At 66.2% G+C, this 114,350-nt stretch carries 104 protein-coding genes and 2 tRNA genes (1 of these 106 only partly in view); 61 read left to right on the top strand and 45 right to left on the bottom strand.

The annotated features are described in order from the left end of the window. Positions 1-78: 78 nt before the first annotated feature. From E2E30_RS10255 to E2E30_RS10215, 9 genes are all read left to right on the top strand, one after another. Positions 79-444, top strand: a complete 366-nt coding sequence (locus tag E2E30_RS10255; RefSeq protein WP_133189506.1) for a CsbD family protein — start codon at positions 79-81, stop codon at positions 442-444. Between the two features lie 4 nt (positions 445-448). Further along, on the top strand, positions 449-1,981 hold the full coding sequence (locus tag E2E30_RS10250; protein WP_133189504.1) for a PAS domain S-box protein: 1,533 nt from the start codon (positions 449-451) through the stop codon (positions 1,979-1,981). After that, positions 1,978-2,151, top strand: coding sequence for a CsbD family protein (locus E2E30_RS10245; RefSeq protein ID WP_133189502.1), 174 nt, complete (start codon positions 1,978-1,980; stop codon positions 2,149-2,151). The genes E2E30_RS10250 and E2E30_RS10245 overlap by 4 nt, the downstream gene beginning before the upstream one ends. 37 nt (positions 2,152-2,188) lie before the next feature. Beyond that, positions 2,189-3,067: a hypothetical protein gene (locus E2E30_RS10240; RefSeq protein ID WP_133189500.1), complete on the top strand. Its 879-nt coding sequence runs from the start codon at positions 2,189-2,191 to the stop codon at positions 3,065-3,067. A 422-nt stretch (positions 3,068-3,489) separates the two neighbouring features. Next, the gene (locus tag E2E30_RS10235; RefSeq protein ID WP_133189498.1) at positions 3,490-5,751 is read left to right on the top strand and encodes a glycoside hydrolase family 3 C-terminal domain-containing protein; all 2,262 of its coding nucleotides are present in this window, start codon (positions 3,490-3,492) and stop codon (positions 5,749-5,751) included. 601 nt (positions 5,752-6,352) lie between these two features. Then, positions 6,353-6,667, top strand: a complete 315-nt coding sequence (locus E2E30_RS10230) for a phosphonate transporter (RefSeq protein ID WP_133189496.1) — start codon at positions 6,353-6,355, stop codon at positions 6,665-6,667. Positions 6,668-6,675: 8 nt separating this feature from the next. After that, positions 6,676-7,965, top strand: coding sequence for a sensor domain-containing diguanylate cyclase (locus E2E30_RS10225; RefSeq protein ID WP_133189494.1), 1,290 nt, complete (start codon positions 6,676-6,678; stop codon positions 7,963-7,965). Beyond that, on the top strand, positions 7,962-9,131 hold the full coding sequence (locus tag E2E30_RS10220; RefSeq protein WP_133189492.1) for an AMP-binding protein: 1,170 nt from the start codon (positions 7,962-7,964) through the stop codon (positions 9,129-9,131). Before E2E30_RS10225 ends, E2E30_RS10220 begins: the two co-directional genes overlap by 4 nt. Continuing rightward, positions 9,128-10,066, top strand: a complete 939-nt coding sequence (locus E2E30_RS10215) for an EAL domain-containing protein (RefSeq protein ID WP_133189490.1) — start codon at positions 9,128-9,130, stop codon at positions 10,064-10,066. The genes E2E30_RS10220 and E2E30_RS10215 overlap by 4 nt, the downstream gene beginning before the upstream one ends. Here E2E30_RS10215 and E2E30_RS10210 read toward each other — a convergent pair. Together E2E30_RS10210 and E2E30_RS10205 are read right to left on the bottom strand one after the other, a co-directional pair. Further along, positions 10,005-10,637 (bottom strand): peptidylprolyl isomerase, encoded by a 633-nt coding sequence (locus E2E30_RS10210; protein ID WP_206365556.1) that lies wholly within the window; start codon positions 10,635-10,637, stop codon positions 10,005-10,007. The two genes, E2E30_RS10215 and E2E30_RS10210, sit on opposite strands and share 62 nt — an antisense overlap. A gap of 154 nt (positions 10,638-10,791) precedes the next feature. Then, positions 10,792-12,405 carry a M28 family peptidase gene (locus E2E30_RS10205; protein WP_240698907.1) on the bottom strand — a complete coding sequence of 538 codons (1,614 nt, stop codon included), beginning with the start codon at positions 12,403-12,405 and terminating at the stop codon, positions 10,792-10,794. A gap of 192 nt (positions 12,406-12,597) precedes the next feature. Between E2E30_RS10205 and E2E30_RS20750 the strand changes: the two genes are divergently transcribed. Beyond that, positions 12,598-12,741 carry a hypothetical protein gene (locus E2E30_RS20750; RefSeq protein WP_165954417.1) on the top strand — a complete coding sequence of 48 codons (144 nt, stop codon included), beginning with the start codon at positions 12,598-12,600 and terminating at the stop codon, positions 12,739-12,741. Then, the gene (gene rsgA, locus E2E30_RS10200; RefSeq protein WP_335925396.1) at positions 12,728-13,804 is read left to right on the top strand and encodes a ribosome small subunit-dependent GTPase A; all 1,077 of its coding nucleotides are present in this window, start codon (positions 12,728-12,730) and stop codon (positions 13,802-13,804) included. Before E2E30_RS20750 ends, rsgA begins: the two co-directional genes overlap by 14 nt. Before the next feature lie 18 nt (positions 13,805-13,822). On the opposite strand, the gene uxuA is transcribed toward rsgA, so the two are convergent. Genes uxuA through E2E30_RS10185 form a run of 3 tightly spaced genes read right to left on the bottom strand, consistent with a single transcriptional unit; the run spans position 13,823 to position 19,007 of the window. Then, positions 13,823-14,983 (bottom strand): mannonate dehydratase, encoded by a 1,161-nt coding sequence (gene uxuA, locus E2E30_RS10195; RefSeq protein WP_133189488.1) that lies wholly within the window; start codon positions 14,981-14,983, stop codon positions 13,823-13,825. A gap of 9 nt (positions 14,984-14,992) precedes the next feature. Beyond that, entirely contained in the window at positions 14,993-16,282 is a 1,290-nt protein-coding gene (locus E2E30_RS10190) for an MFS transporter (RefSeq protein WP_133189486.1), read from the bottom strand. 31 nt (positions 16,283-16,313) lie between these two features. Next, on the bottom strand, positions 16,314-19,007 hold the full coding sequence (locus E2E30_RS10185; protein WP_206365554.1) for a glycoside hydrolase family 2 TIM barrel-domain containing protein: 2,694 nt from the start codon (positions 19,005-19,007) through the stop codon (positions 16,314-16,316). Positions 19,008-19,383: 376 nt separating this feature from the next. Here E2E30_RS10185 and E2E30_RS10180 point away from each other — a divergent pair, with 376 nt between their 5' ends. Next, complete coding sequence (locus E2E30_RS10180; RefSeq protein WP_133189484.1) at positions 19,384-19,713, top strand: hypothetical protein; 330 nt, start codon at positions 19,384-19,386, stop codon at positions 19,711-19,713. On the opposite strand, the gene E2E30_RS10175 is transcribed toward E2E30_RS10180, so the two are convergent. Next, positions 19,640-22,702 carry an efflux RND transporter permease subunit gene (locus tag E2E30_RS10175; protein WP_133189482.1) on the bottom strand — a complete coding sequence of 1,021 codons (3,063 nt, stop codon included), beginning with the start codon at positions 22,700-22,702 and terminating at the stop codon, positions 19,640-19,642. The two genes, E2E30_RS10180 and E2E30_RS10175, sit on opposite strands and share 74 nt — an antisense overlap. Next, positions 22,699-23,388 carry an efflux RND transporter periplasmic adaptor subunit gene (locus E2E30_RS10170; RefSeq protein WP_133189480.1) on the bottom strand — a complete coding sequence of 230 codons (690 nt, stop codon included), beginning with the start codon at positions 23,386-23,388 and terminating at the stop codon, positions 22,699-22,701. Before E2E30_RS10170 ends, E2E30_RS10175 begins: the two co-directional genes overlap by 4 nt. On the opposite strand from E2E30_RS10170, the gene E2E30_RS21005 reads away from it, so the two are divergent. Next, a complete protein-coding gene (locus E2E30_RS21005) occupies positions 23,369-23,836 on the top strand; it encodes a hypothetical protein (RefSeq protein ID WP_240698906.1) in 468 nt (155 codons plus the stop codon). The two genes, E2E30_RS10170 and E2E30_RS21005, sit on opposite strands and share 20 nt — an antisense overlap. A 102-nt stretch (positions 23,837-23,938) precedes the next feature. Here E2E30_RS21005 and E2E30_RS10160 read toward each other — a convergent pair whose 3' ends face one another. From E2E30_RS10160 to E2E30_RS10095, 14 genes are all read right to left on the bottom strand, one after another. Beyond that, on the bottom strand, positions 23,939-24,394 hold the full coding sequence (locus E2E30_RS10160; RefSeq protein WP_133189478.1) for a DUF2141 domain-containing protein: 456 nt from the start codon (positions 24,392-24,394) through the stop codon (positions 23,939-23,941). Beyond that, positions 24,391-24,837 (bottom strand): hypothetical protein, encoded by a 447-nt coding sequence (locus E2E30_RS10155; protein WP_133189476.1) that lies wholly within the window; start codon positions 24,835-24,837, stop codon positions 24,391-24,393. The genes E2E30_RS10160 and E2E30_RS10155 overlap by 4 nt, the downstream gene beginning before the upstream one ends. Before the next feature lie 2 nt (positions 24,838-24,839). Continuing rightward, the gene (locus tag E2E30_RS10150) at positions 24,840-25,127 is read right to left on the bottom strand and encodes a 4Fe-4S dicluster domain-containing protein (RefSeq protein ID WP_133189474.1); all 288 of its coding nucleotides are present in this window, start codon (positions 25,125-25,127) and stop codon (positions 24,840-24,842) included. Further along, positions 25,120-26,967 carry an NAD(P)-binding domain-containing protein gene (locus E2E30_RS10145; protein ID WP_133189472.1) on the bottom strand — a complete coding sequence of 616 codons (1,848 nt, stop codon included), beginning with the start codon at positions 26,965-26,967 and terminating at the stop codon, positions 25,120-25,122. Before E2E30_RS10145 ends, E2E30_RS10150 begins: the two co-directional genes overlap by 8 nt. 5 nt (positions 26,968-26,972) lie before the next feature. Next, positions 26,973-28,121, bottom strand: coding sequence for a type III polyketide synthase (locus tag E2E30_RS10140; protein ID WP_165954496.1), 1,149 nt, complete (start codon positions 28,119-28,121; stop codon positions 26,973-26,975). Then, the gene (locus E2E30_RS10135; protein ID WP_133189468.1) at positions 28,115-29,197 is read right to left on the bottom strand and encodes a MupA/Atu3671 family FMN-dependent luciferase-like monooxygenase; all 1,083 of its coding nucleotides are present in this window, start codon (positions 29,195-29,197) and stop codon (positions 28,115-28,117) included. The genes E2E30_RS10140 and E2E30_RS10135 overlap by 7 nt, the downstream gene beginning before the upstream one ends. Continuing rightward, on the bottom strand, positions 29,194-31,251 hold the full coding sequence (locus tag E2E30_RS10130; protein ID WP_133189466.1) for an AMP-binding protein: 2,058 nt from the start codon (positions 31,249-31,251) through the stop codon (positions 29,194-29,196). The genes E2E30_RS10135 and E2E30_RS10130 overlap by 4 nt, the downstream gene beginning before the upstream one ends. Then, positions 31,251-31,469, bottom strand: a complete 219-nt coding sequence (locus E2E30_RS10125; protein WP_133189464.1) for a hypothetical protein — start codon at positions 31,467-31,469, stop codon at positions 31,251-31,253. The genes E2E30_RS10130 and E2E30_RS10125 overlap by 1 nt, the downstream gene beginning before the upstream one ends. A 56-nt stretch (positions 31,470-31,525) precedes the next feature. Next, entirely contained in the window at positions 31,526-32,050 is a 525-nt protein-coding gene (locus tag E2E30_RS10120; RefSeq protein ID WP_133189462.1) for a hypothetical protein, read from the bottom strand. 513 nt (positions 32,051-32,563) lie between these two features. Then, a tRNA-Glu gene (locus E2E30_RS10115) sits at positions 32,564-32,638 on the bottom strand. Between the two features lie 79 nt (positions 32,639-32,717). Then, the gene (recJ, locus tag E2E30_RS10110; protein WP_133189460.1) at positions 32,718-34,481 is read right to left on the bottom strand and encodes a single-stranded-DNA-specific exonuclease RecJ; all 1,764 of its coding nucleotides are present in this window, start codon (positions 34,479-34,481) and stop codon (positions 32,718-32,720) included. Positions 34,482-34,545: 64 nt separating this feature from the next. Beyond that, positions 34,546-35,226, bottom strand: a complete 681-nt coding sequence (locus E2E30_RS10105) for a prolyl hydroxylase family protein (RefSeq protein ID WP_133189458.1) — start codon at positions 35,224-35,226, stop codon at positions 34,546-34,548. A gap of 85 nt (positions 35,227-35,311) precedes the next feature. Beyond that, the gene (locus tag E2E30_RS10100) at positions 35,312-36,367 is read right to left on the bottom strand and encodes an RcnB family protein (protein WP_206365553.1); all 1,056 of its coding nucleotides are present in this window, start codon (positions 36,365-36,367) and stop codon (positions 35,312-35,314) included. Between the two features lie 111 nt (positions 36,368-36,478). Then, entirely contained in the window at positions 36,479-37,018 is a 540-nt protein-coding gene (locus tag E2E30_RS10095) for a (2Fe-2S)-binding protein (protein ID WP_133189456.1), read from the bottom strand. A 170-nt stretch (positions 37,019-37,188) separates the two neighbouring features. On the opposite strand from E2E30_RS10095, the gene E2E30_RS10090 reads away from it, so the two are divergent. After that, positions 37,189-37,986 (top strand): DODA-type extradiol aromatic ring-opening family dioxygenase, encoded by a 798-nt coding sequence (locus E2E30_RS10090; RefSeq protein ID WP_133189454.1) that lies wholly within the window; start codon positions 37,189-37,191, stop codon positions 37,984-37,986. Between the two features lie 35 nt (positions 37,987-38,021). Here the strand turns inward: E2E30_RS10090 and E2E30_RS10085 are convergent, their stop codons facing one another. Together E2E30_RS10085 and E2E30_RS10080 are read right to left on the bottom strand one after the other, a co-directional pair. Further along, entirely contained in the window at positions 38,022-38,204 is a 183-nt protein-coding gene (locus E2E30_RS10085) for a hypothetical protein (protein WP_133189452.1), read from the bottom strand. A 103-nt stretch (positions 38,205-38,307) separates the two neighbouring features. Further along, positions 38,308-39,069: a class II aldolase/adducin family protein gene (locus E2E30_RS10080; protein ID WP_133189450.1), complete on the bottom strand. Its 762-nt coding sequence runs from the start codon at positions 39,067-39,069 to the stop codon at positions 38,308-38,310. A 138-nt stretch (positions 39,070-39,207) separates the two neighbouring features. On the opposite strand from E2E30_RS10080, the gene E2E30_RS10075 reads away from it, so the two are divergent. Continuing rightward, a complete protein-coding gene (locus E2E30_RS10075) occupies positions 39,208-40,494 on the top strand; it encodes a sugar MFS transporter (protein ID WP_133189448.1) in 1,287 nt (428 codons plus the stop codon). On the opposite strand, the gene E2E30_RS10070 is transcribed toward E2E30_RS10075, so the two are convergent. From E2E30_RS10070 to E2E30_RS10060, 3 genes are all read right to left on the bottom strand, one after another. Beyond that, positions 40,491-41,618: a CaiB/BaiF CoA transferase family protein gene (locus tag E2E30_RS10070; protein ID WP_133189446.1), complete on the bottom strand. Its 1,128-nt coding sequence runs from the start codon at positions 41,616-41,618 to the stop codon at positions 40,491-40,493. The genes E2E30_RS10075 and E2E30_RS10070 overlap by 4 nt on opposite strands. Before the next feature lie 105 nt (positions 41,619-41,723). Continuing rightward, positions 41,724-42,908: an acyl-CoA dehydrogenase gene (locus E2E30_RS10065; RefSeq protein ID WP_133189444.1), complete on the bottom strand. Its 1,185-nt coding sequence runs from the start codon at positions 42,906-42,908 to the stop codon at positions 41,724-41,726. Between the two features lie 108 nt (positions 42,909-43,016). Then, on the bottom strand, positions 43,017-44,273 hold the full coding sequence (locus E2E30_RS10060; protein WP_133189442.1) for a TetR/AcrR family transcriptional regulator: 1,257 nt from the start codon (positions 44,271-44,273) through the stop codon (positions 43,017-43,019). A 144-nt stretch (positions 44,274-44,417) separates the two neighbouring features. On the opposite strand from E2E30_RS10060, the gene E2E30_RS10055 reads away from it, so the two are divergent. From E2E30_RS10055 to E2E30_RS10035, 5 genes are all read left to right on the top strand, one after another. Continuing rightward, on the top strand, positions 44,418-45,695 hold the full coding sequence (locus tag E2E30_RS10055; protein WP_133189440.1) for an acyl-CoA dehydrogenase family protein: 1,278 nt from the start codon (positions 44,418-44,420) through the stop codon (positions 45,693-45,695). A gap of 114 nt (positions 45,696-45,809) precedes the next feature. Then, positions 45,810-46,895, top strand: coding sequence for a Zn-dependent alcohol dehydrogenase (locus E2E30_RS10050; RefSeq protein ID WP_133189438.1), 1,086 nt, complete (start codon positions 45,810-45,812; stop codon positions 46,893-46,895). Next, a complete protein-coding gene (locus E2E30_RS10045; RefSeq protein WP_133189436.1) occupies positions 46,895-47,950 on the top strand; it encodes a phosphotransferase family protein in 1,056 nt (351 codons plus the stop codon). The genes E2E30_RS10050 and E2E30_RS10045 overlap by 1 nt, the downstream gene beginning before the upstream one ends. A 107-nt stretch (positions 47,951-48,057) precedes the next feature. Next, positions 48,058-48,822, top strand: coding sequence for an SDR family oxidoreductase (locus E2E30_RS10040; RefSeq protein ID WP_133189434.1), 765 nt, complete (start codon positions 48,058-48,060; stop codon positions 48,820-48,822). A 98-nt stretch (positions 48,823-48,920) separates the two neighbouring features. After that, a complete protein-coding gene (locus tag E2E30_RS10035) occupies positions 48,921-49,721 on the top strand; it encodes an SDR family NAD(P)-dependent oxidoreductase (RefSeq protein WP_133189432.1) in 801 nt (266 codons plus the stop codon). Positions 49,722-49,724: 3 nt separating this feature from the next. On the opposite strand, the gene E2E30_RS10030 is transcribed toward E2E30_RS10035, so the two are convergent. From E2E30_RS10030 to E2E30_RS10005, 6 genes are all read right to left on the bottom strand, one after another. Continuing rightward, a complete protein-coding gene (locus tag E2E30_RS10030) occupies positions 49,725-50,600 on the bottom strand; it encodes an acyl-CoA thioesterase (protein ID WP_133189430.1) in 876 nt (291 codons plus the stop codon). A gap of 157 nt (positions 50,601-50,757) precedes the next feature. After that, entirely contained in the window at positions 50,758-51,885 is a 1,128-nt protein-coding gene (locus E2E30_RS10025) for an acyl-CoA dehydrogenase family protein (protein WP_133189428.1), read from the bottom strand. A 107-nt stretch (positions 51,886-51,992) separates the two neighbouring features. After that, complete coding sequence (locus E2E30_RS10020) at positions 51,993-53,174, bottom strand: acyl-CoA dehydrogenase family protein (RefSeq protein WP_133189426.1); 1,182 nt, start codon at positions 53,172-53,174, stop codon at positions 51,993-51,995. A 4-nt stretch (positions 53,175-53,178) separates the two neighbouring features. Then, positions 53,179-54,594: an amidase family protein gene (locus E2E30_RS10015; RefSeq protein WP_133189424.1), complete on the bottom strand. Its 1,416-nt coding sequence runs from the start codon at positions 54,592-54,594 to the stop codon at positions 53,179-53,181. Then, positions 54,587-56,620 carry a 3-hydroxyacyl-CoA dehydrogenase NAD-binding domain-containing protein gene (locus E2E30_RS10010; RefSeq protein ID WP_133189422.1) on the bottom strand — a complete coding sequence of 678 codons (2,034 nt, stop codon included), beginning with the start codon at positions 56,618-56,620 and terminating at the stop codon, positions 54,587-54,589. Before E2E30_RS10010 ends, E2E30_RS10015 begins: the two co-directional genes overlap by 8 nt. Positions 56,621-56,739: 119 nt before the next feature. Beyond that, positions 56,740-57,963 (bottom strand): serine hydrolase domain-containing protein, encoded by a 1,224-nt coding sequence (locus tag E2E30_RS10005; protein ID WP_133189420.1) that lies wholly within the window; start codon positions 57,961-57,963, stop codon positions 56,740-56,742. Between the two features lie 143 nt (positions 57,964-58,106). On the opposite strand from E2E30_RS10005, the gene E2E30_RS10000 reads away from it, so the two are divergent. Both E2E30_RS10000 and E2E30_RS09995 read left to right on the top strand, forming a co-directional pair. Then, positions 58,107-59,864: a class I adenylate-forming enzyme family protein gene (locus E2E30_RS10000; protein WP_206365551.1), complete on the top strand. Its 1,758-nt coding sequence runs from the start codon at positions 58,107-58,109 to the stop codon at positions 59,862-59,864. A gap of 155 nt (positions 59,865-60,019) precedes the next feature. Next, positions 60,020-61,345 (top strand): hypothetical protein, encoded by a 1,326-nt coding sequence (locus E2E30_RS09995; protein WP_133189418.1) that lies wholly within the window; start codon positions 60,020-60,022, stop codon positions 61,343-61,345. A gap of 3 nt (positions 61,346-61,348) precedes the next feature. Here the strand turns inward: E2E30_RS09995 and E2E30_RS09990 are convergent, their stop codons facing one another. Together E2E30_RS09990 and E2E30_RS09985 are read right to left on the bottom strand one after the other, a co-directional pair. Next, positions 61,349-62,311 (bottom strand): CPBP family intramembrane glutamic endopeptidase, encoded by a 963-nt coding sequence (locus tag E2E30_RS09990; protein ID WP_133189416.1) that lies wholly within the window; start codon positions 62,309-62,311, stop codon positions 61,349-61,351. A 46-nt stretch (positions 62,312-62,357) separates the two neighbouring features. Beyond that, positions 62,358-63,839 carry an FGGY family carbohydrate kinase gene (locus E2E30_RS09985; protein ID WP_133189414.1) on the bottom strand — a complete coding sequence of 494 codons (1,482 nt, stop codon included), beginning with the start codon at positions 63,837-63,839 and terminating at the stop codon, positions 62,358-62,360. A gap of 55 nt (positions 63,840-63,894) precedes the next feature. On the opposite strand from E2E30_RS09985, the gene E2E30_RS09980 reads away from it, so the two are divergent. Together E2E30_RS09980 and E2E30_RS09975 are read left to right on the top strand one after the other, a co-directional pair. Then, positions 63,895-65,109, top strand: coding sequence for an AI-2E family transporter (locus tag E2E30_RS09980; protein ID WP_133189412.1), 1,215 nt, complete (start codon positions 63,895-63,897; stop codon positions 65,107-65,109). 44 nt (positions 65,110-65,153) lie between these two features. Then, positions 65,154-65,230 (top strand) — tRNA-Asp (locus E2E30_RS09975). A gap of 141 nt (positions 65,231-65,371) precedes the next feature. Here the strand turns inward: E2E30_RS09975 and E2E30_RS09970 are convergent. The 4 genes from E2E30_RS09970 to E2E30_RS09955 all read right to left on the bottom strand — a co-directional run bounded on the left by E2E30_RS09970 (position 65,372) and on the right by E2E30_RS09955 (position 66,905). Beyond that, positions 65,372-65,581 carry a DUF2842 domain-containing protein gene (locus E2E30_RS09970; protein WP_133189411.1) on the bottom strand — a complete coding sequence of 70 codons (210 nt, stop codon included), beginning with the start codon at positions 65,579-65,581 and terminating at the stop codon, positions 65,372-65,374. Next, entirely contained in the window at positions 65,578-66,123 is a 546-nt protein-coding gene (locus E2E30_RS09965) for a 5-formyltetrahydrofolate cyclo-ligase (protein ID WP_133189410.1), read from the bottom strand. The genes E2E30_RS09970 and E2E30_RS09965 overlap by 4 nt, the downstream gene beginning before the upstream one ends. A 306-nt stretch (positions 66,124-66,429) precedes the next feature. Continuing rightward, positions 66,430-66,717 (bottom strand): cell division protein ZapA, encoded by a 288-nt coding sequence (locus E2E30_RS09960; RefSeq protein ID WP_133189409.1) that lies wholly within the window; start codon positions 66,715-66,717, stop codon positions 66,430-66,432. Continuing rightward, positions 66,717-66,905: a hypothetical protein gene (locus tag E2E30_RS09955; RefSeq protein WP_133189408.1), complete on the bottom strand. Its 189-nt coding sequence runs from the start codon at positions 66,903-66,905 to the stop codon at positions 66,717-66,719. The genes E2E30_RS09960 and E2E30_RS09955 overlap by 1 nt, the downstream gene beginning before the upstream one ends. A gap of 178 nt (positions 66,906-67,083) precedes the next feature. Here E2E30_RS09955 and gap point away from each other — a divergent pair, with 178 nt between their 5' ends. From gap to E2E30_RS09940, 3 genes are all read left to right on the top strand, one after another. Then, positions 67,084-68,094: a type I glyceraldehyde-3-phosphate dehydrogenase gene (gene gap, locus E2E30_RS09950; protein WP_133189407.1), complete on the top strand. Its 1,011-nt coding sequence runs from the start codon at positions 67,084-67,086 to the stop codon at positions 68,092-68,094. Between the two features lie 140 nt (positions 68,095-68,234). Next, positions 68,235-68,642, top strand: coding sequence for an MOSC domain-containing protein (locus E2E30_RS09945; protein ID WP_133192033.1), 408 nt, complete (start codon positions 68,235-68,237; stop codon positions 68,640-68,642). Further along, positions 68,639-69,844, top strand: coding sequence for a phosphoglycerate kinase (locus tag E2E30_RS09940; protein WP_133189406.1), 1,206 nt, complete (start codon positions 68,639-68,641; stop codon positions 69,842-69,844). Before E2E30_RS09945 ends, E2E30_RS09940 begins: the two co-directional genes overlap by 4 nt. Positions 69,845-69,898: 54 nt before the next feature. Here E2E30_RS09940 and E2E30_RS09935 read toward each other — a convergent pair whose 3' ends face one another. Further along, positions 69,899-70,405 (bottom strand): TlpA family protein disulfide reductase, encoded by a 507-nt coding sequence (locus tag E2E30_RS09935; RefSeq protein ID WP_133189405.1) that lies wholly within the window; start codon positions 70,403-70,405, stop codon positions 69,899-69,901. 48 nt (positions 70,406-70,453) lie between these two features. Continuing rightward, complete coding sequence (locus E2E30_RS09930; protein WP_133189404.1) at positions 70,454-71,659, bottom strand: MFS transporter; 1,206 nt, start codon at positions 71,657-71,659, stop codon at positions 70,454-70,456. Positions 71,660-71,794: 135 nt separating this feature from the next. Here E2E30_RS09930 and E2E30_RS09925 point away from each other — a divergent pair, with 135 nt between their 5' ends. Genes E2E30_RS09925 through E2E30_RS09905 form a run of 5 tightly spaced genes read left to right on the top strand, consistent with a single transcriptional unit; the run spans position 71,795 to position 74,354 of the window. Beyond that, positions 71,795-72,703 (top strand): class I fructose-bisphosphate aldolase, encoded by a 909-nt coding sequence (locus E2E30_RS09925; RefSeq protein WP_133189402.1) that lies wholly within the window; start codon positions 71,795-71,797, stop codon positions 72,701-72,703. Positions 72,704-72,739: 36 nt separating this feature from the next. Further along, the gene (locus tag E2E30_RS09920; RefSeq protein WP_133189399.1) at positions 72,740-73,189 is read left to right on the top strand and encodes a hypothetical protein; all 450 of its coding nucleotides are present in this window, start codon (positions 72,740-72,742) and stop codon (positions 73,187-73,189) included. Continuing rightward, complete coding sequence (gene thiE, locus E2E30_RS09915) at positions 73,179-73,877, top strand: thiamine phosphate synthase (RefSeq protein WP_133189396.1); 699 nt, start codon at positions 73,179-73,181, stop codon at positions 73,875-73,877. The genes E2E30_RS09920 and thiE overlap by 11 nt, the downstream gene beginning before the upstream one ends. Positions 73,878-73,909: 32 nt before the next feature. Then, on the top strand, positions 73,910-74,104 hold the full coding sequence (relB, locus tag E2E30_RS09910) for a type II toxin-antitoxin system RelB family antitoxin (protein ID WP_133189394.1): 195 nt from the start codon (positions 73,910-73,912) through the stop codon (positions 74,102-74,104). After that, positions 74,082-74,354, top strand: a complete 273-nt coding sequence (locus E2E30_RS09905; RefSeq protein ID WP_133189392.1) for a type II toxin-antitoxin system RelE/ParE family toxin — start codon at positions 74,082-74,084, stop codon at positions 74,352-74,354. The genes relB and E2E30_RS09905 overlap by 23 nt, the downstream gene beginning before the upstream one ends. A gap of 4 nt (positions 74,355-74,358) precedes the next feature. Here the strand turns inward: E2E30_RS09905 and E2E30_RS09900 are convergent, their stop codons facing one another. Next, positions 74,359-74,904: a DUF882 domain-containing protein gene (locus E2E30_RS09900; RefSeq protein WP_133189390.1), complete on the bottom strand. Its 546-nt coding sequence runs from the start codon at positions 74,902-74,904 to the stop codon at positions 74,359-74,361. A gap of 79 nt (positions 74,905-74,983) precedes the next feature. On the opposite strand from E2E30_RS09900, the gene E2E30_RS09895 reads away from it, so the two are divergent. From E2E30_RS09895 to E2E30_RS09880, 4 genes are all read left to right on the top strand, one after another. After that, positions 74,984-76,000, top strand: a complete 1,017-nt coding sequence (locus tag E2E30_RS09895) for a L,D-transpeptidase family protein (RefSeq protein WP_133189388.1) — start codon at positions 74,984-74,986, stop codon at positions 75,998-76,000. A gap of 4 nt (positions 76,001-76,004) precedes the next feature. Then, positions 76,005-76,613, top strand: a complete 609-nt coding sequence (locus E2E30_RS09890; protein WP_133189386.1) for a M23 family metallopeptidase — start codon at positions 76,005-76,007, stop codon at positions 76,611-76,613. Between the two features lie 57 nt (positions 76,614-76,670). Further along, the gene (efp, locus tag E2E30_RS09885) at positions 76,671-77,234 is read left to right on the top strand and encodes an elongation factor P (RefSeq protein ID WP_010187254.1); all 564 of its coding nucleotides are present in this window, start codon (positions 76,671-76,673) and stop codon (positions 77,232-77,234) included. A 187-nt stretch (positions 77,235-77,421) separates the two neighbouring features. After that, positions 77,422-78,234: an inositol monophosphatase family protein gene (locus tag E2E30_RS09880; protein ID WP_133189384.1), complete on the top strand. Its 813-nt coding sequence runs from the start codon at positions 77,422-77,424 to the stop codon at positions 78,232-78,234. 40 nt (positions 78,235-78,274) lie between these two features. Here the strand turns inward: E2E30_RS09880 and E2E30_RS09875 are convergent, their stop codons facing one another. Beyond that, a complete protein-coding gene (locus tag E2E30_RS09875; RefSeq protein WP_165954495.1) occupies positions 78,275-78,928 on the bottom strand; it encodes a hypothetical protein in 654 nt (217 codons plus the stop codon). 175 nt (positions 78,929-79,103) lie between these two features. On the opposite strand from E2E30_RS09875, the gene ndhC reads away from it, so the two are divergent. From ndhC to E2E30_RS09780, 19 genes are all read left to right on the top strand, one after another. Then, positions 79,104-79,478 carry an NADH-quinone oxidoreductase subunit A gene (ndhC, locus tag E2E30_RS09870; RefSeq protein WP_133189380.1) on the top strand — a complete coding sequence of 125 codons (375 nt, stop codon included), beginning with the start codon at positions 79,104-79,106 and terminating at the stop codon, positions 79,476-79,478. Continuing rightward, complete coding sequence (locus E2E30_RS09865; protein ID WP_229839220.1) at positions 79,469-80,047, top strand: NuoB/complex I 20 kDa subunit family protein; 579 nt, start codon at positions 79,469-79,471, stop codon at positions 80,045-80,047. Before ndhC ends, E2E30_RS09865 begins: the two co-directional genes overlap by 10 nt. 10 nt (positions 80,048-80,057) lie before the next feature. Then, entirely contained in the window at positions 80,058-80,882 is an 825-nt protein-coding gene (locus E2E30_RS09860) for an NADH-quinone oxidoreductase subunit C (protein WP_133189378.1), read from the top strand. Beyond that, entirely contained in the window at positions 80,879-82,114 is a 1,236-nt protein-coding gene (locus E2E30_RS09855) for an NADH-quinone oxidoreductase subunit D (protein WP_133189376.1), read from the top strand. The genes E2E30_RS09860 and E2E30_RS09855 overlap by 4 nt, the downstream gene beginning before the upstream one ends. Next, positions 82,114-82,782: a complex I 24 kDa subunit family protein gene (locus tag E2E30_RS09850; protein ID WP_133189374.1), complete on the top strand. Its 669-nt coding sequence runs from the start codon at positions 82,114-82,116 to the stop codon at positions 82,780-82,782. Before E2E30_RS09855 ends, E2E30_RS09850 begins: the two co-directional genes overlap by 1 nt. Beyond that, a complete protein-coding gene (gene nuoF, locus E2E30_RS09845; protein ID WP_133189372.1) occupies positions 82,782-84,086 on the top strand; it encodes an NADH-quinone oxidoreductase subunit NuoF in 1,305 nt (434 codons plus the stop codon). The genes E2E30_RS09850 and nuoF overlap by 1 nt, the downstream gene beginning before the upstream one ends. A gap of 259 nt (positions 84,087-84,345) precedes the next feature. Further along, the gene (gene nuoG, locus E2E30_RS09840) at positions 84,346-86,346 is read left to right on the top strand and encodes an NADH-quinone oxidoreductase subunit NuoG (RefSeq protein WP_133189370.1); all 2,001 of its coding nucleotides are present in this window, start codon (positions 84,346-84,348) and stop codon (positions 86,344-86,346) included. Beyond that, on the top strand, positions 86,343-87,512 hold the full coding sequence (gene nuoH / locus E2E30_RS09835) for an NADH-quinone oxidoreductase subunit NuoH (protein ID WP_133189368.1): 1,170 nt from the start codon (positions 86,343-86,345) through the stop codon (positions 87,510-87,512). The genes nuoG and nuoH overlap by 4 nt, the downstream gene beginning before the upstream one ends. Then, positions 87,509-87,994, top strand: a complete 486-nt coding sequence (nuoI, locus tag E2E30_RS09830) for an NADH-quinone oxidoreductase subunit NuoI (RefSeq protein WP_133189365.1) — start codon at positions 87,509-87,511, stop codon at positions 87,992-87,994. Before nuoH ends, nuoI begins: the two co-directional genes overlap by 4 nt. Before the next feature lie 33 nt (positions 87,995-88,027). Then, positions 88,028-88,639, top strand: a complete 612-nt coding sequence (locus tag E2E30_RS09825) for an NADH-quinone oxidoreductase subunit J (RefSeq protein ID WP_133189363.1) — start codon at positions 88,028-88,030, stop codon at positions 88,637-88,639. Continuing rightward, on the top strand, positions 88,636-88,941 hold the full coding sequence (gene nuoK, locus E2E30_RS09820) for an NADH-quinone oxidoreductase subunit NuoK (RefSeq protein ID WP_010187224.1): 306 nt from the start codon (positions 88,636-88,638) through the stop codon (positions 88,939-88,941). The genes E2E30_RS09825 and nuoK overlap by 4 nt, the downstream gene beginning before the upstream one ends. 5 nt (positions 88,942-88,946) lie before the next feature. Next, positions 88,947-91,100, top strand: coding sequence for an NADH-quinone oxidoreductase subunit L (gene nuoL, locus E2E30_RS09815; protein WP_133189360.1), 2,154 nt, complete (start codon positions 88,947-88,949; stop codon positions 91,098-91,100). Positions 91,101-91,254: 154 nt separating this feature from the next. Beyond that, positions 91,255-92,784, top strand: coding sequence for an NADH-quinone oxidoreductase subunit M (locus E2E30_RS09810; RefSeq protein WP_133189358.1), 1,530 nt, complete (start codon positions 91,255-91,257; stop codon positions 92,782-92,784). Further along, on the top strand, positions 92,781-94,220 hold the full coding sequence (gene nuoN / locus E2E30_RS09805; protein WP_133189356.1) for an NADH-quinone oxidoreductase subunit NuoN: 1,440 nt from the start codon (positions 92,781-92,783) through the stop codon (positions 94,218-94,220). Before E2E30_RS09810 ends, nuoN begins: the two co-directional genes overlap by 4 nt. 5 nt (positions 94,221-94,225) lie before the next feature. Continuing rightward, positions 94,226-95,017, top strand: coding sequence for a biotin--[acetyl-CoA-carboxylase] ligase (locus E2E30_RS09800; RefSeq protein ID WP_133189354.1), 792 nt, complete (start codon positions 94,226-94,228; stop codon positions 95,015-95,017). A 30-nt stretch (positions 95,018-95,047) separates the two neighbouring features. Then, complete coding sequence (locus E2E30_RS09795; RefSeq protein WP_133189351.1) at positions 95,048-95,830, top strand: type III pantothenate kinase; 783 nt, start codon at positions 95,048-95,050, stop codon at positions 95,828-95,830. A 124-nt stretch (positions 95,831-95,954) separates the two neighbouring features. Next, a complete protein-coding gene (locus tag E2E30_RS09790; RefSeq protein ID WP_133189348.1) occupies positions 95,955-97,592 on the top strand; it encodes a ribonuclease J in 1,638 nt (545 codons plus the stop codon). Positions 97,593-97,661: 69 nt separating this feature from the next. After that, positions 97,662-97,940 carry a DUF1467 family protein gene (locus E2E30_RS09785; protein WP_133189345.1) on the top strand — a complete coding sequence of 93 codons (279 nt, stop codon included), beginning with the start codon at positions 97,662-97,664 and terminating at the stop codon, positions 97,938-97,940. 89 nt (positions 97,941-98,029) lie between these two features. Then, positions 98,030-99,076 carry a GGDEF domain-containing protein gene (locus tag E2E30_RS09780; RefSeq protein WP_133189343.1) on the top strand — a complete coding sequence of 349 codons (1,047 nt, stop codon included), beginning with the start codon at positions 98,030-98,032 and terminating at the stop codon, positions 99,074-99,076. A gap of 9 nt (positions 99,077-99,085) precedes the next feature. Here the strand turns inward: E2E30_RS09780 and E2E30_RS09775 are convergent, their stop codons facing one another. Together E2E30_RS09775 and E2E30_RS09770 are read right to left on the bottom strand one after the other, a co-directional pair. Next, entirely contained in the window at positions 99,086-100,528 is a 1,443-nt protein-coding gene (locus tag E2E30_RS09775) for a carboxylesterase/lipase family protein (protein ID WP_133189340.1), read from the bottom strand. Between the two features lie 239 nt (positions 100,529-100,767). Next, positions 100,768-103,830, bottom strand: coding sequence for a TonB-dependent receptor domain-containing protein (locus E2E30_RS09770; RefSeq protein WP_133189337.1), 3,063 nt, complete (start codon positions 103,828-103,830; stop codon positions 100,768-100,770). Between the two features lie 171 nt (positions 103,831-104,001). On the opposite strand from E2E30_RS09770, the gene E2E30_RS09765 reads away from it, so the two are divergent. Genes E2E30_RS09765 through nagE form a run of 6 tightly spaced genes read left to right on the top strand, consistent with a single transcriptional unit; the run spans position 104,002 to position 112,243 of the window. Beyond that, positions 104,002-105,009 carry a N(4)-(beta-N-acetylglucosaminyl)-L-asparaginase gene (locus E2E30_RS09765; RefSeq protein WP_133192031.1) on the top strand — a complete coding sequence of 336 codons (1,008 nt, stop codon included), beginning with the start codon at positions 104,002-104,004 and terminating at the stop codon, positions 105,007-105,009. A 10-nt stretch (positions 105,010-105,019) separates the two neighbouring features. Next, positions 105,020-105,775 carry a copper homeostasis protein CutC gene (locus E2E30_RS09760; RefSeq protein ID WP_240698905.1) on the top strand — a complete coding sequence of 252 codons (756 nt, stop codon included), beginning with the start codon at positions 105,020-105,022 and terminating at the stop codon, positions 105,773-105,775. Between the two features lie 50 nt (positions 105,776-105,825). After that, complete coding sequence (locus E2E30_RS09755) at positions 105,826-106,860, top strand: SIS domain-containing protein (protein ID WP_133189335.1); 1,035 nt, start codon at positions 105,826-105,828, stop codon at positions 106,858-106,860. Beyond that, the gene (gene nagA, locus E2E30_RS09750) at positions 106,857-108,014 is read left to right on the top strand and encodes an N-acetylglucosamine-6-phosphate deacetylase (RefSeq protein WP_133189332.1); all 1,158 of its coding nucleotides are present in this window, start codon (positions 106,857-106,859) and stop codon (positions 108,012-108,014) included. Before E2E30_RS09755 ends, nagA begins: the two co-directional genes overlap by 4 nt. A 27-nt stretch (positions 108,015-108,041) precedes the next feature. After that, positions 108,042-110,537, top strand: a complete 2,496-nt coding sequence (gene ptsP, locus E2E30_RS09745; RefSeq protein WP_133189320.1) for a phosphoenolpyruvate--protein phosphotransferase — start codon at positions 108,042-108,044, stop codon at positions 110,535-110,537. After that, entirely contained in the window at positions 110,534-112,243 is a 1,710-nt protein-coding gene (nagE, locus tag E2E30_RS09740) for an N-acetylglucosamine-specific PTS transporter subunit IIBC (RefSeq protein WP_133189318.1), read from the top strand. The genes ptsP and nagE overlap by 4 nt, the downstream gene beginning before the upstream one ends. Position 112,244: 1 nt before the next feature. Here nagE and galA read toward each other — a convergent pair whose 3' ends face one another. Further along, a protein-coding gene (gene galA, locus E2E30_RS09735; protein WP_133189316.1) for a beta-galactosidase GalA crosses the window boundary here: on the bottom strand, positions 112,245-114,350 show its 3' portion. The gene runs 795 nt beyond the window's last position; the window shows 2,106 of its 2,901 coding nt (coding positions 796-2,901); its start codon lies off the right edge, out of view — the gene reads right to left on this strand; the stop codon is at positions 112,245-112,247.

Genomic DNA, 114,350 nt, shown 5'->3' with positions numbered 1-114,350 from the left:
ATGCCGGGCAAGGGATGTTCCCTGCGTTCGGCGCCACGCCGCGGTTGCGGATTTCTTCTTCGGACAAGGAGCGAGAAAATGAACAAGGACGAATTCCAGGGCGGCGCACGCTATATCGGCGGCAAGATCGAAAAGGCCGTTGGCGACACCGTCAACAGCCGCGACTGGCAAGTCGATGGCGTGGTCGATCAGGTCGCTGGTGGCGCGCAGAACCTTTACGGTCGTGCGAAGTCGGCGATCGGCGACGTTGTCGACGGCGCGCCTGAGCTTGCCGACAAGATCGGCAGCGAGGCGCGGGTCGCCGGTGATCGTGCGCTGGACGCCGCCAAGCGCGGTGCGCGGACGGCGCAGGACTCAGTCAAGCAGGCACCCGTGCTCTGGGCGCTCGGCGCGGCAGCGCTCGGCTACGGCCTGGCGTGGCTCGTGCACGGCCAGCGCGACTGATCGCGTGACCGTGGCCCCGGCCCTCAAGTCGCTGCGGGACTCCGCCGATCTGCGCCATTTGCGCCAGATCATCGCGGGGCTCGACGAAGGCGTCATCCTGGTCGACCCCGACCAATCGATCCTGTGGGCCAACGAAGCGGCGCTCGGGATGCACGGGGTCGACTCGGTCGAGGCGCTCGGGGCCACGGTCGACGATTATCGCCAGCGCTTCCAGCTGCGCTATCGCAACAACCACCGCTTGCGCGGCGCCGATTATCCGATCGAGCGCGTGGTTGCGGGCGAGGCCTTTTCCGAGGTCGTTGTCGAAGTTGCGGTCGCTGGCGAGGCCGAGCCGCGCTGGGTCCACCAAGTGCGCAGCCTGGTGCTGACCAACGCCGAGGACGAGCCCGAATGTCTCGTCCTGGTGATCCAGGACGTCTCGGCACGCTTCGAGGCGGAGGATCGGTTCGAACAGTCGTTCAACGCCAATCCGGCACCGGCGGTCATCTGCCGGCTCAACGACCTGCGCTTCGTGAAGGTCAATCAGGGCTTTCTCGACATGACCGGGCACGACCGCGACACCGTGCTCGCAAAGACGGTCTACGACATCGACGTTCTGGCGCGCGCCGAGAAGCGCGATCTCGGCAAGGAGCGGCTCGCCGAGGGGCGGACCATCCCGCAGATGGAGGCCGAACTCGACTTGCCCACTGGCGAGACGAAACTCGTCATCGTCGCCGGGCAGCCGATCGACATGGGCGATCAACCGTGCATGCTGTTCACCTTCGCCGATCTCGAACCGCGTCGGAAAGCCGAAAACGCGCTGCGGCAGAGCGAGGAGCGCTTCACGCGGACCTTCTCGCTTGCGCCCGTGGCGCTCGCGATCGGTGCGCTTGACGGGCATCGGCTGTGCGACGTCAACGCGGCCTTCACCGCGCTGACGGGCTATGCCGCCGACGAAATCATCGGGCGTCCGCTCGGCGAAGTCGGCTTGTGGGAGACCCCGGCGCTGCAACACGCGCTCGAGGGCGAGATCGATGCGGGGCATGCGCTGCGCGATCGCGAAGTCCGGATCCGTTTGAAGGACGGCGCGGTCATCGACGGTATCGTTTCGACCGAGCCGATCCTGCTGCGTGACGAAGCGTGCGTGCTGTGGGCGATGCGCGACATCACCACGCGCAAGACGTCCGAACGCGAACTGGTCGGCGCGATCGAGGCGGTGATGAAGGATACCAGCTGGCTGAGCCGCTCGATCATGGAGAAGCTGGCGCGGATCCGCGCGCCGCAGGCCGAGCCGAGCGGAGTTGGGCTCGATGAGCTGACGCAGCGCGAGCGCGAAGTGCTGGCGTTGATCTGTCGCGGGCTCGACGACAAGTCGATCGCGCGGACGCTCGATCTGTCGGGCAATACCGTGCGCAACCATGTCGCGCGGATCTATGCCAAGATCGGCGTCAATCGCCGCAACGCCGCTGCGGCTTGGGCGCGCGCACGCGGCTTTGACGGTGACTCGATGTCGGTTTCGCCCGGGAACGAATCGTCCGAACGGGAGGTCGCAGCATGACGCAGCGCCGCGAAAAGGGCCGCGCCCGCCAGGCGAAGGGTTCGATCCAGGAAGCGATTGGCAAGATCATCGGCGACGCCGATGTCGAACGGCAGGGGCGGCGCGAGAGCGAAGCCGGAGCCGATCAGGCCCGGGGCGAAAGCCCCATGACAAGGGACGGCGACGACTGACGCCGGTCCCGGCAATTTTCTACCAACAGGAGTGACTATGGCTACCAATCTGACACCCGGCTTCGTGCCGGTCGACGACGCGCGTCTGGTAAAGACGCCGACGCGCATTTCGTGGGGTGCAATCTTCGCCGGCGTCGTGCTGGCGATCGCGATCCAGCTCGTGCTCGGCATCCTCGGCACGGGCATCGGGCTCAGCCTCGTAGATCCGGTCGAAGGCACGACACCGGGGGCGACTGGCTTCGGCATCGGCGCCGGCTTGTACTGGATCGTGACGACGGTGATCGCGCTGGGTGCGGGCGGCTACGCCGCGGCGCGCGTCGCTGGCGTGCACGATCGCTTCGATGGGCTGGTCCACGGCCTGGTCGTCTGGGGCGTCACGCTGATCCTGACGCTGTATCTGCTCACGTCGGCGGTCGGCGGGATCATCGGCGGCGCGTTCCGCACCGTTGGTGCGGTTGCAGGCGCAGCCGGTAGCGGGATTGGTGCGGCGGCTCCCAAGGTTGCCGACGTGGCTGGCGTCGATACGTCCGACGTCCGCAACGAAGCCGCTGGCTATCTGTCGACCGCACCGTCCGACCCGGCGCAGATGACGCCCGAGCAGGCGCAGAAGGAAATCGCCAAGCAGTTGCCCGCGCTCGCCCGCGGTGGCACCGACGGCGCGCAGGCCGAGAGCCGGATCGTCGACATCGTCGCCGCCCAGCGCAAAATCAGCCGTCCCGAGGCACAGGCCCAGGTGACGCAAGCCAAGGCGCAGTTCGTCAAGACCAAGAACGCCGCGATCACCACCGCCAAGTCGGCGACCGACACCGCCGCCGGTGTGGCAGCGGGTACGTCGTTCATGCTGGTGATCGCGCTGCTGATCGGCGCAGGTGCCGCCAGCTTCGGGGCGACCACGGCCACGCGCCGCCGCCTCTAACACTCGAGCAGTGCCGCCCGGATCCCGGGCGGCACTGTGGTGATGCGACGTGTCCTGCGGTTCGGTCTTCAGCCGGTTGCCGCAGGACACCGACCAGACGGCCTTGCACGTGCAGGTCGATCGGCCAGAGCCTACCCAACCCCGCAGCAAGCCGTCGGCATCGATCCGACCTTTCTGCCGAGCGATTGCGGCAGCATCGCGCTTGTCGGGGCCGCCGCTTGGCCGCACCGATTGCTGCGCAACGCAGCGATGCAGCATGACCAAGATCGGCGCCGCGAAAGCGCGATGCGGCCCTGGCAAATGCCGGGCGCGAAAGGCAGCTTTGCCAGCTGTTTACCTGTCAAAGACGCCCGCATATACGATGCTAGATACGGCGTACGGTCCGGAGTACGGCGCGACGCCTACCGAGAGAGGATTTCTTGATGACGCTTCGTGTCGCCGCCATGCCCTTGCTGCTCGTCGCCGCGACCGCGTCCGCCCAAGTCGCCGCACCACCGCCGCCTGCGAAGGTCGCACCGGTCGCCGGGACACCGGTGCTGCCCGCCTGGACCAAGCCTGCGATCCGCGGCGCGTGGAACGATGCGAAGCGCGATCCCGACGCGCGCGCCACGGCGCTGGTTTCGGCGATGACCCGCGACGAGAAGCTGACGCTGGTGTTCGGCTATTTCGGCACCGACTTCCCGGTCTCGCTCTACAAGGCTCCGGCCGAGGCGCATGCCGGCTCGGCTGGCTATGTGCCTGCGATCGCGCGGCTCGGTATTCCGGCGCAGCATCAAACCGACGCCGGGATCGGCGTCGCGACGCAGGGGGGTGCCGCGGTCAAGCGCGAGCGAACCGCTTTGCCGTCGAACCTTGCGATCGCCGCGAGCTGGGACGTGGCGATCGCGCATGCCGGCGGCGCGATGATCGGCGACGAAGCGCGCCGTTCGGGCTTCAACGTCATGCTGGCGGGCGGGGTCGATCTGCTGCGCGAGCCGCGCAACGGCCGCAACTTCGAATATGGCGGCGAGGATCCGCTGCTCGCCGGGACGATCGTGGCCGAGCAAGTCCGCGGCATCCAGTCGAACCACGTCATCTCGACGATCAAGCATTATGCGTTCAACGATCAGGAAACCGACCGCAACGCCGGCAATTCGATCATCGCGCACAGCGCGGCGCGCGTGTCCGACCTGCTCGCCTTCCAGCTGGCCATCGAGCGCGCCGATCCGGGGTCGATCATGTGTTCGTACAACCGCGTCGACGGCGCCTATGCCTGCGAGAATAGCTGGCTGCTGACCGATGTCCTGCGCACCGACTGGGGCTTCAAGGGCTATGTGATGAGCGATTGGGGGGCGACACACAGCACCGCGCCCGCCGCCAATGCCGGGCTCGACCAGGATTCGGGCTTTCCCTTCGACACGCAGCCCTTCTTCGCCGCGCCGCTCCGCCAGGCGATCGACAGTGGCGCAGTAACGCCGGCGCGGCTCGACCTCATGACGCACCGCATCCTCCGCGCGATGTTCGCGCAAGGGTTGTTCGAGCGTCCGGTCAGCGAACAGCCGATCGATCTTCCCGCGCATGCCGCCGTCACGCGCGCCGCAGCGGAGGCGGGCGCGGTGTTGCTCAAGAATGACGGTGACGTGCTGCCGCTCGCCGCGACCGCAAAGCGGATCGTCGTGATCGGCGGCCATGCCGACAAGGGCGTGCTCGCCGGCGGTGGGTCCTCGCTCGTCTATCCGGTCGGCGGCAATGCCGTGCCGGGGCTTCTGCCAAAGACCTGGCCCGGCCCGATCATGTATTATCCGTCTTCACCGCTCGACGAGATCAAGCACCGTGCGCCGGGCGCCGACGTCGCCTTCGCCGATGGCAGCGATCCTGCCGCCGCCGCCGCGCTGGCGCGCGGCGCCGATGTCGTGATCGTGTTCGCGACGCAGTGGCAGGGGGAATCGTTCGACGTGCCGATGGCGCTCGACGGCGCGCAGGATGCGCTGATCGACGCGGTCGGCGCGGCCAATTCCAAGACGGTCGTCGTGCTTGAAACCGGCAGCCAGGTCGCGATGCCGTGGATCGGCAAGGTCGGAGCGGTGCTCGAGGCGTGGTATCCCGGCACGGCCGGCGGCGCGGCGATCGCCAATCTGCTGTTCGGCACGACCAATCCGTCGGGGCGCTTGCCGATGACCTTTGCGAGCAGTGTCGACCAGTTGCCCGATCCGGCCAAGCCGCATGCCGGCGACGTCGTCTACAAGGAAGGCGCGACGGTCGGCTATAAGTGGTTCGACGCGAAGGCGATCACGCCGCTCTTCGCCTTCGGCCACGGCCTGTCCTATACGCGCTTCGCCACCGACGGGCTGACCGCGACCGCCGCCAACGGCGCGCTGACCGCCAGCTTCACGGTGCGCAACACCGGTGCGCGTGCTGGCGCGACGGTGCCGCAAATCTATGTCGCGCCGGTCGCGGGTGGATGGGAAGCGCCCAAGCGGCTCGGTGGCTTCACCAAGGTCGCGCTGGCACCCGGCGCGCGCCAGACGGTGGCGGTGACGGTCGATCCACGCTTGCTCGCGACGTGGGACGAAGCCGGACATCAGTGGCGGATCGCGGGTGGTCGCTACAAGGTGATGCTCGCCGACTCGGCGACCGACATTCGCCAGACCGTGACGGTGAGCCTGCCAGCGCGGACCATGCCGGCGACATGGCGCGCGCGGTAAGCGGCGTCCCCTGTTTTCTCTCGGCCCCCACCGGGGCTCGACGAATGCCGCCCGCGCGACAGCTGTTCCTCACCCGCCGTCGATGACGTGGGCTTGGCCTGTCGGGAAGGCCTACTCGAAGCGTGCCAGACCGAGCGCCAGCGCGGCGATCTCGGCGCGCGCGGTCGTCATCGCGGGTGTCGCGCAGCCGTTGCCGGAGCGAGCGGGAAGCGACCGTCCCCGGTTCGATCGCATTGCGGCGGAGCGCGGCTTGAGGCCGTGGATACCAATGAAATCCCATCGCTCGACATATTTCCCCGGCGGGCGCTGTCGCAGTGTCGGCCGCTGCGGCCACAGCGACGAACCTCTGGCAGGCGGCGGGCAACCTGCCTGAGCACGAGTCGCACGGGCAAGCGGGCTCCAACCCTGGGTGCGATGCGCGAGAGCCTGCCACCCCGACTGACAGATACGCTGGCGTGCCGGTGTCGTTGCGGGAATGTAACCGAATCAGCCTTTTAAGGTAATCTTTAGGTCTGGCGGTGCAGGGAAATGGATCACAGGAGCTTTGTTTGTGCCTCAGGAAATTGCGTTCGAATCCCTTTCCCTCACGACCCTAGACGGAATGAGCGACGTCGAACGCGATGCCTTGCCGTTCGGGATCGTCGGGTTCCCTGCGGACACGACGGTGCAGGTCTATAACGCCACCGAGGCACGCCTTTCGGGGCTCGACCGTGCCAGCGTCATGGGCGTCCCGTTCTTCGAGGCGGTCGCGCAGTGCATGAACAACTTCATGGTTGCGCAGCGGTTCGAGGAAGAGCCTGAAATCGACGACATCGTGCCCTATGTCCTGACGCTGCGCATGCGGCCGACCAAGGTGCGGCTGCGCCTGCTGGCCTCGCCCGAAACGGCGCGCCGCTACGTTCTCATCGAACGCTAGGAGCCGCCATGACCGAGCGGTCGAGTGAAGAGCAGCTGCTCGAGTTCCTTTACGCATGCCCGGTCGGCCTGCTCGAATGCGACCTGGCGGGCGAGATCGGGATGATGAATCCGCACGCCATGCAGCATCTGCTGCCGTTGGCGGGCCCGCGCGATGCCGGCAATCTGTTTTCGGCGTTGGAACAGCATGCGCCCGAGCTGCGCAGCATCGCTGCCGCGTTCGCCCCCGCGACTGGACGCGTCTGCGACGGCCATCGCATCTTCGTCGAGCTCGGATGTGCGCGGCGTACTACCCCGCGCAAGGTGCTGGCGTGCACGATGGTAAAACTTGCGCCCGATCGGCTGATGGTGACGCTGACCGATATCAGCCAGCAAGTCGTGCAGGAACAGCGGCTTCGCCAAGCGGACACGTGGTTCGCAACGCTGCTGAATGGGATCAACGATTATGCGGCGCTGACCGTCCGGCCGGACGGTGAGGTCATCACTGGCGATCCCGGCTTCACGCGCCAGACGGGATACGATCTTGCCGCGGTGATCGGTCAAAAACTCGGCGACGTGCTGAAGACCGATACGACCGGCGGGGACTTGCGTCTGGACGAGCAACTGGTGGTCGCCGAGCGGGATGGCTGGCACCTGCAGGAAGGCTGGCAGCAGCGTGCCAATGGCGAGCGCTATTGGTGCCAGCGTCTGGTGGTCGCGCGCTCGCGCGATGACGAAACGGGCCCGATCGGCTTCTCCGTGATCCTGCGCGACGTGCCGCGGCGCGAGGCGGCGGCCGAGGATCTGCGACGCGTGCTGACTCGCGACCATCTCACCGGTGCCGCCAACCGGCGGCATTTCAGCCACGCAATGGAACGCGAGCAGACGCGGTGGCGCGACCTGCGGCATTCGCTGTCGCTGATCATGCTCGATCTCGATCATTTCAAGGCGATCAACGACACTTACGGGCATCCCGTCGGTGACATCATGTTGCGCCGCGTCGCGGAGGCGTGCGCACCGTTGCTCCCGCCGCGTGGCGTATTCGCGCGGCTTGGGGGTGAGGAATTCGCTGCGCTGCTGCCACGGTACGATGGGGAACAGGCAATCGGGCTCGCCGAGGACCTGCGCGCGGCCATCGCCGCAATCGAGGTCGAGACGGCGGGCACGATATTGACGCTGACAGCCAGCTTCGGCTGCGCGACGCTGGATGAAGCGGACGGTTCGATCGACGCGCTGATCGCGCTGGCGGACAAGCGGCTGTATGCGGCCAAACGCGGCGGACGCAATCAGGTGTTCCAACCACAAGCCGCTGCAGCGTGAGCAGCGTCGAACTGCGGCGCTCCGCCGTGCATCGCATCGCGTGTGCCGCTGTGGCCGCCGAAGTGCGGCGAATCCGGGAAACGGTTCTGCCACCGCTTGTCGAGGGCATCTGGCCCGAGGCGATGGCGATCGACGAGGCGGGGCTTGGGCTCGATTCGCTCGAGCAGCTCGGCGCGCTCGGCGCGTTGGCGGAGATGTTCGATCTCGACGATAGCCTGCTCGATGAGGCTCCACCGAGCACCGTCGGCGCGTGGATCGACTGGATCATGGCCGGGCAGACCGCGGCGGACAGCAACATGACGGTCAGGACGTCGGGTTCTACCGGAGAGAAGCGGCCGTGCGTCCATGCCACGTCCGATCTGCTCGACGAGGCGGCGTGGCTTGCGGCGCGGTTTGCCGATCGGCGGCGCATCGTCGCGCTGGTTCCCGCAAACCATCTGTACGGCATCGTCTGGACCGCATTGGTGCCGAGCGTGCTTGGCGTTCCGATCGTCGTGCGTACGCTCGGCGCGCCGCTCGGCCTCGTCGCTGGCGATCTCGTCGTCGCGGTCCCCGAACAGTGGCAGGCGGCGCTGCGGCTGATCCGCCGTTTCCCCGAAGACGTGGTCGGCGTCAGTTCGGCAGGCGTGCTCGACGCATCGGTTGCCGATGCGCTGCGTGCGGCGGGGCTGGCGCGCCTGGTGGACGTCTATGGCGCATCGGAGACCAGCGCCATCGCGATCCGCGAAGTGCCGGCGGCGCGTTATGACCTGTTGCCGCGGTGGCGCCTTGTTCCGCACGGCGCGGACGACTGGCAGCTCAGCGACCGCGCTGGCGTGATCACGGACTTGCCCGATCACGTCGAGCGAACGGGCGATCGCGCCTTTCGGCTGCTCGGTCGGCGGGATGGCGCCGTGCAAGTCGCAGGACATAATGTCTGGCCGGCCCGCGTCATCGAAGCGTTGAGATCGGTCGATGGAGTGGCGGAGGCGGCTGTCCGGCTAAACGCAGCCGGGCGGCTCAAGGCCTTCATCGTGCCGTGCGATCGGCAAGATCCTGTCACCCTCGGCGTCCTCCTCGAGCAGGTCGCGGCGGAGCAACTGACGGTTCACGAACGGCCCAAGAGCTTCCGTTTCGGGGCGGCGCTGCCCCGCAACGCGATGGGTAAATTGGAAGATTGGGCATGAACGACGGTGAAGTCGGCATCGGCGCTGCTGCGTATCCCGCCAAGGCGGCTTGTGCGGGTTGCAAGACCAGCAAGCCGTTGAAGACGCAAATCACCATGGCCTTCCAGCCGATCGTCGACATCGCGAGCGGATCGGTCTTCGCCTATGAGGCGCTGGTACGGGGCATCGCCGGCCAATCCGCGGCCGAGGTGATCGCGAGTGTCGAACCGGACGTGATCTACAAGTTCGACCAGACCTGCCGCGTCAAGGCGATCGAGCTCGCCGGGGGTCTGTTCGCGCCCGACAACGCAACGAAGCTCTCGATCAACTTCATGCCCAATGCCGTGTACGAGCCGAACGCCTGTATCCGGGCGTCGCTCGCGGCGGCACGGCGTGTCGGGTTCGATCCGGCGCGGTTGATGTTCGAATTCACCGAAGACGAGCGGATGCGCGATGTCACCCACGTCCGTAGGATCATCGAGGCCTATCGCGCGCGCGGCTTCACCACCGCGATCGATGATTTCGGTGCCGGTTATGCTGGCCTCGGCTTGCTCGCCGATCTTCGCCCGGACATGCTTAAGCTCGACATGGCGCTCATCCGCGGAATCGATTCCTCGATGGCGCGGCAGACGATCGTCGCGGGCGTCGCTCGGATGGCCGAAGCGCTCGGTATCGGTTGCATCGCCGAGGGGATCGAGACGGCCGCGGAATTGCAGACGCTGAAGACGATCGGGATCCGCCTTGCCCAGGGCTATCTGCTCGGCCGGCCTGCAATCGAAGCGCTTCCGCCCAGCTACCTGGTGCCGCCGCGTGGGGTGCTCGCGTTGGAGGACGCGCGGAGTACCCTCAACCGAGCATGGCCTTGGTCTGCACCGGTGCCCGAAGCGAGCGCGGCTAGGGTTTTGCCCGCCGCGCCGTCAGAACCTTTACCGGTGCTATCGGCACTTCGCCCTTGAATGCGCCACGCTGCGTGGCGGTCGGCGAGACGGGCGCGTCCATGATGCCGACGATCACGTCCATCCCCTCCACGACGTGGCCGAACGCCGCATAGCCAAGATTGTCCGCGGGCTGCCCCCGCCCGGCGTCGAGCGAATGCGTCTGATCGCCGACGCTGATCGTGAATTCGCCGCCGCCGGTGCCCGGCGCGCGGCGGGCGAGCGAGATTTCGCCGTCGGTGTGGTGAAGGCCGGTCTGTGTCGTCGGTTCGTGGGCGATTGGCGGGAGCAAGCGCTTGGGGTCACTGTTCGCCCCGAATTGCACGAAACCAAAATGATCGGCGGCTCTCACCGCGCGGTAGAATTCGGTGCCGTCGAGCTTCTTCTGTTCGACGTATTTGAGGAAATTGCCGGCGGTGATCGGCGCTTTCACCGTCTCGAGTTCGATCACGATCCGTCCCGCACTGGTCTCCAGCGCGACGCGCGGCAGCATCGGGGATGGCGCGGCAACCGCCACCGGGGCGACCGCCGGCCCCTGCGCCAAAGTCGGGGCGCCAACAGCCACCAGCAGTGCGGCGAGACAGACCTTCATCGCATTTCCTTCTATCTATAAGGCGTGTCGAATAGCGTCCGTCCGTCGTCCCGGCCACTTCCGATGACGAAACCCGGTGGCGGCAAATGGAACATCGGCACGCCTCTCGCTTTGTGGGGCAAAGTGCGTCCAACTGGCGATGCGATGGATCGGCTCAACGCGGCGCGGCGCGAAGCGGGCTTCCGGACTTCCACGCCGGCGCGGTCGGCTGATCCGCGACGCGAGCCGCGAGCGTGTAGAAGAACCGGTTGAAGTCCGCGGCCGCTTGCCAGTCGATCGGCTGGTCGAGATCGTCCTGCGGCTTGTGATAGCCGGTCTTGTACCAGCGGCGGTAGATGCGCTCGCTCTCTGTGCCCGGGCGGTAGCCGAAGACGAACGCGGTCGCCGGAATCCCGGCCTGGAGGAAGGGCCATTGGTCGGCGCGGCGCAGCAGATTGCGCTCCGGCTCCGGATCGGGCTGGACGGCGATCTGCAGGCCGGCGGCGACCGCGCGCGCATCGTCGCCGAGCGTGGTGTCCGTGAGCGCGTGTACCGTCAGCAGCCGAAGCGGGAAGATCGGGCGCAATTGGTCGAGGTTGATATCGGCGGCGATGTGCGCGATCGGTACCGTCGGATGCGCGACGAACCAGCGCGCGCCGAGCAGGCCCTTTTCCTCGCCGGTGAAAGCGGCGAACAGCACTGGCCGCCGAAACCCGGACTGGTGCCGCCGCTCGGCCAAGCGGATCAGCAACGCGACATAGGCGGCGTCGTCGAGCGTGCCGTTGTAGATGCGGTCGCCGGCGACGGGTTCGCCGGGGCCGTAGCCGTCGAGATGCGCCGACAGAACGATCGTCTGCGCGGCAAGCGCGGCATCGGTGCCCGGCAAGCGTGCAAGCACATTGGGCGCGCTGATCGCACGCTCCGCCAGTCGGAAATCGGCGCGGAAGCGGCCGGGGGTGTCGAAGGCGGGCAGGGGGGCGCCCGCGCTTCCCGCCGCGATCAGCTGCGCGGCATCGTGGCCGGCCCCTGCGATCATTCGGCCGAGCGCATCGGCATTGAGGATGAAACGGGCGATCCCCGGCGCCTCGGGCGCGCTGCCGCGGAGCCACACCGTGCGCGCATAGGCGAACGGCCAGCGCGGCGGCTCCACCGCGAAGCCGGGATCGGCGATGGTGACGAGCGCCAAGGCACCCGCCGTCTTCACCGTGGCGGCGCGATCGGCATCCGTAGGCAGGCCGGCCCGGTGGGTCCCGTGACAGATCACCACCTTGCCGCGCACATCGCCGAGCGTACCCGCCGCGCAATAGCCGCGATACGCGATCGCAGCGTCGAACCGCGTCGGCATGCTCGGATAAGGGTTCGTCATGATGTCGTGCAGGAACCGCAGCGGCCGGGAATCAATGCGCACCGTCGCCTGTTCGATCGACAACGCCTGCATCGGCACGCGCTGGAAATAGCTGCCATTCTCGCCGGCGGGTACGAGCCCGGCGGCCGCGAACCGCGCCGCCACCATCGTCGCGGCGCGCTCGTAAGCGGCCGAGCCAGTGTCGCGCCCCGCCATCGCATCGCCCGAAAGCGCGGCGGTCGTCGCCCACCAGGCGCGCGTGTCGGGATCGACCGGCAGAGGTCGGGACGCCCCGGTCAGGAGCAGGCAAAGCGGGATCACCGCGCGGACGGGCTTGAGCATAGCGGCGAAGCTGCCCAAAACGCGGCGCCGCGGCAAGGTGTACCGGTGCTCGACATCCACGTCGTCACTGCCGACGCGCGGACCGAGGTCTTCGTGCGGCACGCGCGTGATCGCGACGTCGGAGCGCGGCGTGCCACCCCGAGGGAACCCCGGTCGACCTACGGGGCGTCCCCGGCATCCTGCGTTGTGACGGCAGCACGTCCTGACCCTAGTCGCGAACGCCGGATCAGTGTAGCCGGAAGGCAAGAGTCTCGGGGCGAGTGCTGTGCTCACGCCGGACGATCGAGCTTCGGAGTGACCGACATACCACGCAAGACAAATTACGACTTCGAGCGCCGCGAGCGGGAAAAGACCAAAGCGGCCGAGACGGCGAAGAAGGCGCAAGCCAAGGCGGACAAGCGGGCCGTCGATCAGGCAACGCCGGATGCCGATGAATGAGGACGTCCTCAGGACGGCTGAAGCTGCGGTGAAAACGTCCGACCTCGGTCTCGCGCAGCTCGGCTGGAAAGCGTTCTTCAGCGAGCAGGTCTCTCTCGAGGAGAGCCGCAGCTTTCAGCCTGCCCGGGTGATTTCGGTTCACCGCGGAAGGGTGAGCGTTGCGGGTGAGGGGCTCGAAGATTCGATCCCCTCCAGTCTGCCCGTGGCAGGGGGCGCGGAGGACAGGCCGACCGTGGGCGACTGGCTGCTGGTCGACCGGAACAGCCGAACCATCGCGCGCATCTTGGCGCGGACGAGCCTGTTCAAGCGGCCTGCCCCCGGGGATGAGCGCCGGGTGCAGCTCATCGCCGCGAATGTCGACACGCTTTTCATCGTCACGGCGTGCAAGCAGGACTTCAACATCGCGCGGTTGGAACGCTATCTGGTGCTCGCGCGCGAGGTGGGTGTTCGTCCCGTCGTGGTCCTGACGAAGGCTGATCTATCGCCTGCGCCTGAGCTGCTGGTCGCTGCAGCGCGTGCGCTCCAGTCGGGATTGCAGGTGGAACTCGTCGACGGGCGAGATCCGGCGAGCGTCGCTCGCCTGGCAGACTATTGCGGCGTCGGACAGACCGTCGCGCTGGTGGGATCATCGGGTGTCGGCAAGTCCACGCTCGTAAAGACGTTGACGGGATCGAGCAGCATCGCAACCCAGGCGGTCCGTGAGGACGACGGCAAGGGCCGCCACACGACGACGGTCCGCGAGATGTATCGCCTCGCCAATGGCGCGAACGAAGGTGGCTGGCTGGTGGACACGCCCGGCATGCGCGAGCTCCAGATGTCCGAAGTGAGCACTGGAGTGACCGAGGTCTTTGACGATGTCACGAACGTGGCGCTCGAATGCCGGTTCTCGAACTGCACGCATATCGCGGAGCCCGGATGCGCTATCAACGCCGCGATGGCGGCGGGAGAGCTCGATCCCGCCCGCGTTGCCCGGTGGCGCAAGCTCGCGCACGAGGATGCGGCAAACAGCGGTGCCGCGGCCGCTCGCCGCTCTCGACCTGGAAACGCTGCAAACAGGCGATGACGCTTTCGGGCATGCCCGCTACCCCGCCGCGTAGGCGAGACCCCGTTCGAGCCCGCGCAATTCGGCAAGGCCCCGCATGCGGCCGAGCAACGAGTAACCCGGGTTGGTAATCCGCGCGAGATCATCGAGCATCTGATGACCGTGGTCTGGCCGCATCGGGATGCTGCGGTGTTCGCGCACCGACAAGCGATGCACTGCCGCGACGATCGCTGCCATCGCGGCGTCGCCGCCGAGATGCTCGGCCTCGTGGAACGCGCCGTCGGGCTCGCGCTGGACCGAGCGGAGATGCAGGAAACCGATGCGATCGCCGAGCCGATCGACCATTCCGGGCAAATCGTTGTCGGCGCGAACCCCGAGCGACCCCGTGCACAGGCACAGCCCGTTAGACCGGTTCGGTACGCGCGCGAAGAGGTTGGCGATGTCGGCTTCGGTGCTGACGACGCGCGGCAGGCCGAAGATCGGGAAGGGTGGGTCATCGGGATGGACAACTAGGCGGATGCCCAGCGCATCCGCGGTCGGACACACCGCCTCCAGAAACGCGACATGATGCTCGCGCAGCGTGGCGGCGTCGATCTCGGCATAGGTCTCGATTGCGCGCAGGAAGGCAGGCGAGGTGAAGCCTTCCTCGCTGCCCGGCAGCCCGGCGATGATCGTCCGTTCGAGCTCGCGGCGCGCGGCCTCGTCCATCGTCGCATAGCGCTGCTCGGCCGCAGCGCAGGTCGCCGCGTCGTAGCTCTCGGCCGCCCCCGGCCGCTGCAGGATGAACAGATCGTAGGCGGCGAGCGCGACCAGCTCGAAACGCAGCGCGCGCGCGCCGTCGGGCAATTCCCAGCCGAGGTCGGTGCGCGTCCAATCGAGCAGCGGCATGAAATTATAGGTCACCACGTCGATGCCGCAGGCCGCGAGGTTGGTCAGGCTCTGAGAATATTGCGCGATCAGGCGGTCCCACTCGGGTGAGCGCGTCTTGATCCCTTCGTCGACCGGCAGGCTCTCGACCACGCGCCAGTCGAGCCCGGCGGCGCGCACCATCGCCTTGCGCGCGGCGATCGCGTCGCGCTCCCACACCGCGCCATTGGGCACTTCGTGGAGCGCGGTCACCACTTCGGTCGCGCCCGCTTGCCGAATGGCGTGCAACTGCACCGGATCGTTCGGACCGAACCAGCGCATCGTCTGTGTCATTAACACGAATTAGCCTTTCTGCATTTCAACGGGTGCGCGCGGCTTGGCGCGCAACAGGCTCCACAGCACAGCGGCTGCGAGAAGATCGAGCGCCGCCAAGGCGGCAAAGAGCGGGTCATAGCCGACTGCGTCCGCGCTCTGCCCGATGAGCAGCGTGAACAGCATGCCGCCGATCCACGCGGAGGTACCGGCCATCCCGCTCGCGGTGCCGACCGTCCGGCTGTCGAACATGTCGGCGCATAGCGTGATCAGCGCGCCGCTCAGCATTTGATGCGCAAAGCCACCGACGCAGAACAGGATGATCGCGACGCCGGGGGCTCCCGCAAGGCCGATGCACGCCGGCCCGATCATGCACAGCGCGCCGACCGTCATCGTCACCTTGCGCGACGCGACCAGCGGCACGCCGCGCTTCATCAACCAGGTCGGCAGCACGCCCGCGGCAAGGCTGCCGAAGTCGGCGGCGAGAAAGGGCATCCACGCCCACAGTGCGATGCTCTTGAGATCGAGGTGCCATACCGACACGAGATAGAGCGGGATGAAGAAGTTGAAGGTCTGCCACGCCGGTTCCGCGAGGAAGCGCGGCACGGCGATACCCCAGAAGGCGCGGCTTCGCAGCAGGTCCTTGCGCGTCGCGGGCTTGGCGCTGACATCCTCGTCGCGCGCCGCGGTGATCGCCGCGCGTTCGGCCGGGCTCAGGCGCGGATGGTCGGCCGGGCTGCGATAGCTCCAATACCATAGCAACGCCCATATCAGGCTGAGCCCGCCGGTGACGATGAAGGCCGCCTGCCAGTTCCACGCGAGGATGCAGAAAGCGACCAGCGGCGGCGCGATCATGTTGCCGACGCTGGTGCCCATCTGGAACACGCTGGTGGCGAGCGGGCGCTCGCGCGGGGGGAACCATTCCGACACGGTCTTGGCGCCCGCCGGAATAGCCGCCGCTTCGCTCGCGCCGAGCAGCGCGCGGAACACGGCGAGGCTCGGCCAGCCGGTCGCCAGCGCGTGCGCCATGTTGGCGAGCGCCCAGCCGAGCGCGAAGAGGAAGAAGCCGAGCCGCGTGCCGAGCGCATCGAGCACCCCGCCCGCGACCGTCTGCATGATCGTGTAGCTCGCCTGGAAAGCGAGCACGACCCAGCTGTAATCCTCGGTCGTCATGCCGAATTCGGTCTTCAGACGCGGTGCCGCGACCGACAGCGTCGAGCGCGCGAGATAGTTGAGGATCGTCCCCAGCGTGACGAGCCCGATCAGCTTCCAGCGGAGCGGTACGTCGCGCCAACCGCGACCGGCGATCCTCAATGCCATGCCGCAATCCTCCGCTGGCGGGTCGACGCGATCATCGCAGGATCTCGATTGCCGAGACGATCGCGTCGCCCGTGCGCGGCACGAACGCCAGGTCGAGCTTGCCGCCGCGGACGGTGACGGTCGCGGTGCGGGTCAGCGCCTTGGCCGATCCGCCGGCGGTGCGCGCGATGTCGAGCCCCTGGACGATCGTGCGCCCATTGGCGGTGACGTCGAACACGCGAGCGCCGGGCGCCAGCGACGGTTCGACGAAGGTCAGCGCGACGCGATACTGCCCGTCGGGGAGCGGGACCGCATAGCTGAAGCGGCCCTCGCGATAGGTCGCAGCGACGGCGGCGTCCTGCGCTCCGGCGATCACGGCTGCGACGGCGGGCTTGCCGTAATCGGCCGGCTTGGTCAGCGTGCCGGCCTTGCCGCCGGTGAAGAAGGCATCCGATCCGAACCGCTGCGTCGCCTTCGCCGCGACGATCGCGCCGGCGTCGATCCGCACGTTGGCGGCGGCGTCGGGCGACAGCGTCCAGGTGAGGCTATCCTCTACGGTGCCGCCCCGTGCGGCGAGCGCGTTGTTGCCGGCCGTGAGCGCGACGTTTTGCCACACGCAGATCCGGTCGGGGCAATCGCTGCGTTGCCCGAGCGAGCGCCCGTTGAGCAACAGATCGGTCGTCGCGGCATTGCTGTAGACGCGCACGTCGGTCACCCGATAGGCGCGATCGGAATAGCGTCGGCCGGTGATGTGGACCGTCGGCGTCGCGCTCCAATTCGCCTTGTAGAAATAATAGGCGTCCTTGCGGATCGCGCGGTCGTAGGTGACGAGCCCCTTGGTGTTGATGTCCTGCGCGTCGCCCTCGGCACGGATCGTCGTCGCGAAATCGAACGCGTTCCACAGGAAGGTGCCCCACAGATACGGACGCGCCTTGAGCGCGCGCCATGCCTCCTCGTGGACATAGCTCTCATATTCCTCGGGCTGCGTGACGCCGCGTGAATCGATCGGGCCGCCCAGGACATCGTCGCTATGGATGCTGGTCGCGCCACCTGCGCCATATTCGGTGACCGACAGCGGCTGCTGCGGCCGCTTGGCGTGGAGCATGTCGAGATGCGGGCCGAGATCGCCGGGCACGCCGAAATACCAGCCGAAATAGCGATTGGCGCCGCCGAGATCGGCGGCGGTGGCGGTGGTCGGGATCGCGACCCCCTGATCGAACAGCCGCCCCTCACAGCACGTGGCGAGCGCGGTGGGGCGGCTCGGATCCTCGCGATGCGTGAGATCCTGCAGCGTCTTGAGCAACGGCATCGGATCGGGCGTCTTGCCGTCGGGGAAGCCGGTCAGGAAGGCCGGGAAGGAATTGCCGAAATCGACTTCATTGGCGATGCCCCAGGTGACCACCGAGGGATGGTTGCCGTTCTGGCGGATCAACTCGCGCATCTGCTGCTGCGCATTGTCGACCAGCGCGGCGCGCGGCTCGAGCTCGCCGCGCCGAGTCCAGGCGGACACCAGCGGAATCTCGTCCCACAACAGCAGGCCGTAGCGATCGGCGAGATCGTGGATCGTCTGGCCGTGCTGGTAATGCGTCAGGCGGATCGCGTTGACCCCCATCTCGCGCAGGATCGCCACGTCGGCGGCGACGTCGGCGGCGTCGATCGCCCAGCCTTTGCCCTCGTGATCCTGGTGATAGCCGACGCCGCGAAGCTGGACGTGCTTGCCGTTGAGGGACAGCCCCGCCTTGGGGTCGATCCGGATCGTGCGGATCCCGAACGGCTGGCGCACGCGATCGAGCAGACGGCCGTGCGCGTCCGTCACATCGACGGCGAGCGTGTAGAGATAGGGATCCTCGACGCCCTGCCACAGATGCGGATTGGCGACGGTGAGCTTCAGTGCCGCTTCCTGCGTCGCCGCCGCGGCGAGCGTTTGCGCCGTCTGCAGCGACGCCGCCACGCGGCCGTTCGTGTCGATCAGGCTGGCGGTGATGCGGACCGCGCCCGAACGGCGGCTCGCATTTGCGATGCGCGTCCGCACATTGACCTGCGCGGTGGCCGCCGTGGCGGCGGTGGTGGCCGCGGACACGCCCGAGCCGCCGAAATCGGCCAAGTCGATATGGATCGGATCGACCGCAATCAGCCGCACCGGGCGATAAAGGCCACCGTGGACGAAGAAGTCGCCGGTCAGCGGCAGGATGTCGGCGGTCGTCGCGTCCTTGCCGCCGGGCGCGCTATTGTCGGTCCGCACCACGAGCACGTTGTCGCCCGAGGCGCGCAGCGCGTCGGTGGCGTCGAGCCGGAAGCGCGAGAAGCCGCCGGCATGGTCGCCGAGTTTGGTGCCGTTGAGCCATACGCTCGCGGTACGGCTGGCGGCGTCGAATTCGAGCCAGATGCGCTTGCCGCGCATTGCCGCGGGCACGGCGAAGCGCTGGCGATACCAGCCGAGCCCCTGTGTCTTGTTGATCGTATCGGCGCGGTTGATGTGGCTTTGCGGATCGGGGCGATAGAAGCCGACGCGATTCCACGTGTGCGGCACTGCAACCGACTGCCAGTCGGCATCGTCGAACCCGGGGGTGGTCACCGCCTCGGGCGCATCGCCCTGGTGGAACCGCCAGCCGGTCGCCAGCGTGCTGGCAACCCGGGCATCGCTCGCTGCCGCTTCCGCCGCGATGGCCGGGGCGGACGCCATCATCAGTGCGGTCGCAGAGACAAGCGTTGCGGCGGCGATCCCGCGCATAAGACGGTCGTTCATGGTTTTCGCTCTCCTATCCGACCATCGATATCATTGCCGATGCGGTCTTACCAGATGGTGTGCTGTGCCAGTCGCAACTTTCTACCTCGCCGAAAAGGAAATGCGCGGAAGGCCGCAAAATGAGGATAATCCGGGTAATTTGTGGCAGAACCTGACGGTGATCTAACCACATCACGTTTTAAATGACCGTAATGCGCCGATAAGTGGCTAGACCAGACTGCGGCTACGCGGTGTCTTTTGAGGGTGAGGATTTTTGCGCAAGGGTATCGTCTGGCTCGGCGGCGTAGCGCAGTGGCTCGCCACTCCGTTTCGGCGCCAGCGAGCCGCGCGGCAACCGCGCCCGTGCCCCACTCGCGACAGCGCGGTCGCTCCCCAAGTGGCGACGACAGCGCCCGTCGCCGAAGGCACGCTGACCGACATCGTGCCGGTCGCTGTTACCGCGATCTCGGACGGCACGCCGATCAACCGCAACGTCGCTACCGTGACCGACCTCACGCGCCTCGCGCCGAGCCTGACCGCCCCTACCGGCGCTGTACCGACCAACACTTCGCTCGACATCGGCATCGACGACGCCGTGGATCATTGCAATCTGGTGCGTGCCGTCACCTTCTGCATTAGGATGACTCAGCGCTCTATGCGATTGGCGCTGCTGCTAAGCGTTTGGCTTCTTCGCCGCGGATGGCGAGCAGATACATCACCGGCGTGACGATCCGGCTGAGGAAGGTCGAGCTGATCAGCCCGCCGATGATCACCCACGCCAGCGGTGAATACAGCGACGATCCCCCGAGCGCCAACGGGAGCAAGCCGCCGATGGCGGTGACCGAGGTCAGCAGCACCGGGAGGAAGCGGATCTCGCCCGCCTTCTCTATCGCTTCGCGGAGCGGCATCCCGCGTGCGCGCAGTTGCGTGGTGAAATCGACCAGCAGGATCGAATTCTTGATCTCGATCCCGATCAACGCGACGAAGCCGATGATCGCGAGGAACGACAGCGAATTGCCCGTCAACAGCATCGCCACCAGCCCGCCGACGGTGCCGAGCGGAATCACCCCCGCCACCACCATCGTCTCGCGGAAACGCCCGAATTCGAGCACCAGCACGCCGAAAATCCCGAAGGTCGCGAGCAGGATGATCGGCCCAAGCCCGGAGAAATTGCGCCGCGCCGCCTCCGCCTCGCCACCGATGCCGAAGCTGTAGCCGGCTGGCAGGTCGATCTTTGCCAGCCGTTGCGTCACCGCAGTGTTGAGGTTGGAGGTCAACACGCCTGGCTGGTTGTACGCGGTGATCGTGACGGTGCGCTGCAATTTGTAGCGCGTGATCAGCGGCGGCACGCTCTTCAGCTTGGGGGATGCGATTTCGAGCAAGGGGATGCTGCCGCCGGCGAGTGTCGGCACATAGATGCTCGAAAGCGCCGAGACCGGCTGGTTCGTCGCCATCGGGAGGCGGACGGTGACGGGCCAGGTATCGCCTTCATTGTCGCGCAACCGGCTCGCTTGCTCGCCGCTGATCGCGAGCCGAACCGCACGCCGCGCTTCTCCCGGCGCAACGCCGAGCAGACTGGCCTTCGCGGCATCGAGCCCGAGATCCATGTCGACCCGGTCGAACGCAAAGGGATTGTCGATATCCCGCAAGCCCCGAATTTGTGTCAGCGCCGCACCGACCCGGTCTGACAGCGTTTTCAGCACCGCGAGATCGGGTCCGCTGATCCGCACCGCGACGGGGGCTTCGACCGGCGGGCCATTTTCGAAATTGACCAAGGTCACGCGCGCATCGGGATAGGCGGCGAGTGTGGTCCGCAGGCGTTTCAACAGCTTGGGGCTTTCGCGCACGTCCCAATCCTGCATCGTCACGAAGATATCGCCGTAGCGCGCACGCTCCTCGCGCGGGAAGATGTTGTAGAAGATTTGCGGATTGCCGCGCCCGGCATTTTCCATGACGTTGGCCACCACCCGCTCGCGCCGGAGGATCGCCGCGACCTGCGCCACGGCGCGGTTGGTCGCGGTGATCGTGCTGCCCTCGGGCGTTTCGACGCGAACGATGAAATACGGCGTCTCGGCGGCGGGAAACAGGCTGAAGCCCAGCACCGGGACGAGCGCGAACGCACCGACACACACCGCCATCGCCGCCCAGAACCACGTGCGCGGCCGATCGAGCGCACGGTGGAGGATCGGCGCGTAAATGCGGTGGATCCCCGCCATGATCCAGCGCAGGAGCGCATTGCCCGCGCCGGCGTGCGGGCGCAGCAGCTTGCTCGCGACGAATGGGATGATCGTCAGCGACACGAGCAGCGAACTCGCCACCGTGACGAGCACCGCCATCGGCAACCCGCGCACGAAATCGCCGGCCCCCTCGGGCAGGAAGGTCAGGGGCAGGAAGGCGAAGAGCAGCACGCCGGTCGCGCCCATCACTGCCGCCGTGATTTCGTTGGTGCCGTTGATCGCGGCATCGGTTGGCGTGTCGCCGTCGCGCAGATGGCGCTCGATATTCTCGGTCACCACGATCGAATCGTCGACCAGCAGTCCGAGCGAGATGATGAACCCTGAAATGCTGATCTGGTTGAGCGAATAGCCGAGCAAGGCGAGCAGCAGGACGCCCATCGCCAGGCTCAAGGGTATCGAGATCGCGACGATCAGCGACGGGCGGAATCCGAGCGGCAGGATCGTCACCAGCACCAGCGCCAGCGCGATCGCGAAATCGCGCGCGAGTTGTGCCAGTTTGCGCTGGATGTCGTTGCTTTGGTCGAAGCCGATCTCGAGCTTCAGATCGGGCGGCAATTGCGTGCGGACTCTCCCGATCGCCGCAACGAGATCGTTGCGCAACGTCCCCGCATCGGCCTCATCCTTCTGCCGCACGGTCACGAACAAGGCGCGGTGTCCGTTGAAGCGCGCGATATGCGTCTGCTCGGCCTCGCTCCAATCGACGGTCGCGATGTCGCCGACGCGCACCAGCCGACCATCACCCGCGCGTACCGGGACCGCGCGGATCGCCTCGACATCACGGTAGGCGCCGCCCGCATCGAGATTGTAGCGCCGACCTGCAGAGTTCAGCGTGCCGGCTGGCAAATCGACCCCGCCCTGCTGGATCGCGGTGGCAACAGCGGAGGCAGCGATGCGGGCCTCGGCCAGCCGCCCCGCATCGATCGCGACGCGCACCTCGGGGCTGGCCGCGCCGTCGATGCTGGTCGAGCGCACGCCGCGAACGACGTTCAGCCGGTCGCGCATGTCCTCGGCGAACTTCGCCATGCGGCGCCAGCTCGCGGTGTCGCTGACCAAGGCGAGCTGCAACACCCCCGCCTCGGTCGTACGCGGGCGGCGGAAGGCGATGCGTTGAATCCCCTGTGGCAAGCGGTCGCGCACCGATTGCACTTCGCGCACGACGCGGTCGAGCGATTGTTCGGCGTCGGTGCCATGTTCGAAATTGACCGAGATGACCGCCGTGCCATCAGTGCTGGTCGAGCGAATCTCGTCGATCTTGTCGAGGCCCTGCAGCACGTCCTCGAGCGGCTTGGCGATGGTCTCCTCCATATCGGCGGCGTCGGCCCCGGGGAGGATGACCGTCACCACCACGGTCGGGATCGGAAAATGCGGATCGACCGAGCGCGGTATTGCGAGGAACGCCGATACGCCCAGCAATGCGAGCAGCACGAAGGCGACCAACGTCACCTGCCAGCGCCGCACCGCAAAGGCAGTCAGGTTCATCGGGCGGGGCCGAGCGGCGCGACCTTCATGCCGTCGGTCAGCCGGTCGACGCGCGACAGCGCGACCCATTCGCCGGGCTTGATGCCGCCGGTCACGCCAATGCCCGCGTCATTCGCCTCGCCAATGTGGATCTTGCGCAAATGCACCCGCGACGTGGCGAGATCGACGACATAGACCAGCGCCTCGCCCGCGCGCGGGCCGAACACCGCGCTCGGCGGCACCGCGAGCGTGGTCGCACCGACGCCGTTTGCGGTGATCCTGGCATTGCCGATCTGGCCCGACCGCAAGCGCTTGTCGTCGGGCAGTGCGATCTCGACCGCGAAGGTGCCGGTCGCCCGATCGGCGCGCCCCGCTATCTCGATCACCCGCCCGACGATCACAGCATCGTCGAGCGCGGCAAGCGTGGTTTGCGCCGCCGCGCCGAGCGTGAGACGCGCGGCATCCCGGTCCGACACCGGCAAACGCAGCACATAGCCGCTCGCTTCCTCGCCGATCACCAGCACTGGCGTGCCCGCGGCAACGACTTGCCCCGGCTCGGCGAGCCGCGCGAGCACGGTGCCGGGGCCGGGCGCGGCGATCGTCGCATTCGCGCGCTGGAACCCCGCCGCACGGACTTGCGCCTCGGCCGCGAGCAGCGCGGCGCGCGCGCTTTCGAGGCGTGGCCGCGTGATCCAGCCTTGCTGCATCAATCCGTCGCTCCGCGCATATTCCGCGCGCGCGCGCGCGCTCGCGCTCGGCGGTCGCGCGTGTCAGATCGGCGGCGACCGTCGTGGTATCGAGCGCGGCGAGGATCTGCCCGCGCCGAACGGTGTCGCCTTCATTGACGCCGAGCCGCGCGATCCGGCCCGCGCTGGTGAAGCCGAGCGAGGTCTCGCGGCGGAGTGCCACTGTGCCGACCCCGGCAACGGTCGGCGCAATCGCGGTGCCACCGATTTGTGCAATCCGCACCTGCGGGACCTGCGGGACATCGTTTTCGACGGCTCGAGTCCCACACGCACTCACCACGGCACACAGGACAAGGCTGAAAAACCTTCGCGTGTAAGCCCCATGTGCCCGATGCAGTCCCGCGCGGTTCGTCGTCAGACAAAAAATCAATCGTCTCCTTTGCCGCAAGTGGGCGATAGGAACAAATAATCGATCAGAATCAGTAATATGCTAAAAACTAGATCCATATTTATGAACTGACACTCGGGGCCGCAAATCTTGCGAAAGATACGACGGTTTTATCCGATCAGTCTATCTCTGATTGAGACGAATTTGAATATAGGTCGGGTCATTGCCAACCATGAAACGCGCTTGCGCGAAGTCGGGAGGTTTCATCCAGACTTTGGGATTGTTGCTCCAGCCAAGCCCTTCCTTGGGCAGGACGCCAAGCGTCATATCGAGCTTCTGGTTGCTGTTTTCATCATGAAAGGCGGTGATCGCGGCCGGGCCGGTTTCGACGCCTTGAAAGACGCAGGTTGCCGTTCTGCCCGATAGTGTTCCGATGATCCGCTTGGCTGCCAGTTCGGGCTGGCGGGGAAAGCCCTGGGCCGAGCGGAACAGCGTGCAGTGCATCTGGCCGGTTCCGGTTTTCAGGTTTGATATCGTCACGACGATGCTGGAACGCGCGGGCTCCTGCGCTGCACCTGTAGACGGGGCGGTTGCGGTGGCGGCTGCGACAGCGAGCAAAGCAAAGGTTTTCATCTTCATGACTCTTTCCTAGTCTCAGGGCGAGTGTTGCGCTGCCGGTGGAGCAAGTCCGGCTTGCCGCGCGTGTCGAGGATCACCGCACCCAGAAACAGGGCCATGCCGGCAAGCGCGGCAATCGCCCCCAGCTTGAAGACCCAATCCAAGTCCGAACCCAGCGCACGCAGAGCGTGGGCGAGGGGTAGCACCAGCCCGCCGCAACCCGACATCAGGAGATTGAGGAACGACCAGCGCGGCCGGGCTGGCGAATGGCGGTAATAGCCCCCCATCAAGGCGAGCGTGACCCAGCCGAGCAAGTTAAGATGCGCGTGTGCGGCGATCAGGGTATAGTCATCCCTCAGGCCCATCAGCGCGCCGACGCCCATGCCGCCCAGGCCGCACAGTGCTGCCAAGCAGAAGAAATATTGCGAGATGCGGCGCTGTCCGCCGTCAGTGTTCGATGGCATCGTTACCGCCCTCCATCGGACAAGAAATAGATCGCCTGTTCCGGGCAGACGGCTTCGCACATGCGGCAGCCGCGGCAGGCGGACGGATCGACCAGCACGGCCTGTTGCCAGCCATGGGCATAGCCCTTTAGGATTCCCCGCAGCGAAAGCCCTTGCCGTGCGACCTTGGGCAGCGGCGCCACCACAAGCGCGTCCCACGGGCATGCAGGCACGCAGGCGGCTTTGCCTTCGCAGCGGTTGCGGTCGATAATCGGCCGGTGCGCGCTTTGGTCCGCGTTCGGGTCAGTCATGGACCAACCCCCGCCGTTCGGCTTTCAAAACGCGGCGATAAGCCAGTTTGTTAACCATCAACACATCCTTGCTGCTGGAGTCACGGTCGAGACGATAGCCACCCTTGGACAGGAGATCGAACGCTGTGCGGCGTGCCTTGCTGGCGGTCAGGTATGTCGCAATCAACTGCGCCTGCCACTCGAAGACGCGCCAGTGCGCGCCGATGGGATGGATCAATCCAACGAAGAAGAGCGTCGGTTCATCTCGATGGAAGATCTGCCGCCGCAGCGCGCTTTTACGCTCCGGGTCAGTCGGCTGATGCTTGGGATCGAGGAAAGGGAAATCGGCGCGATACCCGGTACTGCACACGATCAAGTCGATGGCATCGCGGTTTCCATCTGCAAAGGTGACGTGTCCGTCATCAAGCGCCGCCACCGGCCCGCGATGGATGATGTCGCCGATCGCGTAGAAGGTATAGACTCGCTGATCCATGGTGGGCGGTGGCGGGCTGTCATCTATTGTGTACGGTGGGATCCCTAAACTGGCATTTGTCGCGCCGGAAACGCGAAGCACCGTTTCGGACATCAGCGCGATCATTCGAAACATGCTGGTCAATGGTAAGCGCGCCAGCAGCGCACCGATCAATGGCGGCGGCGATTCCATCATCGCTTCGGTAGGGTGACCCATGAAAAACCGGGGTGTGCAAATGAAGCCGCGGCGCGTGCTATGGTAGACGGCTTTCGCGACCGCCGCAGCGTCGCACAGCACATCCATGGCGGACTGGCCCGCACCGATCACGAGCACGCGCTTCCCGGCGACCGTCTCGGGGCCGGTATAGTCTTTCGAATGGAGAATTCGCCCGGCGAACGGGCCTTTAAGATCCGGCATCCGCGGGGTGTCGTGGTGGCCGCTGGCGACGATCAAATGGCTGAACCGGTCTTGCGTGCCGTCGGTAAAATGCAGTTGCCAGCCGCCCGCGTCGCGGCGTGCGCTTTCAAGCGCGCGTCCGCACTGGACATGATCGCGCAAGCCGCACGATTCCGCATAGTCTTGCAGATAGGACAGTACGAGATCGTGGCGCGGATAGGTCGGAAAGGCGTCGGGCATCGGCCGATCCGAAAAAGCCTGTGCCGATTTGGGCGAAACAAGGTGCGTGTTGCGCGCGACGCCGCTGCCACTGTCGGCGCGCCACAATCCGCCAATATCCGGCCGCCGTTCGAATACGGTGATCGCCACATCGGCATCCAGCAGCGCCTTGGCGGCGGCCAGTCCGGCGGCACCCGCACCGACGATAGCCACATGTCGCTCGGTCTCGGGACTGTGGAGGTCGGCGCGCGCGACCCGCGCGCCGGCGAGCGCCGATTCTTCGACCGCGCGCCGTCCAGAAAGGAGGATTGCCTCCAGCACGCCAAACGCCAGCGCCGTCATCCACGCGCCATGGATCATCGGGACGGCCGCAATCTCGATCATCACGCCGAGCCAGTTGGGATGGCGCACCACCGCATAGATGCCGCCGGTCTCCGCTGCCTCGCCTGGCTTCACGATCGTCGGCAACGTCCAGCGCGACCCGAGGCGGACCATCGCCAAAACGCGCAGGCCGAGCGCGATCAAGGCCATGCAGATCGCCACACGGTCGATCGAGCGATCAAAGGCGCGGTTCAGCCAGTGCACTTCCGCGAGCATCGCGACGATCCAGCCGCACCTGAGCGCAATGTTGGCCCGGCCGATCCCGCTGGCATCGACATTGACCGCGCCGTGCGCCAGCCGACGCACGACATTATGTCGGCTATACAAAGCCAACCCGATGAGCTGGGCCGCCGTCACTGCAACCACGACGTCGAACAGGGCAAGCGGCGCCATGGCGGTCAGTGCCAGTGGACTAGCGTGGCTTCTTGCGAGAATCCTGGACCCATTGCGACGAGCAGCCCGTTGCGGTTCGTGGGTCGGTCGCCGCCGCGCATGATGCGATCCAGCATGACCAATACGGTGGCCGAAGAGATGTTGCCCAAGTCCCGAAGGATATCGCGGCTCGGGCGCATCATCGCTTCCGACAGCTTGAACGCGTGTTCTGCGGCGTCCATGATTTTGGGACCGCCGGGGTGAAGCGTCCAATGGTCGATATCTGCGACGGCCAGATTCGATTCAGCCAGCATCGGCAGGATGACATCGGCCAACGCCTCCCCGACAAAGGTCTTGACCTCGGGCCGCAGGATGTTGCGCATGCCTTCGTCGATATAGTCCAGCCCCATGATGTGCGCCGTATCCGGCACCCAGTTTGAGCGATTGTCGATGACGGACAGCACGGCCCGGTCGGCCAGTGGATGTTCATCTCCCACCAGCATCACTGCACCCGACCCGTCACCAAACAGCGCCGCCGTGACAATCGCCATGACGATTTCGCCATAGAGCTGAGGCTCGCCTTCGAGGCGCGTAATCATCTTTTGAAGATCCGCTTGAACCGAACCCTGCCAGAGGCCGGACGACAGTTCGCAAGATATCAGGATCGCCGCCTCGTCGGGATGACCCGCGAGATAGTCTGCCACGCGATTGATGCCGGCAACTCCCGCCATGCACCCAAGGCCGGCTAGCGGCATCCGCCGCGTGCTTCTTCCGAAATCGATCCGGTTCATCAGCCGGGCTTCAATGCTGGGGACGGCGGGCGTCAGGGTGACGGAAGCGATCAGCGAAATGTCGCGCGGGCAAAGTCCGGTATCGGCGAGCAATGTTCGGACGTTCGTCTCGGAATGGGCCACGCACGCCTCGACTGCGCTAGCGGCCGAATGCGCGATGGTCGGCGGCGCGCAGAAATTGCTGACGCTGAATTCAAAATGCCGTCCGTCGACGCGCACGTTGGCAAAAAGACTTGCGACAAGCTGCCGTGAGAAATCGAGATTGTGCTTGTCGAGGAACGCCACAATCGTCTCGGCGAGTTCCGCCTGAGTGTAATAGGTCGCTGGGAGAGAACTGGCGGACGCGACGATATGCGCCTTAGGTCGGGTGGGCGGCTTCAGCATGAAAGAACCTCCTCGGGTGGGGACGTATCTGCTTGATCCAGGAGGTGGTTCTGCACGGCGGCGATGCGGCTGATCCCGGCTAAGGCTGCGTCGGTCGCCACGCCAAAATCCACCAGACATGCAATCTCCGTCACGCCGATCGCGCGGAGCGCGTCGGCGCGGTCGGCGCACTCCTGCGGAGTTCCACACAGCGAGTGCGTCCGCACATAGCGTTCGAAGGCGAATTCGATGACTCGGTCGCGATCGGCATCGCTCAGTTCGTCAAATGCCGGAAATTGCTGTTTCCACAAATCGGTCGAGTCGCGCAGATACCCGAGCAGCGGCTGACGGACGGCGCGACGCACACCCTCCCGGCTCTCGCCGACATAGGTATGCAACATCAGCGTGACCTGCCCACGCCCGTCATGCCCGGCTTTCTCGCGTGCCTCGCGGTAGCAGGTGATTTTTTCGGCCAGCTCGGCTATGGTCTGAAACAGCAGCGCGGTCAGGACGTTGGCGCCCATCTCGCCGGCTTGTCGAAAGCGGTCGATCGACCCGGAGCATGTCAGCCAGAGCCCGAAACCATCCTGTACCGGCCTGGGAAAAGTTCGGACGTCGGCCACCCCACCGATACCGTTGCGGCGCGTTTGCGGGGTTCCCGCCCAAAGCGACGAAACGGTTTCGATCCCGTCGTGCAAATTTGCCAGGCGGCCGGCAAAGGCGTCTGGCATCAAAACGAAATCGTTCGGGTTCCAGCCCTGGCCGAACCCGAGATCGACTCGCCCGTCGGACAGATTGTCGACAACCGCCCATTCCTCGGCGATCCGGATCGGATCGTTGAGCGGCAGAATGACGCTGCCCGCACGAATGCGCAGCCGGCTGGTGACCGCGGCCACTGCCGCGCCGACCACCGCCGGGTTCGGGAAAGCGCCGCCAAAGCGGTGGAAATGGCGTTCCGGCAGCCAGACGGCCAAGAGCCCTTGCTGATCGGCCAGGCGGCAGGCGTCCATCAGAAAGCTGTAAATCCCGTCGGGACTTTTGACGCCATCGCTGGCGAAGAACATGAGGCTGAACCGCATGGTCGCGCCGCTGCTCACGCGTTTTCGATCAACTGTCCGACGCCCCGGATGGAGACGCCGTCGAAATAATGCTCGACCTCAATTTCGACCCCGAATTTTGCGCTGATTTCGTGGGTCAGTTGCAGTTGCGAAAGCGAATCGATCCCCAGGTCGATAATCGGCGTGTCGCATCGCACCAGATCCCGGTCGATCTTGAGATTGCGCGCCACCAATTCGAGCAGCCACGCCTCGGTCTCTGACCGGGGGTGTATCGCCGCGTCTGCATCTGCCGCCAGAAGTTCGGTCGTCGTACGAGGGAGTGCCAAACGGTCATCAAAGGTCAGGCAATCGAATTCCCCGTCGGCGTGCATGTCACTTGCGCGGGACCGTTGAACCTTGCCGCTGCTTGTCCGGGGCAGCGCGCGGGGCCGGACCAGTCCGACCGCAATACCGGCAAGCTGGAATTCCGATGAAAGCGCGCTGCGCATCGCCGCGACAATGTCTGCCGAGTCTATTTTGTTCAGCATTTCGCGCCGGATCTCGGCAATAAGAATGATATCCAGCGGGTTGGACGGCTCAGCTTGGAAGGCGATGACACCGCTTGGCTCGATCGCGGGATGCGAGCGCCACGCGGCTTCTTCCAGATCCTGCGGATGATAATTGAGCCCGCGCACGATGATCAGGTCCTTGATCCGCCCGGTGACGAACAACTGCCCATCCGAGACGAAGCCGAGGTCTCCGGTCCGCAGATAGCGCTTGGGTTCGCCGTCGTGGTTGTTCAGCATGGCGAACGGCTGGGGCTGGTCGGGCGCGTCGGCGGCATTCGCGACCCAATAGCCCGGTGTGACGCTCGGTCCCGACACCCAGATTTCCCCGCAGCGGTTCTGCGGCAATCGCTCTTCCGTCGCCGGATCGGCAATCACCAGATCATGGCCCGAAATAACGCTGCCACAGCTCACAAAGGGCTGAATTCCAGCGGCGCTGCGCGTCCTAAACACCACGCGCCCGTGTTTGAGGCCGGTCTTGTCGACGTAACGGACGGCTGCCTGATCTTGCACCGGCACACCCGTTACCATCAACGCGCTTTCGGCGAGGCCGTAACAGGGGAGGAACGCCTTGCGGCTGAACCCGCACTCCGCGAATTTCTCGCAAAAGGCTTCGAGGACCGCGCTCCTGACCGGCTCCGCCCCGTTGGTCGCGACGCGCCATCCCGACAGGTCGAGATCGGCGATCACGGCTGGGCCAATTCGGTCAACGCAATGTTGATAGGCGAAATTCGGCCCACCGCTATAGCGCGCTTTCGTTTCGACGATGGCCTGAAGCCAACGGGCCGGATTGCGCACGAACTCGGTTGGCGCCATGAAATATAGGGTAACGCCGGAATACAGCGATCCCAACACCATGCCGATCAAACCCATGTCATGGTACATGGGCAGCCAGCTGACGGCTGTTTCGCCGGAAGTTGCACCCATATGGCTGGTGATGGCCGCGACATTGGCCAGCAGGTTCGCATGGGTCAGGACCACGCCCTTTGGCGCGCTGGTCGATCCCGACGTATATTGCAGCAGCGCGATTTCGTGTGGCGTCGCGACCCATTCCCCGACATCGGCGCCGAACTCTGTATCGACGGCGACGAGCCGGTCTGGCGATAGCGAAAGTCCCCCGAATTTGGAGACGATTCGGTGGTGCACCGCCGTGCTGGCCAGCACCCACGACGCCTCGCAATGCGTGATGATGCGCCGAGCGGTCAAAGCATCGCGTTGCGGCGGATAAGCGGGAACCGGGATCGCGCCTATCCACTGGCAAGCCAGAAAGCTGGCGATGAAATCTAGGCTGGAGGGAAAGAGCAGAACAACCCGCTCGCCGTGCCGTACGCCAATCGACTGGAGACCGGCACCGATGGACCCAGCACGCGAGCGGAGCGCTCCATAGGACAGCGCGCCAGCCACCTGACCATCCTGCAAATGGACGAAGGCGCGCGTATCCGGCCGCTCTTCCGCCAGGATCCTCAACCGCTCGAGGATGGTCTGTGCAACCGTAACGCCGCTAGCGGGCGTCGACAGCGACGGTGCAGGAATGATGGCGGTGCGCATCAAGTCTGCGTCGCGTTAGCGGTGCTAGCGAACCCGCCGATCGCGACGGTTTGCCAAATTTCTGGTAACGTCTGGCGACGCGCGTTCCGCAGTTCGATGTTGTGTTGCCTGCGGCGATCCACCGCCTCGGTGATGGAGCAGAGGGTATCCCAATTTTCGAGAATGTCGGGCCGAATACTATAATTACGGAACGCCGTAAAAATATAAGAGTTCTTCATACCCCCTCCCGACTAAATAAATTACGGCAATAGAGATTCATAAATATCGATTTACATCAAATACGATTTATAAATTTGTATAATTCAAATAAATGTATTTGATCGTTCGTAGTAATTAAAAGAAGCATATGCATATTCTGATTGGTGAGCAATAATTCTAGGTAATAAATGCAGGTAACTAAGGCGATTCTGGTTATAATTCGTACGCCTTCGAGCCAAAATGGATTTTTATAGCGGCTGGTGACCCTGTCGGCATCCCTTCGGCATAACGAAGCCGGTTTCGGCACTCGTCGGGCGGAAACAGATCGACACGGTGACCTATGCGGTCCCAGCGGCCGGAGCGGTTTTTTTGCCTTGGAGATGGCCATCTCGATCGGTTTCAGACCGGACGAGTAGCGCAGGAGGAAGCGCGACGTCGCGCCTTTGTCGACGATGATCTGTGCGATCTCGGTGTCCTTACGGCTCGAAACGCGGAGGCATCTGACGATGTCACCGCCTTGGAGCGCGGGAACCAGATACTGCCAGGCGTAGTCCAGCAAGACCGCCCGGCTCATCGGTTGACCGACGATCAGCAGTGTCACGATGCCCTTGCGGTCGAGCCCGGCAAGACGGCCGTGATCCTCCGATCGCCAACGAGCGCGAAGCCATTGATGCGCTGCCCTTTGCGCACCTGGCCCTAGCTAGTATCGGAGCATGCTGATCGTGACGCCTGTTTCGTCGCGGAAGATCAGCCGCCTACCGGCAATCATCGACGCAACGTCGCGCCCTACGGTGCGGGCATCTGCCGCATCAGACCGGAACTGCTCCCGTCGTGGACGCCTTTCGCCAATTCCGCGCTGCGTATGAAACCGGCTGAGCCGCTCGGCATCGGCCGCGACGCAGCACCCGCCGCCGCCCTTCGGTCGACGCCCGCGGAGCGCTGGCGCAGCACCTATGCCGGAGACCGTCGAGTGTTTGACCCTGATCGAAGAAGGGCAACCAATCGTCCAGATAGGCCCGAGGCAGTCCAGTCGCGCCGACACAAAGGGTGAAACCAAAACGCGGATGCGGATCTCGCCGCACCGTCACAAGGCCCAACGATTTTGGTTTGGCGATGGTGACCCCTACGGGAATCGAACCCGTGCTTCAGCCGTGAAAGGGCCGCGTCCTAACCGCTAGACGAAGGGGCCATGCCGGCGTCGCCGGTTGGTTGGAGGCGGTTAGGGAAACTCGCCGCGCCGGTCAAGCCATCTCTTGCACGAAATCGCCTCAATCGGCCCAGGCCGCGTCGTCGATGTGCAATTCGGCGGCCGGGCGCGAGCCCCAATCGTCGATCTTGGCGCGGCCCGCGAGCCACAGGCGGCGGTGCGGCGCGGCGCCGAGCAGCGCCTGGCCGAGCGGGGTGTCGGCCTGGCGGAAGGCGACGGCCTTGAGCGACCCCCCGCCATCGCCCGCGACGATCGCGCGGACATGGCCGTTGCCGACGACATCGGCCTTGATGATCCGCACCGGCCCGGCGACGACGCGCGGCTGCGGCCAGCCCATGCCGTAGGGACCGCCGAGCTCCATCGCGGTGACGAGATCGGGGGTGACCCCGCCCGCGGTCAGCACTGCGTCGAGCAGCAGCGCGCGGTCGCCCATCGCGCGCGCGACCGCGGCTTCGAGTCGCTCGCTGAGGAAGGCCGCGAAGGCATCGACTTGGTCTTCGGCGATCGTCAGCCCGGCCGCCATCGCGTGACCGCCACCCGCGACGAGCAGGCCTTGCTCCTTCGCCGCGAGCACGGCAGCGCCGAGGTCGACGCCGCTGATCGAACGGCCCGAGCCCTTGCCGAGCCCCGCATCGTCGAGCGCGATGACGAGGGCAGGGCGGCCGTATTTCTCCTTCAAGCGTCCCGCGACGATGCCGATCACGCCGGGGTGCCAGCCATGCCCAGCGACGACGAGCACCGCGCGGTTGCTCTGATTGAGCGCGATCAGTTCGGCGGCTTCCTGGACGATGCCTTCGATCGCGCGGCGTTCCTCGTTCAAGCGGTCGAGCTCGACCGCGATTCGCTCGGCCTCGGCCGGGTCGCGCGTCGTGAGCAAGCGGACGCCGAGATCGGACTTGCCGACCCGTCCGCCCGCGTTGATCCGCGGGCCGAGCGCGAAGCCGAGATCGGTGCTGGTCGGCGCGCGCGTCAGGCGCGACGCGGTGATCAGTGCGTTGAGCCCGATGTTGCGGCGCTGCGCCATCACCTTGAGCCCCTGCGCGACGAAGGCGCGGTTCAGCCCGCGCAGGGCGGCGACGTCGGCGACGGTGCCGAGCGCGACGAGATCGAGCAGATCGAGCAATTTGGGTTCGGGGCGATCGGCGAAATAGCCGCGGCCGCGCAGCGTGCGGATCAACGCCGCGCCGAGCAGGAAGGCGACGCCGACCGCGGCGAGATGGCCGTGCTCGGCGCCCTCGGTCTCATCGAGCCGGTTGGGATTGACGAGCGCGTGCGCGTGCGGGAGCGCGGCGGCGCATTTGTGGTGATCGACGACCAGTACATCGACGCCTGCATCGCGCGCCGTGGCGAGCGCGTCGAACGCCTGCGCGCCGCAATCGACGGTGACGATCAGCGTCGCGCCTTCGTCCTTGAGGCGCACCAGCGCTGCGCCGGTCGGGCCATAGCCCTCGAGCATCCGGTCGGGAATGTACGGCCGCGCCTCGAGCCCGAGATCGCGCAGCAGCAGGATCATCAGCGCGGCCGAAGTCGCGCCGTCGACGTCGTAATCGCCGAAGATCGCGAGCTGCTCGCCCGCCTGCACCGCATCGGCGAGCCGGTCGGCGGCGCGGTCCATGTCGCGGAAGATCGACGGGTCGGGCATGAAGCCGCGGATGCTCGGCGCCTTGTGCGCGTCGAGCGCGTCGCGCGGGCAACCGCGCGCGAGCAGCAATTGCGTGACGAGATCGTCGGGCGCGAAGCCGGGGTCGCGCGCGTCGGTCTCGAGCATGCGCCAGCGCCAGGGCTGGCCGAGGATCGAATGGCTGATGTTGAGGACGGTGTTCATTGCCCGCCCTCCTACGCGCTTGGCGGAGGAGCGCAAATCGGAGCGGTCAGCGCAAAGGCTGGGGTCAGGCCTTGATCCACTTCCCCTCGCGAAACCATTTGGTCACGATGTACTTGGTGCCGCTCACCACGGGCATGCCCTCGTGGAGTGTCTCGGTGTTGCGGCTACCGTCGCGGTTCATGTTGTTCCAGGCGAGCAGCAGGCCCTTCTTCGGCGCGACGCGGATGCCAATCTGCGGGAACCAGGTCGCGCCGCCCTCCTCGACATGGTTGAGATAGATCATCGCGGTCCAGGTGCGTTGCCCGCCGGTCTCGATCATCTGCGGCCAATAGGCCTGCTTTTCGTTGAAATAATCGAAATGCGCGCGGAAATGCTGGCCGACGGCGTAGCGTTGGCCCTGCATCGTCTCGCCTTGCACCGGATCGATCCCGAGCAGGTGCGCGATCGCCTCGTCGGTCGGGCGGACGTCGGGCGACCAGCGGTCCATGTCGCAGCTTTCGCTCGTGCGGAACTCCTGGATGTTCTCCTCGGCGAGCACGGTCGAGCGGCGCTTGTTGGCGTCGATCATCGCGACGAGCGCGTCGCAGGTGGCGGCGTCGAGGAAATCGGGGTGCTGATAGATTTGCGCGCCGTTGACCGCGAAGCGCTTGACCGCGGGATTGGCATCGAGCCGCGCCCCGACGGTTTCGCCGAACTGGCGGCGCAGCGGCGAGGCGCCGTTGGGTTTCCTTGCAAAGAGAGCCATGCGCGCGACTTTGCCGCGGGCGGCTCAAAAAACAAGGGGTCCGCAAGCGGCGAGCCTGCGGACCCCGAGGTCGGTCTTCCGGGTATTACCAGAAGATGTCGTACACCGTGTCGACGACATAGCCGGTGCGGATGTCGACCAGCAGCGCGTCGTTGTAATAGCGCACCCAGCGATACGGACCGTAGGCCGGCGGCAGGCGGTAGTAATCGGCGTCTTCGATCCAGTAATTCTGGTTGAACAGCACCGAGCTCAGCGAGAAGCCAACCGAGAAGCGACGATACCCGCCCGACCAGCCCGACGGCGCATAGTAGCGCGGGAGGCGATAGAGATTGCGGTTCTGGGTGCGATAGCTGTTGTAATTGTAGCGGTTGTCGCGCCGCCAATCGCGGTTCCACCCACCGCGATTGTCATTGCGGTCATAGCCGCCGCCATAGCCGCCGCCGCCATATCCGACGCCATTGCCACGATTGTAGCCACGATCGCCGAAGCGCCCGTCATTGCCACGGAAATCCCCGCCGCGCTGCTGCCCGTCGAACGCAGGGCGCCCGTCGCGTGGGCCACTTTCGAAACCGGGGCGACCATCGCGCTGGCCGCGGTTGAAATCCGGGCGGCCGTCGCGCTGACCACCGTTGACGTCGGGGCGACCATCGCGCTGCCCACGGTTGAAATCCGGACGGCCGTCGCGCTGGCTGCCGTTGAAATCGGGGCGGCCTTCGCGTTGCTCGCGCTCGAAGCCGGGGCGGCCGTCGCGCTGCCCGCCGGGGAAACCGGGCTGGCCAGCTTGCACCTGCGGCGGGACAGCTTGCGGCTGGCCGCGATACTCGCCGCGTCCGCCGAAGTCGCGCCCACCGCCGCCCTGGCGATCGGGGCGCTGCTGCTGCTGTGGCTGTGGCTGAGCCTGGACCGGAGCCTGGATCTGGACCGGCTGCTGCATCTGCCCCTGCGGGCGCTGCCAGTTCATGCGGCCTTCGGCACCCGGTATCGCCTGGCGCTCGGGGCGGCCTTCGCCCTGTCCCTCCTGCAGGCCGCGCCGCCCTTGACCGTCGCCGCGGTTTGGCCGATCGCCAGCATCCTGCGCCATCGCGGTGGCGGGGATCAACGCAGAAGCCGCCATGATCGCGGCGAGCAAAGACTTGCGCATCGATACTTCCTTATCTTCGTCCGGAAAGCATTTCCGGTCGTTAAACGCGGTATACTCTGCGCGCGATGAGCCGTGGCTGAATTGCGATGACAGCGTTGCGAAAGCTTTGGCTCATCTTGGCGGGGTCAGTGCTGGAACTTCGCGCGCTGCGTCGGCGGGCGTGATGGCAGGGCGCGGCGGTGCAGCAATCGTCTCGTCGCCGCGCTGGACGCTGGCGGCGAGCAGGATCGCCTCGACCAGTCGTGGATAGATGCCGCAGCGGCACAGATTGGTGATCCCGGCGCGAATATCGTCCTCGCTCGGGTTGCGATTCTTCTTCAGCAGAGCCGACGCGGCCATGATGATGCCGGGGATACAAAAGCCGCATTGCGTGACGTTCTTGTCGAGGAACGCCATTTGCACCGGGTGCGTGCGATCACGCGACAGGCCCTCGATCGTGGTGACATAGCTCCCTTCGATCGCGCCGATCGTACGCTGGCACGATCGCACCGCCTCGCCGTCGATATCGACGGTGCAGGCACCGCAGTCGCCGGTGCCGCAGCCATATTTGGTGCCGGTCAGGTTCGATGCGTCGCGCAACGCCCAGAGCAGCGGGGTGTTGGGATCGATCCGGTACTGGACCGGCTGATTATTGACGGTGAAGCGCGTCATGCGTGGCCTCCACGGCGGTGGCGCAAGCGTGGGGCAGGGGCGTGTGGCCAGGACATGCGACGACCATGCCCGCGCGCGACCAGCCCGGCAAGCACGCGGCGAACACCGCGAAACGCGCCGTTTCCGGCTACGCGATTGTCGGTGCGGACGGCGCGCCCGATATAGCGGGGATGAAACTTCCAACGCTCTTCATTCCGCATGGCGGTGGCCCGTGCTTTTTCATGGATCCAGCCGGCGGCCCGCCCGACCCGATGTGGCGCCCGATGCAGGCGTATCTTGCCGGATTGATCGCATCGCTGCCCGAGCGGCCGCGCGCGATCCTGCTCGTGTCGGGACATTGGGAGACGCCCGAACTCGCGATCAACACCGGCGACGGGCATCCGCTCGATTACGACTATTTCGGCTTCCCGCCGCATACCTATCGGCTCGACTGGCCGTCGCACGGCGATCCTGCGCTCGCGCAGCGCGTGAGCGCGCTGCTCGCCGACGCAGGGATTGCGCATCACGGCGAGGAGCGCGGCTGGGACCACGGCGTGTTCATCCCGATGATGGTTGCGGTGCCAGGTGCCGACATCCCGCTCGTCCAACTCTCATTGCGCGCCGATCTCGATCCGGCGGGACATATCGCGATCGGTCGGGCGCTCGCACCGCTGCGCGACGAGGGCGTGCTGATCGTCGGATCGGGGATGAGCTTCCACAATCTGCGCGCGCGCGGGCCCCAGGTCACGCCGATCGCCGCGGCATGGGATGTCGCACTGACCGCGGCGGTGACCGATCCCGATCCGGTGGCGCGCGCCGCGCGCGTCGCCGCCTGGGACACGCTGCCCAACGCCCGCTTCGCGCATCCCGAGGCCGAGCATCTGCTGCCGCTGATGGTCGCGCTCGGTGCTGGCGGTGAGGATGCGGCGATCTGCGATTACCGCGATGTCGTGATGGGGTGGGCGGTGTCGGGCTATCGCTTCGGATGAGGCGTGCGGGGCGGCGTTGCGCCGCCCCGCGACGATCAGGCGGGCTTCGCGCCGGGCGTGCCGCACTTGGCGAACTTGCCGTTCAACCGGCACTTGGTCGCGACCGGCTTGGCGGGCGGGCACTTCATGAAGCGGCCCTTGGCGTCCTTGCACGGCGCCGCCATGACGGGTGTCGAGGCGAGCGAAAGCGTAGCAGCGACAAGCAGGATCTTGAGCATTCTTGGTCTCCACACGGTAAGGCCCGACCGAGGTTAGGCGCGTGCCCGTGGGAGGCAAGAGTGCTATAACAGGTTATTGATTAGATTGGCTTTGCTGCGAGAATCAAGCACGCCAGCCGGTGTCGATCTTGTCGACCAGCCGCACCATCGCCGCGAAATCGGCAGCGCCCGCGCCGCCCGGGACTTGCGCCATGTGCAGATCGCGCTGGTGGACCGCCACGACGTCGGGCGTCACTTCGATCGGCGTTCCCATCGACATTGTGGCGATCTGGATCTCGCACGCGCGCTGGAGCGACCAATGCTTGATGAACGCCTCGGGCAGCGTCTTGCCCATCACCAGGATGCCGTGATTCTTGAGCAGCATCACGCGCTTGTTGCCGAGATGCTCGAGCAGCCGCGCGCCTTCCTCGTCGCGGACCGTCACGCCCTCGAAGTCGTGATAGGCGATCTGCCCGGCAAAATTACACGCGTAGAAATTGGTCGCGCGCAGCCCGCCCTCGAGCGAACTGACCGCCATCCCGGCCGTGGTGTGGGTGTGCATGATGCAATGCGCGTCGGGCAAGTGGCGGTGGAACAGCGCGTGCTGGACGAAGCCCGCGCGGTTGACGGGGTAGGGGCTGTCGTCGAGCTTGTTGCCGTCGATGTCGATCTTGACGAGGCTCGACGCCGTCACCTCGCTGAAGTGCAGCCCGAACGGGTTGATCAGGAAGGCGCCGTCCTCGCCCGGGATCTTGAGCGTGATGTGGTTGTAGATCATCTCCGACCAGCCGAGCATCGCGAAGACCCGGTAACAGGCGGCGAGCTCCTGGCGCGCTTCCCATTCGGCTTCGGACATCTGCACGCGGTCGACAGCGGCGGTAGCCATGGCGGACTCTCCTGATCCGGATTGTTCTAGGCGCCGGGTATCGCATGGCATTCTGCGGATTGCCAGACCGGGCGTCGGCGGGGCAAGGGAGGCTACGAGAGAGACTGGCGGCGCAAGCGGCCGATTAGGGGATCGCATATGCACATAGAGGCCGCCACGACGCCGCACGGCACCGACGAAATCGCCACCAAGGGGATCAACGCGCCCGACCTGCAGGTCTTCGTGTTCGCCCTGTTCTTCATCTTCGGCGGCATCACCAGCCTCAACGACGTGATCATCCCCAAGCTCAAGGACCTGTTCACGCTGAGCTATGCGCAGGCGCTGCTCGTGCAATCGGCGTTTTTCGCGGCCTATTTCGTCTTCTCGATCCCCGCCGCGGCGATCGTGCGCAAGGCCGGCTATATGCGCTCGGCCTCGATCGGCTTGCTGACGATGACCGCGGGCTGCCTGCTGTTCGTGCCGGCATCGCAGTCGGGCACGTTCGCGGTGTTCCTGCTCGCGCTGTTCGTGCTCGCGGCGGGGATCACGATGGTGCAAGTCGTCGCCAACCCGCTGATCTCGCTGCTCGGGCCGCCCAAGACCGCGTCGAGCCGGTTGACCTTCGCGCAGGCGTTCAACTCGCTCGGCACGACGATCTTCCCGTATGTCGGTTCGATCGTGATCCTCGGCTCGCTCGCGAGGATCGATCCCAAGACGCTGACCGGCGCTGCGCTCGACGCCTATCGCACCGCCGAGACGCAGACCGTCGTGCACACCTATATCGGGCTCGCGGTCGCGCTGGTGATCGTCGCGGCCGTCGTGTGGACGCGCCGCAACCGGCTGCAGACCGCGGTCGATGACCAGGGCAGCATCGTCAAGGCGTTCGGGCTGCTCCGCCTGCCGCGCTTTGGTTTCGGCACGCTGTGCATCTTCCTCTATGTCGGCGCCGAAGTTGCGATCGGCTCGCTGATCGTCAGCTATCTGACGCAGGCCGACACGCTGGCGCTCGGTGCCGAGGCGGCGGGCAAGCATGTGCCGTTCTACTGGGGCGGCGCGCTGGTCGGGCGCTTCATCGGGGCAGCCGTGCTGCGCTACGTCTCGCCGGGCAAGGTGCTCGCCGGCGTCGCGATCGCCGGGATCGCGCTGATCGCGCTGTCGACGCACACCACCGGGCTCGTCTCGGGCTGGTCGCTGCTCGCGATCGGGCTGACCAATTCGATCATGTTCCCGACGATCTTCAGCCTGGCGAGCGAAGGCCTCGGCAAGCGCGCGGCCGAGGGGTCGGGCGTGCTGGCGATGGCGATCGTCGGTGGCGCGATCATCCCGCCGCTGACCGGCCTGATCGCCGATCAGAGCGGGCTGCGCTTCGCCATGATCCTGCCGGCGGCCTGCTATGCGATCATCGCCTGCTACGGCGTCTTCGCGCGCAAGCCGGTGGTCGCCTAACCGAGCAGCGCCTCGATCTCGGCCGGAGCGAAGCCCGCTTCGGCCAGGATCGCGGCGCCGTCCTGCGCGCCAGCCATGCGCGGGGCCACGGTTTCGCTGACCGAATAGCGCGGGGCGGGGGCGGGCTGCGTCACGCCGCCCGCGGTCACGAATGCACCGCGGGAGACGTTGTGCGGATGCGCGGCGGCTTCCTCGAACCCCAGCACGGGCGCGACGCACGCCTCGTGCCCCTCGAACGCCGCGACCCATGCGTCGCGGCTGCGCTGCTTGAAGCGATACGCCAGTTCCTGCTTGAGCCGCGGCCAGACGGCCGGCGCAAATTGCGCGTCCCATTCGGCGCCGTCGAGGTGCATCACGCGGCGCAGCGCGGCGTAGAATTGCGGTTCGATCGCGCCGACCGCGATCCATTTGCCGTCGGCGGTCTCATAGGTGTCGTAGAAATGCGCGCCGCCGTCGAGCAAATGGGTGCCGCGCGCGCCGCTCCACTGGCCCATGCCGCGAAACCCCCAGATCATGCTGGCGAGCACCGCCGATCCTTCGGTCATCGCGCAATCGACGACCTGGCCCGTGCCGCTCGCCTGCGCCTGCAGGATCGCCGCGAGCATCCCGAACGCGAGCATCATCCCGCCACCGCCGAAATCGCCTGCAAGGTTGATCGGCGCGGTCGGCTTGCGGCCTGCTTCGCCGAGTGCGTGGAGCGTGCCCGAGATCGCGATATAATCGATGTCGTGGCCGGGTTCGTGGGCGAGCGGGCCGCTTTGCCCCCAGCCGGTCATGCGGCCATAGACGAGCCGCGGATTATCGCCGATCAGCACGTCGGGCCCGAGGCCGAGGCGCTCCATCACGCCCGGACGGAAGCCCTCGATCAGCCCGTCGCACGTCCCCGCCAGGCGGCGCACCGCCGCGACCGCTTCGGGCTGCTTGAGATCGAGCGCAATCGTCCGGCGCGAGCGGAGTAGCGGGTCGCGCGTCGGATCGGTCAGCCCCGGCGGGCCGGGACGTTCCACGCGGATCACCTCGGCGCCGTGGTCGGCCAGCATCATTCCACAGAACGGGCCGGGCCCGATCCCCGCCATTTCGAGGATCCGCAGGCCGGTCAGGGGGGCTGATGCTCGGCCGTTCATCCTATCCTCCGTCAGTCCCGCAAAGGCGGGAATCCCGCTTCTTTCCGCCGCTAGAAGAAGCGGGACCCCCGCTTGCGCGGGGGTGACGGGAAGGGCGGTATCCCATCAGAACGCCGCGATACCCGTAATGGCGCGACCGAGGATCAGCGCATGGACGTCGTGCGCGCCCTCGTACGTGTTGACCGTTTCCAGGTTCATCATGTGGCGCATGACCTGATATTCGCCCGAAATGCCGTTGCCGCCATGCATGTCGCGGCTCATCCGCGCGATATCGAGTGCCTTGCCGACATTGTTGCGCTTGACGATCGAGATCATCTCGGGCGCGAACTTGCCCGCGTCCATCAGGCGGCCGACGCGGAGCGACGCCTGTAGCCCGAGCGCGATCTCGGTCTCCATGTCCGCGAGTTTCTTCTGGTAGAGCTGGCGCCCGGCGAGCGGGGTGCCGAACTGGTTGCGGTCGAGCCCGTACTGGCGTGCGGCATGGAAGCAGAATTCGGCGGCGCCGAGCGCGCCCCAGCTGATCCCGTAGCGCGCGCGGTTGAGGCAGCCGAATGGACCCTTCAGCCCCTGGACGTCGGGGAGCAAGGCATCCTCGGACAGCTCGATTTCGTCCATCAGGATCATGCCGGTGATCGAGGCGCGCAGCGACAGCTTGCCCTCGATCTTGGGCGTGGCGAGGCCCTTGGCGCCCTTTTCGACGATGAAACCACGAATGCCGTCGCCGTGCGCTTCGGACTTCGCCCAGATGACGAACACGTCGGCGATCGGCGAATTGGAGATCCAGGTCTTGGCGCCCGACAGCAGATAGCCGCCGTCGATCTTCTTCGCGCGCGTCGTCATGCTTCCGGGGTCTGATCCGGCATCGGGTTCGGTCAGGCCGAAGCAGCCGATCCATTCGCCGCTCGCCAGCTTCGGCAGATATTTCCGCTTCTGCGCTTCCGAGCCATAAGCGAAGATCGGGTACATCACGAGGCTCGACTGCACCGACATCATCGAGCGATAGCCCGAATCGATCCGCTCGACTTCGCGCGCGACGAGGCCGTAGGCGACGTACGACGCGCCGACGCCGCCATATTCCTCGGGAACGGTCGGGCCGAGCAGGCCTTGCGCACCCATCTCGCGGAAGATCTCGGGATCGGTGGTTTCGTTCTGGAAGGCATCGACGATGCGCGGGGCGAGCTTGTCCTGCGCATAGGCGCGCGCAGAGTCGCGGATCATCCGCTCGTCATCTTCGAGCTGATCGTCGAGGAAGAAGGGGTCTGCCCAATCGAAACGCGCCATGTCGGCCATGTCAGGTCCTTTGATTTCCACGTCGCCCCGGCGGAGGCCGGGGCCGCTGGATTATGACGCGAAGATCGTGCCCAAACCCAGCGGCCCCGGCCTGCGCCGGGGTGACGACTATTGTTGTAAGATCCGGTCGTCGAACAAGCCGAACGCCAGAGTCGAGGCATAATATCCGATCGCGCGCTCGCGTGTCATCGTATGTGCCCATTTGCGCATGTCGAACGCCGCATTCTGCATCGCCATCAGCGCCTGCGCGGCGATCAGCGGATCGACCGGGCGGATCGAACCCTCGGCGATGCCGTCGCTCATCGTGCCCGCGAAGCGGCGCGCGATACGGTTCGAACGGTCGACCATCTGCGTGCGCGATTCGCTCGGCAGGCCCGACAGCGCCGTGGTGCGCAGCAGTGGCCCACGTTCGGAAAACTGGACGTCGAGCAAGGTCGCGATCGTCCCCGACAGGCGCTCCCAATGGCTCCCGCCGCGCTCGTCGGCGAGCCGCTGCGCGTCGGCGACGGTATCGAGGCTACGCTTGTAGCACGCGAGCACCAGATCGTCCTTGGCATCGAGATGGTGGTAGAAGCTGCCCTTGGTGACGTTGAGCTCGGACGCGATCTTCTGCACCGAAGCCCCACGATAGCCGAGCTGGTTGATCAACCGCGTCGCCGCCAGGAGGAACGCCTCGCGCCCGGGCTCGGGCTCGTCATGCGCCAGGTCGATCAGCTCGGGATCCCAGGTCGCTTTCGGCCCGGCAATGCCGTGGGCGAACACGTCCATCAGCCGTTCCTCGATCCGCGGATATTGATCGGGATCATAGCGCGTCAGCCAGATCGGCAGCCAGAAGGTGTTCTCGAGCAGCACATGCGCGCGCCCGCCGTGAAGATCGGTCTGCGCGCGGTTGGCGGCGGGGCCCCACAGGCTGCGCGTCTTGCGGAACACCTCGCGCCAGCCCGCCATCAGCCGGCCGAGCACGGGCTCCTCCATCGCGCGCAGGTCGGACAGGATCGCGAACGCGGTCTCTTCGCCGCGCTGGATCCGGGTGAGCCGGATCATGTTGAGCGAGAGGTATTTCGCGACGCGCGCTTGCGGCGTCGGCTCGAGCAGCGATTCGTCGAGCATCGCCAGCAGCTTTTCGAGCGTGTACTCGAAGCAGGCGGCGGCGAGGTCTTCCTTGCGCTTGAAATAATAGGTTACGCTCGTCGTGTTGAGCCCGACACGGCGCGCGACATCGGCGAAGGTCATGCCCTTGGCGCTCTGTTCGTTGATCGCTTCGGCCGCTGCAGCGAGGATCGCGTCGCGCTTGGCGCGGAAGCGCTTGGTGCTGGTGTCGGAGTCCAGGCTCTCGGCGGTCGGAATGGTGTCGTTGGCCTCCATGCGGCAATCTGTAACATCATCTTTTAGAAGAAACAGTCCCTTTCGTGCGCGCCGGCAATGCGTGGCTTTTCCACGCCAAAGACGCTTTACCGAAAACGCGGTACGGTATACCCAGCCTCCCAACGACCCGATTGGAGAGAGCAGATGGACTTCAGCTTCAGCGACCGCGAGATCTATTTCAGGGATCGTGTGAAGGGGTTCATCGACCAGCAGATCCGTCCGCGCCAGGCCGAATATGACGAGCAGCACCATAGCGGCGAGCGCTGGAAGGTCATTCCGGTGATCGAGGAGATGAAGGAAAAGACCAAGGCGGCCGGCCTGTGGAATTTCTTCATGCCGCCGCATTCGGGGCAGAGCCATGTCGATGATTCGTTCGTCTTCGAAGGCACGCAGCTCACCAATCTCGAATATGCGTTATGCGCCGAGGAGATGGGCAAGGTCGGTTGGGCGAGCGAGTGCTTCAACTGTTCGGCCCCCGACACCGGCAATATGGAGGTGCTCCACCGCTACGGCACGCTCGAGCAGAAGGAGCGCTGGCTGCGCCCGCTGATGAACGGCGAGATCCGTTCGGCCTTCCTGATGACCGAGCCCGCGGTCGCTTCGTCCGACGCGACCAATATCGAAACCTCGATCGTGCGCGATGGCGACGAATACGTCATCAACGGCACGAAATGGTGGTCGTCGGGCGTCGGCGATCCGCGCTGCAGAATCGCGATCACGATGGGCAAGACCAACCCCGACGCCTCGCGCCACAGCCAGCAGAGCCAGATCCTCGTGCCGATGGATGCGCCCGGCGTGACGATCAAGCGGATGCTGTCGGTCTATGGCTATGACCATGCACCGCACGGCCATGGCGAGGTCGTGCTCGAAAATGTCCGCGTTCCCGTCGAGAACATCCTGCTCGGCGAGGGCCGCGGGTTCGAGATCGCGCAGGGGCGCTTGGGGCCGGGCCGCATCCATCACTGCATGCGCACGATCGGCGTCGCCGAGACGGGCATCGAGGCGATGGCCAAGCGGCTGCTGAGCCGCGTCGCGTTCGGCAAGCGGATCGCCGATCAGTCGGTGTGGGAGGAGCGCATCGCGCGCGCGCGCATCGACATCGAGATGACGCGGCTGCTCTGCCTCAAGGCCGCCGACATGATGGACAGAGCGGGCAACAAGTCGGCGCAGCAAGAGATCGCGATGATCAAGGTGCAGGCGCCCAACATGGCGCTCAAGATCCTCGACGATGCGATCCAGGCGCATGGCGGTGGCGGTGTCTCGGGCGATTTCGCGCTGGCGCATGATTGGGCCGCGATGCGCACGCTGCGCTTCGCCGATGGGCCGGACGAAGTGCACAACCGGGCGATCGCGCGCAACGAGTTCGGCAAGTACGCGGATTTGCCGGCGGCGGTCGCAGCGAAGGACGCGGTGCGGCGCTAAACCAACCGTCACCCCGGCCTCGTGCCGGGGCCCACCGCGCTTTGCGTACGATGCGTGAGTGGTGAGGTGGACCCCGGCACAAGGCCGGGGTGACGAAGAGAAAAAGAGGGACACGTGAAAGCAGCCATCCTTTACGCCCCGAACACCGAGCTGGTGATCGACGATGTCGCGATCTCCGACCCTGGCCCGCGCGAAGTGCTGATCCGCACCGTGGCGTGCGGGGTGTGCCGCAGCGACCTGCACTTCGTCGACGGTGCCTTCCCGCACCCGATGCCGACCGTGCCGGGGCACGAGGCGGCGGGGATCGTCGAGGCGGTCGGTTCGGACGTCGCGCATCTCAAGGTCGGTGACCATGTCATCACCTTCTTCACCGTGTTCTGCGGCGCGTGCGAGATGTGCGTCACCGGGCGGCCGTCTTTGTGCGTCGATCCCTCGACACGGCGGCCCAAGGGCGCACCGCCACGGTTGAGCCTGCAGGACGGCACACCGCTCGCGCCGTTCCTCAATTTGTCGGCGTTCGCCGAGATGATGCTGGTCCACGAGAATGCCTGCGTCGCGATCAGCAAGGAAATGCCGCTCGACCGCGCCGCTTTGCTCGGCTGTGCGGTGATCACCGGGGCGGGCTCGATCTTCAACGACAGCCAGTTGCGCCCCGGCGAAAGCGTCGCGGTGATCGGCTGCGGCGGGATCGGGCTTGCCGCGATCAATGCCGCCAAGATCGCGGGCGCGGGGCAGATCATCGCGATCGACCCCGTCGCCGACAAGCGCGCGCTCGCCGAGAAGCTCGGCGCGACGCACACGCTCGATTCGAACGATGCCGATCTCGCCAAGAAAGTCTTCGGGCTGACCGGCGGGGGGGTGCATTACGCGATCGAAGCGGTCGGGCGGAGCAACACCGCCGAGCTCGCCTGGACGATCCTGCGGCGCGGCGGCACTGCGACGATCCTCGGCATGATCGCGCCGGGGAACGACGTGAAGATTGCGGGGCCGACCTTCCTGACGGGCAAGAAGCTGCAGGGCTCGCTGTTGGGCTCGACGCGCTTCCCGATCGATCTGCCGCGGCTCGTGCAGATGTATCTCGACGGCAAGCTCGACCTCGACACAATGGTCGCCGAGCGGATCAAGCTCGAGGACGTCAACCACGCGCTCGCAAACTTGCGCACCGGCGACACCGTGCGCTCCGTGATCGAGTTTTCGTGATGGACGATTTCGCGCCCCAGACGATCGCCGTTCCCGAGAAGGACCGGCTCGACGAGGCCGCGCTGACGGCGTGGATGGTCGCCAATGTCGAGGGCTTTGTGGGGCCGCTGAGCTACGCGAAGTTCGCCGGCGGGCAGTCGAACCCGACCTTCAAGATCGAGTCGCCGTCGGGCACCTATGTGTTGCGGCGCAAGCCGATGGGGGTGCTGTTGCCCTCGGCGCATGCGGTCGATCGCGAATACCGGGTGATCGCGGGGCTCTATCCGACCGGCTTCCCGGTCGCGAAACCCTATGGGCTGTGCACCGACCCAGCGGTGATCGGCACCGATTTCTACGTGATGGGCTTCGCCGATGGGCGCAATCTGTGGGACGGCACCTTGCCCGACTACACGCCCGGTGAGCGTACCGGCATCTACAATGCGATGTGCGACACGCTCGCGGCGTTGCATAATACCGACCATGTCGCGGCCGGGCTCGGCGAATACGGCCGACCTGGCAATTATTTCGAACGCCAGGTGGCGCGCTGGACCAAGCAGTATCGTGCGTCCGAAACCGAGCCCATGCCGCAGGTCGAGAAACTGATCGACTATCTCGGCCGCACCGTGCCCGAGCAGACACGCACCTCTGTCGTCCATGGCGATTACCGCATCGACAACATGATCTTCGACAAGACCGAGCCGCGCGTGATCGCGTTGCTCGACTGGGAATTGTCGACGCTCGGCGATCCGCTGGCGGACTTCTCCTATTTCCTGATGAGCTGGGTAACGGCGCCCGAGGGGCGGTCGGGGGTGCTGGGGCATACCGGGCCGGCGACTGGGATCCCGACGATCGAGGCGATGGTCGAGCGCTATTGCGCGGCGACGGGGCGGGACGGCGTGCCCGATCTCAACTGGTATTTCTCGTACAACCTCTTCCGGCTGACCGGGATCGTCCAGGGGATCAAGAAGCGGATCGTCGAGGGGACCGCGTCGAGCGCGCAGGCGGAGAAGTCGGCGGCAGGCGTGTACCGGCTGGCCGATGCGGCGTGGGATTTCGCGGTGAAGGCCGGGGCTTAGTTTCTTATTCCCCTCCCGCTTGCGGGAGGGGTTAGGGGAGGGAAGTGGCGGAGCGCCTGCGGACAGGCCCACCCCCAGCCCCTCCCGCAAGCGGGAGGGGAGCAAGAATGTCGCAATTCGATCTTACCGGCAAAGTCGCCATCGTCACCGGGTCCTCGCGCGGGATCGGCAAGGCGAGCGCGTTCGAGCTTGCCGAGCATGGCGCCAAGGTCGTCATCTCGAGCCGCAAGCAGGACGCCTGCGATGCGGTCGCCGCCGAACTCAACGCGCGCTTCGGTGAGGGCACGGCGATCGCGGTTGCCGCCAACATCTCGGACAAAGCGGGGCTCCAGCACCTCGTCGACGCCACCCGCATGGCGTTCGGCCAGATCGACGTGCTCATCTGCAACGCCGCGTCGAACCCCTATTACGGCCCGCAAGCCGGGATCGCCGACGAGCAGTTCCGCAAGATCCTCGACAACAACATCGTCTCGAATCACTGGCTGATCTCGATGGTCGCGCCCGAGATGCGCGAGCGCCGGTCGGGCAGCATCGTCATCGTCTCCTCGATCGGGGGCTTGCGCGGGTCGACCGTAATCGGCGCGTACTGCATCTCCAAGGCCGCCGACATGCAGCTCGCGCGCAACCTCGCGCATGAATTCGGGCCCGACAACGTCCGCGTCAACTGCATCGCGCCCGGGCTGATCAAGACCGATTTCGCGCGCGCGCTGTGGGAGGATCCCGAGCGGATCGAGGCAGCCAACAAGACCGTGCCCTTGCGCCGGATCGGCGAGCCCGAGGAGATTGCCGGTGCGGTCGTTTTTCTGGCCAGCGCGGCGAGCAGCTTCATGACCGGGCAGACGATCGTGCTCGATGGCGGGGTTACCATTTAACGCCGTCGCCCCGGCGGAGGCCGGGGCGGGTGTGTGGCTTGGCACGCGTGTGCCTCAAACGAAACGGCCCCGGCCTTCGCCGGGCGACGGAGGATGCAATGGCAAGGTTCAGCGGAAAATCGATCATCGTCACCGGGGCGGGCTCGGGGATCGGGCGCGCGACGGCGTTGCTGTTCGCGAAGGACGGGGGCAGCGTGATCGTCGCCGATCAGAGCGAAACGGTCCACGAAACCGCCGCGATGATCGAGCGGGCGGGCGGCGCGGCGCACGCGATCCAGATCGACGCGGGCAACGAGGACGACGTGATCCGCGCGGTCAACGTCGCGTGCGAATATTATGGCGGGCTCGATATCATGTTCGCCAATGCGGGCATTTCGGGCGGGATGGCGAACCTGTTCGACACCGATGTCGCGCTGATCACCGAGGTGCTTCGCGTCAATTTGATCGGGCCGTTCCTCGCGATCAAGCACGCTGCCCCCAAGATCGCAGAGCGTGGCGGCGGCGCGATCGTGCTGACGGCGAGCGTTGCGGGGATCCGCTCGGGGGCGGGGTCGCCGGCATATTCGGCGTCGAAGGCGGGGGTGATCAACCTCGCGATGGTGTCGGCGCAGCAGCTGTCGGGATCGAACGTGCGCGTCAATGCGATCTGCCCGGGGCTGACCGAAACGGGGATGACCAAGCCAACCTTCGATTATGCGCGCGAGGCGGGCAAGACCGACCGCATCGGCCGGCTCAATCCGCTGCGTCGCGGCGCGCAGCCCGAGGAACTGGCGGAAGTGGCGGCGTTCCTCGCCTCGGATGCGGCGAGCTACGTCAACGGGCAGGCGATCGCGGTCGATGGCGGTCTGTCGAGCAGCCATCCGGTGACCAAGCAGGAATATGGCAAGACGGCGGTGTAGCGGTCACTCGCGCAGGCGGATCAGCCCTTCCTGCGCGACGCTCGCGACGAGCCGCCCGTCCCGCGCGAAGATCTTGCCGCGGTTGAAACCGCGCGCATGGCCTGCCCAGGGGCTGTCGCACACATAGAGCAGCCAGTCGTCGGCGCGGAAATCCTCGTGCAGCCATAGCGCGTGGTCGAGACTGGCGGTCTGCAATTTGTGCGTCATCCAGTTGACGCCGTGTGCCAGCGTCGCGGTGCCGAGCAGCGACATGTCGGACGCATAAGCGAGGATCGCGCGGTGCAACGCGGGATCGTCACCGATCGGGGCAACGACGCGGAACCAGCTGTTCTGGCGGGGCTCCTGCTCGACCGGGTCGAGCCAGCTGCGGGGGCTGACCGGGCGGATATCGACCATCCGCGGGCGCAGGAACATCACGCGGAATTTCTCGGGGATGCGGTCGATCATCGCGAGGCGGAGCTCGCGGTCGCTGGTCAGATCCTCGGGCGGCGGCACGTCCGGCATCGCGTCCTGATGCGCGAGGCCACCCTCGGGCACTTGCAGCGAGCAGGCGAGGTTGAGGATCGGAAGCCCACGCTGCGTCGCGATGACGCGGCGCGTGGCGAAGCTCTTGCCGTCGAAATCGCGCACGACGCGGTAGAGGATCGGGTGGCTCTCGTCGCCCGCGCGCATGAAATAGGCGTGGAGCGAATGCGCTTGCTTAGGGACATCGGTCGAACGCTGCGCCGCCTGCAGCGCCTGCGCGATGACTTGCCCGCCGAACACGCGGCCGAAACCGTCGGTGCCGCGAATGCCGCGATAGAGATCGGTGTCGATTTCCTCGATGTCGAGCAAATCGACGAGGTTCTGGGCGAGTTGGGCGGGGGTTGGGTCGGTCATGGTGTGCCTTAACGCTTCCTCCCCGGGACGGGGAGGGGGACCGTGAGCCTTGATCGAACGGTGGAGGGGGCGTGCCTCGGGCCTGGTGTTGGTGGAGGTCCCCCTCCACCACTCGGCTGAAGAAGCCGCGCGGTCCCCCTCCTCGTTCCGTGGGGAATCAATACCCTGCCGCGCGTGCAACCTTGTCGGCGTGGAAGTTGGCATCGCCGAACATCTCGGCCAGCACGCGCGCGCGCTTCATGTAGAAGCCGATGTCATATTCGTCGGTCATCCCGATGCCGCCGTGCATCTGGACGCCTTCCTGCACCGACAGCGTCGTCGCCAGCGCGGTCATCGCCTTGGCGACCGAGACTGCGGTGTCGGCATGTGGGCTATCGAGATCGAGCAGTTGCTGGGCTTTCAGCACCGCGGCGCGCGCGACTTCCATCTCCGAATACAGGTGCGCGGCGCGATGCTGGAGCGCCTGGAAGCTGCCGATCAACGTGCCGAACTGCTTGCGCTGCTTGAGATAGCCGACCGTCATGTCCATCGCGCCGCCGCCGACGCCGAGCAATTCGGCCGAGGCGCCGGTCCGCCCGGCGCGCAGCAGCCGGTCGAGCGGCGAGCGGCCGCCATCGACGTCGCCGATCACCGCATCGGCATCGACCTCGACGCCATCGAACTCGAGCCGCGCGGCGAGGCTCGCGTCGGCAAGGCGCTCGGGGGTCGCGGTGAGGTTGGCGGCATCCTTGGGGATCGCGAAGAGCGTCACACCCTCGGCGTCGTCGGCGCTGCCGGCGGTGCGCGCGGCAACGATCAGCAGGTCGGCGACATGGCCGTGCGTGACGAACTGCTTCTTGCCGGTCAGCTTGAAGCCGTTGCCCGAACGCTCGGCGGTGAGGCCGACGCTGTCGCGGTGCTTGGCGGCCTCGTCGATCGCGAGCGCAGCGACGGTGTCGCCAGCGATGATGCTGGGGAACCAGCGTGCGGCATGCGCCGTGCCCTTGAGCGCCTCGACCGCCGCGACTGCGGTGGTGAGGAACGGCGAGGGCGACAGGTTGCGACCGATCTCCTCGAGCACGACGCCCGCCTCGACATGGCCGAGCCCGAGCCCGCCTTCATCCTCGCCGATCAGGAGGCCGGTGAAGCCCATCTCGGCGAAGCTCTTCCACAGGTCGCGGCTGAAGCCGGTCGCATCCTTGGCGTCACGAAGCCCGCGCATGTGGCTGACGGGCGCCTGCTCGCCGACGAAATCGCGGATCGTGTCCTGCAGGGCGGTTTGGTCTTCGTTGAGAAACAGGGGCATTGCTAAACTCCGTCGCCCCGGCGAAGGCCGGGGCCGCTGTGATACGGGCACTCGCGGCGTTGCGCGCGGCAACGCGGCGGCCCCGGCCTTCGCCGGGGCGACGTTGCTTACGCCGGCAATTCGAGGATGCGCTTGGCGATGATGTTGAGCTGGACCTCGCTCGTCCCGCCCTCGATCGAATTGGCCTTGGTGCGCAGCCAGGCGCGCGCCTCGGCGCCGCCGCGCGAACCTTCGCTCTCCCATTCGAGCGCGTCCGAACCGCCCGATGCCATCATCAGTTCGTGGCGGCTCTTGTTGAGCTCGGTGCCGTAATATTTCATCATCGAGGGCTGTGCCGGGTGTGCGCGACCGGCCTTCAGCTCGTCGATGAAGCGCTCGGACATCGATCCGAATGCTTTCGCGCGAACCTCGAACGTCGCGATCGCCGCGCGCAGCAGCGGATCGGCGAGCCGCCCCTCCGAATCGAGCCCGATCGTCGCGATTGCACCGTCGAGCAGCGGATTGCCGCCGGTCGAGGCAAGCCCCATGCCCGAGATCATCTCGCGCTCGTGTCCGAGCAGATACTTGGCGACGTCCCAGCCCTTATTCTCTTCATGGATGCGCTGCGACTTGGGCACCTTCACATTGTCCATGAAGGTCTCGCAGAACGGCGAATAGCCCGAGATCAGCAGGATCGGCTTGGTCGAGACGCCTTCGCTCGCCATGTCGAACAGCACGAAGCTGATCCCGCCCTGCTTGCTGCTCTTGTCGGTGCGGACGAGGCAGAAGATCCAGTCGGCCTTGTCGGCGTAGGAGGTCCATACCTTCTGGCCGTTGACGATGTAATGATCGCCTGCGTCCTCGGCGGAGGTCGCGAGGCTGGCGAGATCCGAACCGGCATTGGGCTCGGAATACCCTTGGCACCAGCGGATCTCGCCGCGTGCGATCTTGGTGAGATATTCGAGCTTCTGCTCCTCGGTGCCGTATTTCAGCAACGCTGGCCCGAGCATCGAAATGCCGAACGAATTGAGCGGATTGCGCGCCTTGATCGCCGCCATTTCCTCGCGCAGGATCTTGGTTTCGGCAGGCGACAGGCCACCGCCGCCATACGCCTTGGGCCAATCGGGCACGGTCCAGCCGCGCGATGCCATCGCGTCCATCCATTCCTTTTGCCCAGGCTGGAAATCGGGATTGCGGCCGCCCCAGCACGCGTCCTTTTCGGAGCGGACGGGTTGGCGCATTTCGGGCGGGCAATTGGCTTCGAGCCAGGCGCGGGTTTCGCTGCGGAAAGTGTCGAGGTCTTGCGTCATGGAATCAACTCCTCATCAAGGCATGGGCGGCGCGCGCCACCGCGATGGCGGTGAAGTCGCGATTGTAATCGGCGATCACTTGGACCCCGATCGGCAGACCGTCCGGGTCGGTGCCGATCCGCACGCTCGTCGCGGGCAGCATCGGGAAGGTGGCGAGGCCGGGATAGGCCATTTGCAGCGCGGCTTGCGTGTCGACACCGTCGATCATCGCGATCCGCGTCGCGAGCGGGGTGTCGTCGTGGTGATAGGCGGTAGTGCCCCAGGCGGGCGCGATCACCGCGTCATAGGCGCCGAACAGCCGTGCCCAATCGCGACGGCTCTTGGCCTGCGCATCGACCAGCGTGAACCAGTCGGGCAGCGGAAGCGGTTGCCCGCCGTCCATCGGCGCGCCGCGCGCCATCGCAACAAGCAGCATGTGGATATAGGCGCCGTGCTGCGCGACGAGATCTGGTAGCAAGGCGCTGGCATCGTCGACCTGCGCGCCTTCCGCGCGGAACGCCGCACCGACCGCGGCGATCGCTTCCTGGATCGACGCTTGCGAGCGCGCGAGCGGATGTTCTGGAAGCAGCAGGATCCGCCACTCGCCGGCTCCGCGCGGCGCGGGGCGGGCGAGCGCGTCGCCGCCCATCACACCGAACAGCGCCTCGAGATCGTCGGGATCGCGCGCGAGCGGCCCGGCGACGTTGAGCGCCACCCCGCAGCTTTGCGTGCGCGGGAAATTGTGGCCGAACGCGTTGAGCGCATTGTACGTCGGCTTGTGGCCCCACACGCCGCAAAAGGCAGCGGGCAGGCGAATCGATCCGCCAATGTCCGAGCCGATCTCGACGGCCACGAACCCTGCGGCGAGTGCCGCCGCCGCGCCGCCCGACGATCCCCCGGGAACGCGGTGAGGGTCGATCGGATTGCGCGTGCGGCCATAGACCGGGTTGTTGGTCTGGAGATCGGCGAGCGCGACGGGGACGTTGGTCTTGCCGAGGATCACCGCGCCGGCTTGCTTGAGCCGCGTGACCTGGACCGCGTCTTCGGTCGCGACGAAATCGGCGTGTTCGGCAAAGCCCCAGCACGAGACGAGCCCGGCGACATCGAAGCTTTCCTTGACCGTCATCGGCACGCCGAGCAGCACGCTTGTCGCGTCCTTTGGGGCCGCGTCGATCGCGCGCGCGGCATCGCGCGCGCGATCGAAATCGCGGACGACGACGGCGTTGATCTCGCCGTCGCCCGCCTCGATCCGCGCGATCGCGGCGTCACATTCGGCGAGCGCGGTGGTTTCACCGGAGCGGATTGCCGCGGCGGTCTGGAGCGCGGACCGGACCCCCGTAACCCCGGCGGAGGCCGGGGTCGTCCTGCTGTGATGCGGGTCGGGTGCCTCGCTCCCGGCGGCCCCGGCCTTCGCCGGGGCGACGGCGGTTTGCTCATCCATTGAACCGACCGCCGCTTTCCGCCTTCGACTTGAGCAGTTGCGCCACCGCGAAGCAGTGCTTCTCGAGCCCGGCGACGATCTTATTGAGCCCCTCGGTATCGGCCCAGAACATCGGCCCGCCGCGATAGACCGGCCAGCCATAGCCGTAGATCCACACCACATCGATGTCGCTCGCGCGCTGCGCCATCTTCTCCTCGAGGATCAGCGCGCCTTCGTTGACCATCGTGTAGAGCGTCTTCTCGACGATCTCCTCATCGCTGATCTCGCGCTTCTGCATGTTCGATTTCGAGCGGAAATCCTCGATGATCTCGGCCACGCGGGGGCTGGGCGTCGGGTTCCGCTTCTCGTCATAATCGTAGAAGCCCTTGGCGGTCTTCTGCCCCCAGCGCCCTTCAGCGGCGAGCGCGTCGCGGATGTTCTCGATCCGGTTGGGGTCGCGGTGCCAGCCGATATCGACGCCGGCGAGATCGCTCATCTGGAACGGCCCCATCGGCATGCCGAACGCGACATGGACGCGGTCGATCTGCTCGGGGGTGGCGCCTTCCATCAGCAGCTTCATCGCCTCGACCTGGCGGGGCTTGAGCATCCGGTTGCCGATGAACCCGTCGCACACGCCGGCGACCACCGCGACCTTCTTGATCGTCTTGGCGAGGGCCATCACGGTGGCGAGGACATCGTCCTCGGTCTGTGCCCCGCGGACGACCTCGAGCAGCTTCATCACGTTGGCAGGCGAGAAGAAGTGCATGCCGACCACATCGCCGGGCCGCTTGGTGACCGAGGCGATCTCGTCGATGTCGAGATACGACGTGTTCGAGGCGAGGATCGCGCCGGGCTTGGCGAGCGCGTCGAGCCGGGTGAAGATCTCCTTCTTCACGTCCATATTCTCGTACACCGCCTCGATGATGAGGTCGCACTCGGCGAGCGCCTCGAAATCGAGCGTCGGGTTGAGCGCGCCCATCGCTGCCTCGACCTGTTCTGGCTTCAAGCGGCCCTTGGCGGCGGAGGTCTCATAATTCTTGCGGATCGTGCCCGCGCCGCGATCGAGCGCGTCCTGCGCCATTTCGACGATCGTCACGGGGATGCCCGCCGACAGGAAGTTCATCGAGATGCCGCCGCCCATCGTGCCCGCGCCGATCACGCCGACACGCTTGATCTCGCGCAGCGCGATCTTGGGGTCGATGCCGTCGATCTTGGCGGCCTGGCGCTCGGCGAAGAAGATGTGGCGCTGTGCAGCGGACTGGACGCCCATCATCAGCTTCATGAATTCCTGGCGTTCGAAGGCGATGCCCTCGTCGAAGCTCGATCCGTCGGCGGCTTTCTCGACGCAGGCGATGTTGGCGGCAGGCGCGTCGAAGCCGCGGAAGCGCTTGGCGTTGTCCTTCTTGAACGCGGCGACGGCTTCGGGGTCGGCGTGCGCGACCTTCTCGCGGGCGCGGGGCAGGGGCTTGGTGTCGGCGACTTCGCGCGCAAAGGCGATCGCGTCGGCGGCCAGGCTGTCCTCACCTGCCAAGCGATCGATCAGGCCGGCCGACAGCGCGAGCTTGGCCGGGATCGGATCGCCTTTGGCGGTCATTTCGAGCGCGAGCTTGACCCCGGCGATGCGCGGGATGCGCTGCGTTCCGCCGGCCCCTGGCAGCAAGCCGAGCTTGACCTCGGGCGTGCCGATCTTCGCGCTCGGCACGGCGATGCGATAGTGGCAGCCGAGTGTCACCTCGCACCCGCCGCCAAGCGCGGTGCCGTGGATCGCGGCGATAACCGGCTTGTCCGACGCTTCGATCATGTCGACCACGGTGGGGAGGCCGGGCTCCTGCATCGGCTTGCCGAATTCGGTGATGTCGGCGCCGGCAAAGAAGGTGCGGCCGTCGCAGCGGATCACCATCGCCTTGACCTGCGGATTGGCGAGGCCCTCCTTGATCCCCGCCTCGAGCCCCTGGCGCACGGCCGCGCCGAGCGCGTTGACCGGCGGGTTGTTCGAAATGATGACGAGGACGTCGTCGTGGAGTTCGGTGGTGATCGGGCCGGTCATTCTTCTCTCCTGCTACGAACGTCGCCCCGGCGAAGGCCGGGGCCGCTGGAGGTGGTCCGCGACGTCAGTGACGCGCGCCCGACCCAGCGGCCCCGGCCTGCGCCGGGGCGACGGATGGGTTAGGTCAACGCACTGTAAATCAACGTCTTCAACTCGCGTCGGATCGGGTAGATGTTCGACGGCGACACTTGCGTCATGAACACCATGTGCAGCTGCTCGACGGGATCGACGAAGAAGGCGGTCGAGAACATGCCGCCCCAATAATATTCGCCGACCGACCCCGGGATCATCGAGCGCGCGACGTCGATGTTGACCGCGAAGCCGAGCCCGAAACCCGTGCCGGCATTCGCCGCCTCGCTGAACAGCGATTTCGACAGCGTCGAGAGATCCGCGCCGCCGGGGAGGTGGTTCATCGTCATCAGCTCGATCGTCTTGCGCCCGACGATCCGCGCGCCGTCGAGCTCGCCACCGTTCAGCAGCATCGTGCAGAAACGATGATAATCGAGCGCGGTCGAGACGAGCCCGCCGCCGCCCGAGACGAGCTTGGGCGGCTTGCTCCACGCGCTCGCCGCGCCGCGATCGTAGAGCACGCGGCCCTTGCCGGCGGCGAGCGTGTAGCAATCGGTCAGCCGGTCGATCTTATCGGCGGGGACGTGGAAGAAGGTATCGTCCATCTTCAGCGGCGCGAAGATGCGCGTTGCGAAGAAATCGGGAAGCGAAAGCCCCGAGACGCGCGCGACGACCGCGCCGAGCACGTCGGTCGCGACCGAGTAATTCCACGCCGTGCCGGGCGAGAATTCGAGCGGCAGCCGGCCGAGCGCGGCGACGAGCCCGTCGAGATCGAGCCCGCCATGCCAATTCTCGATCCGTCCCTCGCGGTACGCGGCGTCGATATTCGAGCGGTTCTGGAAGCCGTAGGTCAGCCCCGCGGTATGGCGCAGCAGATCGACCATTCGCATCGGGTCGCTCGTCGGCCGGGTCTGGAACGGCACGCCCGCGCCGCCGCCGTTATAGACGCCGATATCCTTGAACTCGGGCAGCACGTGGTGAACCGGCGTATCGAGCGCGACCTTGCCTTCCTCGACCAGCATCATGAACGCGATCGAGGTGATCGGCTTGGTCATCGAGGCGATGCGGAACAGCGAGCCCTCGTCGATCGACGTGCCGCCACCCTCGCGCGCCGCGCCTTGCGAGGAGAAATGGACGATCTCGCCACGCCGCGCGATCAGCAGCTGCGCGTTCGGCAGCTTTCCCGAATCGAGATAGCGTTCCTTGAGAAAGGCATCGATCCGGGCGAGACGGCCTGAGTCGAACCGCGCGGCGGGGGGCAGGTTTGCAGCCATCGTGGTTTCCATACCCCCTGTTCGAAAGCGATGACACCCTATTGCCTTGAGTGGCGCACGAATCAACACTAACCTTGCTGAAACAGTGTTCCGCGGCAAACCCGAGTTTCAACTCACCGGGTATCTGGCGCGCTTGAGGAGAGATGATCGTGGATATCGAACCGCTCGTCGCGCTCGATCCGGCCTGGCCCAGGATGACGTTGCCGCAAGTCGAGGCGGCGCTGGTCGCGCCGGGTGGCAAGTTCGAGATCGAGACGATCCCGATCCGCGGCATCCCGACTCGCGTATGGAAGCACGCCCCGCCGACGCTCGCCTGGCTGATCGCGGCATCGCGCGCGCATGGCGATCGGATCTTCACCGTCTATGAGGACGAACGCGTCAGCTACGACGCCAATTTCCGCGCCGTCGCGACGCTGGCGCACGCGCTGGTCGAGATGGGGATCGGCAAGGGCGACCGCGTCGGGCTAGCGATGCGCAATCTGCCCGAATGGCCGGTGATCTTCTTTGCCGCGGCAAGCATCGGTGCCATTATCGTGCCGCTCAACGCGTGGTGGACCGCGGGCGAGCTGGCGTATGGCATCACCGATTCGGGCTGCCGGCTGCTGTTCGTCGATGACGAGCGCTATCAGCGACTGGTGGCGGAGGGCGCGGCGTTCCCGGCGGTCGAGACCACCATCGTCGCGCGCGCCTCGGTCGCGCTCGGCGCGGATGCGGTTCGGCTCGAGGACCTGATCGGCACGCCGACCGGCTATGCGACGCTCCCCGAGCGCGACTTGCCCAAGGCCGCGATCGCGACCGACGACGATGCGACGATCTTCTATACCAGCGGGACGACGGGCCATCCCAAGGGCGCGCTGGGGACGCATCGCAACCTCACGACCAACATCCTGACATCGGCGTTCGGCGGCGCGCGCGCCTTCCTGCGGCGCGGCGAGGCGCCGCCTCCGCCCGAGCCCAAGACCTTTCTCACCGTGATCCCGATGTTCCACGTCACCGCGTGCAGCGCGACGATGATGATGTCGATCGCGGCGGGCAACACGCTCGTCTTCATGCGCAAATGGGACACGGTCCGCGCGATGGAAATCATCGAGCGCGAGAAGGTCCAGGTGACGGGCGGCGTGCCGACGATCGCGTGGCAGATCCTCGAGCATCCCGACCGCGCGAAGTACGATCTCTCCTCGCTCGAGGCGATCGCCTATGGGGGCGCACCTTCGGCACCCGAGCTGGTGCGGCGGATCTACACCGAATTCGGCGCGCTGCCGTCGAACGGCTGGGGGATGACCGAAACGATGGCGACCGTCACCGGGCATGGCGGCGAGGATTATCTCGCACGGCCGACCAGCGCCGGGCCGCCGGCCCCCGTCGCCGATCTCAAGATCATGGACGAGGATGGCACGACCGAGCTGCCGATTGGCGACGTCGGCGAATTGTGGGCGCGCGGCCCGATGATCGTGAAAGGCTATTGGAACAAGCCCGAGGCGACCGCGGCGACCTTCGTCGACGGATGGGTGCGCACCGGCGATCTCGCGCGGCTCGATGCCGAGGGTTTCCTCTACATCGTCGACCGCGCCAAGGACATGATCATCCGCGGCGGCGAGAACATCTATTCGTCCGAGGTCGAGAACGTCCTCTACGCCCACCCCGCGGTGACCGACTGCGCGCTGATCGGCTTGCCGCACCGCACCTTGGGCGAGGAGCCGGCGGCGGTGGTCCATCTGCGGCCCGGCACGAGCGTGAGCGAGGCCGAGCTCCAGGCATGGGTTCGCGCGCGGCTGGCGATCTTCAAGACGCCCGTTGCGATCCGCTTCGTCGACGACACCTTGCCGCGCAACGCCAATGGCAAGATCCTCAAAAAGGACTTGAAAGCGCTATTCGAGGATCGACTTATCGCGGTCGCGTAACCCCACCGCCGGTCCCGCCAAAGGACTTTAACCAGCTCCGTTAACGCCGCGGCAACGATTTTACCCGCGCATATGGTAAATTCGGTCTTAACGTACTGGCCGTTTGCAAGGCTTTGACGCTTTGCTCTGTCATGGGGAACAGAGAAGGGCGGGGTATGGCGGCGACTCGATCACTGAGCGCACGGATCGCGACGATCGAGACCGCGCCATGGGTCGTGCCCGCGCTGTTCGCGCTTGCGCTGCTGTTACGGCTCGCCATGCTGGTGCTGCTGCCGCAGGATCCCGTTTCCGACGGTGAATGGTACATGGTCCGCGCCGCCGAGCTGGCGCGCGGCATGGGCTATCAGGAGGCTGGGCACCCGACCGCGTTCTGGCCGGTCGGCTATCCGGCGCTGCTCGCGGGGAGCATGCTGCTGTTCGGGCCCGGGCTGTTCGGGCCGTTGCTGGTCAACCTCGTGTCGGTCGCGATGATCCTCGGCGCGATCGTGTGGCTCGGCCGGGCGCTCGGCGCAGGCGCGCTGGCGACGCGAATCGCGTTTCTGCTGTATGCGCTCTATCCCGCGCACATCGCCTATGTCGGACAGCCGTGTTCCGAGACCGCGTCGACCGCGATCGGCATGGGGGCTTTCGTGCTGCTGATCGTCGGACGCAAGCGCAGCCTCGCGCTGATCGGCGCTGGCGCGCTGTTCGGGTTGGCGACGCTGCTGCGCGCACAGATGATGCTATTCCCGATCGGCGTGATCGTCGCGATGCTGCTGGCGTTCCGCGATTTCCGCTGGCGCGATGCGCTGCGGGCGGCGGTGCTGGTGCACATCACGCTGGCGGCGGTGGTGCTGCCGTGGTCGCTGCGCAACGTCGCGCAGATGGGGGCGTTCGTGCCGGTCTCGACCAATGGTGGCGTCGCCTTGTTCTACGGCGCGAACGATCGTGCGACGGGCGACTGGTTCGCGTGGGAGCGCACGCCCTATTGGGACGAGACGGTCGGCATCCCCTATAGCCAGCGCGTCGCGCAGCAGGTCGAGCTCGACCGCCGCTTCAAGGCGCGCGCGACACAGTGGATCGCGGCGCATCCCGCACAATGGAGCGTGCTCGGCATCCGCAAGATGGTGTTGCTGTGGCTGAAGGATTCGGACGCCTTCTGGTCGCTCGAAAAGACCTATCCCGATCGCTCGATGGCGTGGCGGGCCGTGCAGGGTGTCGACCAGCTCTATTACATGGCGCTCGTCGGTCTTGGCCTGTTCGCGCTCGGCATCGCGGTGCGCGATCGGATTCGTGGACGCTGGGAGCGCGCGCCGCTGCTGCTGCTCGGCTGCATGCCGGCGTTCGCGACGCTGACGGCGTTCGGCTTCACCGGCCAGACACGCTATCATTATCCCGCGATGCCGTTCCTGATCCTCGCGGCGGGCTGGATTCTCGCGCTGATCCTGCGTCGGCTTGCCGCACGCGAGCCAAGCGTCCGGCTCCGTCCGCGCCCAGTCTGACGCTCAGGCGTCGAACGCGGTCGCGCGCCGCGGCAGCGTGCGGTGGATGATGAGGATGGTCAGGAGCAAGGTCGGCACGATCAGCACGCTGCCCTCGGGGCCGGTCGCGCCGCCCGACAGCAGTGTCGCGCCCGTCGGATGCGTCGCGAGCAGATGCCCTTCCATCATCATCCCCGAATCGGGAACGCCGTAGAGGAACGACTGCGCCCAGTCCCACGTCGCGTGGAAGCCGATCGCCCACCATAACGAGCCCGTGCGATAGAGCGCATAGGCAAAGGTCAGCCCGGCAAGCGCGACGCTGAGCAGCCCCATCGCCGATTCGCCGGCGTTCGAGATATGCCCGGCGGCAAACAGCCCGACCGAAAAGACCGCCGCCGCGACCCAGAAGCCGATCGTCCGTGCGGAACGCGCGCTCGGCGAAACCGAAGCGATCAGGCCGGCGACACCCCGCGCGAGCGTATATTGCAAAAAGCCGCGCGTGAGGAATTCCTCGAACAGGCCGACGAGGCAGAAGAAGCCGAACCACGCCGCGCCATATCCCAAGGCCGCACCCACGCCGAGCGCGACGCCGTCGAATACCAGCGCGCCGCACAGCGCCATCAGGCCGATCAGCAGCGACAGCATCGCCGCACCCCAGCCCATGCCGGCGAGCAGATCCTTCCCCCGCCGTTCGCGCCGCAAGCCGTAGCTCGCGAACCGCCGCCGCTCGATCAGCGACAGCAGCAGTCCTGAGACAAGCACCGCGACGCAGAATGCGGCCTCGGGGACGAGCGACCCGAGCAACGGTTGCGGCAGGCCCGGGCCGGGCGGCCTGGGCCGGATAATGACGCTTGCCACCACCATCAACGCGCTGAAGATCGCGAGGAAGATCGCCAGGCTCCACCCGGCGCGCAGGCCGTCCTTGCCCTTGAAAATGAAACCGATCCCGCGGCGCGGAGCAGGCGTGGCGGGTGCGTGGTCGATCATCTGGAATCCTTGGGTAACAGCGCGGTCGCGCGACGCCTGCCGCGCTTCACGGCGCCGCGATGACGCGTTGGACGGCGGCGCGCCAGCCGTCGAGCCGCGCGTCACGCGCATCGGCGGCAATTTGCGGTTCGAACGTTTCGACCGCACCACGCATCACGCTCGCCGCGGCGAGATCGGCGAACAGACCGCAGCCGATCCCGGCGAGCATCGCCGCGCCGAGCGCGGTGGTCTCGGCGAACTTGGGCCGTTCGACGCAGACGCCGAGGATGTCGGCCATGTCTTGCGCCATCCAGTTGTTGGCGACCATCCCGCCGTCGATCCGCACGCTCTTCCAGTCGACCCCGTCGGCGGCGAAGGCGGTTTTGAGGTCGTGCGCCTGGTGCGCCATCGCCTCGAGCGCGGCACGGACGATATGCGCCTTGCCGGTCGAGAAGCTCAGGCCCGAGATCGATCCGCGCGCGTCGGGCTCCCACCACGGCGCGCCGAGCCCCGACAGTGCGGGGACGCAATAGACGCCGCCATTGTCGGCCACGCTGTGCGCAAGCGCCTCGGTCTCGGCCGCGCTGCCGATCAGCCCGACCTCGTCGCGCAGCCATTTGATCAAGCTGCCCGCGACGAACACCGATCCCTCGAGCGCATAGGCGCGCCGCCCGTCGAGTTGCCACACGATCGTCGAGAGCAAGCGATTGCGCGATGTGGGGGGCGTCGGGCCGGCCTGGCTCAGCACGAACGCGCCGGTGCCGAAGGTCGCCTTGGTTTCGCCGACCTTGAGGCACGATTGGCCGATCGTCGCGGCTTGCTGGTCGCCCGCGATGCCGCAGATCGGGATCGCGGCGCCGAACAGCGTCGTCTCGCCGAAGCGGCCTGCGCAATCGACGATCTCGGGCAAGGCGGCGCGCGGTGCGCCGAACAGGTCGATCAACCCGTCGTCCCAATTGCCGCTGCCGATCGCCATCAGCGCGGTGCGGCTGGCATTGGTCGCATCGGTGATGTGCAGGCCGCCCCGATTTTCGTTGGCCGTCAGCTTCCAGATCAGCCAGCTCTCGACCGTGCCGACCGCCAGACGCTTGCCCGCCGCCTTGACCTCTGGCCAGTTCTGCATCGCCCAGCCGATCTTGCTCCCCGAGAAATACGGGTCAAGCAGCAGGCCGGTCTTGGCCTGGACCATCGGTTCGTTGCCGGCCTCCTTGAGGTCGCGGCAGGTCGCGGCGGTGCGGCGGTCCTGCCAGACGATTGCCGGGCTCAAGGGCTCGCCGGTCTCGCGGTCCCAGAAGACGACGGTCTCGCGCTGGTTGGTGATGCCGATCGCCGCGATCTTCTCGGCACCGCCCGCTTCCGCGATCACGGCGCAAGTCACCGCGAGCGTCTTCTCCCAGATTTCGCGCGCATCGTGTTCGACACGGCCGGGGGCGGGATAGTGCTGGGTGAGCTCGAGCGCCTTGGTCGCGCGGCACTGGCCGTCGGGCTGGAACAGCATGGCACGAGTCGAGGTCGTGCCTTCGTCGATAACGAGGAGAAGATCGGACATAAGGCTATGGCTAGCGCCGTTTGCGTGGCGTGGGAATGCCGCTACGGTCGCGCGCATGGCAGAACGCGACAACAGCACGAGTGGGGCGTTCGAACTCCCCCCGGTTCCGACCGAGGAACCCGAGGATGAATGGCGGATCGCGATGCGGCGCGATCGCCTGCTCGCGGCGTTGACGCTGATTGCCGGCGTGGGGCTGGCAGTCGCCTTGCCGTTCGCGCTCAAGGCGGGGGCGGAGTTCTTCCTGCCGACGACCGCGGCGCTGGTGATCGCGATCGCGCTGGTGCCGATTCTCGAATGGCTCGAGCGGCGGCGCGTGCCGTCGGCGCTCGCGGCGCTGACCTGCGTCCTGCTGTTCCTCGTTGCGGCAAATGTCGCGCTGGCAGCGATCATTGTGCCGGCCACCGAATTCTTTCGGCGGTTGCCCGAGCGGATCGACCGGATCCAGATGAACATCGCCCCGCTGATCGATCTCTATGCGAGCTTCCAGAAATACCTCAATCGCACCGTGCAGCACCTCGCCGCGACGGGGCCAGTCAAGGCGCCACCGACGGCTGCGGTGACGCCGCCGAGCTCGATCCTCGAACTCGCCGCGAGCTTTGCGCCGTCGGTGATCGTCCAGGTGTTCTTCGGGATCCTCGTCGTCTTCTTCTTCCTGTCGGGCTGGACGCGGCTGCGTCGCCGCACGATCACCAGCCGCTCGAGCTTCGGCGGCGCGATGGCGACCGCGCGCGTCATCCAGAACGTGGTCGACGACACCTCGGCCTATCTGGGGACGATCACGATCATCAACCTCGCGCTCGGGCTGGCGATCTCGGGGCTGCTGTACGTGATGGGCATGCCGTTTCCGCTGATGTGGGGCGGGATCGTCGCCTTGCTTAATTACGTGCCCTATTTCGGGCCGATCACCGCGGCGCTGCTGCTCGCGCTCGGCGGGTTGATGACCTTTCACGACATCTGGGTGGCGCTGGTGCCGGCGTTCGTGATGATCGGCTGCCATCTGGTCGAGGCCAATGCGATCACCCCGCTGATCGTCGGGCACCGCCTGACGATCAACCCGATCATGATTCTCGTGTCGATTTCGTTCTGGTCATGGGTGTGGGGGACGGCGGGAACGCTGCTCGCCGTGCCGTTGCTGATTATCCTGCAAACCGTGCTGGGGGCGGCGGGGAAACCCGATATCGCCGGTTTCCTGTTTGAACACGGGACCTTGACCCAGCGCCGCCGCAGCAATTTTGCAAATTCTTCGGAAGAAGGTGAAACGGGCGGTTGACAGTCAGGAGTCACCCCCATAGAGACGCGCCTCACGCTGAATAAGCGGGTGTAGCTCAGTTGGTTAGAGCGCCGGCCTGTCACGCCGGAGGTCGCGGGTTCGAGTCCCGTCACTCGCGCCATTCCCTCGATTGGGATGGCGTTTCGCGGACTTAGATCCCAGACATTACACTATTTAACTCCGGCCAAGGCTCATGCTTCAGCCAGATTGCACGTGCGCGTTTGCAGCACGCGGGGACATCGCCCCGTGAATCATGCCCGGTTCACCAGATGCCGGTTTCCATCCACGCCAGCATGCGCCGAAGCGGCAAGACCCAGATCCACGCGATTCCCGCGACGAGGTAGAACAGCGCCTGCAGCAGCGGGTGCCACTGGCCCACGACGCCCGACAGACTCGCCGCGACGACGCACCACAGGCCAATTAAGGCGAGGATGGCGAGCATACCAACCGGTTTGCGCCAGCTAGGGGTCATCGACGTTCGCTCCATCCGGTTTCGGTGATGATCGCGTGGAGCGGCATGTCCCACGGATCGGTCGGCAAGCTCTCGACCTGTTGCACGCTCCACGCAACACCGATGCGGCGGGCGTGCGGGAATTCGGCAAAGGCGCGGTCGTAATAGCCCGCCCCCTGGCCGAGCCGGTCGAGCTTGGCGTCGAACGCGAGCAGCGGCGTGAGGATGATGTGGGGGACTAGCGCGCTTGCATGGCTGGTGGGCTGGCTGAGGCCATAGGGCCCCGCGTGGAGGGTAGCTTCGGTATCCCAGGCGAGAAAGCGCATCGGTTGGGTGCGAATCGTCACATGCGGCAGTGCGATGCGGCATCCGGCCTCGACTGCGGCGCGGGCGAGCGGGGCGGGGTCGGCTTCGCTGCCGACCGGCATGTAGGATGTGACCGTCAGGCCGGGCGTGAGCAGCGCAAGCAATTCTGGCGGCGGAACGATGGCGGGAGGCCTACCTGCGAAGAAGGCGTCGCGCGCGGCGCGGATGCGCGCGCGCAGAGCCCGCTTGTCGATCACGCGCCGTCGCCCCGGCGTAGGCCGGGGCCGCTATGTCGGGCGCGCTGGGTAAGCCATGCGCGCGCCGCTGGCCGGCCCCGGCCTGCGCCGGGGCGACGGAGGCGTCGCAAGGTATGGAAAGCGGTGGCGGGACCGCCGTGGCCGTGTGCCGGGTTATCCTCTGACGCGCGGTACGTCAGGTGGGGATCATGTGCTTCGGGCCAAGACCCTAGCAGGGACAACCCCCTTGGATGATGAATAGCCTCAGGGATAATAAAGGCTCGTACCGGGCAGTGCCCGCCACCGATCGATATAGGCGCTGTGCCGCTATTGCTCAAGGGAGTTGGCGAGCGATTCGAGCCGCTCGGCGATCGTGGTGAGCAGCACCTCGTCCTTGATCTCGGCCGGGCGGCGATTGGCCTCCTCAAGCGAGTCGGCGAGCATCAGCGCGACGAACATCATCGTGCGCTCGCCGCTGAGCCCGCCCGATGCGCGCACCGCCATCGGCCAGTGCGCGTCGAGCATCGCGGCGAGCCGGCGCAACTGGTCCTCCTGCCCGTCGGGCGAGGAGACGACGTGGCGACGATCGCCGATCTCGAGCGTGACGTCGGCCATCAGGCTTCGCTCTCGCGTGCGATCACGGCGTCGAGCGCCGAGACGGCTTCGGCCATGCGCGCGCGCAGCTTTTCGTGGCGCTTCTGGAGGGCGGCGGTGCTGGCGGTGCGGGCGGCGGCGGCGGCTTCGATGCGCTCCAGCGCGCGGTCGATGCGGTCGAGGGTCGAAGCGGTGGAGGTGTCTGCCATTCCGAGTGAGATAGCATGGCGCACCGCCCGAACAAGGCGGCTTCGTGCGCGCGCTGCCCCACTCGCCGCGCGTTCGGGGCGGTTGACGCGCTGCCCGCGCGCCCGCAAAGACGCGCGCATCGAAGAAGAGTCGGCGGCGCGCCGCCGATCGACCGCAAAGCTTTAAGGAGCCAGGACGATGACGATCAAGGTAGCGATCAACGGTTTCGGGCGCATTGGCCGCCTTGTCGCGCGTGCAGTGCTCGAGCGCGGCGACACGGGTCTCGAACTGGTGGCGATCAACGATCTCGCCGACGCCAAGTCGAACGCCTGGCTGTTCAGCCGCGATTCGGTCCACGGCAAATATCCCGGCGAGGTCTCGGCCGAGGGGAACGATCTCGTCGTTGACGGTAAGCGCATCCGCGTCACCGCCGAGCGCGACCCCGCCAATCTCCCGCACAAGGAGCTCGGCGTCGACATCGTGCTCGAATGCACCGGCTTCTTTACCGACCGCGAGAGCTGCCAGAAGCATCTCGACGCGGGCGCCAAGAAGGTGCTGATCTCGGCACCGGGCAAGGGCGTCGACCTGACCGTCGTGTTCGGCGTCAACCACGACAAGCTGACCGCCGAGCACACGATCGTGTCGAACGCCTCGTGCACGACCAACTGCCTCGCGCCCGTCGCCAAGGTGCTGAACGATGCGATCGGCATCGAGCGCGGCCTGATGACGACGGTCCATGCGTACACCAACGACCAGAAGATCCTCGACCAGATCCACCCGGACCTGCGCCGCGCACGCGCCGCTGCGATGTCGATGATCCCGACCACGACCGGTGCCGCGCGCGCCGTCGGCGAGGTTCTGCCCGAGCTCAAGGGCAAGCTCGACGGCTCGGCGATCCGTGTTCCCGTTCCCGACGGCAGCCTGATCGACCTGACCTTCATGCCGTCGCGCGAGACGACCAAGGATGAGGTCAACGCGATCCTCAAGGCAGCGTCGGAGAGCGGTCCGCTCAAGGGCGTGCTGGTCTATTCGGACGAGCCGCTCGTCTCGATCGACATCGTCCACACGCCGGCGTCGTCGACGATCGACAGCCTCGAGACCGCAGTGATGGACGGCAAGCTCGTCCGCGTCGTCAGCTGGTACGACAACGAATGGGGCTTCTCGAACCGGATGGTCGATACCGCCGGCGCGATGGGGAAGTTCCTCTGATGACCGATACCGTCGCCCCGGCGCAGGCCGGGGCCGCTTTGTTGTCAGGCGATGCGCTGGATAACGCAGCGGCCCCGGCCTTCGCCGGGGCGACGGGGGTTCTCGCCGGCATCGCGCGCCACCGCCGACCCAAGGGGCCGATGGAGACCGTCGATCATGTCGAGGTCACGCTCGATGGCGGGATCCACGGCGACTTTCGCGGAACGATAAAGCCCGGTGGCAAGGGGCGGCGGCAGGTCACGCTGATCGAACGCGCCGACTGGGACGCCGCGATGGAAGAGGTCGGCCACAGCCTGCCGTGGTTCGAGCGGCGTTCGAACCTGCTCGTCGAAGGCCTTGATCTGCCACAGCGCGCCGGCACCAAAGTGCGTATCGGGGACGATGTCGTCCTCACCATCACACGCGAGACCGATCCATGCGAACGGATGGAAGCGCTCTCGCCCGGCTTGAAGGCAGCATTACTGCCCGATTGGCGCGGCGGCGCGTGTTCGCGTGTTCTTGTCGGCGGGATCATCCGCGTCGGCGATTCAATCAGGGTGGAACCATGACGGATTCTTCAGTGACGCGCGCTTTCAAGACCCTCGATGACATGGGCGACGTGCGCGGCAAGCGCGTGCTGGTCCGCGAAGACCTCAACGTCCCCATGGCAGACGGAAAAGTCAGCGATGACACGCGCTTCCGCGCAACCTTGCCGACGGTGACCGAACTGTCCGACAAGGGCGCGATCGTGCTGATCCTCGCGCATTTCGGGCGGCCCAAGGGCATGCGCAATCCCGATATGTCGCTGGCACTCCTGACCAGGCCATACGAGACGGTGCTGGGCCGTCCGGTCCAGTTCGTCGACTATGACGGCGCGGCCGACGCGATGGCGAACCTCCAGCCGGGCGACGTCGCGATCCTCGAGAATACGCGCTTCAATGCCGGCGAGGAAAAGAACGACCCCGCGTTCGCGGCGCAACTCGCCGCGCTCGGCGATTTCTACGTCAACGATGCCTTCTCAGCCGCACACCGCGCGCACGCCTCGACCGAGGGGCTCGCGCATCTGCTCCCGGCGTTTGCGGGTCGCGCGATGGAGACCGAGCTCGACGCGCTCGACAAGGCGCTCGGCAATCCCGAGCATCCCGTCGCGGCGGTGGTCGGTGGCGCCAAGGTGTCGACCAAGCTCGACGTGCTCAAGCATCTCGTCGCGCGCGTCGATCATCTCATCATCGGTGGCGGGATGGCGAACACCTTCCTTGCGGCGCGCGGCGTCGATGTCGGGAAAAGCCTGTGCGAGCATGAACTTACAGGCACTGCCGAAGAAATCTTCGCAGCAGCCGAGCAAGCCAATTGCACGATCCATCTGCCCTATGACGTCGTGGTGGCGAAGGAATTCCGCGCCAACCCGCCGGTCCGTACCGTCAACGTCCATGAGGTCGCCGCCGACGAGATGATCCTCGACGTGGGGCCAGCGGCGACCGAGGCGCTGGCCGACGTGCTCAAGAACTGCCGCACGCTGGTGTGGAACGGCCCGCTCGGCGCGTTCGAGACGCCGCCGTTCGACACCGCGACCGTCGCGCTGGCAAAGACCGCGGCGGCGCTGACCAAGAGCGGTTCGCTCGTGTCGGTCGCGGGGGGCGGCGATACCGTCGCGGCGCTCAACCAGGCGGGCGCGGCCGACGACTTCACCTTCGTCTCGACCGCGGGTGGTGCGTTCCTGGAATGGATGGAAGGCAAGGACTTGCCGGGGGTTGCTGCGCTTTCGCGGTAAACGGCCGGCCGACCGTCTCCTTTCCGGCAGGTGCCGGGGAGGGGCGGTCGCGGCTCACCCCGCCGGCACGGGCTCCTGGAGCAGTGGCACGAGCAGCGCGTTGAGTTCACCGAGCTCGAACGCGTTGGCCTTGGCGTAGCGCAGTCGCCCGGCGCGATCGATGATGAAGTTGGTCGGCACGCCCGCCATCGCGGCGTAGGGCCCCTTGATCCGCCGCGCCGATTGCATGTGCATCACCGCGAACAGCTTCTTGAGCTGGAACGGCTGGAGCGAATCCTCGGTCGCGATTGCGAAGACCTTGAGGCCGTGGCCTTTCTGCGCTTCGTAATAGGCGTCGAGCAGTGGTAGCTCCTGCTTGCACGGCCCGCACCACGTCGCCCAGAAGTTGAGCACGACGACGTGCCCGTGGAGCTGGTCGGAGGAAACCTTACTGCCGTCGATCAGCGTCAGCTCGAACGCCGGGGCGAGCTCGCCGACCTTGGGTTGCGGGCTTGCGCCAGCCAAGACCGCAGCCGCAGCAACCAGCGCCAAGCTGCAAGAAAATCTCGATAAAATCCGCATCGCTACGCCCCCGTAATCGCGCGAGAGTGTCGCGGATCGCGCGGGCGGTCAATCCTTGGCGCGCTCGGCTTGGGGTGCGGACGGGCGATCGAACAGCAGATAGAGCAGCAACGCCAAAACCCCGATCGCAGCGCCGATCAGGCTCGAGAACGACCAACCGCCCGCCGCGAAACTCGCGCTGCCGATCAGCGATCCGCTCGCGCCGAACACGAAGACGATCGTCATATAGGCGGCATTGATCCGCCCGCCGGCCGCGCTGTCGAGCCCGAAGATGATGCGTTGCCCCGAAATCTGGTTGAGCTGCACCGCCGCGTCGATCAGCACCGCGGTCATCGCAAACGCGATCAGCGCCCCGGCCGCGACGACCAGGTCGGCGGCAATGAACGACAGCATCAGCAGCGCCAGCGCGACGAGCGTCGTCGTGCGCGCGCGGCCCTTGTCGGCGAGATAGCCGGCAATCGGTGCCGCAAGCGCGCCGCCCGCGCCGGCCAGCGCGAACAACGCGATGCCGTTCGCGCCCAGCCCGAAGCGCTGTGTCAGGACGAGCGGCGCCGCGGTCCAGAACAGGTTGAACGCGATGAACAGCAGCGCCTGATACGCCGCGCGCAGCCGCAGGACAGGATAGCGCCGCAGCAGTTCGAGCGAGGAGGCCAGCAGCGCGGAATAGGTGAGGGTGCTGTCAGGACGTCGCGATGGCAGCATCAGCAGCAAGGCGAGGCCGACCAGCGCGGTGACGCCAGCCGACCAGAAGAACAAGGCGCGCCACCCCAGCGCGCCCGCAACGAAGCTCGCGACCGGTCGCGCGAGCATGATCCCGGTAAGCAGTCCGCTCATCACCAGTCCGATCGTCCGGCCTTGGCGCGCTTCGCTGCTGAGCTTGGCGGCAAGCGGAACGAGGACTTGCGCGCCGACCGAGCAAATCCCGGTGGCGAGTGCTGCTATCAGGAAGGTCCGCGGCCCCTCCGCCAGCGCGATGCCGATGCAGCCGAGCGCCGCGCCGACGGTAGCGATGATGATCAGCCGCTTGTTCTCGATCAGATCGGACAGCGGCACTATGAAGGCGAGGCCAAGGCCGTAGCCAAGCTGGGTCAGCGTGACGATGCCGCCCGCCGCCGACGGCGACAGGCCGATGTCGGGGCCGATCATGCCGATCAGCGTCTGGGCGTAATAGAGGTTGGCCACCATCGCCCCGCAGGCGACCGCCATAAGGGCGGTGACGGCGGGGGACAGGTCATGCGTATCGGGATCACTCATGCCGCCTGCGAAAGCGCGCGCGGCGACGAAAGGCAAGTGCGCAGGTCGCAATCGCCTAGCCCACGATTGCTGCGTTGCAGTCCATTGCCGGGCTGACTATCAGCCGCACAAAGAGTCACAACCGGAGAGCTGTCGATGACCCCAATAGTTCAAGCCATTCTCGACAAATATGAGTCGGATAGCCCTGCTACCAAGGCAAATCTTGCGCGCATCCTGATGCACGGCAAGCTCGGCGGCACGGGCAAATTGGTGATTCTCCCGGTCGATCAGGGCTTCGAACATGGCCCGGCGCGCAGCTTCGCGGTCAATCCGGCGGCGTATGACCCGCATTATCACTGGCAGCTTGCGGTCGATGCCGGCCTTTCGGCATTCGCTGCGCCGCTCGGCATGATCGAGGCGGGCGCGCAGACCTTTGCCGGCCAGGTCCCGACGATCCTCAAGGTCAACAGCTCGAACAGCTGGGCGCAGGGCGCCAACCAGGCGGTGACGGGTTCGGTCGAGGACGCGGTGCGGCTCGGCTGCGCGGCGATCGGCTTCACCATCTATCCGGGTTCGGACGATTTGTTCGAGATGATCGGCCAGATCCGCGAAATGTCCGCCGAAGCCAAGTCGGTCGGCATCGCCACGGTGATCTGGTCGTACCCGCGTGGCGGCGTGCTGCCCAAGTCGGGCGAGCTCGCGCTCGACGTCGGCGCCTATGCCGCGCACATGGCGGCATTGCTCGGCGCGCACATCATCAAGGTCAAGCTGCCGAGCGATCACATCGAGCAGAAAGAGGCCAAGCCGATGTACGAGGGCACCGACTGGTCGAACCAGGCGGACCGCGTCAAGCACGTCGTCCAGTCGAGCTTTGCCGGGCGCCGGATCGTTGTCTTCTCGGGCGGCGCGGCGAAGGGGTCGGACGCGGTCTATCAGGACGCGCGCGACATTCGCGACGGCGGCGGCAACGGCTCGATCATCGGGCGCAACACCTTCCAGCGCCCGCGCGACGAAGCGCTCGAGATGCTCGCCAAGATCGTCGCAATCTACAAGAACGAGGAATAAGCCGTGGAATTCGCCTATCATCGGAGTTTGGCTCCGATGATAGGCGTTCTGCTCGGCATCGCGATCGTCGAGATGCTGGTGGTGCATCTCGTCGTCGTCGCATGGCTCGGCTGGTGGGCGGCGCTGGTCGCTGGCGTGCTTGACGCCTCGCTGGTGATTGCGCTGATCGGCCTGATCCGATCGTTCCGGCGCCTGCCCGTGACGCTGGCCGATGGCGTGCTGACGATGCGCGCCGGGGCACTGAAGAGTGTGACGATGCCCGTGGCGCAGATCGCGGGGCTGCGTCCCAGCTGGGATGCAGCGGCGATCAAGCAGCGTGGTGTCCTCAACCTTGCTTTGGCAAGCTGGCCGAACGTTGTCGTCGATCTCCACCCGCCGCTCGCCACGCGGCGCGGCGGGCAACTCCACGCAGTCGCGCACAAGCTCGATGATCCGGTGGCTTTCCATGCCGCGATCGCGGCGCTATCGCGCAGCGATGGACATTGAAGACGCACGCGGCGAAGATCCGCTCGGCCCGCTCGACCCCAATTTCGCGGCACGCTTCACGCGCGACATCCGCCGGCCGCCGTGCCAGCTCTATCTCGTCTCGCCGCTCGACGTCACCGGCGGCTTTGCCGATCGGCTGAAGCGTGCGCTCGACGCCGGGCCGGTCGCGGCGTTCCAGTTCCGCGTCAAGGACGTCGACCAGCACGTCGCCGCCGCGCTTGCCGATCCGCTGCAGCGGATCTGTGCCGATGCCGATGTCGCCTTCATCGTCAACGACAGCATTTCGCTCGCCAAGCGGCTTGGCGCCGATGGCGTGCATCTCGGCCAGGAAGACGGCGACCCGCGCGAGGCGCGCAGCGAATTGGGGACGACGGCGCAAATCGGCGTGTCGTGCCACGACAGCCGCCACCTCGCGATGGAAGCGGGCGAGGCGGGGGCGGACTATGTCGCGTTCGGCGCTTTCTATCCGACGACGACCAAGGTGACTGACCATGTCGCCGATCCGGTGCTGCTGTCCTGGTGGACGACGGTGTTCGAAATCCCCTGCGTCGCGATCGGCGGGATCACCCCGGCCAATGCCGCGCCGCTGGTTGCGGCAGGTGCGGACTTCGTCGCGGTATCGAGCGCGGTGTGGTGCGGCGATGAGGCCGCTGCGGTTCAGGCCTTCGCAGCGGTGCTCGCTGGCTAGAGGGTGACGCGGATTCGTGCTACAGCGGAGGCATGGCCAAGCTGTCTCCGATCGAGTCCGAATTCGCCACCACCGAGGAGGCCGAGGCATATGATGTCTGGTTTCGGGCGAAGGTCCAGGAAGCGCTGGATGAGCCGGGGCCAGGCATCCCGCATGATGTGGTCATGGCCGAGATGCGTGCGCTGATCGAATCGAAGAAGCGCGATGCGGCTGATCTGGGACGATAGAGCCGTAGACGATTTTCGCGGGATCCTCGGGTACATCGGGGACCGTAACCCTACCGCCGCCACACGGCTCAACGATGCAGTGGATCGGACGCTGGAACTGATTACGTCCAATCCGTATCTTTATCGTCGCGGACGCGTCGGCCCGACGCGCGAAGCGGTCGTGACCCCGAATTATGTCGTCGTCTACCGGGTCGACGATGATCTCGTCAGGGTCGTCCGCGTGTTGCACACACGTCAGAGCTACCCCTGACGCGTCACCAATGCCGTACGCGGCCCGTATCGACATGCACGAACCCGTCGCGCGGATAGTATCCCACACCGCCGCCACCCAGCGCCAACGCCGCGCCGTGCAACCGATCAAGCCGCACGCCAGCGACCTTGATGTCGGTGGCCTTGCCCAGCATGTGCTGGCTCTGGCTCGCGACGCCGGTGTGCGAACCGCCTCGCGCGCGGAGCGACGCGTTGGTGGCGGGCGATCGGTAGCCCGAGATCAGATCGATCTTGGTGCGGCCGTTCAATTCCAATTTGTCGCGCAGCCTCACGAGCAAGGCGAGCAGCCGGCGGTCCATCGCGGTCGCCTGGCCGGTGCGCCAGTCGCGCAGGCCGTGGTTGAGCTCGGCCAAGCCTTGCGGAACGAACGATCCGTTGCGCGCGAACAGCGCGTCAACGCTCTCGCCGGTGTGGACGTTGCGGATCGCGAGGCGCCACTCCGTGCCAACGGCGACCGCGGGAAGCGGAAGGGCGAGCGCCGCACCGCCGGCAAGCACGCCGCCGATCAGGCCCCGTCGCGAAAGTTTCATTTCGGGATCGCGTAAAGTGTCGGACACAAGCGTGTCACAAGTCGTTGTCTGCATAGTGAATATGTAGGAGCCGAGCGTAATGCGGAAAATGGTGGCCGGAACGGCCTGTCTGGCGATAGCCTCCTTTGGGCTGATCGCCGCTGCCGCGCCGGGAACAAAAGCTGCGTCCGCCGCGACCAAGCTCGATCCGTCCACGCTTCACGTTCAAGTGATCCTCGATCATCTCGGCTTCTCGCCCGGCGTGCTGGATGGTCGCGAGGGTAAGTCGCTGGTTGCCGCACTGAAGGGTTTTCAGGAAACGCGCGGTCTTGAGCAAACCGGCGTAATGGACAAGCCGACGCTGCAGGCACTGTATCCCGATCGTAAGTGGCGCCCGACCGTGATGGTGACGCTCACGCCAGAAATGCTTGCGGGCCCATACATCAACCCGCTGCCGAAGGACCCGGCGCTGCAGGCGAAGCTGCCTCAGCTTGGCTATCGCACTGCGATGGAGAAGCTCGGCGAGATGTTCCACACCACGCCAGCGGTGTTGGTCGAGCTTAACAGCCCGACGACGCCGCTCAAAGCGGGCAGCAAGATCGTCGTCCCGAACGCGATCGCGACGTCGATGGCCTACAATCCGAAACTGCCGGAGAAATGGCGCCAGACCTTGGCCTCGCTCAACGTCGACTCAACGCAGCCGGCAGGCGCCAAGATCGTGGTGAGCAAGTCGCGCGAAGTGCTGCGCGTGCTCGACAAGGACGGCAAGCTCGTCGCGCAGTTCATGGCGACGATGGGCAGCGAGCATGATCCGCTGCCGATCGGTACGTGGAAGATCAACGGCCCGTCGTACAACCCGCCATTTCATTACAACCCCAAGCTGTTCTGGGATGCCAAGGGCAGCGCGAAGGCCGCCTTGCTCCCGCCCGGGCCGAACGGGCCGGTGGGTGTGGTGTGGCTCGATCTTTCGAAGGAGCATTATGGCATCCACGGCACGCCCTCGCCCGAGACGATCGGTCGCGCCGAAAGCCATGGCTGCATCCGCCTGACCAATTGGGACGCCGCGCGGCTCGCGATGATGGTCAAGCCTGGCACGCCGGCCATTTTCGAGAAGTGACCGCGTGAGCCGGGTTGCGCGTTTCGTTCTGATCTCGCTGGCGATCATGGCGGCGGCGTGGATTGCGTTGCTCGCCTTGCTGCCGGAGGCCTCGCGCCGCATCGGTGGCAGCGCCGAGCGATCGCCCGCCGTGAAGTCCCCGCCAGCGGTCGGTGCGGCGGGGGAGGGCGCAGTGCTCGCGGTCCCGATCGGCGGCGTGCGGCGACACGATGTTCGCGAGTCGTGGGGCGATCCGCGCGAGAACGGACTGCGCGAACATCATGGCACCGATCTGGCAGCGCCTGCCAACACGCCGGTTTTGGCGGCGGCGCCCGGTACCGTGGAGAAGCTCTGGACCAGCGCCGCGGGCGGGACGACCGTGTACGTCCGTTCGCCGGCGCGGAACTGGACCTATTATTATGCCCATCTCAGCGGTTTTGCGCCTGGCCTTCAGGAGGGCCAGTCGGTTAAGGTCGGGGACGTGCTCGGCTATGTCGGCGACACCGGGAATGCCGGCGTCGGCAATTTCCACCTGCATTTCGGTCTGACGCACACCACGCCCGACCAGCATTGGTACGAAGGCATGGACGTCGATCCCTACCCCTATCTTGCCGGAAAGGCCTTGCCCCGCTAAGGCGCACGTCCGCGCGGCGTGCCGTGCGCTTGGCTCTTTCCAACTACAGGCTCCCCCATGAAGATCAACGCGGTCGAAATTCGTCCCGGCAATATCCTGGAATATGAAGGCGGTATCTGGAAGACCGTCAAGATCCAGCATACCCAGCCGGGTAAGGGCGGGGCCTATATGCAGGTCGAGATGAAGAACCTCATCGACGGCCGCAAGACCAATGTCCGCTTCCGTTCGGCCGAAAGCGTCGAGAAAGTCCGTATGGACACGGTCGATTTCCAGTATCTGTTCCGCGAGGGCGACACGCTGACCTTCATGGACAAGATCAATTACGAGCAGATCACGCTTGACGCCGGCATTCTCGGCGACGCGGCGGCGTTCCTGCAGGACGGTATGGACGTCGTCATGGAGCTGTGGGACGAGCGCCCGATTTCGGTGCAGCTCCCCGACACGATCGAAGCGACGATCGTCGAGGCCGATGCCGTGGTGAAGGGGCAGACCGCCTCTTCGTCGTACAAGCCCGCGATCCTCGAGAATGGCGTGCGCGTGATGGTGCCGCCGCATATCGGGGCCGGCACGCGGATCGTCGTCGATGTGTACGAGCAGACCTACGTCCGCCGCGCGGACTGATCAATTCTGCCCAACCCTCTCCCGCCTTCGGGGGAAAGGGTTGGGTGAGGGCCTTGTTCTTCCTCGCCGCGCCGAACGAAGACGGCCCTCACCGACTACGACTAGGCCCGCCCGAAGAGGGCGGACCAAGTCTCCGTAGCCTCTCCCGCGCGCGGGAGAGGGCAAGAGTCTCTATCGAGTATAGCCAATGCCCTCCCATTCCGGCCTCATGACGATCATCGACCGCGCGGTCCGCAAGGCCGGCCCGCGGCTGCGGCGCGATTTCAACGAAGTCCAGCAGCTCCAGGTCAGCCGCAAGGGGCCCGCCGACTTCGTGTCGATGGCCGACGAGCGCGCCGAGCAGACGATCTACGAGGAACTCTCTCGCGCGCGCCCCGATTGGGGCTTCCTGATGGAAGAGCGCGGCGAAGTCCCCGGCGACCCCAACAAGCCGCGCTTCATCGTCGATCCGCTCGATGGCACGACCAACTTCCTCCACGGCATCCCGCATTTCTCGATCTCGATCGCAGTCGAGGAGACGCTGCCCAACGGCAAGCGCGAGATCACCTCGGCGATGGTCTATCAGCCGATCACCGACGAAGCCTTCTGGGCCGAAAAGGGCCGCGGCGCGTGGGTGCAGGAGCAGCGCCTGCGCGTCTCGGCACGCCGCGACCTCTCCGATTCGCTGATCGCGACGGGCATTCCCTTCCTCGGCCACGGCAATTTCACCGAGTGGAGCCGGATTTTCGGCGCGATCGCGCCCGAAGTCGCTGGCATCCGCCGGATGGGCTCGGCCGCGCTCGATCTCGCCTGGGTCGCGGCGGGGCGGTACGACGGCTATTGGGAAAGCGGCCTCAAGCCGTGGGACGTCGCGGCGGGCATGCTGCTGGTCAAGGAAGCCGGCGGTTTCGTCAGCGATTTCCGTGGCAGCGACCAGATGATGCAGCGCAGCGAGATTCTTGCGGCAAACGACGCGCTGCAGTCGCGACTGCACAAGCTGCTCGCAAACGCGCTGCGGTAATCGGACCAAAGCCCCTCCCTTGAAGGGGAGGGGCAAGAATTTATCGGGTCTGCGCGCCGGTTAGGCCATGCGCCGCGCGATAATGGTCGACCGCGATCAATATCCCCGCGATCTCGGCCGGGGCAAAGCCTTCATCCCGCTCGGCGCCGGTTTTCGCCTTCAGACGATATTTCCACACCGCGACCCGGCCCGGCAGGTACTTCGCCGCGAGCGTGCGCAGCAGCGTCTCGTCGACCGGGAAAGCGAAGGTCTCGAGATACGCGCACCCGACATAGACGCGGCACGATCCGCGGTAGCGGCCGATGGGGATGAGCGGCACCGACACCGGTCCGTCGGGCGTTTCGTAGTTCACCACCTCGAACCGAGCACGGTGCTGCTCGGTGTAGCGCACCATATGATAGACCTGGAACCGCGTCTCGCCGCTCGTCTTGTCGATGAACGCCCGAAAGAAGCCGTCGTCGTTGACGATCCTGAGCAGCCCGTCGTGCTGCTGCCAGCCGCGCATCGTGGATATCGTCGCGACGGTCTCGAGCGCGTCGTCCTTCACATCGGCCGCGGCGGCGAATTGATCGGGCGTCATCGCGAAAAGTGCGCCGACTTGGTGGGGCAGGGGATCGGCAGATGCGCTGGCGGGCGCCGCGGCCGCCATCAAAACCGCCAGCCGAAGCACGATATGCCGCGCGCGCATTGCCATCCCCCGATGCTCGTCCCCGCTAAGAGTTTGACGTATCGCGATTGTACGTCAAGCACGACGCTTCGCCGGACTTGTTGCGATTCATTCTCACGCCTCTAAGCCTTGCTCGCTCCGGGGCATCGTCCTAAAGCCCCGGGCATCCGTTCGCACATGCGAGAAGCACCCAAGGCTGATCATGCTCGACCTGTCGCAATATCTCCCGATTCTGCTGTTCCTGGGCGTAGCCCTGGTGCTGTCGAGCGCCTTCGTGTTCCTGCCGATTCTGGCTGCACGCTTCACAGGCGCGCACAAGCCTACCGCCGAGAAGCTCAGCGAATACGAGTGCGGCTTCCCCGCATTCGAGGATCCGCGCAGCCAGTTCGACGTGCGCTTCTACCTCGTCGCCATCCTGTTCATCATCTTCGATCTGGAAGCGGCGTTTCTCTATCCCTGGGCCGTATCGGTCTTCAAACTCGGCTGGGTCGCCTGGGGCTCGATGATGCTGTTCATCGTCGAACTCGCGCTCGGCCTCGTCTATGCATGGAAGAAGGGAGCGCTCGAATGGGAGTAGCACCAAGCCTGCCCGGTCACTCGGGCCCCGTCGAGCTGCTCCGGCAGCCCAGCGGCAGCGACATCATCCAGCCCGATCAGGCGTTCTTCAACGATCTGAATGGCGAACTCGGCGACAAGGGTTTCCTCGTCACCTCGACCGAGGATCTGTTTCACTGGGCGCGCACTGGCTCGCTGTGGTGGATGACCTTCGGTCTGGCGTGCTGCGCGGTCGAAATGATCCACGTCAACATGCCGCGTTACGATCTCGAGCGCTTCGGCGCCGCCCCGCGCGCGTCGCCGCGCCAGTCGGACGTGATGATCGTCGCCGGCACGCTGTGCAACAAGATGGCCCCGGCGCTGCGCAAGGTCTACGACCAGATGTCGGAGCCGAAATACGTCATCTCGATGGGGTCGTGCGCCAACGGCGGCGGCTATTATCACTATAGCTATTCGGTCGTTCGTGGCTGTGACCGGATCGTTCCGGTCGACATCTACGTGCCGGGCTGCCCGCCGACCGCCGAAGCGCTGCTTTACGGGATCATGCAGCTCCAGCGGAAGATCCGCCGCGTCGGGACGATCGAGAGATGAGGGGCGAACGATGAGGGCTCCTGCACCTGCCTATGTCGCCAATGACGGCGTGATCGAAGCGGCTTCGGCGGCACTCGGTGGCCGTCTGCTGCATTCGCTCGACGCCGTCGGCGAAGTCGCGCTGCACGTCGATCGCGTCTCGCTGGTCGACACAATGGTCGCGCTGCGCGATACGCCCGGTCTCGAATATCAGCAGCTGATGGAAATTGCCGGCGTCGATTATCCCGATCGCGGGGTCGATCGCTTCGAAGTCGTCTATTGCCTGCTATCGTTGACGCGCAATCATCGCATCCGCGTGCATGTGCAGACCGATGACGAGAAGCAGGTGCCATCGGTGACGGGCATCTGGCCGGTCGCCGGTTGGCTCGAGCGCGAAGTGTACGACATGTACGGCGTGCTCTTCTCGGGCAATGCCGATCTGCGGCGCATCCTCACCGACTACGGCTTTCGCGGTCATCCGCAGCGCAAGGACTTCCCGCTGAGCGGCTATGTCGAACTGCGCTATTCGGAAGAAGCCAAGCGCGTCGTGTACGAGCCTGTCCAGCTTGCGCAGGATTTCCGCACGTTCGACTTCATGAGCCCGTGGGAAGGCGCCGAATACGTCCTTCCGGGCGACGAGAAGGCTAAGCTTCCCGAAGAGAAGGGCGCGCCGACGCCGCTCAAGGCCGACGAGATCGTCAAGGCCGACGCCAACGTGTCGGCCAAGGCCGCGCCGAGCGACCCGAAGACGACCGAAAGCACCGCGCAATCGGGCGCCGGCAAGCCCGGTCCGAGTGCCGGCGAGAAGCCTGCCGATCCCGACGTCGTTCCCTCCCCCAAGGGGCAGAACCAGTGACAGAGTATCTCGACCAGCTCGAAAAGCGTTTCGACGGCGAAGACCCCGAGGTCGGCGACGTCGAAATTCAGAACTACACGATCAACTTCGGTCCGCAGCATCCGGCCGCGCACGGCGTGCTGCGCCTGGTGATGGAGCTCGACGGCGAGATCATCGAGCGGGTCGATCCGCATGTTGGCCTGCTACACCGCGGCACCGAGAAGCTGATCGAATACAAGACCTACATGCAGGCGCTGCCGTATTTCGATCGCCTCGATTACTGCTCGCCGCTGTGCATGGAGCATAGCTATGTGCTCGCAGTCGAGAAATTGCTCGATCTCGAAGTGCCGCTTCGCGCGCAATATCTGCGCGTGCTGTTCGCCGAGCTGACGCGAATCTCGAACCACATGCTCAACCTCGGTTCGCACGTCATGGACGTCGGCGCGATGACGCCGAACCTGTGGCTGTTCGAGATTCGCGAAGATTGCATGAACTTCTTCGAGCGCGTCTCGGGCGCACGCATGCACAGCGCCTATTTCCGTCCGGGCGGCGTCCACCAGGATGCGCCGCTCAAGCTGCTGACCGACATTGCCGACTGGCTCGACACACGCTTGCCGCGTCTGTTCGAGGATGCGATCTCGCTCGTCGCCGACAACCGCATCTTCAAGCAGCGCAACGTCGATATCGCGACGGTCAGCCGTGACGATGCGATCAAATGGGGCTTCTCGGGCCCGATGATCCGCGGCTCGGGCATCGCCTGGGATCTGCGCAAGTCGCAGCCCTACGACGTGTACGACCGGATGGACTTCGACGTACCCGTCGGCACGCGCGGCGATTGCTATGACCGGTTCATGGTGCGCGTCGAGGAAGTCCGCCAGTCGGCGCGGATCATGAAGCAGTGCCTCAACGAGATGCCAGAGGGGCCGATCGCGTCGCTCGACCGCAAAGTCGTCCCGCCCAAGCGCGCCGAGATGAAGCGCTCGATGGAGGCGCTGATCCACCACTTCAAGCTCTATACCGAGGGCTTCCACGTGCCGGCCGGCGACGTCTATGTCGCGACCGAAAGCCCCAAGGGCGAGTTCGGCGTGTATCTCGTCGCCGACGGCACCAACAAGCCGTATCGCTGCAAGATCCGCCCGACCGCCTTCTCGCATCTGCAGGCGATGGACTTCATGTCGAAGGGCCACATGCTCGCCGACACGACCGCGATCCTCGGTGCGATGGACATCGTTTTTGGTGAATGTGACCGCTAATGGCTGAAGCCCCCAAGATCCCCGACGAAGCCGAGACCCGCGCCCGCTGGGGCGCGTTCGCCTGGACCGAAGAAAACCAGAAGAAAGCTAACGAGATCCTCGGTCGCTATCCCAAGGGGCGCGAGCAATCGGCGTCGCTGCCGCTGCTCGATCTCGCGCAGCGCCAGGTCGGCGCCGAGACGCAGACGCAAGGCTGGCTGCCGGTTCCGGTGATCGAGTTCGTCGCGCGCCAAATCGGCGTGCCGTACATGCGCGTCTACGAAGTCGTCAGCTTCTACACGATGTTCAACATGGCGCCGGTCGGCCGCTATCACGTCCAGGTCTGCGGCACGACGCCGTGCCTGCTCGGCGGCAGCGACGACGTGCTCTCGGCATGCAAGAACAAGGGCCTGATCAAGGGGCGCACCACGCCCGACGGCATGTTCACGCTGACCGAGGTCGAGTGCCTGGGTGCCTGCGCCAACGCGCCGATGGTCCAGATCAACGACGACAATTTCGAAGACCTGGATTACGATAAGACCACGGCGATCCTCGAGGCACTCGCCAGGGGCGGGACGGTGACGCCGGGCTCGCAGACTGGGCGTCGCGACAGCTGCCCGGCGGGCGGGCCGACCTCGCTCACCGCAATGGTCGATGAAAACCACGATTATCGCGAGGAGTGGGCCTGATGCTCGCCGACAAGGATCGCATCTTCACCAACGTCTACGGTTTCCAGCCGTGGAACATCGACGCCGCGATCAAGCGTGGTGATTGGGACAACACCAAGGGCCTGATGGCGCTCGGGCAGGATGCGCTGATCGACGCGGTCAAGGCCTCGGGCCTGCGCGGCCGTGGTGGCGCCGGCTTCCCGACCGGGACCAAATGGTCGTTCATGCCCAAGGAGCCGAAGGCCGATCGCCCGAACTTCCTGGTGATCAATGCGGACGAGTCCGAGCCGGGCTCGTGCAAGGATCGCGAGATCATCCGCCACGATCCGCACAAGCTGATCGAGGGCGCGCTGATCGCGGGCTTCGCGATGCGCGCGCGCGCGGCGTACATCTACATCCGCGGCGAATATATCCGCGAGGCCGAAGTGCTCTTCGCGGCGATTGCCGAGGCGTATGACAAGGGCTTGATCGGCAAGAATGCTTGCGCGTCGGGCTACGATTTCGACGTGTTCTGCCATCGCGGCGCCGGCGCCTATATCTGCGGCGAAGAAACTGCGATGCTCGAGAGCCTCGAGGGCAAGAAGGGCCAGCCGCGCCTGAAGCCGCCGTTCCCGGCAGGGGCGGGGCTCTACGGCTGCCCGACGACGGTCAACAATGTCGAGTCGATCGCGGTCGTCCCGACGATCCTGCGCCGCTCGCCGGAGTGGTTTGCGAGCTTCGGCGCGGAGAACAACCGCGGCACCAAGCTGTTCCAGATCAGCGGCCATGTGAACAAGCCGTGCGTCGTCGAAGAGGCGATGTCGATCACCTTCCGCGAGCTGATCGAGACGCATTGCGGCGGGATCCGCGGCGGGTGGGACAATTTGCTCGCGGTCATCCCCGGTGGTTCGTCGGTGCCGTTGGTGCCGGCGGCCGAGATCATGGACTGCCCGATGGACTTCGACGGCCTCAAGAAGGTCGGCTCGGGACTCGGCACCGCGGCGATCATCGTGATGGACAAGTCGACCGACATCGTCCGCGCGATCAGCCGCCTCTCGTACTTCTACAAGCATGAGAGCTGCGGCCAGTGCACGCCGTGCCGCGAGGGCACCGGCTGGATGTGGCGCGTGATGGAGCGGATGCGCACCGGCGACGCCGACATCTCCGAGATCGACACGCTGTATCAAGTGACCAAGCAGGTCGAAGGCCACACGATCTGTGCGCTCGGCGATGCCGCGGCGTGGCCGATCCAGGGCCTGATCAAGCACTTCCGCCCCGAAATGGAGCGGCGGATTACGGAAAAGCGCGGTGGTGGTCTCTCGCCGATGATGGAAGCGGCTGAATGACCGCGAAAGTTTTCAAAGAGGCGCGCCGGCCCGATGGTAGCATCGAGCGGTTCGAACCCTATCCATACCAGTGCGGAAATTACATGCGCGGCGACTCAACGCGATCAGACGAACCCATGCAGCCGGAATCCACTCTAAATTCCTTGGCCGCTTGGATAGAAAATCGCCGAGCCAATGGGCTCGGTGGTGGAGTTCGGATGAAGTCGGTCTTAACCGGCAATCAGGGCTTGCACACAATCGCTAAGATCGAGATTCACTGATGCCTATTGTCAAAGTCGATGGCGTCGAAGTCGAAGTGCCAGCGGGCGCGACCGTGCTCCAGGCGTGCGAGATCGCCGGCAAGGAAATCCCGCGCTTCTGCTATCACGAGCGCCTGAGCATCGCCGGCAATTGCCGGATGTGCCTGGTCGAAGTGAAGCCCGGCCCCCCCAAGCCGCAGGCGTCGTGCGCGCTGCCGGCGGCGGACAAGCAGGAGATCTTCACCAACTCGCCGATGGTCAAGCAGGCGCGCGAAGGGGTGATGGAGTTCCTCCTCATCAACCATCCGCTCGATTGCCCGATCTGCGACCAGGGTGGCGAATGCGACCTGCAGGACCAGAGCCTCGCTTACGGCCGCGGCCACTCGCGCTATGACGAGAACAAGCGCGCGGTCACCGAGAAATATATGGGGCCGATCGTCAAGACGGTGATGACGCGCTGCATCCAGTGCACGCGCTGCATCCGCTTTGCCGAGGAAGTCGCCGGCGTCGAGGAAATCGGCGCGATCGGTCGCGGCGAGGACATGCAGATCGTGTCGTACCTCGAAGGCGCCGTCACGAGCGAGCTTTCGGGCAATGTCGTCGATCTGTGCCCGGTCGGCGCGCTGACCTCGAAGCCTTACGCTTTCGAGGCGCGTCCGTGGGAGCTCAAGAAGACGCTGACGATCGACGTGATGGACGCGGTCGGCACCAACATCCGGCTCGACAGCCGCGGTCGCCAGGTGCTGCGCGCCGTGCCGCGGATCAACGAGGACGTGAACGAGGAGTGGGCGAGCGACAAGACCCGCCACGCCGTCGATGGCCTGGTGCGCAAGCGCCTCGACACGCCTTACATCCGCAAGGACGGCCGCCTCACCAAGGCGACGTGGGACGAGGCGTTCGCTGCCATCGCCGCAATCGACGCGGGGTCTAGCGTAGCTGCCGTTGCGGGTGACCTGGTCGACGCCGAGACGATGTATGCCGCCAAAGCGCTGCTCGCGAGCATGGGGTCGACCCTGCTCGAAGGCCGCCAGACCGGCATGGATTACGACACGTCGAGCCTCGCCGCGGTCAATTTCAACACCACGATCGCCGGCACCGAAAAGGCCGACGTGATCCTGCTCGTCGGCAGCAATCTGCGCTGGGAAGCGCCGCTGGTGAACACGCGGATCCGCAAGGCGATCAAGAAGGGCGCGAAGGTCTTCGCGATCGGGCCGGAAACCGAGCTGACCTACAAGGTCGAGTGGCTCGGCGCCGACCTGGCGCTGCTCGGCAACCTGCCGGAAGCCGTCACCGAGGCCTTCGCTTCGGCCGAGCGTCCGATGGTGATCGTCGGCGCGGCAGGGCTCAAGGCACTCGGCGCAGCACTCGCGCTGGTTTCGCCGCTTGGCCTCGTCAAGGATGCGTGGAACGGCTTCAACGTCGTCCATATGGCGGCGAGCCGGATGGGTGGTCTGATGCTCGGCTTCGCGCAGAAGGGCGGCATCGCCGATCTGGTCGCGGCGGCACCCAAGCTCGCTTTCTTCCTCGGCGCTGACGAAGTCGATTTCAGCAAATTCGCTGGCAGCTTCAAGGTCTATGTCGGCCATCACGGCGACAAGGGCGCGGCGGCTGCCGACGTGATCCTGCCGGGCGCGAGCTATGCCGAGAAGTCGGGCACCTACGTCAACCTCGAAGGTCGCGTGCAGCGTGGCGAGCGCGCGGTGTTCCCGCCGGGCGACGCGCGCGACGACTGGACGATCCTGCGCGCGCTGTCGGCGGTGCTCGGCAAGACGCTGCCGTTCGACACGATCGAGGAACTGCGCGCCAACATGGGCTCCGATACGCCTGCGCTCGCAAATCTCGGCCTCGCCAGCTTCGACTGGGCACCGCCTGCGCTCGACGCGAGCGTGACCGGCGAGATCACCGGCTATCCGATCCAGGACTTCTACTTGACCAACGCGATCTGCCGCGCGAGCCCGACGATGCAGCGCTGCTCGTCCGAACTCGTCCACGGTGTCGACTATGCGGAGGCGGCGGAATGACCTCCTTCTTCACCTATCGCTTCGGCTGGGACTATGGCTGGGCGTGGTTCGCCGCCACGCTGATGGACATCCTGCTCGTCGCGCTGCCGCTGATGCTGTCGGTTGCGATGATCATCTATGCCGATCGCAAGATCTGGGCGTCGATGGCGCTGCGCCGCGGCCCCAACGTCGTCGGGCCGTTCGGCCTGCTCCAGTCATTTGCCGACGGTCTGAAGGTGTTCCTGCAGGAAACCATCATCCCGTCCGCGTCGAACAAGGTGCTCTTCCTGCTCGCCCCGATCATCACCTTCACGGTGGCACTGATCGTGTGGGCGGTGGTGCCATTCGATGCCCGCGCCGCGATCGCCGATATCAACGTCGGTCTGCTCTACGTGCTCGCGGCCTCGTCGCTCGGCGTGTACGGCATCATCCTTGCCGGCTGGTCGTCCAACTCGAAATATCCGTTCTACTCGGCGATCCGCGCCGCGGCACAGATGGTGTCGTATGAAGTCGCGATCGGCTTCGTGCTGATCTCGATCGTGCTGTGGACCGGCAGCTTCAACCTGACGAACATCGTCCAGGCGCAGAAGGGCATGGGCTTCGGCCTGATCAACGGCTTCTTCATCAACCCGTTGCTGTTCCCGATGGCGGTGGTGTTCTTCATCTCGTCGCTCGCCGAGACGCAGCGTGCGCCGTTCGATCTGACCGAGGCGGAGAGCGAGCTCGTCGCCGGCTACCAGACCGAATATTCGTCGATGTCGTTCGCGCTCTACTGGCTTGGCGAATATGCCAACGTCATCCTGATGTGCACGCTCAACGCGACGCTGTTCTGGGGTGGCTATCTGCCGCCGCTCGACATCCCGATCCTGTACATGGTCCCGGGGATCATCTGGCTCTTCCTCAAGATGCTGGTGTTCTTCTTCCTGTTCAGCTGGGTGAAGGCGACCGTGCCGCGGTACCGCTACGACCAGCTGATGCGGCTGGGCTGGAAGATCTTCTTGCCGCTGTCGCTGTTCTGGGTGTTCCTCGTCTCGGGCGTGTTGATGCTCACCCGTGTCGGCACCGAGTGCGCGCCGCAGGACCGGGTCTATTCCAAGCAATATCTCTATGACGACGGTCGTCCGCGCTATCCCACCGATGGCATGTGCCAGACCGCGTCCGCGAACCAGACGGAGAAGCGCTCGTGAACATCGGGCAGATCATCAAGTCGTACACGCTCTGGGAATTTCTCAAGGCGCACACGCTGACCTTGAAATATTTCTTCAAGGCCAAGGCGACGATCAACTATCCGTTCGAGAAGAACCCGATCTCGCCGCGCTTCCGTGGCGAGCACGTGCTGCGGCGCTATCCGAACGGCGAGGAACGCTGCATCGCGTGCAAGCTGTGCGAGGCGGTGTGCCCGGCGCAGGCGATCACGATCGAGGCCGAACCGCGCGACGACGGCAGCCGCCGCACGACGCGCTACGACATCGACATGACGAAGTGCATCTTCTGTGGCCTGTGTCAGGAAGCCTGCCCGGTCGACGCCGTCGTCGAAGGCCCGAACTTCGAATATGCGACCGAAACGCGCGAAGAGCTGATCTACGACAAGGCGAAACTGCTCGCCAACGGCGACCGCTGGGAAAGCGCCATCGCGGCGAACCTTGCCGCCGATGCACCGTACCGTTAAGCGCCACGCGACTTAGAGGGGCCCACTGATTCCGTGATCCAAGCAATCGCCTTTTACCTGTTCGCTGGTCTGGTCATCGCGTCCGCCGCGTTGACCATCACCGCGCGCAATCCGGTGCACGCCGTGCTGTGGCTGATCCTGGCCTTCTTCAACGCTGCCGGCCTCATGGTCCTGGTCGGCGCCGAGTTCATCGCGATGCTGCTCGTCATCGTCTATGTCGGCGCGGTCGCGGTGCTGTTCCTGTTCGTCGTGATGATGCTCAACATCGACTTTGCCGAGCTGCGCGCCGGGTTCGCCAAATATGCGGCGATCGGCGCGGTGTTCGCCGTCGGCCTCGCCGCCGAGATCATGGTCGCGTTCGGTGCCTGGAGCGCCGGCAAGATCGAGCTCGCGCGCCGCGCCGCGCCGACGCCCGACACGCTGCCCAACATCGAGGCGCTCGGGATGCTGCTCTACACGCGCTATCTGTTCGTGTTCGAGGGCGCGGGGCTCGTGCTGCTCGTCGCGATGATCGGTGCGATCGTGCTGACGCACCGCGAGCGCAAGGGCGCGCGCGCGCAGAATGTCAGCCGCCAGAACGCACGGCGTCCGCAGGATGCCACGCGCAACACGCAACCTACCGTCGGCAAGGGAATTGAGCTGTGATTGGTCTCGGCCATTATCTCGTGGTCGGCGCGATCCTGTTCGCGCTCGGCGTGCTCGGCATCATCGCCAACCGCAAGAACCTCATCGTCATGCTGATGGCGGTCGAGCTGATCCTGCTCGCGGTGAACCTCAACTTCGTCGCCTTCTCGGGCTATCTCCACGATCTCGTCGGCCAGGTGTTCGCGATGTTCGTGCTGACCGTCGCGGCGGGTGAGGCCGCGATCGGGCTCGCCATTCTCGTCATCTATTTCCGTAGCCGCGGGACGATCTCGGTCGACGACGCCAACCGGATGCAGGGGTAAATTTCGTGATCCTCTTCATCGTCTTCCTGCCGCTGCTCGCGGCGATCGTCGCGGGCTTCGCGAACAAGAGCTTCGGCGCGATCCTGCCAAAGGTCGTGACGACCGGCGCATTGTTCGCGTCATGCGCGCTGAGCTGGCCGATCTTCATCCATTACCTCGGTGGTGGCGAAGCGACAGTCACGCCGGTGCTCGACTGGATCCATTCGGGCGATATGCGGATCGACTGGTCGCTGCGCGTCGACGCGCTGACCGCGGTGATGCTCGTCGTGGTCACGTCGGTGTCGGCGCTCGTCCATCTGTATAGCTGGGGCTATATGGAGGAGGATCCCGACCAGCCGCGCTTCTTCGCGTATCTGTCGCTGTTCACCTTCGCGATGCTGATGCTGGTGACCGCCGACAACCTCGTCCAGATGTTCTTCGGCTGGGAAGGCGTGGGTCTTGCATCCTACCTCTTGATCGGTTTCTGGTTCCGCAAGCCGAGCGCCAATGCTGCGGCGATCAAGGCGTTCGTCGTGAACCGCGTCGGCGATCTCGGCTTCATGCTCGGCATCTTCGGCACCTATCTGGTGTTCAACACCGTCTCGATTCCCGAGATCCTGCGGCTTGCGCCCGGGATGGCCGGGTCGACGATCGGCTTCTTCGGCGGCCGCTTCGATACGATGACGGTGCTCTGCCTGCTGCTGTTCGTCGGCGCGATGGGCAAGTCGGCGCAGCTCGGGCTCCACACCTGGCTGCCCGACGCGATGGAAGGCCCGACCCCGGTGTCGGCGCTGATCCACGCGGCGACGATGGTCACTGCGGGCGTGTTCATGGTGTGCCGCCTGTCGCCGATGTTCGAGACCTCGCCGTTCGCGCTGACCGTCGTGATGACGGTGGGTGCCGCGACCTGCCTGTTCGCAGCGACGGTCGGGCTGGTGCAGACCGACATCAAGCGCGTGATCGCCTATTCGACATGCTCGCAGCTCGGCTACATGTTCTTCGCCGCTGGCTGTGGCGCGTATGGCGCCGCGATGTTCCACCTCTTCACGCACGCTTTCTTCAAGGCGTTGCTGTTCCTCGGTGCCGGTTCGGTGATCCATTCGATGCATCACGAGCAGGACATGCGCTATTATGGCGGCCTGCGGAAATCGATCCCGATCACCTTCTGGGGGATGATGATGGGCACGCTGGCGATCACCGGCGTCGGGATCCCGGCCGTGTTCGGCAATCCGCTTGCGATCGGGTTCGCCGGCTTCCACTCGAAGGACGCGATCATCGAGGCGGCGTGGGCTTCGGGCCAGCATGGCGCGTCGATCGTCGGGATCATCGTCGCTCTGCTGACGAGCTTCTACTCGTGGCGCCTGATGTTCCTGACCTTCTGGGGCAAGCCGCGCTGGGAGCAGTCCGAGCATATCCAGCACGCGATTCACGACGCGCATGGCCACGGCCATGACGCCGTGCACGCTGGCCATGACGATCACGGTACGACCGCTGCGCATGCGCACCACGGCGAAGCAGCCGAGGAAGGGCAGGGCAGCGAGCCGCATGAACACGATCATGGCCACGGCCATGTCGTCCAGGCGCACCCGGTGTTCACCACGCATGGCGACGGCACGGGCGGCTATCATCCGCACGAGAGCCCGTTCCCGATCCTGCTGCCGCTGATCATCCTGTCGATCGGTGCTATTGCTGCGGGCTTTGTGTTCCACGGCTATTTCATCGAGCCGAGCGCAGGCGAGGAATATTGGCACGGCGCGATCGCGTTCCGCGAGCATCTGATGCACGCGATGCACGAAGTGCCGCTGGGCGTGAAACTGTCGGCGTCGATCGCGATGCTGACCGGGTTGCTCGGCGCGTACATCTTCTACATCCGCTCGCCGCACGCGCCGCGGAAGCTCGCCGAGACCTATGCCCCGGTCTACGACTTCCTGCTCAACAAATGGTATTTCGACGAGCTCTACAACCTGCTCTTCGTCAAACCCGCTTTCGCCATCGGCCGCTTCTTCTGGCACCGCGGTGACGAGCAGACGATCGACCGGCTCGGCCCCAACGGCTCGGCCTGGATCGTGTCGCAAGGCTCGCGCGTCGCTGGAAAGCTGCAAACTGGATATGTCTACACTTATGCCTTTGTCATGCTGCTCGGTCTGACCGGCGCCGTCACCTGGGCGATCACGCGATGAGCGCGCGCCTCTTTTTCGTCGCCCCGGCGCCGGGGCACCCCAAAAAGTATTACTTTTTGGGGACCCCGCAGGCCGGGGCCGGCCAGCCGCATGTGGCTGACGCCGGACACACCAACGCAGCGACCCCGGCCTTCGCCGGGGTGACGGGGATACAATGACCGGCTTCCCCATCCTCTCCGTGATGCTCGCCATCCCCGCGCTTGCGGCGGTCGCGTGCCTCTTCGTCAGTGCGCAGGGCGCACGCTGGATCGCGCTGATCGCGACCCTGATCGATTTCGTGCTCGGGATCGGCCTGTGGGCGAGCTTCGATATCGGCGGCGCGCAGTGGCAGTTCGTCGAGAATGCCGGCAGCCTCGGCGTGTTCAGCTGGAAGCTCGGCCTCGACGGTTTCGCGCTGCTGCTGGTCATGCTCAGCGTGTTCCTGATGCCGATCTGCATCGGCGCGAGCTGGGTCGCGATCGAGAAGCGCGTCCAGGAATATATGGCGGCGTTCCTCATCACCGAAGTGCTGATGATCGGCACCTTCGCGGCGCAGGACCTGTTCCTGTTCTACATCTTCTTCGAAGCCGGCCTGATCCCGATGTATTTGATCATCGGCATCTGGGGAGGCGCGAACCGGATCTACGCGTCGTACAAATTCTTCCTCTACACGCTGCTCGGCTCGTTGCTGATGCTCGTCGCGATGCTGTGGATGGTGAATTTCGCCGGCACCTCGGACATCCCGACTTTGCTCAACACCGATTTCCCGGTGCAGGTGCAGACGTGGCTGTGGCTCGCCTTCTTCGCCTCGTTTGCGGTGAAGATGCCGATGTGGCCGTTCCACACCTGGCTTCCCGACGCGCACGTGCAGGCGCCGACCGCAGGGTCGGTGATCCTGGCGGGCGTGCTGCTCAAGCTCGGCGGCTACGGCTTCCTGCGCTTCTCGCTGCCGATGTTCCCCGAAGCCTCGGCACAGCTGACCTGGCTGATCCTCGCTTTGTCGGCTGTCGCGGTGATCTACACCTCGCTCGTCGCACTCGTGCAGTCCGACATGAAGAAGCTGATCGCTTATTCGTCGGTCGCGCATATGGCGATCGTGACGATCGGCCTGTTCGCCTTCAACCGGCAGGGCATCGAGGGCGCGATGATCGTCATGCTTTCGCATGGCCTCGTCTCGGCGGCTTTGTTCCTGTGCGTCGGCGTCATCTACGACCGGCTCCATACCCGCGAGATCTCGCGCTATGGCGGCCTGGCGATCAACATGCCGCGGTATGCGCTGCTGTTCCTGTTCTTCACGATGGCCTCGATCGGCCTGCCGGGGACGAGCGGCTTCGTCGGCGAGTTCCTCTCGCTCGCCGGGACCTACCGTGTCTCCACCACTGCCACCTTGCTCTGCACGACGGGCATCATCCTGGGTGCCGCCTACATGCTCTACCTCTACCGCCGTGTCGTTTTCGGCGAGATCGTTCATGACGACGTCCGTGCGATGAAGGACATTAGCCTGCGTGAAATGGCGCTGCTCGCCCCGATCGCTGCTGTCGCTCTGTGGATGGGCGTCTACCCCGAGAGCTTCCTCGCTCCGATGCGCAGCGATGTCGCCACGCTCGAGGCACGGATCGCACGCGCGACGCCCAAGGGTGACTCGCTGCCGACGCCGGGCAAGGCTCCGGCCACACCCGCGGCACATGCGGAGGCACGGCCATGAACGCTTCGCTGTTGATGACGCTGCCCGAGCTGGTGCTCGCGGCAGGGGCGATCGCTTTGATGCTGGTGTCCGCCTGGGGCGGGCAGGGCTCGACGCGGCTGGTTTCCTGGGCCTCGGTCGCGGTGCTGATCGGCGCCGGGCTGGCGCTGCTCGGGCCGGCGTCCAAGGGTGGCGCGGCGTTCGAAGGTCTGTACCGCGCCGATGCCTTTGCGGCTTACGCCAAGGTGCTGATCTACGTCGCCTCGGCGGTTGCGATCCTGATCGCGCCGCGCTTCTTCGCGCAAGGCCGCGGTGATGATCTGCGTCCCGAATATCCAGTGCTGATCCTGCTTTCGGCAGCGGGCATGGGCATGATGGTGTCGGCGGGCGATCTGCTGACGCTCTATGTCGGTCTCGAGCTGCAGAGCCTTGCGGCGTACGTGCTGGCGAGCTTCATGCGGCGCGATACGCGCTCGGCGGAAGCGGGCCTCAAGTATTTCGTGCTCGGCGCACTGGCGAGCGGCATCCTGCTCTACGGGATCAGCCTCGTGTACGGCTTCAGCGGCACGACGCTCTTCTCGTCGATCGCGACCGCCTATGGCGGAGGGCATTCGCTCGGTCTTACCTTCGGGCTGGTCTTCGTCTTTGCGGGGCTCGCCTTCAAGATGAGCGCAGTGCCGTTCCACATGTGGACGCCCGACGTGTATGAAGGCGCGCCGACCCCTGTCACGACCTTCTTCGCTTCGGCGCCGAAGGTTGCGGCGGTCGCGCTTGCGGTGCGTGTCGCGATCGAGGCGATGGGCCCGGCGACCGACCAGTGGCGCCAGATCGTGATCTTTGCGTCGCTCGCGTCGATCATCTTCGGCGCGGTCGCGGCGATCGGCCAGACCAACGTGAAGCGACTGCTGGCCTATTCGTCGATCAACAATGTCGGCTTCCTGCTCGTCGGCCTTGCGGCCGGCACGCAGGAGGGCGTCGCGTCGGTGCTGTTCTACCTCACCGTCTATGTCGTGATGACGCTCGGCAGCTTCGTCGTCGTCCTGCAGATGAAGGATGCCGAGGGCCAGCCGGTCGAGACGCTGGCGAGCTTGGCCGGCCTGTCGCGCGCGCGGCCGGGACTGGCGCTGGCGATGGCGATCTTCATGTTCTCGCTCGCGGGTATCCCGCCGTTGCTGGGCTTCAACGCCAAGCTGGCGGTGTTTACAGCAGCCGTGAATGCGGGGCTCTATCCGCTGGCCGTGGTCGGCTTCGTCGCCTCGGTGATCGGTGCGTACTATTATCTGCGCGTCATCAAGGTGATGTACTTCGATGAACCTGCCGAGGCCTATTCGGGCCGCGCGACGCCGGTCGAGAGCGCGGTGATCGCGGTGTCGGCGGTGTTCGTGTCGCCGGTCGGCTGGCTGCTGCTCGCACCGCTCGGCGTGGCGACGATGTTCGCGGCGAAGGCGCTGTTCTGACGGCTATGATCCGGACCGTCGCCGAGACGGGGTCTACCAACGCCGATATGCTCCTCCTCGCCGCTGCGGGCGCCGAGGAGGGGGTGTGGCTGCGGGCCGAGCGGCAGAGTGGCGGGCGCGGGCGGCAGGGGCGCGTGTGGGCCTCGCCGGTCGGGAATTTCTACGGGTCGACGGTGGTGCGGGTGCGCGCTGGGGATCCGGCGGCGGCTACGCTGGCTTTGGTTGCTGCGATTGCCTTGGAAGAGGTGGTTCGCGTCTATCTGACCGATACCGTCGCCCCGGCGGAGGCCGGGGGCGCTGCGTTAGGACATGCACCGGCCGGTGCGCGCGATGCGCCAGCGGCCCCGGCCTGCGCCGGGGCGACGATGTGGATCAAGTGGCCTAACGACTTGCTTCTGAACGGTGCGAAGCTCTCCGGCATTCTGCTCGAACGCTCCGGTGACGCGGTGATCGTCGGGATCGGCATCAATCTCGCGCATCACCCTGACGATACCGATCGGCTGGCCACCAGCCTTGCCGATCACGGCGTAACCCCAGACCCCGCCGACTTCGCCGAAACGCTCGCCGAGGGCTTCGCGCGTTGGGTCGCGATCTGGCGCGGGCAGGGGCTCGCGCCGATCCGCGCGCGCTGGCTCGAGCGAGCGCACCCGGTCGGCACCGCGCTTACCGCGCGGCTGCCTGATGGCCAGGCGATCGACGGGCTGTTCGGCGGGCTCGACGGCGACGGCGCGCTCATCCTGCGCTTGGCGGATGGCGGCAGCCGTGTCATTCACGCCGGCGACGTGTTCCTGCTTTAGCTTCCCATCCGTTCGGACAAGGCTCATCCCATGCTGCTCGCGATCGATGCCGGCAACACCAATATCGTCTTCGCCTTGCTCGAAGGAGGCGCGATCAAGGCGCGCTGGCGGATCGCGACCGATCCGCGCCGCACCGCCGACGAATATGCCGTGTGGCTCCACCAGTTGCTCAATCTCGAGGGCTATGACCGCCAGTCGGTGAGCGGCGTGATCATCGCCACCGTCGTCCCGCGCGCGCTCCACAACCTCCAGACGCTCGCGCGGAAATATTTCAACACCGAGCCGCTCGTCGCGGGTGAGCCGCCGGTCGAATGGGGTATGGCGCTCGACGTGCTCGAGCCCAAGAGCGTCGGCGCCGATCGCGCCGTCACGATGATCGCGGCGCACGCGCGCCATCCCGGCGACCTGATTGTGATCGATTTCGGCACCGCCACCACGCTCGACGTGGTCGATTATACCGGCGCGTACAAAGGCGGGATCATCGCGCCGGGCATCAACCTCTCGCTCGACGCGCTGGTCACCGCCGCCGCCAAGCTGCCGCGTATCGCGATCGAAGCGCCTGCGACCAGCAGCGTTATCGGCCGCGATACCGTCAGCCAGATGCAGATCGGCATCTTCTGGGGCTATGTGGCGATGATCGAGGGGCTCGTCGCGCGGATGAAGGCCGAGGTCGGGCGGCCGATCAAGGTCGTCGCGACGGGTGGTCTCGCGATCCTGTTCGAGCAGCACACCAGCATGTTCGATGTGGTCGAACCCGATCTTACCATTCAGGGGCTGGCGATTCTGTGGGATCGCGCCCATATAGAGGCCTAGAGTCAGCGAGTGTGCGCCGCGTTTCGGAGCCCCGCTTCCCCAACTCTTACGAAATTCCGCGCTTAACAGGCGCAAACCCTAAGGCACGCGCTTGGCGCGGCCGAAATGAAAGTACCGATTCTACGTGACGAAACCAAAGAACGAGCTTCTCTTCCTGGCCCTTGGCGGGTCGGGCGAAATCGGCATGAACGTCAATCTCTACGGCTGCGAAGGCAAGTGGCTGATGGTCGATTGCGGCATTACCTTTGCCGATCCGCAATATCCCGGCATCGACGTGATCCTGCCCGACCTGCAATTTATCGAGGAACGCCTCGACGATCTGGTCGGCATCGTGCTGACGCATGGTCATGAAGACCACATCGGTGCGCTGCCGTATCTCGCCGAGGACCTCGGCGTGCCGCTGTACGCGACGCCGTTCACGGCTGGCCTGATCCGCGGCAAGCTCGAGGAAGAGGGCAACGCCAACCGCGTCAAGCTGCGCGTGATCCAGCCCAACGCGCCGTTCGACCTGGGGCCGTTCGGCGTGACCTTCGTGCCGATGTCGCACTCGATTCCCGAGGCGAGCGCGTTGCTGATCGACACGCCCTACGGCCGGATCTTCCACACCGGCGACTGGAAGCTCGATGCGGCGCCCGTCATCGGCCATCCGTCGAGCCCGGCCGAACTCGCCGCGATCGGCGAGGACGGTATCCTGGCGCTGGTCTGCGACTCGACCAACATCTTCAACAACGAGGCCTCGGGCTCGGAGAGCGACGTGTTCTCGGGGCTGATGGACGTGATCAGCAAGGCCAAGGGCCGCGTGATGGTCACGTCGTTCGCGTCGAACGCCGCGCGACTCCACACGCTTGGCAAGGTTGCGATCGAGACGGGCCGTTCGCTCTGTGTCCAGGGCCGTTCGCTCGACCGGATCCTCAAGGTTGCGCGCGCGACGGGCTATCTCAAGGACTTCCCCGAGACGATCGACGCCGAGGCCGCGATGCGGCTGCCGCGCGACAAGGTGCTCGTCGTCGCGACGGGCGGGCAGGGTGAGGAGCGCGCCGCGCTCGCACGCGTCGCCAACGGCCAGCACCCGATCGCACTGGCGAGCGGTGATACCGTCGTCTTCTCGTCGAAGCAGATCCCCGGTAACGAAGTTGCGATCGGTCGCATCCAGAACCAACTTGCCGCCAAGGGCGTGATCATGATCACCGACCGCCAGGCGCATGTCCATGTGTCGGGCCATCCGGGTCGCCCCGAGCTGCTCCAGATGTACCGCTGGATGAAGCCCGAGATCCTGATGCCGGTGCACGGCGAAATGCGCCACCTGATGGAGCATGCGCGCTTCGGCCTGTCCGAGAGCATTCCGCGCGCACTCGTGCAGACCAATGGCGACATCGTGCGCCTCGCGCCGGGTGCGCCGACCAAGATCGGCAATGCGCCGGTCGGCCGGCTCGTGCTCGACGGCGACGTGATCTTGCCGGGTGACGGCCAGACGATCAACGAGCGCCGCAAGCTCGCGCTCAACGGGCAGATCTCGGTTGCCGTCGCGATCGGGTCGCGTGGGCTGATCGGCACGCCGCAAGTCCGCATCCAGGGCATCCCGGTCGAGGAAGACCGCGAGCCGTTCCTCGAGGAGACCGTCAGCGCGGTGATCGCGGCGACCAAGCAGGGCGGGCGCGACCGTGACAAGCTGCGCGAGCAGATCCGCCTCGCCACACGCAAGGTCGCGACGCGCTGGACCGGCAAGAAGCCGAACGTCGACGTGCTGCTGATCGAGGCGTAAGACTACGCCGTTGCCCTTCCCTTGATCGGGAAGGGCGAACCTATCGGGCTCGGGACGGGATCAAGACCAATGCGGTGGACTTCGGCGCTGGCGATCTACTTCCTGTTCTGGGCCTTTTCGGTGTTTTTCGTGCTGCCGTTCGGCGTGAAGACCAGTGATGAAGCCGGCGTCGAGCGCATCCCCGGCCAGGCCGAAAGCGCGCCGCACGAATTCAACCCCGGCCGGATCGCCAAGCGCGTGACGATCCTCGCGACGATCCTGTGGTCGCTCTACATGCTCAACTTCCATTTCGGCTGGCTCACGCCGCAAATGCTCGACGTGTTCGGCACGTGGAACGGCGTCGAATAAAGGGACCGCCGGGGCGACGATTTTCACATCGTTCTGCATCCGTTATTAACCCGCTGTCGGTACCATGGCTGCGGGAAACGGGGCAGGTCATGAAGTTCGGGCGGACGCAACAGGGGGCGATGGACGGTTCTGAGAGCGGCACGCCGTTCAAGGAGATCGCTGCGAGTGTCCTTGCATTTCTTGACGATCAGTCGCTCGATCCGACTCCGGGGAATTACGAACTGGGGTTCCTCTATCGCACCGATCCCGAAAGTCTTGCCGCCCGCTCGGTCGACGGCGTCCTGACGACCGGTGCAAAGCTGCGCCAGGACCAGGCCGATTATATCCTCGGCGCCTATCACGCCTTGGTACGAACGCAGGGAGCTTCGCCAGAGGCCGCGCCCGAGGCCGAAACCAGGACCGGCGCACGGTTGCGTCACCAGACGCTTCAGCTCCATGACCTGGCCTCCGATGCAGTATCGGTCACCGGGCAGTTCGGGCGCGATCTCACCGCAGAGCTCGACCAGATCGAGGTCGAATCGCTGCCGATCGCGCGGACGATCTCGACGATGATCGCGCGGTCGAGCGATGCCGAGCGCAACCTCGTCGCGGCGTTGAAGGAGATCGACGCCTTGCATGCCGAGGTCGCCGCCGCGCAGAACGATGCGCTGCGCGACTCGCTGACCGGGCTCGCCAATCGGCGTGGGTTCGCTGCCGAACTCACCAAGGGGCCGGGCGATGCGCCGCTCGCCTTGGCGATTTGCGATATCGACCGGTTCAAGGCGATCAACGATCGCCACGGGCATCCCGTCGGCGATCGCGTGATCAAGGCGGTTGCCGAGTCGATTGCGCGCAGCTGCGCACCGCACGTCGTATCGCGCTGGGGTGGGGAGGAATTCGTCATCCTGATGGACGGCGTCACGCTCGATGAGGCGCACGAGATCATCGCGACCGCAAACCAGGCGCTGCAGAAGCGCGCGTTCCGGATTCGGGAATCGGGCGAAGCGCTTGCTCCGATCAGCTTTTCTGCAGGGATCGTGCTGACGCAGCGGACCCGGGCGCTCGACGCGATCGCCGCCGCGGACTTGCTGCTCTACCGCGCGAAGCAGGCGGGGCGAAACACGGTGTATGTCCAGGACACCGCGCTCGCCGCCTGACCGGGGCGCTTATTTCGCCGGCGCTGCCGCAGCGGTGCGCCCTGCGTCGATCTCCGCACCCCAGGGATCGCGGTGCGCGTCGGCTTTTCCGTCTGCGCCGAAATCCATGATCATGTCGTTCGCACGCGTGTAGCGCGGCCAGACGGGAAGGCCCGCGCCGTTGGGCGTGCCGGTCCTGGCGAAGGTGACGATCGCGCGGCTGATCGTCTTTGCGACCGCGACGTCCGCGGGGGTTGTCGCAGCACCATATTTGATTGCGGCGGTATCGAGGAAGAATGGAATATCGGTCGCGTGCTGGGCGCCGGGCTTGCCGATCGAGGTGGCGACATAGCTGAAGCGATACCCCCAGACTGGCACGCCCGCCTCTGCGAGCATTGCCGAAATATCGCGCGCGCCGGCAATCATCCCTCCGGTCTTCCCGCCCATGTCGGCGCTGGTCGCGCCGATCAACATCGGCACCTTGGCGAAGCGCCCGGTCGTATAGGCCTGTCGCGTATCGACCACCACGGTTCCGTCGGTGAAGGGGCCGCCATACGTGGCCGGCCCGGGCTTGGGTTGGAACAGCTCGATCAAGCTGAGCCCATCGGTGACTTGGTCGGCGCTCAACGCGCGCAATTTGGCGAGCGCATCGGGCGCGGTTGAGTCGATGCCGTGCGTCTTGGCGAAGGTCATGCCGATCTGCTCGGCGGCCGCGAGCGGCTTGCCGGGCTCGACGGCGGCGTCACCACCCGACATCACGATTGCCTTGGCGAACAGGCCGGACGCCAGCGGCGACGTCACCAGCGCATGGACCGAGCGGCCGCCGGCGCTTTCGCCGATGATCGTGACGTTCGCCGGATCGCCGCCGAAGCGCGCGACGTTGCGCCGCACCCATTGCAGCGCCGCGATCTGGTCCATGATGCCGTAATTGCCGAGCCGTCCGCCATCGGCATTCGCCTTGGTCAGCTGCGGCAGGGCGAAGGTCCCGAACCGCCCGACGCGGTAGTTGAAGCTGACGAAGACGACCCCCTGCCGCGCGAGCGCTGCGCCGGCATAGGTCGGCGGCGAGGCCCCGCCATTGACGAACCCGCCGCCATAGATCCACACGATCACCGGCAGTTTCGCAGCCGCCGCGGCGGGTTTCCAGACATTGGCGTAGAGGCAGTCCTCGGCCGGCCGCGTGCCGAGCGGGGCGGCGTCGCTGGGGAAGGGCAGCTGCATGCAGTCGTGCGCATAGGCGGTCGCGTCGCGAACGCCCGTCCACGGCGATACGGGTTGCGGGGCGCGCCAGCGCAACGCGCCGATCGGCGGTGCGGCAAAGGGAATGCCCTTCCAGCTTGCGACGCCCTCGGTGAGGGCTCCGCGAACGCTGCCCGTGTCGGTCTGCACGACTGGCGGCGTTTCGCTGTGCGCGACGGCAGGCGCGGCGAGGGCAAGGCCCGCAAGCGAGGCGATCAGGCGGTGCGATGTCATCTGGTGCGTCCTCTCGTTGAACGGAGGACGCTACGCGATTGTCGGCAACGATGCGAGGTCGCTCGGTCGCGCGAATGGCGTGGGTGGATCAAGCGCGCAGGCGGGTAGCGACTTGCGGCGATCGGCACGACGAGCGGATACGCTCGATGGGGTACGAGGTTCGGTGTCCTGACGGACTGCCGTCCACGTGATCAATACAGACGAAGTGTAGGGGCGCTCGCACGCCCCTACACCGATCGTCAGAAGTTGGCGGTGAAGCCGATCGCGATGTTGCGGCCCAGGCTGTCGTAGCGCGCCGGGATGGTGTTGCTGCGCGCGAGGCTGATATCGTACGAATTCGGCAGGATCGGCGCCGATTTGTCGAGCAGGTTGTTCGAGATGAGACGCAGGCTGTAGCGCTTGGCGATGTTGAAGGTCAGCGCGAGATCGAAATAGCTGATTGGAGCGATCCGATAGAAGGTCGTCTGCGCGCGGTCTGGCGTGCCGCCGATTGCAGGATCGCCCGAATTGTTGGCACTCGTCAACGAACCCACATAGCGCCAGTTGAACGAGGCGTTGAACACGCCGTTGGGCGTGGTGTAGGTCGTGCGCAGCCCGTGGCTCCACTTCGGCAGCAGCTGGCTGCAGCCATTGCCATAATAGCCCGCGCAGTTGCGCTGCGGCTGGAGCGGCGAATCCTGGCCGCCGGCAAAGGTGGTGAGCGAGCCGTTGAAGCTCATGTCGAGCTTGCCGACCGAGCCGAGGCGCACGCCGTACTGCCCCTGGAAATCATAGCCGCGCGAGATCGAGAAGTAATAATTGGTCGTGCCCGCGCGAATGAAGCCGCTGGTCGGATTGGTGTTGGCAGTTGCGTACAAGGTGCCATTGGCGGCGCGGACGATCCCCGAGCAGAAGAACGGATCGCCGTTCGAGCGCATGCAGCCATCGGTGTAATAGCTGTCGTCGTTATAGCCGAGCGAGTTGTTGATCTTGATCCGATAGCGATCGACCGACAGGACCAGGCCAGGAATGAAGCTTGGCTTGAGGATGATGCCATAGGTCTGGGTGTAGGCGGTCTCGGGACTGGCGGTGAAGCCGCCCGACCGGACCGTGCACTGATTGTCCGGGCACAGCAGCAGCGCGCTGCCATACAGCGCGTCGGACAGGCCAGTCGCGCGGCACACCGCCTGCGACGCGAGCGGTGCGGTGGTGGTGATCGTCTGGCCGGGACGCGCCGGATCGGCGATCAGGCGCGGGACGGGCGCGCAGAAATCGTTCTGCGAGCCGCCCTGCTTGCTGAAGTTGATGTTGGTCGCCTGATACGTCTCTGTCACCGTCGGCGCGCGCTGCGCCTTGTTGAACGAGGCGCGCAGCACGATGTCGCGGACCGGTGAATAGAGGCCCTCGAGCTTCCACGTCGTGAATTTGTCGGGATTGGTATTGTACTTCGACAGGCGGAAGCCGCCATTGACTTGCAATTGCTCGATGAACGGCTTGTGCTGGACGAGCGGCGCCTGGAGCTCGATATTGCCTTCCCAGACATGCTGGCTGAGGTTCGAATCCGACCCACCGTAATCGGCGCGGAACGCCGCGTTGCCGACCGAGGTCAGGCGGTCCTCGCGATATTCGACGCCCGCCGCGAAGGCGAGACCCTGCTCGGCGAAGGGCGAGGTGATGCCGTATTTGCCAAGGTCGCCGGTCACGTTGGCGAGCACGTTGGTCAGGGTATTGACCGTGCGCTGCTTTTCGGGATCGACGCCACCCGAGATGAAGTTGACGAACGCCTGGTTGGCGTTGCCCGCGCTGAACGCGTCGAACGGAACGCAGCCGGCCGCCGCGCCGACCGCGCAGGTCGGCGTGCCGCCTACGTTGACGACGTTGAGCGCCTGGTTGATGCGACTGAAGTTCGGCAGCGTTGCCGGCATCCAGTCCTGCTGGTTGCGCGCATAGACGCCGCCGACGTCGTAGGTCCACGCCGTACCGATCTTGCCGCGGACGCCGCCGGTCGCACGAATGCCGGTGTTGATATAGGTATCGACCAGATCGGGCGCGTTAAGACGATAGCGAATGTCGAGCGGGACCAGCGCGCTGGTGCCCGCCGCCGCGCCGCACAATGCAGTCGCCTGCGAGCCTGACAGATACGGGTTGTTGCAGTTTACCTGGTACGGCGTCGAGCCATAGTTGTTGTAGGCGAAAACGCGCGTCGGGACATTGTTGGTCGACTTGTCGCGGAACCACAGGCCCGAACCGTACAACTCGATCTCGGGCGACAGCTTGAGTGAGGCGAAGCCACCGGCATTCACGCGCTCGTCGGCGCGCTGATACGAATAGTTGTCGTACGGGTTGGCGGCATTGTTGGGGCCCGGGCCGTACGGCACGAAGGTCCGCGTGCCATCCGGATTGTTGATATAGGCGGCGCCGTTGTTCGCGCCCGAACGCGGCGAAATGTAGCCGCTCTTGGAATAGCTCGACAGCGAGCAGCTGAGCGGGCCGTCCTTGCCGGTCTGGATGAGCTGGCACGCCGAGGTCGAACGGTTGCCATAGGGGACGAGGTCGGCGTGCTTGTAGTTGACGAAGCCCGACACCTTCAGCTTGTCGTCGAACAAGGCGGTGCCGGCGGTGAGCGTCAGGTCGGCGCGGCCGCCATCGGTGACCATCCCGGTATTGGTCGGGAAGCCGTTCTTCTGCGCTTGATCGGTGACGATGTTCGCGCGGTTGATATGGTTGTAGAAATTATAGTTGGCGTCGACGCGGATGCCCTTGAAGTCGGGCTTCAGGATGAAGTTGACCACGCCCGCGACCGCGTCCGAGCCATAGACCGACGAGGCGCCGCCCGTCAGCACGTCGACGCGCTCGATCAGCGAGACCGGGATGATGCCGGCGTCTTCGCCGTTCTGCGTGCCGAGCCGCTTGCCGTCGACCAGGACCAGCGTGCGCTCGAAGCCGAGGCTGCGCAGCTTGATGCGCTGGCGACCATCCGAATCCTGGTAGTTCTGCTGGCTGTCGGGCGAGATCTGCGGAAGGCGGTTGAGCACTTCCTCGATGTTGCTCGGCGACTGTGCCTTGATGTCGGCCGAGGTGACCGACGTGATCGGTGCTGCTGCGGTGATGTTGGGACGCGATGGGATGCGTGTCCCTGTGACCGTGATGTCGGCGCCGGTTTCCTCGGGCGCGGCCTGGCCGGTGATCACCGCGGTGCGGGTCGCGGTCGACTGGTCTTGGCTCGCGGACGAATCCGCTGACGTTTGTTGCGCGAACGCGGGGGTCGCCAAGACCAGTGCCGCGCTCAGCGCGCCCAAGGATACGGAATGTCGGAACACCATGGAGCTTCCCCTAATTCGACCAGCAGCGCGCATTTTGCGTCACCACATCTGGTCAGTAGGTTCTATTGGAATTGCTAGTCGGTCAATACCTAAATGATACCAGACCGAACCTCTTTTGACATTTATGTGGCATGTGGCATGATCGCATCATCGGAAGCGAAGGGGAACGGCATGACCAGTAGAAGATCATTGCTTGCGATGGTTGGCGCAGCGGCCGGCGCCTGGCCCGCTGCAAAGGTGCTAGGGGCGACCGGTGCTGGCGCGCCCGCAAGTGCACAGATCGTGTCGACCTGGGATTTCGGCGCCGCCGCCAATGACGCGGCGTTCGCGCGGCTGCGGCGTGGCGGCTCGCTGCTCGATGCGGTCGAGGCGGGCGCGATGGTGCCCGAGGCCGACCCCAACAATCACTCGGTCGGCTATAGCGGCTATCCCGACCGCGATGGCCATGTGACGCTCGACGCGGTCATCATGGACGACACCGGGCAAGTCGGCGCGGTCGCCGCGCTCGAGGATACGATGCACGCCATTTCGGTCGCGCGACGTGTGATGGAGAAGACGCCGCACACGCTGCTGGTCGGTGCCGGCGCGACGCGCTTCGCCAAGGATCAGGGTTTTCCGCAACAGACGCTGCTGACCCCCGAATCCGAGAAGGCGTGGCGCGAGTGGCTCAAGACCGCGCACTATAGCCCGCAGGCGAACAGCGAGAATGCGCCCTTCCACATGCCTGGCGGGGCGCTCGATCATGACACGATCGGCTTGCTCGCGCGCGATGCGCGGGGCCGGCTGGCGGGCGCCTGCACCACCTCGGGCATGGCGTTCAAGATGCGCGGGCGGGTCGGCGATTCGCCGCAGGTCGGCAGCGGGCTGTTCGTCGAGGCGGGCGTCGGCGGCGCGACGTCGACGGGTCTCGGCGAAGAAGTGACTCGTGTCGCGGGCAGCGCGCGGGTGATCGCCTCGATGCGCGCCGGGCGCTCGCCGCAAGCGGCATGCGAGGAGGTCGTGCGCCACATCGCCACCCTGCGCGGCGCTGCGATCCGCGGCGTGCAGGTCGGATTCCTCGCGCTCGATCAGCGCGGAAATGTCGGTGCCTTTTGTTTGCTGCCGGGGTTCACCTATGCCGTGACCGACATGGCGGGACATACGGTGATCCACAAAGCGGCGTCGCTGTTCCAGGCATAGGCGGCACAGAGTGAAGGACCGGGTCATGCTCGAAGTGTGCGTCGAGACCGTCGCCGGAATCGGCGCGGCGGTGGCGGGTGGTGCCGATCGGATCGAACTGTGCGCGGCGCTGTCGGTCGGGGGGCTCACGCCGCCAGGTTCGCTGATCCGTGCGGCGGCAGAGGCGCCTTTGCCGGTTCATCTCCTGGCGCGGCCGCGCGCGGGCGGGTTCGTCTATGGTCCGGCCGAGCAGGCGTTGATTGCCGGGGATATGCGCGATGCTGCCGAGGCCGGGCTTGCGGGCGTGGTGATCGGCGCGTCGACCCCGGACTATTGCCTCGATACGACGCTGCTGGCGCAGTGGATCGCACAGGCGCGCGCGCTTGGCGCGGCGCGGGGCGTGCCGCTGTCGCTCACGCTGCATCGCGCGTTCGATCTGGTGCCCGATCCGGCGGCGGCGCTCGAGCAAGCGATCGCGCTCGGGTTCGATCGGATCCTGACCTCGGGCTGTGCGCCGCGCGCGATCGACGGCGTGGCGACGCTCGCCGCGCTGCAGGTGCAGGCCGCAGGGCGGATCGTCCTGCTTGCCGGGAGCGGGGTCACCCCCGCGACTGTCCCGGCGCTTCTCGCGACCGGCATCCGCGAAGTCCACGCCTCGGCGCGGACGCTCCACGATGTCGCCGAGGAGCTTCCCGAACGGCGTTTCGGCTTCCTCGGTCCGCAAGCGGGCGACACCGATGTCGCGCAGGTTGCGGCGCTTGCTGAAAAGTTGCGGTCCGCCTCTTGAGTAATACCAATATACAACCTATCCAGCCTGACCTCGCAGATGGATCGGGCATGCACGAAACCAAGTCTCCACAGCCTGCGGGCGCCACGCTGATGTTCCAGGAGGCCGCCGACGCGGGCAACGCGGTTGCGCGGATGCTCGCCGCCAATGCTGAGACCTTTGCCACGCTCGGCGCGCGCTTGCGCGACGCGCCGCCGGCAGTTGTGGTGACGTGCGCGCGTGGCTCGTCCGACCATGCGGCGACCTATGGCAAATATCTGATCGAAACCTGTCTCGGCGTGCCGGTCGCCTCGGCCGCACCGTCGGTCGCCTCGGTCTATCATGCCCCGGCCGCTGCAGGGCGGGCGCTGTGCATCGCGATCTCGCAAAGCGGGCGGAGCACGGACCTGCTGAGCACGGTTGCAGCACAGCAGGCAGCCGGCGGCCACGTGGTGGCGCTGGTCAACGATGTGGAATCTCCGCTCGCGCAGATGGCGGATACGCTGGTGCCGCTGTCGGCCGGGGTCGAGCGGTCGGTCGCAGCGACCAAATCGTATATCGCCGCGCTCGCCGCGCTCGCTGCGCTGGTGGCGGCGTGGCGCGAGGATGCGGCGTTACAGGACGCTGTCGCGCGGCTGCCTGAGGCGCTGGCGCACGCCTGGACGCTCGATTGGCCCGAGGCCGCGGCGATGCTGCGGCCGGCGACCAACCTGTTCGTGATCGGTCGCGGGCTGGGGCTCGGCATCGCGCAAGAGGCTGCGCTCAAGCTCAAGGAAACCTGCGGGCTGCATGCCGAGGCGTTCAGCGCCGCCGAAGTGCGCCACGGTCCGATGGCGATCGTCGGCGCGGGTTTCCCGATCCTGGCCTTCGCCACCTCGGACCGGGCGGGCGACGATGTCCGCGCCGTCGCGGCCGAATTTACCGCGCGCGGCGCGAACGTCGCGCTGTGCGATGCCGCCGCGGCGCCCGCGCTGCACGGTCATCCCGCGATCGAGCCGATCCTGATGATCCAGCGCTGCTATCGCATGGTCGATGCGCTCGCGCGGGCGCGCGGCTATGATCCCGACGCGCCAAGCCACCTCAGCAAGGTAACCATTACGCTATGACTTCGCATTCGTTCGTCAACGGTCATATCGTCACGCCGCGTGGGGTGCTCAGCGACGCGATGGTCGACGTCGAGGGCGGTATCATCGTCGCGATCGTCGACCGCGCCGGTCCAGGAGCGATCGATCTCGACGGCGGTTGGCTGATGCCCGGCTTCATCGATACACAGGTCAATGGCGGCGGCGGCGTCCTCTTCAACGACGCGCTGAGTGTCGAGGGCATTGCCGCGATCGGCGATGCGCATCGCCCGTTCGGCACCACCGCGTTCCTGCCGACGCTGATCAGCGATACCCACGAAGCGATCGCGCAAGCGCTCGACGCGACCGACGCGGCGATCGCGGCGGGCGTACCGGGCGTGCTCGGTGCGCATATCGAGGGCCCGGTGATCAACATCGCGCGCAAGGGGATCCACGATCCTCGGCATTTCGGTGCGCTCGACGATGCGCTGATGGCGCTGCTGCTCAAGCCGCGGCGCGGCCAGGTGATGGTGACGCTCGCGCCCGAGCTGGCGCCGGCCGATCGAATCGCGGCACTGGCGCGGGCCGGCGTGCTGGTCAGCCTGGGACATAGCGACGCGACATACGCCGAGGCGACCGCTGGGTTCGCCGCCGGGGTGACCGGCGTGACGCACCTGTTCAACGCGATGTCGCCGCTGGTCCACCGCGCACCGGGCGTGGTCGGTGCCGCGCTCGACGACAGCTATGTCTATTGCGGGCTGATCGTCGATGGCTTCCATGTCGACGATGCCGTGTTGCGGATCGCGCTGCGCGCACGACCGGCCGACCGGATGATGCTGGTGTCGGACGCGATGCCGTGCGTCAACGCGGCGACCAAGAGCTTCGTGCTGCAAGGGCGCGAGATCCATGTCGAGGGCGGGCGCTGCGTCGGCGCCGATGGCACGCTCGCCGGGTCGGACCTCGATATGGCGGCGGCGGTGCGCAACACCGTGGACCGCCTCGGCGTGCCCGCGGAACGAGCCGCGGCGATGGCGGCGACCAATCCCGCCGCATTCCTCGGCCTGTCGCGCGAACGCGGCACGATCGCGACCGGACGCCGCGCCGATTGGGTGCAGCTTGACGCCGGTCTCCATGCAGTGACGACGGTCATCGCCGGCGAGATCGCCGCGCACGCTCCGCCGCCACTCGTTTCGGCCTGAGTACGACCCACCTTTCTAGGAGAGACCATGGCGCCGATCCTGCTGTTCGCACCGCTGCAAGGCTGGGTCACTGCGCTCGAGGACGTTCCCGACGCGGTGTTCGCGGGCCGGATGCTCGGCGTCGGGATCGCGATCGATCCGACCGGTACGTGCCTGTTCGCGCCGTGCGCCGGGCGCATCGTCGGCTTGCAGGCGACGCACCACGCGGTGACGCTCGAAGCCGATAACGGCGCGCAGATTCTGATCCATCTCGGGATCGACACCGTCGCGCTGGGCGGGCGCGGTTTTACCCCGCGTGTCGCGGTCGGCGATGTGGTGGCGGCGGGCGATCCGCTGATCGACTTCGATCTCGACCTGCTGGTGCGCGAAGCGCGCGCGGTGGTGACGCCGATTCTGCTCGTCGAGGGCGCCGGGATCACGGTCGAGCGCACCGCCGATATCGGCCTGATCGAAGTCGGCGCGCCGTTGATGACGCTGCGCGGTGGTCTCGGCGAGACCTTGGCCACCGATGCGACGGGGCCGACCGAGACGCGCCTGCTCCGGATCGCGCTGCCGCACGGCATCCACGCGCGCCCCGCCGGACGGATCGCGATGCTGGCGCGCAGTTTTGCGGCGACCATTACGCTCGAGAAAGACGGGCAGGGGGCTCCGGCGACGAGCCCGACCGCGCTGCTCGCACTCGCCATCGGACGGGGCGATACGGTGCGGTTGATCGCGAGCGGGCAGGATTCGCTGGCGGCGCTCGATGCGCTGGTCGGATTGATCGAGAGTGGGATGGAGGAGCCGGTGGCGGCACCGACAGCGCCGGCCGCGGTCATGCCCCGCGACGTGCCCGACGGCGCGTTGGCCGGTGTCACCGCTGCGCCCGGCATCGCCATCGGGACGGTGCGGCATCACCGTGCGGTCGACCGCGAGGTTGCGCTCGAAGGCAATGGCATTGCTGCCGAGGAAACCGCCTTCCGGGCCGCACATGCCGCGCTGACTGGTGAGCTCGCCGACCGATCGGTCGCGGCGAACGGCGCGGCGCGCGCCATTCTCGACGCGCATGCCGCGCTGCTTGGCGATCCGGCGTTGCTCGATCCGACGCACGCCGGGATCGCGCGTGGCGAAAGCGCCGGCCATGCCTGGCGCAGCGCGATCCGGCCGCAGGCCGACGCATTGCGCGGCGGCGGCGATGCCCGCCTCGCCGAGCGCGCGGATGATTTGCTCGATCTGGAACGACAAGTGCTGGCCCGGCTCGCCGGGGCGGAGTCGGGCACGGTCGAATACCCCGCCGGGACGATCCTGCTTGCCGACGATCTGATGCCCTCGGACTTCCTTGCGGCAGGCGCAGGGCTGGCCGGGCTGTGCGTTGCCAAGGGCGGGCCGACCTCGCATGTCGCGATCCTCGCCGCGGCGACGGGCGTGCCCGCGCTGGTCGCGATCGGTTCGGCTTTGCAGGGCGTGGCCGAGGGCACGCGCGTGATCCTCGATGCCTCGGCCGGCCTGTTGCACACCGCACCCTCGGCCGAGCAGTTCGCCGAAGCCGAACGCGCACAGGCCGTTGCCGCAACGCGTCGCGCCGACGCGCTCGCGCGTGCGCATACGCTGTGCCACACCGCCGATGGCGTGCGGATCGAAGTGGTCGCCAATCTCGGCCATCGCGCCGAGGCCGCTCCGGCAGTGGCGAACGGTGCCGAAGGCTGCGGGTTGCTGCGCACCGAATTCCTGTTCCTCGAACGCGCGACACCGCCAAGCGTGGCCGAACAGACCGCCGAGTATCAGGCGATCGCCGACGCGCTCGATGGGCGACCCTTGATCGTCCGGTTGCTCGACATCGGCGGCGACAAGCCCGCGCCTTATCTGCCGATCGCGCCCGAGGAAAATCCGGCGCTCGGCCTGCGCGGTATCCGCGTCGGATTGGCGCATCCCGATCTGCTCGAAGACCAGTTGCGCGCGATCCTCGCGGTGCGGCCGATCGGCCAGTGCCGGATCATGCTGCCGATGGTGGCGCGGATCGAGGAACTGCGCGCGGTCCGCGGCGTGCTCGACCGGCTTCGTGGCGAACTGGCGATCGCCGAGCCCGTTGCGCTCGGCATCATGGTCGAGACCCCGGCGGCGGCAATCACCGCTGACCTGCTCGCGTGCGAGGCGGATTTCCTGTCGATCGGCACCAACGACCTGACGCAATATACGCTGGCGATGGACCGCGCCAATCCGGCGGTGGCGAGTGCGCTCGACGGGCTCCACCCCGCGGTCCTGCGGCTGATCGGCGAGACGTGTCGGGGTGGCGCGCGCCATGCGCGCTGGACCGGGGTGTGCGGCGGGCTCGCTTCCGATCCGCTCGCGGTGCCGATCCTGCTCGGGCTCGGCGTGACCGAATTGTCCGCGACCCCGGGTATGATCCCGACGATCAAGGCGCTGGTCGCCGGCCTGACGCTCGCCGCGTGCCGCACGCACGCCGCGCAAGCGCTTGAGTGCACCTCGGCCGATCACATCCGCGCGCTCGCGCGCGCCTTCGCCCCCCAGGAGATGCCGGCATGAAATCGATCCTCGGCGCGCTCCAGCCACTCGGTCGGGCGCTGATGCTGCCGATCGCCGTTCTGCCGATTGCCGGGCTCCTGCTGCGGCTCGGCCAGCCCGATCTCCACGGCCTGCCGTTCATCGGCGCGGCGGGGCAGGCGATCTTCGCGCATCTCGGGCTGCTGTTCGCGATCGGCGTGGCGACCGGTTTTGCGCGCGACGGCAATGGCGCGGCGTGCCTCGCCGGCGTGACCTGCTTCCTTGTGACGACCGAGGCGGGCAAGACCTTGCTGAGCGTTCCGCCAGAGGCCGCCGCCGGGTTCACCGGTGCGTCGATCGATCTCGCGGTCACGGCGTGGAAGGCCAAGGTGATGGCGCGGCTCGACGTTCCGATCGGCATTCTGTCGGGGCTGGTGGGTGGCCTGTTCTACAATCGGTTCGCGACGATAAAGCTGCCCGAATATCTTGCTTTCTTCGGTGGGCGCCGTTTCGTGCCGATCGTGGCGGGGCTGGCCGGGTTGCTGCTGGCGATGGTGGTCGGCTTCGGCTTTCAGACGATCAGCGGCGGGATCGACGCGCTGAGCTTTGCCGCGACCAGCGCCGGGGCGCCCGGCGTGTTCGCGTTCGGCGTGCTCAACCGGCTGCTGCTGGTGACCGGGCTGCATCACGTCCTCAACAACGTCGCTTGGTTCGTCGTCGGCGACTGGCACGGCACGACCGGCGATTTGCGGCGTTTCTTCGCCGGCGACCCGAGCGCGGGCAGCTTCATGGCGGGGTTCTTCCCGGTGATGATGTTCGGCCTGCCCGCGGCATGCCTCGCCATGTACCACGCCGCCGCGCCCGACCGGCGCAAGGCCGTTGGGGGCATGCTGTTCAGCCTGGCGCTGACCTCGGCGTTGACCGGGGTAACCGAGCCGATCGAGTTCAGCTTCATGTTCCTCGCGCCATTGCTGTATGTGATCCACGCGCTGCTCACCGGGCTGTCGATGGCGGTGATGGATCTGCTCGGCGTGAAGCTCGGCTTCGGTTTCTCGGCCGGGCTGCTCGATTATGTCCTTAATTACGGCAAGGCGACGCGGCCGCTGCTGCTGTTGCCGGTCGGGGCGGTGTATTTCCTGCTCTATTACGGGCTGTTCCGCTTCTTCATCCGGCGCTTCGACTTGCCGACGCCGGGTCGCGAGCCGCTGCTCGGTACGCCGACGAGCGCGCCGCCGGTCGCGGCAGGCGGGCGCGGACGCGCGTTTGCGCAAGCGCTTGGCGGCAGCGCGAACCTCACCACGGTCAGCGCTTGCACGACGCGCCTGCGGCTGGTGGTGCGCGATCAGGCCGCGGTCGACGAGGCGGCGTTGAAGGCGCTCGGTGCGCGTGGATTGATCCGTCCCTCTGCGACCGCACTGCAAGTCGTGCTGGGCCCGATCGCCGACCTGGTGGCGGTCGAGATTCGCGACGCGCTGGCAATGGGCGACGTCGCGGCGGTGACGCCGGTGGCGGACGAGACGGCCCCCCTGGTGCTGTCGGACCAACTGATCGCGGCGCTGGGCGGTGCAGGCAATATCGCTGGCAGTTCACGGCATCATGGCCGGTTGCGGATCGCGCTCCGCAACGACGCCGCGGCCGATGCGGCGACGCTTGCCGCGCTTGGGCCGCACGGGATCGCGCGACCGGCGCCGGGGCTCGTGCATTTGCTGGGCGACGACACCGCGCTGGCCGCGCTGGTGGTCGGCTGACCTAATCAGCGGCCAGCGTCACCGGGCCGAGCAGCCCCGACGCGGTGTCGCGGTCGGCCTGGACCAGCAGCACGATGCGGCGACGCCCCGCGCCAGCGGGCATCCGGCCCGTTAGCGCAGCGGTTCCCGGGCCCTTGTCGGCGACGCGCTGCCCGTCGATCCACAGCTCGGCGCGCCCCGCGACCGACGCGAAGCGCAGCGTGCCGCCGCCAGCCGCCACCGCGCGCCATGGCTCGACGGACGCGCGATAGAGCTGCCAGCCGCCGGCCGCGTCAGGCGGGGTTGGCGTTCCGGCGCGGACGAACGCCCAGCTGTTATTGTCGCCATCGGCCGGCGCCAGATCGGGCGAGGGGCGCTCGGCGAAGCGCATTGAGCGCCGCCACTGCGCAATCCGCTGCGCGCTTACCGTCACCGCAGCTTGCGGCGGCGGCGCGATGGCCAGGCGGTCGATCGACAGCCGCGCGGGCTTCAGGCCGTCGGCGCGCGCCTCGACCAGCACCCGCCCGCGCCCGACATCGGCGCGGACGATCAGCTGCGCCAGCCCGTTGAACAGCGACCGTGCGCCGGCATGCGCGGCGGACTGCTCGGGCTCGTGGCAGTTGGGGTCGCCATTGCCGAGCCCGATGATCGCTGCACCCTGTACCGTGAAATCGACCGGGAGATTGGTGGTCGGCACATGGCGCCCGTGCGCGTCGATCGCATCGACCGTGATCGGCTGCACATCCTCGCCATCGCCTGCCATCACGCTGCGCGCAGGCGTCAGCCGCAGCGCCACCGGCGGCCCGGCGGTCTCGTGCGCAGCCCGTGCGACGATCCGCCCGCTGCGCCGCGCGACGACGTCGATCCGGCCGGGGGCATAGGAAACCTTCCAGCTATTGCCGAGGAAGCGGTCGACCGGCTGCGTGCCGAGATCGCGCCCGTTGAGGCTGAGCGTCACCTGTTCGGCATTGCTCATCACCACGACATCGATGCTCTGCCCCTCACGCCCCGGCCAGGTCCAATGCGGGGCGAGGCTGACGACGGGCGCATCGTCGATCCATTGCGCGCTGCGCAAGCCGAAGGCGGTCTTGGGGAAGCCGCACAAATCGAGGATGCCGAACACGCTCGACGTGTTAGGCCAGTCATAGGGCGTCGGTTCGCCATGATAATCGAAGCCGGTCCAGACGAACCCGCCCGCGACGAACGGGCGATCGGCGATCATCTTCCAGCTCGGCCCATGCGGTGCGCCCCAGCCTGCCGCCTCGCGGTCATAGGACGTCGCGACATGCGCCTTCGGGTCGCTCTCGAACGCGCCGCGCGTCTGATAGGCGCTGGTGTCTTCGGTGCTGATGATCGGCTTGGTAGGGACCAGCCGATGGTAGACGTCATATTGGTCCTGATAATAATTGAAGCCGGTGACATCGACTTCGGTCGAAGTGCTGACCGGATCGTTGAACGCGCCGTTCATTGCGACCGTCACCGGCCGCGCAGAGTCGAGCCGTTTGAGCGTCGCAACCATCCGCCGCGTCATTTCGACGCCCTGCGGTGTCGATTTGAGCGGTTCCTCGTTCCACAGCGTCCAGATGATGATGCTGGGGTGGTTGCGATCGCGCCGGACGAGCCATTCGAGCTGCGCCTTATAGTCGGGTGACGGGTTGAAGTGGCGGTTCTCGTTCATCACGAGCATCCCGATCCGGTCGCAATAGTCGAGCAGTTCGGCGGTCGGCGCATTGGACGACATGCGCACCGCATTGCAGCCCATCGCCTTCAGCCGTTGCAGCCGCCAGTAGAGCAGAGCATCGGGCATGGCAGTGCCGACGCCAGCGTGATCCTGATGGATGCACACGCCTTTGATCTTCACCGCACGATCATTGAGGAAAAAGCCCTGCGCGGCATCGAAACGAATCGTGCGGAAGCCGATCGGGATTTGCCGCAGATCGACCACGGTGCCCTCGCGCAGCACGCGCACGCGGACGGTGTAGAGCGTCGGCGTCTCGACCGACCACAGTTTTGGATCGCCGACGTCGAGCGTCAGCGCGGCATCGACCTGGTCGAGCACCGGCACGCTCACGGCGACGCTTGCGTGCGTCACTTCGCGGCCATCGGGGTCGAGCAGCGCGGCCTCGAT

The sequence above is a fragment of the Sphingomonas sp. AAP5 genome (genome assembly GCF_004354345.1).
GTDB classification, from domain to species: Bacteria; Pseudomonadota; Alphaproteobacteria; order Sphingomonadales; family Sphingomonadaceae; genus Sphingomonas; species Sphingomonas glacialis.
The sequence above is the reverse complement of the archived record's forward strand: the minus strand, read 5'-3'. Positions and strand labels throughout refer to the sequence as shown.

Excerpts from the sequence above, each read along its gene's own strand:
- E2E30_RS09755 (WP_133189335.1), top strand. The coding sequence starts at position 105,826 with ATGCACGAAACCAAGTCTCCACAGCCTGCGGGCGCCACGCTGATGTTC.
- E2E30_RS09775 (WP_133189340.1), bottom strand. The coding sequence starts at position 100,528 with ATGACATCGCACCGCCTGATCGCCTCGCTTGCGGGCCTTGCCCTCGCC.
- nuoH (WP_133189368.1), top strand. The coding sequence starts at position 86,343 with ATGACCTCCTTCTTCACCTATCGCTTCGGCTGGGACTATGGCTGGGCG.
- E2E30_RS09935 (WP_133189405.1), bottom strand. The coding sequence starts at position 70,405 with ATGCGGATTTTATCGAGATTTTCTTGCAGCTTGGCGCTGGTTGCTGCG.
- E2E30_RS10160 (WP_133189478.1), bottom strand. The coding sequence starts at position 24,394 with ATGAAGATGAAAACCTTTGCTTTGCTCGCTGTCGCAGCCGCCACCGCA.
- E2E30_RS09810 (WP_133189358.1), top strand. The coding sequence starts at position 91,255 with ATGACCGGCTTCCCCATCCTCTCCGTGATGCTCGCCATCCCCGCGCTT.
- E2E30_RS10000 (WP_206365551.1), top strand. The coding sequence starts at position 58,107 with ATGATCGTGGATATCGAACCGCTCGTCGCGCTCGATCCGGCCTGGCCC.
- E2E30_RS09880 (WP_133189384.1), top strand. The coding sequence starts at position 77,422 with ATGCCCTCCCATTCCGGCCTCATGACGATCATCGACCGCGCGGTCCGC.
- E2E30_RS09990 (WP_133189416.1), bottom strand. The coding sequence starts at position 62,311 with ATGATCGACCACGCACCCGCCACGCCTGCTCCGCGCCGCGGGATCGGT.
- E2E30_RS10210 (WP_206365556.1), bottom strand. The coding sequence starts at position 10,637 with ATGAAGGTCTGTCTCGCCGCACTGCTGGTGGCTGTTGGCGCCCCGACT.
- E2E30_RS10140 (WP_165954496.1), bottom strand. The coding sequence starts at position 28,121 with ATGCTGAAGCCGCCCACCCGACCTAAGGCGCATATCGTCGCGTCCGCC.
- E2E30_RS09970 (WP_133189411.1), bottom strand. The coding sequence starts at position 65,581 with ATGACCCCTAGCTGGCGCAAACCGGTTGGTATGCTCGCCATCCTCGCC.
- E2E30_RS10035 (WP_133189432.1), top strand. The coding sequence starts at position 48,921 with ATGGCAAGGTTCAGCGGAAAATCGATCATCGTCACCGGGGCGGGCTCG.
- E2E30_RS10090 (WP_133189454.1), top strand. The coding sequence starts at position 37,189 with ATGAAACTTCCAACGCTCTTCATTCCGCATGGCGGTGGCCCGTGCTTT.
- nagA (WP_133189332.1), top strand. The coding sequence starts at position 106,857 with ATGACTTCGCATTCGTTCGTCAACGGTCATATCGTCACGCCGCGTGGG.
- E2E30_RS09800 (WP_133189354.1), top strand. The coding sequence starts at position 94,226 with ATGATCCGGACCGTCGCCGAGACGGGGTCTACCAACGCCGATATGCTC.
- E2E30_RS10095 (WP_133189456.1), bottom strand. The coding sequence starts at position 37,018 with ATGACGCGCTTCACCGTCAATAATCAGCCGGTCCAGTACCGGATCGAT.
- E2E30_RS10185 (WP_206365554.1), bottom strand. The coding sequence starts at position 19,007 with ATGAACGACCGTCTTATGCGCGGGATCGCCGCCGCAACGCTTGTCTCT.
- E2E30_RS10225 (WP_133189494.1), top strand. The coding sequence starts at position 6,676 with ATGACCGAGCGGTCGAGTGAAGAGCAGCTGCTCGAGTTCCTTTACGCA.
- nuoG (WP_133189370.1), top strand. The coding sequence starts at position 84,346 with ATGCCTATTGTCAAAGTCGATGGCGTCGAAGTCGAAGTGCCAGCGGGC.
- E2E30_RS09770 (WP_133189337.1), bottom strand. The coding sequence starts at position 103,830 with ATGGTGTTCCGACATTCCGTATCCTTGGGCGCGCTGAGCGCGGCACTG.
- E2E30_RS10085 (WP_133189452.1), bottom strand. The coding sequence starts at position 38,204 with ATGCTCAAGATCCTGCTTGTCGCTGCTACGCTTTCGCTCGCCTCGACA.
- E2E30_RS10025 (WP_133189428.1), bottom strand. The coding sequence starts at position 51,885 with ATGCCCCTGTTTCTCAACGAAGACCAAACCGCCCTGCAGGACACGATC.
- E2E30_RS09860 (WP_133189378.1), top strand. The coding sequence starts at position 80,058 with ATGAGGGCTCCTGCACCTGCCTATGTCGCCAATGACGGCGTGATCGAA.
- recJ (WP_133189460.1), bottom strand. The coding sequence starts at position 34,481 with ATGAACACCGTCCTCAACATCAGCCATTCGATCCTCGGCCAGCCCTGG.
- E2E30_RS09785 (WP_133189345.1), top strand. The coding sequence starts at position 97,662 with ATGCGGTGGACTTCGGCGCTGGCGATCTACTTCCTGTTCTGGGCCTTT.
- E2E30_RS10240 (WP_133189500.1), top strand. The coding sequence starts at position 2,189 with ATGGCTACCAATCTGACACCCGGCTTCGTGCCGGTCGACGACGCGCGT.
- E2E30_RS10060 (WP_133189442.1), bottom strand. The coding sequence starts at position 44,273 with ATGGAGGCCAACGACACCATTCCGACCGCCGAGAGCCTGGACTCCGAC.
- E2E30_RS10100 (WP_206365553.1), bottom strand. The coding sequence starts at position 36,367 with ATGCGCAAGTCTTTGCTCGCCGCGATCATGGCGGCTTCTGCGTTGATC.
- E2E30_RS10040 (WP_133189434.1), top strand. The coding sequence starts at position 48,058 with ATGTCGCAATTCGATCTTACCGGCAAAGTCGCCATCGTCACCGGGTCC.
- E2E30_RS09895 (WP_133189388.1), top strand. The coding sequence starts at position 74,984 with ATGCGGAAAATGGTGGCCGGAACGGCCTGTCTGGCGATAGCCTCCTTT.
- efp (WP_010187254.1), top strand. The coding sequence starts at position 76,671 with ATGAAGATCAACGCGGTCGAAATTCGTCCCGGCAATATCCTGGAATAT.
- E2E30_RS09960 (WP_133189409.1), bottom strand. The coding sequence starts at position 66,717 with ATGGCCGACGTCACGCTCGAGATCGGCGATCGTCGCCACGTCGTCTCC.
- E2E30_RS09920 (WP_133189399.1), top strand. The coding sequence starts at position 72,740 with ATGATAGGCGTTCTGCTCGGCATCGCGATCGTCGAGATGCTGGTGGTG.
- E2E30_RS10105 (WP_133189458.1), bottom strand. The coding sequence starts at position 35,226 with ATGGCTCTCTTTGCAAGGAAACCCAACGGCGCCTCGCCGCTGCGCCGC.
- uxuA (WP_133189488.1), bottom strand. The coding sequence starts at position 14,983 with ATGACACAGACGATGCGCTGGTTCGGTCCGAACGATCCGGTGCAGTTG.
- E2E30_RS10070 (WP_133189446.1), bottom strand. The coding sequence starts at position 41,618 with ATGAACGGCCGAGCATCAGCCCCCCTGACCGGCCTGCGGATCCTCGAA.
- E2E30_RS09940 (WP_133189406.1), top strand. The coding sequence starts at position 68,639 with ATGACGGATTCTTCAGTGACGCGCGCTTTCAAGACCCTCGATGACATG.
- E2E30_RS10125 (WP_133189464.1), bottom strand. The coding sequence starts at position 31,469 with ATGAAGAACTCTTATATTTTTACGGCGTTCCGTAATTATAGTATTCGG.
- E2E30_RS10080 (WP_133189450.1), bottom strand. The coding sequence starts at position 39,069 with ATGGCTACCGCCGCTGTCGACCGCGTGCAGATGTCCGAAGCCGAATGG.
- E2E30_RS09995 (WP_133189418.1), top strand. The coding sequence starts at position 60,020 with ATGGCGGCGACTCGATCACTGAGCGCACGGATCGCGACGATCGAGACC.
- E2E30_RS09875 (WP_165954495.1), bottom strand. The coding sequence starts at position 78,928 with ATGGCAATGCGCGCGCGGCATATCGTGCTTCGGCTGGCGGTTTTGATG.
- E2E30_RS09985 (WP_133189414.1), bottom strand. The coding sequence starts at position 63,839 with ATGTCCGATCTTCTCCTCGTTATCGACGAAGGCACGACCTCGACTCGT.
- E2E30_RS10010 (WP_133189422.1), bottom strand. The coding sequence starts at position 56,620 with ATGACCGGCCCGATCACCACCGAACTCCACGACGACGTCCTCGTCATC.
- E2E30_RS10045 (WP_133189436.1), top strand. The coding sequence starts at position 46,895 with ATGGACGATTTCGCGCCCCAGACGATCGCCGTTCCCGAGAAGGACCGG.
- E2E30_RS10020 (WP_133189426.1), bottom strand. The coding sequence starts at position 53,174 with ATGACGCAAGACCTCGACACTTTCCGCAGCGAAACCCGCGCCTGGCTC.
- E2E30_RS10190 (WP_133189486.1), bottom strand. The coding sequence starts at position 16,282 with ATGGCATTGAGGATCGCCGGTCGCGGTTGGCGCGACGTACCGCTCCGC.
- E2E30_RS10075 (WP_133189448.1), top strand. The coding sequence starts at position 39,208 with ATGCACATAGAGGCCGCCACGACGCCGCACGGCACCGACGAAATCGCC.
- E2E30_RS09780 (WP_133189343.1), top strand. The coding sequence starts at position 98,030 with ATGAAGTTCGGGCGGACGCAACAGGGGGCGATGGACGGTTCTGAGAGC.
- E2E30_RS10170 (WP_133189480.1), bottom strand. The coding sequence starts at position 23,388 with ATGCAGCAAGGCTGGATCACGCGGCCACGCCTCGAAAGCGCGCGCGCC.
- E2E30_RS09930 (WP_133189404.1), bottom strand. The coding sequence starts at position 71,659 with ATGAGTGATCCCGATACGCATGACCTGTCCCCCGCCGTCACCGCCCTT.
- E2E30_RS09900 (WP_133189390.1), bottom strand. The coding sequence starts at position 74,904 with ATGAAACTTTCGCGACGGGGCCTGATCGGCGGCGTGCTTGCCGGCGGT.
- E2E30_RS10235 (WP_133189498.1), top strand. The coding sequence starts at position 3,490 with ATGACGCTTCGTGTCGCCGCCATGCCCTTGCTGCTCGTCGCCGCGACC.
- E2E30_RS10055 (WP_133189440.1), top strand. The coding sequence starts at position 44,418 with ATGGACTTCAGCTTCAGCGACCGCGAGATCTATTTCAGGGATCGTGTG.
- ptsP (WP_133189320.1), top strand. The coding sequence starts at position 108,042 with ATGGCGCCGATCCTGCTGTTCGCACCGCTGCAAGGCTGGGTCACTGCG.
- E2E30_RS10230 (WP_133189496.1), top strand. The coding sequence starts at position 6,353 with ATGAGCGACGTCGAACGCGATGCCTTGCCGTTCGGGATCGTCGGGTTC.
- E2E30_RS10015 (WP_133189424.1), bottom strand. The coding sequence starts at position 54,594 with ATGGATGAGCAAACCGCCGTCGCCCCGGCGAAGGCCGGGGCCGCCGGG.
- E2E30_RS10130 (WP_133189466.1), bottom strand. The coding sequence starts at position 31,251 with ATGCGCACCGCCATCATTCCTGCACCGTCGCTGTCGACGCCCGCTAGC.
- E2E30_RS09945 (WP_133192033.1), top strand. The coding sequence starts at position 68,235 with ATGGAGACCGTCGATCATGTCGAGGTCACGCTCGATGGCGGGATCCAC.
- ndhC (WP_133189380.1), top strand. The coding sequence starts at position 79,104 with ATGCTCGACCTGTCGCAATATCTCCCGATTCTGCTGTTCCTGGGCGTA.
- E2E30_RS10030 (WP_133189430.1), bottom strand. The coding sequence starts at position 50,600 with ATGACCGACCCAACCCCCGCCCAACTCGCCCAGAACCTCGTCGATTTG.
- E2E30_RS09865 (WP_229839220.1), top strand. The coding sequence starts at position 79,469 with ATGGGAGTAGCACCAAGCCTGCCCGGTCACTCGGGCCCCGTCGAGCTG.
- E2E30_RS10215 (WP_133189490.1), top strand. The coding sequence starts at position 9,128 with ATGAACGACGGTGAAGTCGGCATCGGCGCTGCTGCGTATCCCGCCAAG.
- E2E30_RS10175 (WP_133189482.1), bottom strand. The coding sequence starts at position 22,702 with ATGAACCTGACTGCCTTTGCGGTGCGGCGCTGGCAGGTGACGTTGGTC.
- E2E30_RS10065 (WP_133189444.1), bottom strand. The coding sequence starts at position 42,908 with ATGGCCGACATGGCGCGTTTCGATTGGGCAGACCCCTTCTTCCTCGAC.
- E2E30_RS09905 (WP_133189392.1), top strand. The coding sequence starts at position 74,082 with ATGCGGCTGATCTGGGACGATAGAGCCGTAGACGATTTTCGCGGGATC.
- E2E30_RS10255 (WP_133189506.1), top strand. The coding sequence starts at position 79 with ATGAACAAGGACGAATTCCAGGGCGGCGCACGCTATATCGGCGGCAAG.
- nagE (WP_133189318.1), top strand. The coding sequence starts at position 110,534 with ATGAAATCGATCCTCGGCGCGCTCCAGCCACTCGGTCGGGCGCTGATG.
- E2E30_RS09980 (WP_133189412.1), top strand. The coding sequence starts at position 63,895 with ATGGCAGAACGCGACAACAGCACGAGTGGGGCGTTCGAACTCCCCCCG.
- gap (WP_133189407.1), top strand. The coding sequence starts at position 67,084 with ATGACGATCAAGGTAGCGATCAACGGTTTCGGGCGCATTGGCCGCCTT.
- E2E30_RS09850 (WP_133189374.1), top strand. The coding sequence starts at position 82,114 with ATGGCTGAAGCCCCCAAGATCCCCGACGAAGCCGAGACCCGCGCCCGC.
- E2E30_RS10005 (WP_133189420.1), bottom strand. The coding sequence starts at position 57,963 with ATGGCTGCAAACCTGCCCCCCGCCGCGCGGTTCGACTCAGGCCGTCTC.
- E2E30_RS09795 (WP_133189351.1), top strand. The coding sequence starts at position 95,048 with ATGCTGCTCGCGATCGATGCCGGCAACACCAATATCGTCTTCGCCTTG.
- E2E30_RS10245 (WP_133189502.1), top strand. The coding sequence starts at position 1,978 with ATGACGCAGCGCCGCGAAAAGGGCCGCGCCCGCCAGGCGAAGGGTTCG.
- E2E30_RS10145 (WP_133189472.1), bottom strand. The coding sequence starts at position 26,967 with ATGGCGCCGCTTGCCCTGTTCGACGTCGTGGTTGCAGTGACGGCGGCC.
- nuoF (WP_133189372.1), top strand. The coding sequence starts at position 82,782 with ATGCTCGCCGACAAGGATCGCATCTTCACCAACGTCTACGGTTTCCAG.
- thiE (WP_133189396.1), top strand. The coding sequence starts at position 73,179 with ATGGACATTGAAGACGCACGCGGCGAAGATCCGCTCGGCCCGCTCGAC.
- nuoN (WP_133189356.1), top strand. The coding sequence starts at position 92,781 with ATGAACGCTTCGCTGTTGATGACGCTGCCCGAGCTGGTGCTCGCGGCA.
- E2E30_RS09765 (WP_133192031.1), top strand. The coding sequence starts at position 104,002 with ATGACCAGTAGAAGATCATTGCTTGCGATGGTTGGCGCAGCGGCCGGC.
- E2E30_RS09925 (WP_133189402.1), top strand. The coding sequence starts at position 71,795 with ATGACCCCAATAGTTCAAGCCATTCTCGACAAATATGAGTCGGATAGC.
- E2E30_RS09955 (WP_133189408.1), bottom strand. The coding sequence starts at position 66,905 with ATGGCAGACACCTCCACCGCTTCGACCCTCGACCGCATCGACCGCGCG.
- rsgA (WP_335925396.1), top strand. The coding sequence starts at position 12,728 with ATGCCGATGAATGAGGACGTCCTCAGGACGGCTGAAGCTGCGGTGAAA.
- E2E30_RS10155 (WP_133189476.1), bottom strand. The coding sequence starts at position 24,837 with ATGCCATCGAACACTGACGGCGGACAGCGCCGCATCTCGCAATATTTC.
- E2E30_RS10150 (WP_133189474.1), bottom strand. The coding sequence starts at position 25,127 with ATGACTGACCCGAACGCGGACCAAAGCGCGCACCGGCCGATTATCGAC.
- relB (WP_133189394.1), top strand. The coding sequence starts at position 73,910 with ATGGCCAAGCTGTCTCCGATCGAGTCCGAATTCGCCACCACCGAGGAG.